The 115343-nt window shown below is 62.3% G+C and carries 101 protein-coding genes and 1 pseudogene (1 of these 102 running past the window's edge); 43 read left to right on the top strand and 59 right to left on the bottom strand.

What is annotated here, in order from left to right; translation table 11 throughout:
• Positions 1 to 216: pseudogene (locus tag BC360_RS26370) on the top strand (TOBE-like domain-containing protein); the annotation flags it as partial.
• Between the two features lie 62 nt (positions 217 to 278).
• Here BC360_RS26370 and BC360_RS26375 read toward each other — a convergent pair.
• The 4 genes from BC360_RS26375 to BC360_RS26390 form a co-directional block, all read right to left on the bottom strand.
• Positions 279 to 1721, bottom strand: coding sequence for an amidohydrolase family protein (locus BC360_RS26375; RefSeq protein WP_065797434.1), 1443 nt, complete (start codon positions 1719 to 1721; stop codon positions 279 to 281).
• Positions 1714 to 2820, bottom strand: a complete 1107-nt coding sequence (locus tag BC360_RS26380) for an amino acid ABC transporter permease (RefSeq protein ID WP_244512925.1) — start codon at positions 2818 to 2820, stop codon at positions 1714 to 1716. Before BC360_RS26380 ends, BC360_RS26375 begins: the two co-directional genes overlap by 8 nt.
• Positions 2821 to 2823: 3 nt before the next feature.
• The gene (locus BC360_RS26385) at positions 2824 to 3972 is read right to left on the bottom strand and encodes an amino acid ABC transporter permease (RefSeq protein ID WP_083222740.1); all 1149 of its coding nucleotides are present in this window, start codon (positions 3970 to 3972) and stop codon (positions 2824 to 2826) included.
• Positions 3973 to 4044: 72 nt separating this feature from the next.
• Positions 4045 to 5073: an amino acid ABC transporter substrate-binding protein gene (locus BC360_RS26390; RefSeq protein WP_065784394.1), complete on the bottom strand. Its 1029-nt coding sequence runs from the start codon at positions 5071 to 5073 to the stop codon at positions 4045 to 4047.
• A gap of 471 nt (positions 5074 to 5544) precedes the next feature.
• Between BC360_RS26390 and BC360_RS26395 the strand changes: the two genes are divergently transcribed.
• Positions 5545 to 7134: an ABC transporter substrate-binding protein gene (locus BC360_RS26395; RefSeq protein WP_065797436.1), complete on the top strand. Its 1590-nt coding sequence runs from the start codon at positions 5545 to 5547 to the stop codon at positions 7132 to 7134.
• A 104-nt stretch (positions 7135 to 7238) separates the two neighbouring features.
• Here the strand turns inward: BC360_RS26395 and BC360_RS26400 are convergent, their stop codons facing one another.
• From BC360_RS26400 to BC360_RS26415, 4 genes are all read right to left on the bottom strand, one after another.
• Positions 7239 to 7913 carry an HAD family hydrolase gene (locus BC360_RS26400; protein WP_065797437.1) on the bottom strand — a complete coding sequence of 225 codons (675 nt, stop codon included), beginning with the start codon at positions 7911 to 7913 and terminating at the stop codon, positions 7239 to 7241.
• 127 nt (positions 7914 to 8040) lie between these two features.
• Complete coding sequence (locus tag BC360_RS26405; protein ID WP_065784391.1) at positions 8041 to 8709, bottom strand: metallophosphoesterase family protein; 669 nt, start codon at positions 8707 to 8709, stop codon at positions 8041 to 8043.
• Positions 8710 to 8905: 196 nt separating this feature from the next.
• Positions 8906 to 9286 (bottom strand): hypothetical protein, encoded by a 381-nt coding sequence (locus tag BC360_RS26410; protein ID WP_065784390.1) that lies wholly within the window; start codon positions 9284 to 9286, stop codon positions 8906 to 8908.
• Between the two features lie 182 nt (positions 9287 to 9468).
• The gene (locus BC360_RS26415; RefSeq protein WP_065797438.1) at positions 9469 to 11199 is read right to left on the bottom strand and encodes a phosphoethanolamine transferase; all 1731 of its coding nucleotides are present in this window, start codon (positions 11197 to 11199) and stop codon (positions 9469 to 9471) included.
• A 277-nt stretch (positions 11200 to 11476) separates the two neighbouring features.
• On the opposite strand from BC360_RS26415, the gene BC360_RS26420 reads away from it, so the two are divergent.
• From BC360_RS26420 to BC360_RS26450, 8 genes are all read left to right on the top strand, one after another.
• Positions 11477 to 12151, top strand: coding sequence for a response regulator transcription factor (locus tag BC360_RS26420; protein ID WP_065797439.1), 675 nt, complete (start codon positions 11477 to 11479; stop codon positions 12149 to 12151).
• Entirely contained in the window at positions 12148 to 13518 is a 1371-nt protein-coding gene (locus BC360_RS26425; protein ID WP_065797440.1) for a sensor histidine kinase, read from the top strand. The genes BC360_RS26420 and BC360_RS26425 overlap by 4 nt, the downstream gene beginning before the upstream one ends.
• A gap of 160 nt (positions 13519 to 13678) precedes the next feature.
• Positions 13679 to 13816 (top strand): hypothetical protein, encoded by a 138-nt coding sequence (locus BC360_RS32250; RefSeq protein ID WP_161491398.1) that lies wholly within the window; start codon positions 13679 to 13681, stop codon positions 13814 to 13816.
• Between the two features lie 31 nt (positions 13817 to 13847).
• Positions 13848 to 14552: a CerR family C-terminal domain-containing protein gene (locus BC360_RS26430; RefSeq protein ID WP_065784386.1), complete on the top strand. Its 705-nt coding sequence runs from the start codon at positions 13848 to 13850 to the stop codon at positions 14550 to 14552.
• The gene (gene hlyD / locus BC360_RS26435) at positions 14549 to 15559 is read left to right on the top strand and encodes a secretion protein HlyD (protein WP_065797441.1); all 1011 of its coding nucleotides are present in this window, start codon (positions 14549 to 14551) and stop codon (positions 15557 to 15559) included. Before BC360_RS26430 ends, hlyD begins: the two co-directional genes overlap by 4 nt.
• Entirely contained in the window at positions 15556 to 17280 is a 1725-nt protein-coding gene (locus BC360_RS26440; protein ID WP_065797442.1) for an ATP-binding cassette domain-containing protein, read from the top strand. Before hlyD ends, BC360_RS26440 begins: the two co-directional genes overlap by 4 nt.
• Entirely contained in the window at positions 17277 to 18425 is a 1149-nt protein-coding gene (locus BC360_RS26445) for an ABC transporter permease (RefSeq protein WP_065797443.1), read from the top strand. Before BC360_RS26440 ends, BC360_RS26445 begins: the two co-directional genes overlap by 4 nt.
• A gap of 1 nt (position 18426) precedes the next feature.
• Positions 18427 to 19539, top strand: coding sequence for an ABC transporter permease (locus tag BC360_RS26450; RefSeq protein WP_065797444.1), 1113 nt, complete (start codon positions 18427 to 18429; stop codon positions 19537 to 19539).
• 3 nt (positions 19540 to 19542) lie between these two features.
• On the opposite strand, the gene BC360_RS26455 is transcribed toward BC360_RS26450, so the two are convergent.
• Together BC360_RS26455 and BC360_RS26460 are read right to left on the bottom strand one after the other, a co-directional pair.
• Positions 19543 to 20145: an alpha/beta hydrolase gene (locus BC360_RS26455; protein WP_065784381.1), complete on the bottom strand. Its 603-nt coding sequence runs from the start codon at positions 20143 to 20145 to the stop codon at positions 19543 to 19545.
• A 66-nt stretch (positions 20146 to 20211) separates the two neighbouring features.
• Complete coding sequence (locus BC360_RS26460; protein WP_065797445.1) at positions 20212 to 21144, bottom strand: VOC family protein; 933 nt, start codon at positions 21142 to 21144, stop codon at positions 20212 to 20214.
• Between the two features lie 247 nt (positions 21145 to 21391).
• Here BC360_RS26460 and BC360_RS26465 point away from each other — a divergent pair, with 247 nt between their 5' ends.
• Entirely contained in the window at positions 21392 to 23218 is a 1827-nt protein-coding gene (locus tag BC360_RS26465; RefSeq protein ID WP_065797571.1) for a sensor histidine kinase, read from the top strand.
• Positions 23215 to 24582: a sigma-54-dependent transcriptional regulator gene (locus tag BC360_RS26470; protein WP_065797446.1), complete on the top strand. Its 1368-nt coding sequence runs from the start codon at positions 23215 to 23217 to the stop codon at positions 24580 to 24582. The genes BC360_RS26465 and BC360_RS26470 overlap by 4 nt, the downstream gene beginning before the upstream one ends.
• 264 nt (positions 24583 to 24846) lie before the next feature.
• Here BC360_RS26470 and BC360_RS26475 read toward each other — a convergent pair whose 3' ends face one another.
• Genes BC360_RS26475 through BC360_RS26490 form a run of 4 tightly spaced genes read right to left on the bottom strand, consistent with a single transcriptional unit; the run spans position 24847 to position 30149 of the window.
• Positions 24847 to 26448 (bottom strand): ABC transporter ATP-binding protein, encoded by a 1602-nt coding sequence (locus BC360_RS26475; RefSeq protein ID WP_065797447.1) that lies wholly within the window; start codon positions 26446 to 26448, stop codon positions 24847 to 24849.
• A 1-nt stretch (position 26449) separates the two neighbouring features.
• On the bottom strand, positions 26450 to 27580 hold the full coding sequence (locus tag BC360_RS26480) for an ABC transporter permease (protein WP_065797448.1): 1131 nt from the start codon (positions 27578 to 27580) through the stop codon (positions 26450 to 26452).
• Positions 27573 to 28496, bottom strand: a complete 924-nt coding sequence (gene oppB, locus BC360_RS26485; protein ID WP_065784375.1) for an oligopeptide ABC transporter permease OppB — start codon at positions 28494 to 28496, stop codon at positions 27573 to 27575. Before oppB ends, BC360_RS26480 begins: the two co-directional genes overlap by 8 nt.
• 54 nt (positions 28497 to 28550) lie before the next feature.
• On the bottom strand, positions 28551 to 30149 hold the full coding sequence (locus tag BC360_RS26490; protein ID WP_065784374.1) for a peptide ABC transporter substrate-binding protein: 1599 nt from the start codon (positions 30147 to 30149) through the stop codon (positions 28551 to 28553).
• A gap of 751 nt (positions 30150 to 30900) precedes the next feature.
• Here BC360_RS26490 and fba point away from each other — a divergent pair.
• Positions 30901 to 31944 (top strand): class II fructose-bisphosphate aldolase, encoded by a 1044-nt coding sequence (gene fba, locus BC360_RS26495; RefSeq protein ID WP_065797449.1) that lies wholly within the window; start codon positions 30901 to 30903, stop codon positions 31942 to 31944.
• 21 nt (positions 31945 to 31965) lie between these two features.
• On the opposite strand, the gene BC360_RS26500 is transcribed toward fba, so the two are convergent.
• Entirely contained in the window at positions 31966 to 32778 is an 813-nt protein-coding gene (locus tag BC360_RS26500) for a MerR family transcriptional regulator (protein WP_065797450.1), read from the bottom strand.
• A 229-nt stretch (positions 32779 to 33007) separates the two neighbouring features.
• Between BC360_RS26500 and BC360_RS26505 the strand changes: the two genes are divergently transcribed.
• Together BC360_RS26505 and BC360_RS26510 are read left to right on the top strand one after the other, a co-directional pair.
• Positions 33008 to 34276 carry a 4-aminobutyrate--2-oxoglutarate transaminase gene (locus BC360_RS26505; protein ID WP_065797451.1) on the top strand — a complete coding sequence of 423 codons (1269 nt, stop codon included), beginning with the start codon at positions 33008 to 33010 and terminating at the stop codon, positions 34274 to 34276.
• 137 nt (positions 34277 to 34413) lie between these two features.
• Entirely contained in the window at positions 34414 to 35889 is a 1476-nt protein-coding gene (locus BC360_RS26510; protein ID WP_065797452.1) for an NAD-dependent succinate-semialdehyde dehydrogenase, read from the top strand.
• A 23-nt stretch (positions 35890 to 35912) separates the two neighbouring features.
• Here the strand turns inward: BC360_RS26510 and fabI are convergent, their stop codons facing one another.
• The 4 genes from fabI to BC360_RS26530 are packed head-to-tail and all read right to left on the bottom strand — an operon-like array spanning position 35913 to position 41094.
• Complete coding sequence (gene fabI / locus BC360_RS26515) at positions 35913 to 36698, bottom strand: enoyl-ACP reductase FabI (RefSeq protein WP_065797453.1); 786 nt, start codon at positions 36696 to 36698, stop codon at positions 35913 to 35915.
• Positions 36699 to 36715: 17 nt separating this feature from the next.
• On the bottom strand, positions 36716 to 37900 hold the full coding sequence (locus BC360_RS26520; RefSeq protein ID WP_065797454.1) for an acetate/propionate family kinase: 1185 nt from the start codon (positions 37898 to 37900) through the stop codon (positions 36716 to 36718).
• Positions 37901 to 37902: 2 nt separating this feature from the next.
• On the bottom strand, positions 37903 to 38859 hold the full coding sequence (locus BC360_RS26525) for a phosphate acetyltransferase (RefSeq protein ID WP_065797455.1): 957 nt from the start codon (positions 38857 to 38859) through the stop codon (positions 37903 to 37905).
• Between the two features lie 18 nt (positions 38860 to 38877).
• Positions 38878 to 41094, bottom strand: coding sequence for a DUF3141 domain-containing protein (locus tag BC360_RS26530; RefSeq protein WP_065797456.1), 2217 nt, complete (start codon positions 41092 to 41094; stop codon positions 38878 to 38880).
• A gap of 375 nt (positions 41095 to 41469) precedes the next feature.
• On the opposite strand from BC360_RS26530, the gene htpG reads away from it, so the two are divergent.
• Entirely contained in the window at positions 41470 to 43359 is a 1890-nt protein-coding gene (gene htpG, locus BC360_RS26535; protein WP_065797457.1) for a molecular chaperone HtpG, read from the top strand.
• 57 nt (positions 43360 to 43416) lie between these two features.
• On the opposite strand, the gene BC360_RS26540 is transcribed toward htpG, so the two are convergent.
• Positions 43417 to 44610: a CaiB/BaiF CoA transferase family protein gene (locus BC360_RS26540; RefSeq protein ID WP_065797458.1), complete on the bottom strand. Its 1194-nt coding sequence runs from the start codon at positions 44608 to 44610 to the stop codon at positions 43417 to 43419.
• Positions 44611 to 44620: 10 nt separating this feature from the next.
• The gene (locus tag BC360_RS26545; protein WP_065797459.1) at positions 44621 to 45808 is read right to left on the bottom strand and encodes an acyl-CoA dehydrogenase; all 1188 of its coding nucleotides are present in this window, start codon (positions 45806 to 45808) and stop codon (positions 44621 to 44623) included.
• Between the two features lie 195 nt (positions 45809 to 46003).
• On the opposite strand from BC360_RS26545, the gene BC360_RS26550 reads away from it, so the two are divergent.
• The 13 genes from BC360_RS26550 to hutU all read left to right on the top strand — a co-directional run bounded on the left by BC360_RS26550 (position 46004) and on the right by hutU (position 60793).
• Positions 46004 to 46960, top strand: coding sequence for a LysR family transcriptional regulator (locus BC360_RS26550; protein WP_065797460.1), 957 nt, complete (start codon positions 46004 to 46006; stop codon positions 46958 to 46960).
• 80 nt (positions 46961 to 47040) lie between these two features.
• Positions 47041 to 48168 carry an NAD(P)/FAD-dependent oxidoreductase gene (locus tag BC360_RS26555; RefSeq protein ID WP_065797461.1) on the top strand — a complete coding sequence of 376 codons (1128 nt, stop codon included), beginning with the start codon at positions 47041 to 47043 and terminating at the stop codon, positions 48166 to 48168.
• Between the two features lie 168 nt (positions 48169 to 48336).
• Positions 48337 to 49179, top strand: coding sequence for a phosphonate ABC transporter ATP-binding protein (gene phnC, locus BC360_RS26560; RefSeq protein ID WP_065797462.1), 843 nt, complete (start codon positions 48337 to 48339; stop codon positions 49177 to 49179).
• Between the two features lie 86 nt (positions 49180 to 49265).
• Positions 49266 to 50171 carry a phosphonate ABC transporter substrate-binding protein gene (phnD, locus tag BC360_RS26565; RefSeq protein WP_065784360.1) on the top strand — a complete coding sequence of 302 codons (906 nt, stop codon included), beginning with the start codon at positions 49266 to 49268 and terminating at the stop codon, positions 50169 to 50171.
• 107 nt (positions 50172 to 50278) lie between these two features.
• Positions 50279 to 51241: a phosphonate ABC transporter, permease protein PhnE gene (gene phnE, locus BC360_RS26570; RefSeq protein ID WP_065784359.1), complete on the top strand. Its 963-nt coding sequence runs from the start codon at positions 50279 to 50281 to the stop codon at positions 51239 to 51241.
• A 9-nt stretch (positions 51242 to 51250) separates the two neighbouring features.
• Positions 51251 to 52768 (top strand): phosphonate ABC transporter, permease protein PhnE, encoded by a 1518-nt coding sequence (gene phnE, locus BC360_RS26575; RefSeq protein ID WP_065797572.1) that lies wholly within the window; start codon positions 51251 to 51253, stop codon positions 52766 to 52768.
• A gap of 127 nt (positions 52769 to 52895) precedes the next feature.
• A complete protein-coding gene (locus BC360_RS26580) occupies positions 52896 to 53603 on the top strand; it encodes a DUF1045 domain-containing protein (protein WP_065797463.1) in 708 nt (235 codons plus the stop codon).
• A 1-nt stretch (position 53604) separates the two neighbouring features.
• Positions 53605 to 54744, top strand: a complete 1140-nt coding sequence (locus tag BC360_RS26585) for an alpha-D-ribose 1-methylphosphonate 5-triphosphate diphosphatase (RefSeq protein WP_065784357.1) — start codon at positions 53605 to 53607, stop codon at positions 54742 to 54744.
• On the top strand, positions 54741 to 55328 hold the full coding sequence (gene phnN / locus BC360_RS26590; RefSeq protein WP_065784356.1) for a phosphonate metabolism protein/1,5-bisphosphokinase (PRPP-forming) PhnN: 588 nt from the start codon (positions 54741 to 54743) through the stop codon (positions 55326 to 55328). Before BC360_RS26585 ends, phnN begins: the two co-directional genes overlap by 4 nt.
• Positions 55329 to 55520: 192 nt before the next feature.
• Positions 55521 to 56765, top strand: coding sequence for an imidazolonepropionase (gene hutI / locus BC360_RS26595; protein WP_065797464.1), 1245 nt, complete (start codon positions 55521 to 55523; stop codon positions 56763 to 56765).
• Positions 56762 to 58297: a histidine ammonia-lyase gene (gene hutH, locus BC360_RS26600; RefSeq protein WP_065797465.1), complete on the top strand. Its 1536-nt coding sequence runs from the start codon at positions 56762 to 56764 to the stop codon at positions 58295 to 58297. The genes hutI and hutH overlap by 4 nt, the downstream gene beginning before the upstream one ends.
• A 1-nt stretch (position 58298) precedes the next feature.
• Entirely contained in the window at positions 58299 to 59117 is an 819-nt protein-coding gene (gene hutG, locus BC360_RS26605; RefSeq protein WP_065784353.1) for an N-formylglutamate deformylase, read from the top strand.
• A gap of 2 nt (positions 59118 to 59119) precedes the next feature.
• Positions 59120 to 60793: a urocanate hydratase gene (hutU, locus tag BC360_RS26610; RefSeq protein WP_065797573.1), complete on the top strand. Its 1674-nt coding sequence runs from the start codon at positions 59120 to 59122 to the stop codon at positions 60791 to 60793.
• Positions 60794 to 60836: 43 nt separating this feature from the next.
• Here hutU and BC360_RS26615 read toward each other — a convergent pair whose 3' ends face one another.
• From BC360_RS26615 to BC360_RS26640, 6 genes are all read right to left on the bottom strand, one after another.
• On the bottom strand, positions 60837 to 62051 hold the full coding sequence (locus BC360_RS26615; RefSeq protein WP_065797466.1) for an MFS transporter: 1215 nt from the start codon (positions 62049 to 62051) through the stop codon (positions 60837 to 60839).
• Between the two features lie 85 nt (positions 62052 to 62136).
• On the bottom strand, positions 62137 to 63579 hold the full coding sequence (locus tag BC360_RS26620) for a M81 family metallopeptidase (RefSeq protein ID WP_065797467.1): 1443 nt from the start codon (positions 63577 to 63579) through the stop codon (positions 62137 to 62139).
• A gap of 11 nt (positions 63580 to 63590) precedes the next feature.
• Positions 63591 to 65510, bottom strand: coding sequence for a beta-N-acetylhexosaminidase (locus BC360_RS26625; protein WP_065797468.1), 1920 nt, complete (start codon positions 65508 to 65510; stop codon positions 63591 to 63593).
• 25 nt (positions 65511 to 65535) lie between these two features.
• Positions 65536 to 66312 (bottom strand): SDR family oxidoreductase, encoded by a 777-nt coding sequence (locus BC360_RS26630; protein ID WP_065797469.1) that lies wholly within the window; start codon positions 66310 to 66312, stop codon positions 65536 to 65538.
• A gap of 21 nt (positions 66313 to 66333) precedes the next feature.
• Positions 66334 to 67197 carry a MurR/RpiR family transcriptional regulator gene (locus BC360_RS26635; RefSeq protein WP_065797470.1) on the bottom strand — a complete coding sequence of 288 codons (864 nt, stop codon included), beginning with the start codon at positions 67195 to 67197 and terminating at the stop codon, positions 66334 to 66336.
• Positions 67198 to 67222: 25 nt separating this feature from the next.
• A complete protein-coding gene (locus BC360_RS26640) occupies positions 67223 to 67612 on the bottom strand; it encodes a RidA family protein (RefSeq protein ID WP_065784348.1) in 390 nt (129 codons plus the stop codon).
• Between the two features lie 113 nt (positions 67613 to 67725).
• Here BC360_RS26640 and BC360_RS26645 point away from each other — a divergent pair, with 113 nt between their 5' ends.
• Together BC360_RS26645 and BC360_RS26650 are read left to right on the top strand one after the other, a co-directional pair.
• Positions 67726 to 68217, top strand: coding sequence for a hypothetical protein (locus BC360_RS26645; protein WP_065797471.1), 492 nt, complete (start codon positions 67726 to 67728; stop codon positions 68215 to 68217).
• Between the two features lie 29 nt (positions 68218 to 68246).
• Positions 68247 to 69722 carry a M81 family metallopeptidase gene (locus BC360_RS26650; protein ID WP_065797472.1) on the top strand — a complete coding sequence of 492 codons (1476 nt, stop codon included), beginning with the start codon at positions 68247 to 68249 and terminating at the stop codon, positions 69720 to 69722.
• A 137-nt stretch (positions 69723 to 69859) separates the two neighbouring features.
• Here BC360_RS26650 and BC360_RS26655 read toward each other — a convergent pair whose 3' ends face one another.
• The 9 genes from BC360_RS26655 to BC360_RS26695 form a co-directional block, all read right to left on the bottom strand.
• Positions 69860 to 70993: an ABC transporter ATP-binding protein gene (locus BC360_RS26655; protein ID WP_065784345.1), complete on the bottom strand. Its 1134-nt coding sequence runs from the start codon at positions 70991 to 70993 to the stop codon at positions 69860 to 69862.
• Positions 70994 to 71081: 88 nt separating this feature from the next.
• Positions 71082 to 72311, bottom strand: a complete 1230-nt coding sequence (locus tag BC360_RS26660; protein ID WP_065784344.1) for an ABC transporter substrate-binding protein — start codon at positions 72309 to 72311, stop codon at positions 71082 to 71084.
• Positions 72312 to 72346: 35 nt separating this feature from the next.
• Complete coding sequence (locus BC360_RS26665) at positions 72347 to 73204, bottom strand: carbohydrate ABC transporter permease (RefSeq protein ID WP_065784343.1); 858 nt, start codon at positions 73202 to 73204, stop codon at positions 72347 to 72349.
• Positions 73201 to 74085 carry a carbohydrate ABC transporter permease gene (locus tag BC360_RS26670; protein WP_065784342.1) on the bottom strand — a complete coding sequence of 295 codons (885 nt, stop codon included), beginning with the start codon at positions 74083 to 74085 and terminating at the stop codon, positions 73201 to 73203. Before BC360_RS26670 ends, BC360_RS26665 begins: the two co-directional genes overlap by 4 nt.
• 13 nt (positions 74086 to 74098) lie before the next feature.
• The gene (locus BC360_RS26675) at positions 74099 to 75256 is read right to left on the bottom strand and encodes a Gfo/Idh/MocA family protein (protein ID WP_065797473.1); all 1158 of its coding nucleotides are present in this window, start codon (positions 75254 to 75256) and stop codon (positions 74099 to 74101) included.
• 358 nt (positions 75257 to 75614) lie between these two features.
• Positions 75615 to 76352, bottom strand: coding sequence for an ABC transporter permease (locus BC360_RS26680; RefSeq protein WP_065797474.1), 738 nt, complete (start codon positions 76350 to 76352; stop codon positions 75615 to 75617).
• Positions 76352 to 77290 carry an ABC transporter ATP-binding protein gene (locus BC360_RS26685; RefSeq protein ID WP_065797475.1) on the bottom strand — a complete coding sequence of 313 codons (939 nt, stop codon included), beginning with the start codon at positions 77288 to 77290 and terminating at the stop codon, positions 76352 to 76354. The genes BC360_RS26680 and BC360_RS26685 overlap by 1 nt, the downstream gene beginning before the upstream one ends.
• Positions 77287 to 78453 (bottom strand): ABC transporter permease, encoded by a 1167-nt coding sequence (locus BC360_RS26690; RefSeq protein ID WP_065797476.1) that lies wholly within the window; start codon positions 78451 to 78453, stop codon positions 77287 to 77289. The genes BC360_RS26685 and BC360_RS26690 overlap by 4 nt, the downstream gene beginning before the upstream one ends.
• Positions 78454 to 78568: 115 nt before the next feature.
• The gene (locus BC360_RS26695; protein WP_065797477.1) at positions 78569 to 79480 is read right to left on the bottom strand and encodes an ABC transporter substrate-binding protein; all 912 of its coding nucleotides are present in this window, start codon (positions 79478 to 79480) and stop codon (positions 78569 to 78571) included.
• A gap of 335 nt (positions 79481 to 79815) precedes the next feature.
• On the opposite strand from BC360_RS26695, the gene BC360_RS26700 reads away from it, so the two are divergent.
• A complete protein-coding gene (locus tag BC360_RS26700; protein ID WP_065784336.1) occupies positions 79816 to 80283 on the top strand; it encodes a DUF4126 domain-containing protein in 468 nt (155 codons plus the stop codon).
• Positions 80280 to 81656 carry an FAD-containing oxidoreductase gene (locus BC360_RS26705; protein ID WP_065797478.1) on the top strand — a complete coding sequence of 459 codons (1377 nt, stop codon included), beginning with the start codon at positions 80280 to 80282 and terminating at the stop codon, positions 81654 to 81656. Before BC360_RS26700 ends, BC360_RS26705 begins: the two co-directional genes overlap by 4 nt.
• A gap of 30 nt (positions 81657 to 81686) precedes the next feature.
• Here the strand turns inward: BC360_RS26705 and BC360_RS26710 are convergent, their stop codons facing one another.
• The 8 genes from BC360_RS26710 to BC360_RS26745 form a co-directional block, all read right to left on the bottom strand.
• Positions 81687 to 82838 carry a M20 aminoacylase family protein gene (locus BC360_RS26710; protein WP_065784334.1) on the bottom strand — a complete coding sequence of 384 codons (1152 nt, stop codon included), beginning with the start codon at positions 82836 to 82838 and terminating at the stop codon, positions 81687 to 81689.
• Between the two features lie 10 nt (positions 82839 to 82848).
• A complete protein-coding gene (locus BC360_RS26715) occupies positions 82849 to 83613 on the bottom strand; it encodes an ABC transporter ATP-binding protein (protein WP_065797479.1) in 765 nt (254 codons plus the stop codon).
• A gap of 37 nt (positions 83614 to 83650) precedes the next feature.
• A complete protein-coding gene (locus BC360_RS26720) occupies positions 83651 to 84352 on the bottom strand; it encodes an ABC transporter permease (protein ID WP_065797480.1) in 702 nt (233 codons plus the stop codon).
• The gene (locus BC360_RS26725; protein WP_065784332.1) at positions 84352 to 85065 is read right to left on the bottom strand and encodes an ABC transporter permease; all 714 of its coding nucleotides are present in this window, start codon (positions 85063 to 85065) and stop codon (positions 84352 to 84354) included. Before BC360_RS26725 ends, BC360_RS26720 begins: the two co-directional genes overlap by 1 nt.
• 125 nt (positions 85066 to 85190) lie before the next feature.
• Positions 85191 to 85991 (bottom strand): transporter substrate-binding domain-containing protein, encoded by an 801-nt coding sequence (locus tag BC360_RS26730; protein ID WP_065784331.1) that lies wholly within the window; start codon positions 85989 to 85991, stop codon positions 85191 to 85193.
• Between the two features lie 29 nt (positions 85992 to 86020).
• Positions 86021 to 86824 (bottom strand): dimethylarginine dimethylaminohydrolase family protein, encoded by an 804-nt coding sequence (locus BC360_RS32890; RefSeq protein ID WP_065784330.1) that lies wholly within the window; start codon positions 86822 to 86824, stop codon positions 86021 to 86023.
• A 31-nt stretch (positions 86825 to 86855) separates the two neighbouring features.
• The gene (ctlX, locus tag BC360_RS26740; protein WP_065784329.1) at positions 86856 to 87827 is read right to left on the bottom strand and encodes a citrulline utilization hydrolase CtlX; all 972 of its coding nucleotides are present in this window, start codon (positions 87825 to 87827) and stop codon (positions 86856 to 86858) included.
• A gap of 1 nt (position 87828) precedes the next feature.
• Positions 87829 to 88875 carry an ornithine cyclodeaminase gene (locus BC360_RS26745; RefSeq protein WP_065784328.1) on the bottom strand — a complete coding sequence of 349 codons (1047 nt, stop codon included), beginning with the start codon at positions 88873 to 88875 and terminating at the stop codon, positions 87829 to 87831.
• Positions 88876 to 88999: 124 nt separating this feature from the next.
• Between BC360_RS26745 and BC360_RS26750 the strand changes: the two genes are divergently transcribed.
• Both BC360_RS26750 and BC360_RS26755 read left to right on the top strand, forming a co-directional pair.
• Positions 89000 to 89425 carry an Lrp/AsnC family transcriptional regulator gene (locus BC360_RS26750; protein WP_025428636.1) on the top strand — a complete coding sequence of 142 codons (426 nt, stop codon included), beginning with the start codon at positions 89000 to 89002 and terminating at the stop codon, positions 89423 to 89425.
• 39 nt (positions 89426 to 89464) lie between these two features.
• Positions 89465 to 89986, top strand: coding sequence for a hypothetical protein (locus BC360_RS26755; protein WP_065797574.1), 522 nt, complete (start codon positions 89465 to 89467; stop codon positions 89984 to 89986).
• A gap of 44 nt (positions 89987 to 90030) precedes the next feature.
• Here BC360_RS26755 and BC360_RS26760 read toward each other — a convergent pair whose 3' ends face one another.
• The 3 genes from BC360_RS26760 to BC360_RS26770 all read right to left on the bottom strand — a co-directional run bounded on the left by BC360_RS26760 (position 90031) and on the right by BC360_RS26770 (position 92892).
• A complete protein-coding gene (locus BC360_RS26760; protein ID WP_065797481.1) occupies positions 90031 to 90459 on the bottom strand; it encodes an OsmC family protein in 429 nt (142 codons plus the stop codon).
• Between the two features lie 146 nt (positions 90460 to 90605).
• The gene (locus BC360_RS26765) at positions 90606 to 92195 is read right to left on the bottom strand and encodes an ABC transporter substrate-binding protein (protein ID WP_065784416.1); all 1590 of its coding nucleotides are present in this window, start codon (positions 92193 to 92195) and stop codon (positions 90606 to 90608) included.
• A 10-nt stretch (positions 92196 to 92205) separates the two neighbouring features.
• Entirely contained in the window at positions 92206 to 92892 is a 687-nt protein-coding gene (locus tag BC360_RS26770; RefSeq protein WP_065797482.1) for a helix-turn-helix domain-containing protein, read from the bottom strand.
• A gap of 120 nt (positions 92893 to 93012) precedes the next feature.
• Here BC360_RS26770 and BC360_RS26775 point away from each other — a divergent pair, with 120 nt between their 5' ends.
• Genes BC360_RS26775 through BC360_RS26795 form a run of 5 tightly spaced genes read left to right on the top strand, consistent with a single transcriptional unit; the run spans position 93013 to position 97105 of the window.
• Positions 93013 to 94089: an ABC transporter permease gene (locus BC360_RS26775; protein ID WP_065797483.1), complete on the top strand. Its 1077-nt coding sequence runs from the start codon at positions 93013 to 93015 to the stop codon at positions 94087 to 94089.
• Between the two features lie 12 nt (positions 94090 to 94101).
• Complete coding sequence (locus tag BC360_RS26780; protein WP_053249024.1) at positions 94102 to 95007, top strand: ABC transporter permease; 906 nt, start codon at positions 94102 to 94104, stop codon at positions 95005 to 95007.
• Positions 95007 to 95840: an ABC transporter ATP-binding protein gene (locus BC360_RS26785; RefSeq protein WP_065784324.1), complete on the top strand. Its 834-nt coding sequence runs from the start codon at positions 95007 to 95009 to the stop codon at positions 95838 to 95840. The genes BC360_RS26780 and BC360_RS26785 overlap by 1 nt, the downstream gene beginning before the upstream one ends.
• Positions 95837 to 96577, top strand: a complete 741-nt coding sequence (locus BC360_RS26790) for an ABC transporter ATP-binding protein (RefSeq protein ID WP_065784323.1) — start codon at positions 95837 to 95839, stop codon at positions 96575 to 96577. The genes BC360_RS26785 and BC360_RS26790 overlap by 4 nt, the downstream gene beginning before the upstream one ends.
• 21 nt (positions 96578 to 96598) lie before the next feature.
• Positions 96599 to 97105: a GAF domain-containing protein gene (locus BC360_RS26795; protein ID WP_065784322.1), complete on the top strand. Its 507-nt coding sequence runs from the start codon at positions 96599 to 96601 to the stop codon at positions 97103 to 97105.
• Positions 97106 to 97343: 238 nt separating this feature from the next.
• On the opposite strand, the gene rbsK is transcribed toward BC360_RS26795, so the two are convergent.
• From rbsK to BC360_RS26850, 11 genes are all read right to left on the bottom strand, one after another.
• Positions 97344 to 98276 carry a ribokinase gene (gene rbsK, locus BC360_RS26800; protein WP_065797484.1) on the bottom strand — a complete coding sequence of 311 codons (933 nt, stop codon included), beginning with the start codon at positions 98274 to 98276 and terminating at the stop codon, positions 97344 to 97346.
• Positions 98277 to 98399: 123 nt separating this feature from the next.
• Positions 98400 to 98855 carry an RbsD/FucU family protein gene (locus BC360_RS26805; RefSeq protein WP_065797485.1) on the bottom strand — a complete coding sequence of 152 codons (456 nt, stop codon included), beginning with the start codon at positions 98853 to 98855 and terminating at the stop codon, positions 98400 to 98402.
• Positions 98856 to 99004: 149 nt separating this feature from the next.
• Entirely contained in the window at positions 99005 to 101389 is a 2385-nt protein-coding gene (locus BC360_RS26810; protein ID WP_065797486.1) for an aldehyde dehydrogenase family protein, read from the bottom strand.
• 5 nt (positions 101390 to 101394) lie between these two features.
• Positions 101395 to 102408 carry a deoxyribose-phosphate aldolase gene (gene deoC, locus BC360_RS26815; RefSeq protein ID WP_065784318.1) on the bottom strand — a complete coding sequence of 338 codons (1014 nt, stop codon included), beginning with the start codon at positions 102406 to 102408 and terminating at the stop codon, positions 101395 to 101397.
• A gap of 178 nt (positions 102409 to 102586) precedes the next feature.
• On the bottom strand, positions 102587 to 103318 hold the full coding sequence (locus BC360_RS26820) for a DeoR family transcriptional regulator (RefSeq protein WP_065797487.1): 732 nt from the start codon (positions 103316 to 103318) through the stop codon (positions 102587 to 102589).
• Positions 103319 to 103486: 168 nt separating this feature from the next.
• A complete protein-coding gene (locus BC360_RS26825; protein ID WP_065797488.1) occupies positions 103487 to 105289 on the bottom strand; it encodes an aminopeptidase P family protein in 1803 nt (600 codons plus the stop codon).
• 28 nt (positions 105290 to 105317) lie between these two features.
• The gene (locus BC360_RS26830; RefSeq protein WP_065797489.1) at positions 105318 to 106331 is read right to left on the bottom strand and encodes an ABC transporter ATP-binding protein; all 1014 of its coding nucleotides are present in this window, start codon (positions 106329 to 106331) and stop codon (positions 105318 to 105320) included.
• Positions 106328 to 107341: an ABC transporter ATP-binding protein gene (locus BC360_RS26835; RefSeq protein WP_065784314.1), complete on the bottom strand. Its 1014-nt coding sequence runs from the start codon at positions 107339 to 107341 to the stop codon at positions 106328 to 106330. The genes BC360_RS26830 and BC360_RS26835 overlap by 4 nt, the downstream gene beginning before the upstream one ends.
• A 1-nt stretch (position 107342) precedes the next feature.
• Complete coding sequence (locus tag BC360_RS26840; protein WP_083222743.1) at positions 107343 to 108212, bottom strand: ABC transporter permease; 870 nt, start codon at positions 108210 to 108212, stop codon at positions 107343 to 107345.
• A complete protein-coding gene (locus BC360_RS26845; protein WP_065784313.1) occupies positions 108209 to 109150 on the bottom strand; it encodes an ABC transporter permease in 942 nt (313 codons plus the stop codon). Before BC360_RS26845 ends, BC360_RS26840 begins: the two co-directional genes overlap by 4 nt.
• 65 nt (positions 109151 to 109215) lie before the next feature.
• Positions 109216 to 110793, bottom strand: a complete 1578-nt coding sequence (locus BC360_RS26850; RefSeq protein ID WP_065797490.1) for an ABC transporter substrate-binding protein — start codon at positions 110791 to 110793, stop codon at positions 109216 to 109218.
• Positions 110794 to 111027: 234 nt separating this feature from the next.
• On the opposite strand from BC360_RS26850, the gene BC360_RS26855 reads away from it, so the two are divergent.
• Positions 111028 to 111648, top strand: a complete 621-nt coding sequence (locus BC360_RS26855; protein WP_083222744.1) for a helix-turn-helix domain-containing protein — start codon at positions 111028 to 111030, stop codon at positions 111646 to 111648.
• A gap of 113 nt (positions 111649 to 111761) precedes the next feature.
• On the opposite strand, the gene BC360_RS26860 is transcribed toward BC360_RS26855, so the two are convergent.
• Positions 111762 to 112793, bottom strand: coding sequence for a trans-3-hydroxy-L-proline dehydratase (locus BC360_RS26860; RefSeq protein ID WP_065797491.1), 1032 nt, complete (start codon positions 112791 to 112793; stop codon positions 111762 to 111764).
• A 278-nt stretch (positions 112794 to 113071) separates the two neighbouring features.
• On the opposite strand from BC360_RS26860, the gene BC360_RS26865 reads away from it, so the two are divergent.
• A complete protein-coding gene (locus BC360_RS26865) occupies positions 113072 to 113737 on the top strand; it encodes a GntR family transcriptional regulator (protein ID WP_065784310.1) in 666 nt (221 codons plus the stop codon).
• 156 nt (positions 113738 to 113893) lie between these two features.
• Positions 113894 to 115343, top strand: the 5' portion of a protein-coding gene (locus tag BC360_RS26870) for an alpha-2-macroglobulin family protein (protein WP_065797577.1). The gene runs 4001 nt beyond the window's last position; 1450 of the gene's 5451 nt are visible here — the first part of the coding sequence; its start codon is at positions 113894 to 113896; its stop codon lies off the right edge, out of view.

Genomic DNA, 115343 nt, shown 5'->3' on the forward strand with positions numbered 1-115343 from the left:
CGCGTCGCCGGCACCCGCCATCTCGAACTCGACCTCGGCCGCACCCACCCGCATGCCGAAATCGAGCTGCCGCCCGAACGCACCACAACCCAGGACCGCGCCAGGGTCGCCTTCCGGCCAACGAAGTGGAAACTGTTCAGGGACGGGCAGCCTCTCGTGAAGCCGAAACAGGACGATGCCGCGGCGGTGGAACCACGGTTGGTTGCCCAGGCCTGAGCGAGAGAAAGCGCCGGCATTGCCGACGCTTTCCGAATCGACATCGGCCGGCTGTTAGATTCTTATGAGCGGATCGGCAGCGACAAAGGTGCCAGATCGCGCATCGGCCGTTTCTTCGGATCGTTTTCGGGGGCCTTGCGGCAGGCGTAATCCTGAGCTTCCTGCAGCAGCGCCACGGCGCCGTCATAGTCGATCAAGGTCGGACGCCCATGGCGCACGACGCATTGTCCGTCGACATAAACCTCTTCAATTGCGCGCTCCGCCGCGCAATGCAGCAGATTGCGCAAGGGGTCGTAGACCGGCTGCATGGCGTGATGCTTCAGGTCGATGACGAGAAAGTCCGCTTTCGCACCGACGGCAATCCGGCCGATATCGTCACGGCCAAGCGCGCGGGCGCCGGCAAGCGTTGCCGCTTCGAGGATGTCCGAGGTCGTGACGTCGAACACGGATTTACCGGAAAGCCGGGCGCAGATCATCGCCTGGCGCATTTCTTCCAGCATGTTGAAGGGATAGCTGTCGGTCCCGAGCGCGACATTGACGCCGGCGCGGCGATAGCGCCCGAGCGATTCCAGCGCCATGCCGCTGCGCGAGAAGGTGACGGGGCAATGGGCAACGGTCGTGCGCCGCGCCGCCAGCAGGTCGAGATCGATGTTCGTGCGCTGGCGCGTCCAGGAATGGCTGTCGACGAAGATGCAATGGCCGAGGATCAGGTTGTCGCCGAGGACGCCGAGGCTTTCGAGATACTGCACCGCGGTCAGGCCGGTCCGGCGCAGGAGTTCCTCGTGTTCGGCCATCGTCTGGGCCGAGTGGATGGTGATCGGCATGCCGCGCTTGCGCGCCTCGGCTGCAGCATCCTGCAGCAATTCAGCCGAGCAGGTCTCGATCTGCGATGGCGCCACCACGCCGCCAAGGCGACCGGAGGGATGGGCCGCAGCGACGTCGACCACATCGAGCGCCCTGGCAAAAGCCTCGCGGCCGCGCGCCTTGTCCCAGATAAAATCCAGGCGATGGCTGTCTTCGACATGCCATTGCGCCTCGCGGAAGCCGGGAGCGACAAAGGCGCGGGCGCCACTTCGCGCCAGGGTTGGCAGCCAGCTTTCATGCGGTCCGGCGATGTCCAGCAGGGTAGTCACCCCGCTACGCATCAAATCGCCCAGCATCACGGTCAGCGATGCCTCGATGGCGCCGTCGTCGATCTCCAGTAGGTTGGAATATTCATAAAGAGCGTTGCCCCAAAGCGCTGCGGTACCCGCGTCTTCGAAGATTCCCTTGGAGATCGGCTCCTCGCCGGAGTGGCAATGCACATTGACGAAACCCGGCATCACCATCCGGTCAGCGCCGGAGGTTTCGCGGGCAAAGGCACCATCATAACGTCCGCCGACATGGACGAAACCTGCATCGTCATAGGCGACATCGGCGTCGTTGAGGTAGACATGGCTTTTCGTTTCGGTGTCGAAGCCGATGACGGTATGCGCCTTGCGGATAACGTGAATGTTCTCAGTCATGCGTAGTCCTGAAATATTGCTCGAGGAAACGGCTGTAAGCGCCCATAATAGCACTGAAAAAGAAGTAGATGACGGCAGCAAACACATAGCCTTCAAGCACGGCGATGCCCTGCCATTGCGGATCGCGCATGGCGGTCCGCACGGTATCGAGAAAATCGAGCAGGCCGACGATCGTCACCAGCGTCGTATCCTGGAAGAAGCCGATGAACAGGCCGACGAGCGGAGGAATGACCTTCTTCAAAGCCTGTGGCAGCACGATCTTTCGCATGATCTGCCAATAATGCAGCCCGAGCGAATGGCCCGCTTCGATCTGTCCCTTGGGAACCGCTTGCAACCCGCCGCGGACGATCTCGGCGATATAGGCGGCGGCAAAGAGAATGATCGCCACCTGGGCGCGCAGCAGTTTGTCGATGGTGATGCCATCGGGCATGAACAGCGGCAGCATGACGGTCGCCATGAACAGGATGCTGATCAGCGGCACGCCGCGGACGATTTCGATGAAGCCGACGCCAAGAACGCGGATCGCCGGTAGGCTCGAAGCCCGCGCAAGCGCAAGTGCAATCCCGAGCGGCAAGGCGCAGGCGAGCCCGACGAAGGAGAGCATGAACGATAGTGGCAAGCCACCCCATTGCGTGGTCGGCACGACGGTCAGACCGAACAGGCCGCCGGCCATCAGCGTGTAGAGCGTCGGCAGGATCACAACGATCCAAGTGACGGCAAGCGCCCTGCCCCAGCTGCGCGGAACCATCGATACGCCGCAAGCGCCAAGGAACAGAAGCATCGCCGTCAGCGGTCGCCACTGCTCGTCAAAGTGATAAAAGCCGAAGAAGATATAGCGCAGCTTGGCCGACAGGAACGGCCAGCAGGCCCCGCTTGATGCCTTGCAATCCGCCGGTGCCCCGGAGAAGATCGCGTCGACGAACAGCCAGCCGATCGCGAGCTTGGCAAGCCCGAAGATCATGCCGAGGCACAGAATGGTGATCACGGCGTTGCCCGGCGTTCCGAAATAGGCGGAAAGCCAGGTGCGGTTGCGCGTCGGCGGGCGAGCCGCGGGCGCCATCAGGCTCGGGTCGGCAACGAAACCTTCGAACTGGGCCATGGCTCAGCGCTCCCTCAGCGCAACGCGCGCGTTGTACCAGTTCATCACCAGCGAGATCAGGATGGACAGTCCGAGATAGACGGCCATGAAGATGGCAATCGCTTCGATCGCCTGGCCGGTCTGGTTCATGATCGTATTGGAGACCATCACGAGATCGGGATAGCCGATGGCAATGGCCAAAGAGCTGTTCTTGAAAACCGTCAGATAGGTGTTGGTCAGCGGCGGCACGATGATGCGCAACGCTTGCGGCAGGATAACCAGCTTCAGCGTGCGCGAGCGCGGCAGGCCGAGGGCCGTGGCCGCCTCCCATTGTCCCTTGCTGACGGCTTGAATGCCGGCACGGACGATCTCGGCGACGTTTGCCGAAGCGCTCAGCGTCAGGCCGATCAGCAGTGCCACGAATTCCGGGCGCACGTGGTAGCCGCCGGTCAGGCGGAACCGGCCGAGTTCGGGAATATCAAGGGAGACCGAGATATCGGCGAGCAGCGATGTAGCCGCGAGCGGCACCAGGAAGGCGAGCGTCGCGATGGTGGCGACAGGCGTCTCCTTGCCCGTGGCGATCCGGCGACGAGCCAGGATGCGCTCGATTACGACGGCGGCAGCGATGCCGACGATGAGGGCGACGAGCAGCGCTTCGAAACCGCTTGCCCACCGCATGGCCGGCATGACCAGGCCGCTATTGGACAGGAACACGCCCGGAAGCATCTCGATCGCCTGCCGCACCGGCGGAAACACCGAGATGATCAGCGAATACCAGAGCAAGAGGTATAGGAGCAGCGGAACGTTGCGCAGCGCTTCGATATAGGCAAGCATCAGACGCGACAGAACCGGATTGTGCGACAGTCGGCCGATACCGACGAGTACGCCGAGGATCGTACCGAAAAGAACGGCGAGCGCCGAAACCTTCACGGTATTGGCGATGCCGACAAGGATGGCGCGGCCGAACGTGTCGGTCGGCTCGTAGGCAATCGCAGTCTCGGTGATGACGAACCCCGCCTGGCGCGCCAGGAAGCCGAAGCCGGTGGCAATATCCTGCTTGGCAAGGTTGGCGCTCGCCGTGCTGAACATCGCCCAGGCGACGAAGACAACGGCGCCGATCGCGATTGTTTGGTAGAGGAACGCGCGGATGCGCGTGTCATAGAACAGGGACATGGCGACACGTCTGCCGGGCAAGGGGAACATCAAAGACGGAAAGGCCCGCGCCAGGGCGCGGGCCGACGACTATCAACGGAACGGCGGTGCGTAGAGCAGGCCGCCCTCGCTCCAGCGGGTGTTCGGCCCACGGGTCAGACCGAGCGCCGTCTTGGTGCCGAGGTTGCGCTCGAACACTTCGCCGTAATTGCCGACGCCCTTGACGATGTTGTAGCCCCACTTGTTGTCGAGGTTGAGCATCTTGCCGAGCTCTTCGCTGACGCCGAGCATGCGCTGGATTTCCGGGTCCTCGCTCTTGGCCATTTCGTCGACATTGGCCTGGGTGATGCCGCGCTCTTCAGCCGCCATCAGCATCCAGACGGACCAGGAAACGATATCGCGCCAGTTGGAATCGTTCTGCCGGACCGACGGAGCGAGCGGCTCCTTGGAAATGGTCTCGGGAAGAACGACGTAGTCGTCCGGATTGTTGGCAACCGCACGGATCGACGCCAGGTCAGACCGGTCGGACGAGATGGCTTCGCAGCGGCCCGAGAAGAAGGCGTTGCGGTTCTCATCCGGGTTTTCAAAGACGACCAGTTCGAACTTGCCGCCGATCGAGCGGAAGAAGTCACTGAGGTTCTGGGCCGTCGTGGTGCCGGGCAGCGTGCAGATCGCGGCGTCCGTCAGTTCCTTGGCGCTGTTGACGCCGAGCGACTTCGGTACCATCAGCCCTTGGCCGTCGTAGAACACCGTCGGGCCGAAATCGAGACCGAGCGAGACTTCGCGCGAGAAGGTGTGGGTGGTCTGGCGCGACAGCATGTCGATTTCGCCGGACTGCAGAGCCTGGAACCGGGTATTGATGTTGGTCAGAACGAAATCGACCTTCTCCGGATCGCCGAAAACCGCCGAAGCGACAGCACGGCAGACATCGACGTCGAAGCCCTGCATATGACCCTTGGTGTCTGCGGTGGCAAAGCCGGGCGTGCTCATCGAGACGCCGCAGATCAGCTTGCCGCGCGCCTTGACCGTTTCGAGCGTGGTGGCCGCGCTTGCAGTCGATGCCATGAGGCCGACGGCAATGCCGGCTGCCGTGGCGCAAAGTTTCAGAATTCTTTTCTTCATTTTCCCCTCCCTAATGACGACGACAATCTCAACCCAGCACGGGTCACGCGATCCTCTTCGCATGCCTCCTCCCGCATGGGCCGGCGCCGGGGCTGTACCACCAGCGCCATTAATTGCATACGACAGTCGGATACCAATGACAACATTATTGTATACAATATTGTCGCGCATATTGAATGGCGCCATCGAGGCTATGGGACATGTTTTGCCGATCCTTTCGGCTTGCCCGGGGGCGGCAACCTTGCCTGAGAGAACAAGTTGCGCCAGCAAAAGCTCCGAGCCGTAATGACGCAGTCGGTGGTGCTCGTCGGCCTGATCACCAACGGATGAAGGCAGGGCCGAGAACGACTTCTTCTTCGCCATCTGCGGCATGAACTGTCGTCGCGTGAGAATCTTGCCGGTTTCATCTCCCACACTATCCTGCAACGTTACCGGTATGCCGGGCGCGTCTTGCGAGGGAGGGAGTAAGCGATGCCAACAGAACTGGAATTCATGAGCCGACAGGTTGCAGCGGGCCGCCTGTCACGACGGGAGTTTATGGGCCGGGCAGCGGCGCTCGGCGTAACAATCGCGTCGGCGCAGACATTGCTTGGAAGTGCCGCGCGTGCCGCGGGACCGGTCAAGGGCGGGACGCTTCGGGCCGGGCTAGTCGGCGGCGAATCGACCAACAGCCTGGACCCGGCAACATGGGCAAGCCAAGTGCCCTATACGCTCGGGCGCTGCTGGGGCGAGCAGCTTCTCGAAGTCGCTCCGACCGGCGAGATCGAGTATCGCCTGGCCGAATCCTACGAAGCATCCAGTGACGCAAAAACCTGGAGCTTCAAGATCCGCAAGGACGTCACCTTCCACAACGGCAAGCCGTTGACGCCGGCGGACGTGGTGGCAACACTCGAACGCCACGGCGATGCAGACTCCAAATCGGCGGCCCTGCCCTTCGTGCAGGAGTTCGAGACGATCAAGGCCGATGGCGACAATGTCGTCATCACCTTGCGGCAGCCGAATGCGGACATGCCCTATGTCGTCAGCGACTATCATCTGATGATCCAGCCAAACGGCGGCAAGGACGATCCGAGCGCCGGCATCGGCACTGGCCCGTATAAGGTGGTGGTGAACGAGGCGGGCGTAAAACACGTGGCTGAGCGCCACGAAGGCTATTGGGGCTCGGCCGAACGCGGACACGCCGACCAGGTCGAAATCGTCGTCATCAACGATTCGACCGCGCGAACCGCCGCATTGCAAAGCGGCCAGATGCACATGATCAACCGCATCGAGCCGAAGCTCGTCGAACTGATCAAGCGCCTGCCCGGCGTCGTGATCCGAAATGTACCGGGCAAGGGCCACTATGTGTTCATCGCCCATTGCAACACCGCGCCCTTCGACAATAACGACCTGCGGCTTGCGCTGAAATATGCCGTCGACCGCGAGGAGATGGTGGCAAAGGTCCTCGGCGGATATGGCACCGTCGGCAACGACACGCCGATGATCAAGGGCTATCCGCTTTTCGACAACGACATCGAACAGCGGGTCTTCGACCCTGATAAGGCGAAATTCCATTACAAGAAATCCGGCCACGACGGCGCCGTTCTGCTGCGCACGTCGGACGTCGCCTTCCCCGGCGCCGTCGATGCCGCCCAGCTTTTCCAGATGAGTGCTGCCAAATGCGGCATCACCATCGACCTGAAGCGCGAGCCGGGCGACGGCTACTGGTCGGACGTCTGGAACAAGCAGCCTTTCAGTATGTCCTATTGGACCGGCCGGCCGACGCAGGATCAGGTCTACTCGATCGCCTATTTGTCGAAGGCCGAATGGAACGACACGCGTTTCCAGCGCGAAGACTTCGACAAATTGATCTTCGCTGCCCGCGGCGAACTGGACGAGGCCAAACGCAAGGCGATCTATCGCCAAGCGGCAATGATGTTGCGCGACGACGGCGGCGTCATCGTGCCGATGTTCAACAACTATATCGACGCCACCAACGACAAGGTCGGCGGCTGGGTCGATGATCCGAACGGCGAACTGATGGGCGGCCACGCCTTGACGAAATGCTGGGTCACGGCCTGAGCCGAGAGACGGAAAAGCCGGAGGCCTTGATCGGGCGCTCCGGCTTTCATCAGCTTCTCGACGCAGCGCCCCCCGATGCGGCCCGCGTCGATCAATAATAGCGTTCAGCGACGGCGGCGCAGCGACAGCATGCCGTCGTCGGCAACGCCCGCCTCGATGTCGCTGTAGCGGGCGAGCGTCATGTGCGGCGTGTCGGCGGCTGCGGCATGTGCGCCTGTGATCACGATGATTTCGGCGCCGGCGGCCTTACCCGCCAGAATTCCGGCGGGAGCATCTTCGAAGACGATGCAGTCTTCCGGGCGCACGCCCAGTTTCTCGGCGGCCAGCAGATAGCCTTCTGGATGGGGTTTTCCCACCGACACATCTTCGCCGGTGATCATCAGGTTCGGGATGGGGATGCCCGCGGCCGCGAGGCGGCGAACGGCAAGGTCGAGCGGCGCCGATGTGACGATCGCCCACTTTTCCGGTGGCAGCGAGTTGAGGAAGGCGATAGCGCCCTCGATCTCGATGATGCCTTCGACGTCGGCGATTTCAGCGAGCGCAAGCTCGTGCGCTTCATGCTCCGGATCGACACCCGGCAATTCGAGCGTGCGGATCGTATCGACGGCGCGAACGCCGTGTACCGTCTTCATCATTTCCACGGGATCGAGGCCATTGCGGACAGCCCAGGCGCCCCATACACGTTCGACGACGGCCATGGAGTTGAGCAGCGTTCCGTCCATATCGAACAGAAGAGCGGCGAAGTTCTTGGCAAAAAGAGAAGAAGGCGCGGTATCCAACGGTAATCCCCTGAAGCTGCGATGATGGGCGAAAAAGCCCGCCCGACAGTTCCGGCACACCTACAGGCTGGGGCGCGGGGGCACAATGCAATTCGGCATGCCTGCGATCATCTTCGGCAACGGTCAGTTACGAATGGTCAGCGCCAGGCCCGGTGCTTAGAAAGCCGATCGGACCACCCGGGACGTCATCGTCAAAGATCGCGCAGGAAAGACTGCCGCCGAACACCGCGGCTGAATCGACATTTGTGCGGTTGCCCACAGTGCGCGGGTTGGATCGACTCGGTGTGTGGCCATGGCAAAGATGCTTGCCCCAATAATCGCCCGAATAATCGTCAGGCCGTCTGATCCAGAGGAAGATCTCGTCGCCCTGTCGCTCCAGCGGCATGGCTTCATCGACGCCCGCGTGGACGAAGATGCGAAACCGCTCGACGATAATGGAGGGAAGCTGCAGCAACCACTTCAGATGCGTCCCCGGAATGACATTGTCGTAGGATGCCAATGTTTCGATGCCGCCGTTGACGAGCCACCAGTCGACATCGCTCTCGCCGCTCCGGGCGCCGAGCAGCATTTCCTCATGGTTGCCTTTCAGCGTCAGCCAGGACCAGCCTTCCTTCTGGGGGCCGGCCATGATCAGTTCCACCACGCCACGGCTGTCGGGGCCGCGGTCGATCATATCGCCGAGAAAAATCACCCTGCCTTCAGGCGCATAGGCTTCGATCTGCCGTAGAAGCGCCTGAAGTTCGGCCAGGCAGCCGTGGATATCGCCGACGGCAAAGGTCAGGTGCAGCGCGCTCATGCGCCAGTCCTCCGGAACTCGACGAAAGGGTTGTCGCCGTAACGTATGTTCGACGCTTGGATACGAGCGCCGATAGACTGCACGGATGGCGGAAACACGGCAAGGCCGGCAATGATCAAGCCCGCACAATAGGTAACGCGCCGATCAGGGACCGCGCGTCGCGTTCGGTTCGAACTGGATCGCGAAACCGCAGCGACTAACGGCGTGAATTGCCCTTGGCGATCGCCGAACTGGCGATGGAAACCGGGTCACTTGCCGGAAAGGTATCTTCGAGACCTTCGTCGAGCTGTTCTTCCATTGTTTTCCGATCATGCGCGGTCCGCGCATTGGGCAGTGGCTGCATCGCCGCTGAGCTCGGACGTGGGCGATCGGACGCATCCAACAACCTTTCATCGGCGCCAAGTGCCGCCGACAGAATGTCCTTTGCCCTGGCCACGGCATTCAACCGGTTAAGCGATGCATCCGCGTCCTGCGGACATGTGACCGTGACGACTTCGCCCTCGGCACCAACGAACTCGACCGTGAAGCCGGCCTTGCCGCCGCGTTCAGCGGAAACCTGAATTCCGACGATCTGCATCAATCTCTCCCTCTGCGAAAGGATAGATCGCGGGCACCGATTGGTGCCGGCGTCTCTACCAATACTCGTTGGCGTCCGCTTTTGCGGGCGTAAACGAGTAGACATGCAAAGAAGTCTGTAGACCGATGCTTTGTTCCGAAAGCCGATCAGATTTGTACTGGATCCGACAGTCGAAGCACCCGTTAGAGTGCCTTGGCGCCCGGCATGGCCGTCGCCGGGACGACCGCTGCCGGCAAGTCCTTTGCCGTATCGGCGGCCTGAAATGCCGACACGCTTGGTTTGCCTAGCGGGCCCTGCCGGGTGCAGTTCGCAAATGCGTCAAGGTCGCGGTTGTAGACCTTCGTCTCGACATCCATCATGCCAAGCACAGTGTGGAACAGGTTGTCGTGCGATTTCGGCTGGTCCGTCTCTTTGGCGAGGCAGCTCGCGTCGATGCCCATTGCCGTCTGATAGGGCTTCGAAAACCAGGAGACGAAAGGAACCTGCGTCTGCTCGCGCGGCGCTATCGCATAGGGCGCGCCGTGCAGATAGATGCCGTTCTCGCCGAGAGATTCGCCATGATCGGACATGTAGATCATCGCGCCCGAGATGTCATTTTGATGCTTCTCCAGAAGGCGGGCAACGCTCGCCAGCACATAATCGGTGTAGAGGATGGTGTTGTCGTAGGCGTTGGTGATTTCCTCGACCGAGCATTTCATCAGCTCAGGCGTGCGGCAATCCGGCTTGAACTTCCGGAATTTCTCGGGATAGCGCAGATAGTAGGACGGACCGTGGCTGCCGAGCTGGTGCAGGACGATGACGCTGTTCGATTTGGTCGCCGACAGCTTCTTGTCCAGTTCGCCCAGGAAAATCTCGTCAAGGCACTCGCCATTGTTGCACAAGGGGCTGTTCTTCTGGTTCGTCATGCTGGCAAAGCTGATGAGATCGGCGATGCCCTTGCTGCCGGTGTTGTTGTCCCACCACGACACGGAAACGCCGGCGCGGGTCAGAACGTTCACGAGGTTTTCGGTCGAACGTGCCTTCCAGTCGGTATACTCGTTGCGCGGATAGACAGAGAACATGCAGGGAAGCGAGATTGCCGTCGCCGTGCCGCAGCTTGTCGTGTCGGTGTAGTTGATCACCCCGAGCGATTTGAGTTCCGGATTGGTTTCTCTGTCATAACCGTTGAGCGAGAAATTCATCGCCCTGGCGGTTTCGCCAGCAACCACCACGACGACGACCGGCTTGCCTGCCGCGGCAACACGCGCGCCTTGCCGGGCGTCGGTGCCCAGTGGCTGCACGACAATATTGCGCTCCTTGTAGATCGAAGATGCATATCGAACGGCGGCGGAGACCGGCCCGGTCGGATTGAACCGCTTCATCAGATCCTTGTGCTCGCGGATGACATAGGCAACGCTGGCAAAATCCGAATAGATCAATCCGCCGCTGATGAGCAGGCACGGTATGATGATGGCAAGATTGATAGCCGCCTTGGGCAGCAAGCGCCGATGGCGGACCTTGACCCAGACCACAAACACTGAAGGGATGACTGCGTAAAGCAGCAAGTGCAGCATCAAGCTGCCGGTCAGAAGATGGCTCGCCTCCGCCTGAGTGGTGACCGCTGCATTGCCGATCATGTCCTTGTCGATGATCACGCCGAAGTAATCAACGAAATAAGCAGCGGCCCCTGAAACGACGATGAGGAAGATCAGTACCGGTTTGATGACGTACTTGGCCGATGCAAGCGTCAAAACCGCAAAGGTGGTGAGCGCCAGTGCGGCGCCGAAAGACAGAAGCGACAACCGCGAATTATCGAAGTAGCTGGCGGCGTGCGACCAGAAGGAATTGTTGGTGACAACGAGCAAATAGATACTGACGATTGCACTGAGGGCAACGCTGCCGAGCTCTGGCCGGCGAATTCTTCTGACGATCAAAACAGTCTTCTCCTGCTGCAACTGCCTGACCGTCTTCGCTTTGCGGCCAGCATGTCGCGGGCATTCAGTTGAGGCGGAGGCCGCGTCATGCGGGGTCGCCGGTTCGATTGCAGCCTCCCCCTGCCTCGTCGAGATACGCCCGGTAAGCTGTCGAAACCCCGTCAAGATTGCTCATTGCCTCCCCGGCACCCGCTTTGGTTGGCCTGCGCAAGGGAGTTGGCAGCCTCTGAGAAAGCCCATATGGTCGAACCAAGAATGGTCATGCCGAGACGACTCGATGCGCCTGCTCCTGGTTGAAGACAGTCCGCGACTGGTAGAACTGGTCGGAGAAACCATGCGCGACGCGGGCTGGCGGCTCGATGCGGTGTCGAGCGTTTCGGACGCCGAGGCAGCCATCGCGGCTCAGGAACACGATCTGATTCTGCTCGATCTCGGCCTGCCCGATGGCGATGGCCTGGAGCTCTTGCGCCGCGTTCGCCAGGAATATCCGAGCTTGCCCGTCTTGATCATCACAGCGCGCGGATCGGTCGATGAGCGCATCGCTGGACTGGATGCCGGCGCCGACGACTATCTCGTCAAGCCCTTTCACCACCGGGAGCTCTTGTCGCGTTGCCGCGCGATGTTGCGGCGAAATCCGCAAGCGGTGCAGCCGGTACTCGAGGCTGGGGCTCTGCGCTACGATCCTGCAACCGCAGACCTGACATGTGACGGCATTGTCGTGCCACTGCCCCCCCGCGAACGCTCGCTGATCGAAATCCTGATGCGGGAAGTCGGCCGCGTCGTTCCCAAGCGCAAGCTCGAAACCGCGCTTTCGGAGTATGGCCAGGAGATCAGCCCCAATGCGCTGGAGCTTGCCGTGTCCAGGGTCCGCAAACGGCTGCAGGCCCACGAGACCGGCATACAGATCGAGACCGTCCGAGGGATCGGCTATCTGCTCAGGCGAGCCTCATGAAAAAGCCGAACCCATCGCTGATCAGCATCGTCGCCCGTCGCATCGTGGCGTTCTCGCTGCTCGCCATGGCAATCCAGATCGGCGTCGTCTTTGCAGACTATTGGTTCGACGATGACAAGCTGACCGTTCTGATGCTGCAGCAGGAAACGGAAATACTGGCGACGGCGATCCGCATCCGTGATGGCGTCATCAGTTACGAGTTTAGTCGCGAACTGAGCGAACGGTATCTGGCCCCTCACGATCGCGATGGATCGATTTTTCTCCGCGTGCGAACGGAACCGGGAACTCTGCTCTATTCAAACTGCACCACGGAATGCGCCGAGCATTTTCTTCCGCTCGACCTCGACGCGCCCAATTTCTGGAAACGGCTTATTTCGCCCGGCAAACCCTTCAGTGTTGCCGGCGGCCAATCGTTCGAACGCGACGGCGCGACGGTTCTGATCGAACTGGCGATCCTCAAGGATCCAAACGGCTTCATGTACAGCGCACTGCTGCACGAGATGTTCGATTCGATGATCGTGCCGATGACGTTGATGTTCTGCCTCGTCATCGGCGCGACGATCTGGTCGATCCGCAGTGCCCTAAAACCGGTTGCCATGGCGGCTGCGGCAGCGGACCGATTGGATCCCCGCGACAGCGGTGCTCGCCTGCCGCTCACCCGCATGCCCGAGGAGATCGCCCGCCTCGTCAGTGCCGTCAACCGCATGCTGGCGCGTGTCGCCGACCTGATCCAATCCCAGAAACTGTTCTCCTCTTCCATTGCGCACGAGATCCGGACCCCGGTTTCGATCGCAAAGATGGAACTCAGCCACATCGACGACCCCCGTGCCCGCAATGCCGAGCGCGACCTCGATGCCCTCACGCATATTCTCGAACAATTGACCTCGCTTGCCCGGGCCGACGCCGTCGATCCTTCGGCCTATCAGCAGGCCAGCCTCTCGCAGATCGGCGCGAGCCTTGCAGAGGCGATCGCGCCCTTTGTCTTCGATCACGACAAATCGCTGGAATTCGTCGACGAGGGAACGCCTGCGGTAACCGTTATCCCGGCGCTCGTCGAGAACATGCTGCGCAACCTGATCGAGAACGCGGTAAAGCATAATCCCCCAGGCACCCGCATCGTGCTGACCTGCGGCCCCGGTGCGATCGTCAGCGTCGAGGATGACGGCAAGGGGCTCGTCGATCTGCCGGAGCATCACGAAGATCTCGGTTACATCAAGCGATCGGGCCAGCTCGGCCTCGGCTTGAAAATCGTTCAGCGCATCAGCGAACTGCATGAGGCCCCGATCACAATGGAGACCGCGCCCGATCGGGGCACGAAGATAACCATCGACTTCTCTAGCGCACGATCAGACGGCGTGCAGACGTGACGACCGATATGGAGGAGACCAACGCCAGCAATGCTTCCGATGCGGGCGCCGTGCGTATATTTTAATCCGTCGCGTTTCTTTGGATGCAGACGTCCTGCCCAATTCAGAGGCATGTGCTATTGGCCTGGGCAATCAGTGGTTCCACCGCCCGCGAGTTTCCATGCCGAGGGCCAGTGCCTACCTCAAGCGTTTCATCCCATCGCTCGCTCCCGTCAGCCATATGGAGCGGCTGCGCGCGTCGCTTGGCGCCCTTATCGGCATTCTTCTGACCGGCTTCGTCGGATATTCATTCGATTGACTTACTTGTCCGGGCAGCGTAATATGCGCACATGAAAAAGAACGAAACCTCCCAGTCCGCACGCAAACCCGATCGCGGCGATGCCACGAGGGAGAAGTTGCTTTCAGCGTCCATCGACATCTTCGGACGTTACGGCTTCGACGGCGCAAGCACGCGCAAGCTGGCTGATGCGGCCGGCGTCAACCTGCAGGCGATCCCTTACTATTTCGGCGGCAAGGAAGGTCTCTACATCGCCGCCGCCGAACATCTGGCCGCGATCATCGGCGGACATGTCGCCGATCTGCGAACGGTCATCCTTGAGCGCCTGGCACGACTTGATGCGGAAGGTGCCGCGATGAGTCCGAAGGAGGCACGCGCCCTGCTGACGCAGATGGTCCAGCGCATGGTCGGGCTCTTCGTCAGCCGGCAGTCCGAGAGTTGGGCCCGTTTCATCATCCGCGAACAGATGGAGCCGACGGAAGCCTTCGCACGCGTCTACGAGAACATCATGGGGCCGATGATCTCAATGGCCGGCCGGCTGGTCGGCACGATCCTTGGCGAGGACCCGGCGTCGCAGCAAGTGCGGCTCAGGACGCTGTCCTTCGTCGGCAGCATCCTCGTCTTCCGCATGGCGCATGCCGCACTGCTGCGACAGATGCAATGGGATGCCGTCGGCCCGGCCGAACTCGAGACGCTGCAGCGGCACGCCGCCAACCTCGTCGAAGTGCTCGGCGAAAATGCGGAGCGCCAGCCATGAACAGAAAGACACTCATGCCCGTCGTCCTGGTCGCGGGAGCGGTGGCCGCAGGCTGGTGGTTGGAGCTTCCCTCGCGGCTCGGCTGGACCGAGCGGCGGCCGGCCTCGGTGCTTTACGGCAACGTCGATATCAGGCAGGTCTCTCTCGGCTTCCGCGTCAGTGGGCGCATAGACAAACTGGCAGTCGACGAGGGCGACCCGGTCAAGCCCGGTGATATCCTCGGCACGCTGGATGCCACGCCTTTTCAGCAGGCGGTCGACGCGGCGGAGGCGGACCTTGGCGCATTGCGTGCCAATCTCGAAAAGCTGAAAGCCGGCGCGCGCAAGACCGAGATCGCTCAGGCGCGCGCCGTCCACGAGGAGCGGCTCGCTGAACTCCAGAATGCCAATCTGGCCTATCAGCGCGCCCGGCAATTGCGACCGAATGATACGATCTCGCAGGCGAACCTCGATGAAGCGAGCGCCGCGCGGGCCGCGGCTGCCGCACGCACCACCTCCGCTCGCGAAGCGCTCGCACTCCTCGAGGAGGGAAGCCGGGTTGAAGACATCGCCGCTGCAGTTGCTCAGGTTCGGGCTGCCGAAGCCAGGCTGGCGAGCGCACACACGTCGCTTTCCGATACGCGGTTGCTGGCACCGAGCGACGGCATCGTGCTTTCGCGCGTCCGCGAACCCGGCGCCATGATCGCGCCATCGGATACGGCCTACGTGATTTCGCTGAGCGAGCCCGTCTGGGTCCGTGCCTACGTCGCCGAACCCGACCTCGGGCGGGTACATCCCGGCATGAAAGTCGAGATCATCTCGGACACGGCTCCGGATCGGCCGTATGAGGCAACGGTAGGCTTCATTTCTCCCGTTGCCGAATTCACCCCGAAGTCAGTCGAAACACCGGAACTGCGCACTGATCTCGTCTACCGCCTGCGTATCGTCGTGACGAAGCCGGGCGCGGATCTGCGCCAGGGCATGCCCGTCACCGTGCATCTGCCAGAGGCTGAAAGAGGCGCATCATGACCGACGAGCCCTTCGTGCGGATCTCCGGCGTCGTCAAGCGTTTTGGCGACGGAGCACCCGCGCTCGATCATATCGACGGGGAAATTCTTGGGGGCCGCATCACCGGCCTTGTCGGCCCCGACGGCGCGGGAAAGACCACCCTGATCCGCTTGATGACCGGTCTGATGCTGCCTGACGAGGGAAATGTGGACGTACTGGGATTCGACACCGCGCAAGATCCCGCCAGCATTCAGGCGTCTATCGGCTACATGCCGCAGCGCTTCGGCCTCTATGAAGACCTGAGCGTACAGGAAAACCTCGATCTTTATGCGGACCTGCGCGGCCTTCCTCTCGCCGAGCGCACGGCGACGTACGATGAACTGCTCGAATTCACCGACCTCAAGCGCTTCACATCCCGGCTGGCGGGCAAACTTTCGGGTGGCATGAAGCAGAAGCTCGGGCTTGCCTGCGCATTGCTGCGCAAGCCGCGGCTGCTGTTGCTCGATGAGCCGGGCGTCGGCGTCGATCCGATCTCCCGTCGCGACCTCTGGAAGATGGTCGAAAACCTGACCGCCTCCGGTATCGGCGTCGTCTGGTCGACAGCCTATCTCGACGAGGCGGAAGCCTGCGATGGCGTGTTGCTGCTGAATGAAGGAAGGTTGCTTTTTTCCGGCGTCCCTTCCGAGTTGACGGGACGCATCGCTGGTCGCGTCTTCAAGATCTCCGGTACAACGGGACGGCGACGCGATGCGCTTGCGCGTTATCTTGACGAAGACGGCGTCGTCGATGGCGTCATCCAGGGTGAGGCCATTCGCCTGGTCATGGCATCAGGGGCAACACCACCGTCGGCGAATGCCGGGCTCGCGCCGCAGGCGACCGTGACGCCACCACGTTTCGAAGATGCGTTCATCGACATGCTGGGCGGCGGCCCCGGCGGGCATTCGAAACTGGCCGAGGCGCAGAAGCCGTTTGCGAACGAGAGCGGCAAGCCGGTGATCGAGGCTCATGGGCTGACAAAGCGCTTTGGTGATTTCACCGCTGCCGACGATATCACCTTCGACATTCCGCGCGGCCAGATCTTCGGACTTCTAGGTCCCAACGGCGCCGGAAAATCGACGACGTTCAAGATGCTCTGCGGATTGCTGAAGCCGAGCGCCGGCGAAGGTCGGGTCGCCGGATTCGACCTGCGCCGGGATGCGGCCGAAGCCCGCAACCGCCTCGGCTACATGGCGCAAAAATTTTCGCTCTACGGCGATCTCAGCGTCGCGCAAAACCTGAATTTCTTTGCCGGCGTCTATGGTTTGTCCGGCGAACGCAAGAAGGAGCGGACACGGTTGATGGTCGAGATTTTCGGCTTCGGCCGCCTGCTCGACATGTCCGCCAAGGACCTGCCGCTCGGCCTCAAGCAGCGCCTCGCCCTTGCCTGCGCCGTTCTGCACGAACCGGAAGCCCTGTTTCTCGACGAGCCGACTTCGGGCGTCGACCCGATCACCCGACGCGAGTTCTGGACCCATATCAATGGCCTCGTCGAAAAGGGCGTGACCGTGCTGGTCACCACCCATTTCATGGACGAGGCCGAATACTGCGATCGGATCTCGCTCATCTATCGCGGGCGCTCGATCGCGCTCGGTGCTCCCGACGAATTGAAGAAACAGGTGGCCGACGCGGCCTGCCCCGACCCGACGATGGAAGACGCCTTCATCGCCCTGGTGCAGGGGTCTGAGGAAAGGCAGGCGGCATGATTACGCCCGCACCGATCGAAACGCAGACGACCGGGCGCGGACGCCGCTTTGTCGCGCTGGTGCGCAAGGAAAGCTACCAGATCGTCCGCGACCCGAGCAGCATCCTCATCGCCTTCGTCCTGCCGCTGATCCTTTTGTTCCTGTTCGGCTATGGCGTGTCACTCGATACCACGCAAACGCGCATCGGCCTCGTGGTGGAACAGGAAACGCCCCTGACGCGCGATCTCGCCGCCGGCTTTCAGGCATCACGCTACTTCTCCATCAGCCTTGGCCGCGACCGCCGCGATTTCGAAGACGATCTCGTGCTTGGGCGTATTCGCGGCCTCGTCATCATCCCTGCCCGCTTTGAGGCAGATCATGCGGCGGGCCAACACCCCACATTGCAGGTCCTCGTCGACGGCTCGGACCCGAACACCGCCAACTTCGTCCAGAATTACGCACAGGCGACAGTCGCCACCTGGGAGCGCCAACGGCTCGAAGACGACGCAGGTCGTCCGCCGGCGATTTCTGCCGAGCAGCGGTTCTGGTTCAATCCGGAGCTGACGAGCCGGAATTTCCTCGTCCCCGGTTCCATCGCCATCGTCATGACGCTGGTCGGCACGCTCTTGACCTCGCTGGTCGTCGCGCGCGAGTGGGAGCGCGGCACGATGGAAGCGATGATGGCAACGCCGGTATCGGCGGCGGAACTGCTGGCCGGCAAGCTCCTACCCTATTTTCTACTCGGTCTGACCTCGATGACGCTCTGCGTGCTCCTCGCCGTTTTTCTCTTCGGCGTGCCGTTCCGGGGCTCGGTTGCCGCACTCTATGCGCTTTCGGCGACGTTCCTGATGCCGGCGCTCGGTCAGGGGCTGTTGATTTCCGCGGCGACCAAGAACCAGTTCCTGGCCTCACAACTTGCGCTGATCTCGGCCTTCCTGCCAGCGTTCCTGCTGTCCGGCTTCCTGTTCGAGATCAACTCCATGCCCTCAGTCATCCAGTGGATCACCTTCATCGTGCCGGCGCGCTATCTCATTCCGAGCCTGCAGACGGTGTTCCTGGCCGGCGACATCTGGCCGATGTTCCTGCAGGCGATCGCCGTCATGCTGCTGATCGGCTGCGTCTTTTTCGCGCTCGCAGCCCGAAGCACCCGCAAGAGGATCGGCTGACATGTGGTGGATCCGGCTCAAAGCATTGATCGTCAAGGAACTACTGGCGGTGCTGCGCGACCCCAAGGGCCGCGCAATCCTGATCGGGCCTCCGATCCTGCAGCTTCTTGTCTTTTCCTATGCGGCGACGCTCGAGGTGACGAATGTCGACATCATGGTTCTCAATCGCGACAGCGGCCACTGGGGCCACGAACTCGTCGAGCGGATCGATGGTTCTCCGACGTTTCGAAGCATCGCATTCACCGACGATCAAAACGAGGTGCGCGACGCCATCGACCGGCAACGCGCCATAGCCGCCGTAGAGATTGGCCCGACCTTCTCGCGCGACGTCGAGGCCGGCCGGCCGGCCGAAGTCCAGATCATTCTCGACGGACGTCGGTCGAATGCATCGCAGATCGTTTCCGGCTACCTCGGACGTATCGTCGGCGCCCTCGCCGCCGATACGCCGGCCGGCAAACGCTCAGCGTCCGAGGCAATCGCAGTCGTTCCACGCAACTGGTTCAACCCCAACCTCACCTACCAATGGTTCATGGTGCCCAATCTCGTCGCCAGCATCGCGCTGTTGATTGGGCTCATCGTCACTGCACTGTCGATCGCGCGCGAACGGGAGCTCGGCACCTTCGACCAGTTGATGGTGTCGCCGCTACGCACGCATGAGATCCTGATCGGCAAGCTGATACCGCCGATGATGATCGGGTTGTTCCACATCACGGTCTATATTCTCGCCGCCGTCTTCATTTTCGGCGTGCCGCTGCGTGGTTCACTGTTCCTGCTCTACGGCAGCGCGGTGTTCTATCTTGCCGCCGTCGTTGGGCTTGGTCTGTTCATTTCCGCGCTGTCGATGACGCAGCAGCAGGCAATCCTCGGTGCCTTCCTGTTCATGGTGCCGGCGATGCTGCTCTCGGGCTTCGCCACGCCGATCGAGAACATGCCGACCTGGCTGCAGCCGGTGACGTTGGTCAATCCGCTGCGCTACTTCCTGGTGATCGTGAAGGGGGTCTTCCTGAAGGATATCCCGCTGGCCGAGGTCGTGCACCAGACGATTCCGCTTTGCATCATCGCCCTTGTCACGCTCTCGGCCGCCTCATGGCTGTTCCGCCGCCGACTGGAGTGAGCGTTATCCCTTGATGAAACGCTCTATCGCGGAAATTTCATTCTGGCGGATGTCATGCCCACCGGCATGCCATTCGATATCGGTGACTGTGCCCTGCGCTCTGAAATAGTCCGCCAGGGCCTGTGTCTGAGGCGCTGGGCAAATCGGGTCGCGCTCGCCGGCCGTGATCAGGACATTGCGGCCCGCGAGCGCCGCATTGTCCGTTGGCCGGAACGGGATCAGCGGATGCATCAGGATCGCCTTGTCGAAAAGGCCGTTCTCGATAAGCACGTTGGCAAGAATGTTCGCCCCGTTCGAGTAACCGAGGCCGATGATCTGCGAAGCATCGTGTTCCTTGGCCAGGGTCTGGACGAAACCAGCCATCTTTTTCGTGGCTCGGTCGAGGTCCGCCATGTCGTAGACCCCCTCGCCGGTCCGCTTGAAGAACCGGGCCGCCCCATGCTCCGACACGTCGCCGCGCGGCGATACAATCGTCGCTTCGGGCATCAGTTGCGCGCCGAAGGTGAGGAACTGGTTTTCGTCGCCGCCCGTGCCGTGGAAGACGAAGACGATCGGATTGCCGGGCTGGCCGGCCTTCAGTTTGTGCACATAGCCATGATCGGCCATAGAAATCTCCTTGTTGCTTGCCGGATGTAGCATCGGCGGCAATACTGGCCCCGGCCGCCGTACGCTTCAGGCTTCCAACTTCTGCAGGTGGTTTTCGAGAACCGGGCGCAGGTGCTTGTGCTGCTGCGGCAGCTTCAACGCCTCGCCGAGATGAGCCAGATCCTCATCGCGGTTGAAGCCCGGCTCGTTGGTGGCGATCTCGAACAAGACACCGCCCGGCGTGCGGAAATAGATGGCCCAGAAATAATCACGGTCGATCACCGGCGTGACCTGATAGCCTGTATCCATCAGAGCCTTGCGGACTTCGAGCTGCTTTTCGCGATTGTCGACGGCAAAAGCGATATGATGCACTGAGCCCGCCCCCTGGGCTGCGCGGTTGAGGTTCGGCATGGTCTCAAGGTCGATCAAGCCCGCGCCATTCCCATTGGGCATGATCAGGCGGGTGACGCCGTCCTTGCGATCCAGCTCCTCGTAGCCCATGAACTGCAGCAACTCCGCTGTCGCCCCTTCGTCGCGCAGCCGCATTGCCGCCGAATGGAAGCCGCGGATCGCATGGTCCTGCGAAACGCCGCCTTCCGTCCAGGGCGCCCGCGGATCGTCGCCGACTTCGACAAGTGCAAAGCCGTCGCCGTCCGGGCCAGCGAAGTTCAATCGTTTTTCACCGAAGGTCTGTTCGTCCTTGAGCCCGGTGACGCCGAGGCTCGAAAGCCGCTCGCGCCAGAAGCCGAGCGATCCCTCGGGAACGGAGAAAACCGTCGTGCCGACTTCCCCGGTGCCGGCACGTCCGCGCGGCATCTGCGGGAAGGGAAAATAGGTCATCACCGTGCCGGGAGTGCCGGCTTCGTCGCCATAGTACAGATGATAGACATCAGGGGAATCGAAGTTCACCGTCTTCTTGACGCGGCGCATGCCCAACGTCTTGGTGAAGAACTGATTGTTGGTGAAGGCGTCGTCCGCCATTGACGTCACATGATGCAGGCCCTTGATCTGATTGAGCATTGCCGGGATCCTTTCCGCCCGCCAAGATCGGGCTTTGTCATGACGCATAGATGCGCTCATCCGGGCCGTTGCGAAAGACAGCCGCGACCAAACGCATTGTCAACGAATGATTGACGATCGAATAAAATCGTTGAACGAACAGTGAGCAAAGGCGCCCTGTCTTGTGGGCGGAGCGACCGCTGCTTAAGATCGGTGGGGCCAAATGCTGGCTGTCGGGAACGTGCGGGAGGAGGAGCCCAGACATTCCGTGAAGTACCGCCTGGTCGTTGCTGTCATTCTGTTGCCGCTGGCGGTTGCCGCGCTCACCTGGCAGGGCAATGCCGTGGCCACGCGCAGCTATCTCGATGAGGCATCGGCGCAGGCAAATACGGCACTCAGGCTCGCTGTCGCGGCTCTGGACGGCCACCTCAACCGCTACCAGGCCCTGCCCGCCTTGATCGCCGATCACGACGACATTCAGGAGCTTGCCACCCGCCCGCGTGACCGCCGATTGAGAGAAGCCGTGAACGCTTACCTCAAGGATATCAATGCGCTTCTCAACTCGTCCGATATCTATGTGATCACGCCCGACGGCGACACGATTGCCGCCAGCAACTATGACGGTCCGACGAGCTTCGTCGGGCAGAATTTCAGCTATCGGCCCTACTTCCAGGAGGCCCTGCAGGGGCGGCAGTCGCGGTTCTATGCCCTTGGCACGACGTCGCTGAAACGCGGCTACTATTTCGGCTCGCCAATCCGCGTCGGCGAAGACATCCGCGGCGTCATCGTCTTCAAGGTCGACATCGAGAGCATCGAGGCATCCTGGCAGGGAGGTGAGTACAAGATCTTCGTTTCCGACCCGGAGGGTATCATCTTCATGTCCGGCACGCCGGAATGGCTCTATGCGTCTGTCCTGCCGCTGACGCCGGAGCGGCTTACACGCACGGAGACATCAAGGCGCTACGCCAATGCGACATTGCGAGAGCTGCCTATGACGCCCGGCCGCCTCACCGATCACGACCTGGTCACGGTCGCTACTGGCGATACCAGCCGGGAGTATCTGCTTCTGTCGCATTACATGGCCGATGCCGACTGGACGGTGAACGTTCTGACCGACACGGCATCCGTTCGGACCCAGGCGCTGACCACCGTCATCGCCGCCTTGCTGCTCATATGCCTCACCGGCCTCGCAGCCGCCATTCTCTGGCAGCGCCGCGCCCGGCTTAACGAGCGCATCTCGATGCAAGCGGAAGCCCAGGCCGAACTCGAGCGAAGCGTCGACGAACGCACCGCCGACCTTGCTCGCGTCAACGTGCAGATCGAAGAGGAAGTCGCCGAGCGGCGCCAGACCGAACAACAGCTGCGCCGGACCCAGGCCGACCTCATCCAGGCGGGCAAGCTCGCCGGCCTCGGGCAGATGTCGGCAGCGCTGTCGCACGAGTTCAACCAGCCGCTGGCGGCGGCAAAGACCTATGCCGACAGCGCAGCCCTGCTGATCGAGCGCGGACGCGCCGAAGAAGCGAGCGACAACATCCGGCGCATTTCCGGTCTGGTCGACCGGATGGCGGCGATCAGCCGGCATCTGCGCAATTTTGCGCGCAAGCCAAACGAGAAGCTGGGGCCGGTGCTGATCGAGGATGTCGTACGCGACACGATGGAGATCGTTGCTGTCAGGCTCAAGGCGGCGGCGGCCGAAATCGACATCGATCTCGGTGACGTGCCGCTGGTGGTTCGCGCCGGCTCAGTCCGTCTGCAGCAGGTTTTGGTCAATGTAATCTCCAACGCTGCTGACGCCGTCGAGGGCCTGGACGATCGCCGCATTCGCCTTCGCGCCTGGAGCGAAGGCGACAAGGTCGTGCTTGCGATCAGCGACCGTGGTCCCGGCGTGCCTGCCGCGATCGCCGAACGCATCTTCGACCCGTTCTTTTCAACCAAAGGCGTCGGCAAGGGACTAGGCCTTGGTCTGTCGATTTCCTATAACATCGTCAAGGACTTCGGCGGCAGCCTGATTGCCACGAACCTCGCTGAGGGCGGCGCAGAGTTCCGTATCGAACTTCCCGTCGCCGATGACCTGGGCAAGGAGGCCGCCGAATGATCGAAAGCCGTGTCCTGCTCGTCGATGACGAAGAGGAGTTGCGCCATTCGAGTGCGCAGGCGCTGGAGCTCGCCGGCTTCCGCGTCGATACATTCGCCAGTGCCGAGCACGCCCTGGAGTTCATCGGCTTCAGCTTTCCCGGCGTGGTCATCAGTGACATCCGCATGCCGGGCATCGATGGGATGACCTTCCTGCAGCGTATTCGCGAGATCGACGTCGAGGTGCCGGTCATCCTTGTCACCGGCCACGGCGATGTGCAGCTGGCCGTCCGGGCCATGCGCGAAGGCGCCTATGATTTCGTCGAGAAACCCTTCACCGCGCAGATGCTCGCCGGCACCATACGCCGCGCGCTCGACTGGCGCGCGCTGGTGCTCGAAAACCGTCGCCTGAAGGCGGTTGCCGGCAAGCGCGACGACATCGAACAGCGCTTGCCCGGTCGCAGTCAGGTGATGGTCGATCTTCGCTACCGGGTGCGCGCGATCGGCGCGTCCGACGCCGACACGCTGATCATCGGCGACACCGGCGTTGGCAAGGAGGTCGTGGCTCGCACACTGCACGATCTGAGTGGCCGGGCGAACAATCCCTTCATCGCCATCAACTGCGCCGCCCTGCCCGAAAACCTGATCGAGAGCGAGCTTTTCGGACATGAGCCCGGGGCATTCCCCGGCGCGATCCGCCCACGCTACGGCAAGTTCGAACATGGGCGTGGCGGCACGATCCTGCTCGACGAGATCGGCTCGATGCCGATCGATCTGCAGGCCAAATTTCTGCGCGTGCTGCAGGAACGCGTCATCACACGGCTCGGCTCCAATGAAGTTGTACCGCTGGATGTTCGCTTTATCGCCACCAACAAGGTGGATCTCGAGCAGGAAGTGGCCGCTGGCCGTTTCCGGCCCGATCTTCTCTACCGCCTCAATGTCGCAACGCTGCGCGTGCCGCCGCTTGCGCAACGCCGCGCCGACATTCCACTGCTGTTCCTGCAGCTCGTGCGCGAATCCGCTGCGCGCTACGGCCGCGACGACGTCGAAGTGTCGCAGATCTTGCTGGCGGAGATGGCGGAACGCAACTGGCCGGGCAATGTGCGCGAACTGCGCAACGCTGCGGAAAGGCTGGTGCTCGGGCTCGACGCCTCTTCGAACGATGCGACCTCGGCCGTGCCGAATGGCGGTCGCCTGGCCGACAAGGTCGCAGCCTTTGAGAAAGGGCTGATTGCCAGCGCCATAGCCACCCACGGCGGCGCGCTGAAGCCGGTCTACGAATCCCTCGGCATCTCGCGCAAGACGCTCTATGAGAAGATGCAGAAATTCGGGCTCGACAAGAAGCTCGTTGCCACAGATCTGACAGGCGAAGGCGACGGGCGATAGCACCGTCGAGGAAGCGGCAACGCGAGCCTACTGCATAATTCCTTAAATCGGAATCGATTTAAGGAATTATGCAGTAAGTTTAGGGTGTTACAGCGTCCTTAGCGCGTCATATCTGACGCGCGGCGCTGTAGAGGCGCGTTGTTTCAGGGTCACGCGCGCATGGCGGGCCGAAATGCTAGGCCGGAGACGATCGAGCACCCGGTCCCAAACGAAAACAGGGGCGCGGATGCCGCGCCCCTGCAATGCAATCATGCGGATCATGCCCTACACGTTGAAGGCGGCTCCAATCAACGTCTTGGTGTAAGGTTCCTTCGGGGCCTCGAAGATCCCGTCGGTATGGCCTTCTTCGACGATCTTGCCGTTCTTCATGACGATCACGTAGTCCGACATCGCCTTCACCACCGACAAATCGTGGCTGATGAAGATGTAGGACAGGCCATGCGAGCGCTGCAGATCGCGCAGCAGCTCGATCACCTGGCCTTGCACCGAGCGGTCCAAAGCCGATGTCGGCTCGTCTAGAATGACGACCTTCGGCTTCAGGATCACCGCCCGCGCAATCGCGATGCGCTGCCGCTGGCCACCCGAAAACTCGTGCGGATAACGGTTGCGCGACGCCGGGTCGAGGCCGACTTCCTTCAGGGCTTCGATGGCGCGGCGGTCGCGGTCACCGCGGCTGAGCTCAGGCTCGTGTACCTGGAGACCTTCGGTGATGATTTCGCCGACGGTCCGGCGTGGAGAAAGCGAGCCGTAAGGATCCTGAAACACCAGCTGCAGCGCACGCCGCAACGGACGCATCTGGCCGCGGTCGAAGCCGGAGATGTCGGTGGCCCCGAAGCGGTAGTAACCGCTGCTCGGCAGAAGCCGCAGCAATGCCCGCCCGAGCGTCGATTTTCCGGAGCCGGATTCACCGACCACGCCGATCGTCTGGCCTTCGCGAAGCCGCAGGTTGACCTTGTCGACCGCGCGGAAGACCGCGTTGCCTCGGGTGAAGAAGCCGCCGCCAATCGAGTAATCGACAGAAACGTCCCGGCCTTCAAGGATGATCGGCGCGTTGTCGGCCGGCGGTGCCTTGCGACCGCTCGGTTCCGCCGCCAGCAGCATCTTCGTGTAGTCGGCCTGCGGCCGCTCGAAGATGTCGGCGGTCGTTCCCTGCTCCACCACTTCGCCACGGCGCATCACCGCAACACGTTCGGCAAAATGCTTGACGATGCCGAGGTCGTGCGTGATCAGCACGATCGCCATGCCGAAGCGCTGTTGAAGCGACCTCAGGAGATCCAGGATCTGAGCCTGGATGGTCACGTCGAGCGCCGTCGTCGGCTCATCGGCAATCAAGAGATCCGGTTCGTTGGCAAGCGCCATCGCGATCATCACACGCTGGCGCTGACCGCCCGAAAGCTCGTGCGGATAGCTGTCGATGCGCCGACCCGGGTCCGGGATGCCCACAAGCTCCAGCAGTTCCAGCACGCGCTTGCGCGCCTGTTTGAACGTGCCGCCGCGGTGGTGCACGATCGGTTCGGCGATCTGCCGGCCGATGGTGTAGAGCGGGTCGAGTGAAGTCATCGGCTCCTGGAAGATCATGGTGATCTTGGAACCGCGCACACCGTTGAGCGCCTTGGGCGAAAGCCCCACCAGCTCCTGACCGCGGTAGCGGGCAGAACCGGTAACGGTGCCGTTCTTGGCGAGCAATCCCATGATGCCCATCATGGTCTGGCTCTTGCCCGAACCGGATTCGCCCACGACCGCGAGTGTCTCGCCGGTGCGCACATCGAGATCGATGCCCTTGACCGCCTCGACTGTGCCGTCCGGCGTCGAGAAGTTCACCTTGAGGCCGCGAACGGCCAGAATGGTTTCGTTGGTGTCTGCCATATCAGCGGTCCTTCGGGTCGAGCGCGTCGCGCAGGCCGTCGCCGACGAAGTTCAGCGAGAACAGCGTCAGAACAAAGAAGATGGCCGGGAAGATCAGCAGCCAGGGTGCCGACTGGATGTTGTTGGCGCCTTCCGAGATCAACGCGCCCCAGCTCGTCAGCGGCGCCTGGACGCCGAGGCCGAGGAAGGAGAGGAAGCTCTCGAGCAGGATCACCTTCGGCACGACCACGGTGACGAAAACGATGACCGGACCGATGGTGTTCGGAATGATGTGCCGGCGGATGATCTGCCAGTCCGTCAGACCGAGCGCCTGGGCTGCGCCGACGAATTCCCGTCGTTTCAGCGCCAGCGTCTGACCGCGCACGATACGGGCCATATCCAGCCATTCGACTGCACCGATGACCAGGAAGATCAGGATGAACGAGCGTCCGAAGAAGACCACGAGCACGACGACGAGGAAGACGAAGGGCAGAGAATACATGATCTCCACCAGTCGCATCATGACGTTGTCGACGCGGCCGCCGATGTAACCCGAGGTCGCGCCGTAGACGACGCCGATGCCGAGCGACACCAGACTTGCCAGCAGACCGACGGCAATCGAGATCTGGCCGCCGAGCATGACGCGCACCAGCAGATCACGGCCGTTCGAATCGGTGCCGAACGGGAAATACTCGCGGTTCACCTGGCCGGTCACCTTGAGCGTACGACCTTCGTCCTCGGTCGCGACGACCTGGGTGTCGCGGAACTCGTTGGCGCGATCGAAGTAGCGCGTCGCGCGGGCATCGATCGGCTGCTCCGAGGTGATCGTTGCGGTGAAGGTCTCACCGTCGATGTTGAACTCCTTGAGCGTGACGCGTGCGCGTGTCGCGATCCCTTCCATCACCCCTTGCAGGGTGGACGTATCCGGACGCGGCTCGAGGCTCGGGCCGATCGAAACGTAGGACGGGAACACCTGATCGTAGGTGTGCGGCGAAAACAGCGGACCCAAGAACGAAAATATCGCGATCAAGGCCAGCATGACGCAGCCGGCCATGGCGGCGCGGTTGCGCTTGAAGCGCATGGCCGCCAGCTGGAAGAGGCTGCGCCCCTTGGTTTCCGGCGTTGCCGCCGGCGTCTGGACGATATCAGTCATGGCGAACCCTCGGATCGAGCAGGCCGTAGAGAATGTCGACCAAAAGATTGAAAACGATAACGAAGATGGCGACGAGAATAACAGTGCCCATCACCAGCGTATAGTCGCGGTTGATCGCCCCAAGGACGAAGTAGCGGCCGACGCCCGGGATGGTGAAGATCGTCTCGACGACAGCCGAACCGGTGAGCAATGCCGCCGCGCAAGGCGCGAGGTAGGAGACGACCGGAAGCATCGCACCGCGCATGGCGTGCGTGACCACGACGGTCCTTGCCGGCAAGCCATAGGCCTTGGCGGTTCGGATATGGTCGGTATGCAGCGCCTCGATCATCGAGCCGCGGGTAAGGCGTGCGAAGACCGCGAGCTGCGGTAGTGCGAGCGCGATCATCGGCAGGATCAGAAAGCGCATCGAACCGTCGCCCCAACCGCCGGCGGGCAGCCAGGACAGGATGATGGCGAAGACCAGCGTCAGCACCGGGCCGACGACGAAATTCGGGACGGTGACGCCAAGCGTCGAGACCGACATGATCGTGAAGTCGAGGATGCTGTTTTGCCGGAGTGCGGCGATCGTGCCGGCGATGACGCCGCCGATCACTGCAAACAGCAGCGCGTACAGGCCGAGCTCCATCGAATAGGGCAAGCCCTTGCCGATCAACTGCGCGACGTTGTTGTCCTTGTAGATGTAGCTCGGGCCAAAGTCGCCGGTCACTGCATTGCTGAGATAGTGAACGTATTGGCGCCACAGGGGCTGGTCGAGCTGATACGTCTTCATCAGGTTCGCCATCGTTTGTGGCGGAAGAGGACGCTCGAGGTTGAAGGGGCCGCCAGGGGCAAACCGCATCAGGAAAAAGGAAATGGTGACGACGATAAACAAGGTCGGCACCGCACTCGCCAATCGGCGAAGGATGAAGGAAATCATGGACGTGCTCCGGAGGCGACGCGCGGCCTTTTCACCGCGCGTCGTCCCTGTTCGTTATTCGGCGACGCTCAGGAACCGGCTCAGGTGCTGGTTCGGCGAGTTGTCCTGCCAGCCCTTGACGCGGTCGGAGACCAGCCACAGGTCGGCCTGGGTCAGAAGCGGAGCGATCGGCTGTTCCTTCATCAGCAGGGCTTCGGCTTCATGCAGCAGCTTGGAGCGGGCTGCCGGATCCTGTTCCTCGTAGGACTTCTTCATCAGGCCGTCGAAGTCAGCGTTTTCGAAGTGGCCGTAGTTGAAGGTCTTGTTGGAGCTGAGGCTGAGAGCAAGGAAGTTCTCGGCATCGGCGTAGTCGGCAACCCAGCCGGCGCGCGCAACGTTGAACTTGCCGCCTTCCTGCAGGTAGGCGTAGTGCGAGGACACGTCGAGGTTCACCAGCGACACCTTGGCGCCGAAGGTGTTCTTCCACATGTCGGCAACGGCCGTGGCAACGCGCTCGTGGTTCGGGTTGGTGTTGTAGCGCAGCTCGATTTCGAGCGGCTTGCCACCTTCGCCGTAACCGGCTTCCTTCATCAGGGCCAGCGCCTTGTCTTCGCGATCGAGCTGCGACACGGTGCCGAACTCGGCCTTGGACGGCTCACCGTAGCTCTCGATGCCCGGAGGCACCATCGAGTAGGCCGGCAGCTGCGAACCGGCGTAGATTTCCTTGGCGAGGAAGTCACGGTCGACGGCCATCGACAGGGCCTGGCGAACGCGAACGTCGCTATAGGGCTCCTGGCGGGTATCGAAGGCGTAGTAGTAGGTCGCGAGCGTCGGCGAAACATGGACTTGATCGCCATGGGACTTGCGCAGACGATCGAGCTGATCGGCCGAGAAGTTGTAGGCGAGGTCCATTTCCTTGGCTTCGAAGCGGCGAACCGAGGCGGCCTGGTCGTCGATCGGGTAGAAGATCACCTTGTCGAGCTTGACGTTGGCGGCATCCCAGTAGTTGGCGTTCTTGACGACGGTCAGGCTGTCGTTCGGGACGTGCGCGGCGAGCGTGAACGCGCCGTTCGAAACCATGACGCCCGGCTTGACGAAGTCCGTGCCGTTCTTCTCGACGCTTGCCTTGCTGACCGGAAGCGCGGTCTGGTGTGCCAGCAGTTCCAGGAAGAACGGGGTCGGGCGCTCAAGCGTGATTTCGAGCGTCTTTTCGTCGACGGCCTTCATGCCAAGCTGGTCGGTCGGCACTTCGCCCTTGTTGACCTTTTCGGCGTTCTTAATCGGGAAGAGAATGTTGGCGTAGCCGGCCGCGACCTTCGGGTCTTCGACACGGCGGAACGAGAAGACGAAGTCTTCGGCCGTCACCGGCGAACCGTCGGACCACTTCGCGTCAGCGCGCAGCTTGAAGGTATAGACCGTACCGTCGTCCGAAAGCTCCCACGTTTCGGCAGCCCCCGGGACAATCTTGCCCGAGGCGTCATAGATCGTCAGGCCTTCGTAGAGATCCTTGAGGATGAACTCTTCGATGTTGATCGACGTATGGGCCTGGTCCAGCGTCTGCGGCTCACCGGCGTTGCCACGATGCAGGACAGCTTCGGCAAGAGCCGGGCTTGCTCCGATGAGCAGCGAACCGATCAGCGCGGCGGCGCTAAGGTTGAGTTTCAGTGAGGCCATTTCGTTTCTCTCCTTCCCCTTTTTTGGGTTTGTGATCGCAGGAGAGAAGTGCAAATCTTTCTCAAACGCAAGGCGGATTCTGCAGCGCGCTGCATCTTTATCTATAGACCCGCAATTTTATGAAATCAAAGGTTGTATTTCGTTTGCGATCGTTTTCGTCGTTTTTGCGACGCGGATGTGACAACCGGGCCGCAATCCACGCGTTTCTACTGTAACGTTTTAGGTGCAAGCTCGGCTCTGCCGGCTTGCCGGCAAGAATCGGCCGCCGTGCAAACTTCGTGAATTCAGGGCGCAGTTTACGTAATGTGCGGAAAGAAAAGGAGGCTTTGCCGCAATCTTCTTGCAGAACGTTCACCGCGCGATGACACTGTGTTTCCCTATAGGCCGTTTTGACCCCGGTGCAAGCCGCCATCAGTGCGCGCAAAAGTGGCATTTGACCAACTCGGCCCGCCAATCGGTGACGCACCACTAGAAAGCGAAACGGTTAAATCCACCCTGTTGCATCCAGTCCACAGTAAAATCGATTGAAGCGGGTTCGGCATCCCTCGCACCCGGCCTCCGGCCCGTTGCCAAACCACTTTGATGAACTATTGTGCGCCAGACTTCGGTGGGCGCGACCATTTCGCGCGTTGTCGCGTCGCACAGCAATTCCGGCCATCGACAGGCGTCGATGAAACCATGTGCGGCGTCCTGGCCGGACCATTTTTCGTGGCGCACCAAGCTGTGCCGAAACACTAAAGGGAGATATCGAATGGCATTGATCACATTGCGGCAACTGCTCGACCATGCGGCGGAGAACGACTACGCGCTGCCGGCGTTCAATGTGAACAATCTGGAATATATTCAGGCCGTTATGCGCGCTGCCGATGCCACCGATTCTCCGGTGATCCTTCAAGCAAGCCGCGGCGCCCGTTCCTATGCCGGTGACGCCTTCCTGCGCCACTTGATCCTGGGCGCCGCCGAAGAATACCCGCATATCCCTGTCTGTCTGCACCTTGACCACGGCGACCAGCCGTCGACCTGCATCTCGGCGATTACCAACGGCTTCACCTCCGTCATGATGGACGGTTCGCTGGAGAAAGACGGCAAGACCGTTGCCAGCTATGAATATAATGTCGCGGTAACGGCGGAGGTCGTGAAGATCGCCCATGCGGCCGGTGTTTCGGTCGAAGGCGAACTCGGCTGCCTCGGCAACCTGGAAACCGGCGCCGGCGACAAGGAAGACGGCCACGGCTTCGAAGGCAAGCTGTCGCGCGAGGAGCTGCTGACCGATCCGGAACAGGCTTTCGATTTCGTCACCAGGACCGGTGTCGATGCGCTTGCCGTCGCCATCGGCACCAGCCATGGCGCCTACAAGTTCACCCGCGAGCCGGACGGCGAGATCCTGTCGATCGAAACAATCGCCAAGATCAACAAGCGCCTGCCGAACACCCACCTCGTCATGCATGGGTCGTCCTCCGTTCCGAAGGACCTGCAGGACCTGTTCAACACCTATGGCGGCAAGATGAAGCCGACCTGGGGTGTACCGGTCTCGGAAATCCAGAAGGCGATCCCGCTCGGTGTCCGCAAGGTCAACATCGACACCGACCTGCGCCTGGCCATGACCGGCACGATCCGCAAGAACTTCGCCGAAAACCCGGAGAATTTCGACCCGCGCACCTACCTGAAGCCGGCAACGGCTCTCATGACCGAGGTTTGCAGGGAGCGTTTCGAAGCCTTCCGCACCGCAGGCAAGGCGTCGAAGATCCGCACCCTGCGCCTGCCCGAGATGGCCAAGCGCTACGCCGCCGGCTGATTGGCTTGAAACGCGCCGCCGTCAGAATGTCGGCGGCGTGTTGATCCAGAGAAGAACCGTTTCGCCGTCATGCCGGTTGGTCCAGGCATGGCGGCGTTTGCTTTCGAAGTAGAGCGAATCGCCGGCGCTCAGGTCGTAGAACTGATCGCTGTCGAGAATGAACTCGACGCGTCCTGACAGAACGTAGACGAATTCCTCCCCCTCATGCCGATAGGCACCCTCGCTCGAAGCGCCTGGCTCCAGCACGAAGCGATGGCAATCCATCTGGTTGCGACCATCGGCCAGGAGCTGCACGGTGACGCCGGGTGTCGTCTTCGGCCAGCTCCGCCACTCTCCCGCACGGACGACCGCCCGGGCATCGGCCTCTTCCTCACCGGAAAGGCTCGAAACCGTCGATCCGAAATATTCGGCGATATTGTGCAGGACAGCGACCGAAACCCCCTGCGAGGTTCTTTCGAGCGTCGAGAGGACGGAAGCGGCAATCCCGACTTCGCCTGCGACCTGCTCCAGCGTCCTGCCGACGGCATGCCGCAGACTGCGCAACTTGCGGCCGACCTGATTGTCGATACCGCTCTCGCCGGCGGCAGGCGCGTCGTCATCCCCGGCCCCTTCGGCCTCGAGCGCCTCTCTGATGGCAGCGGGATTGAGACCGCGCTCGACGCGGAACCAGGAGATGCGTTTCAGTCGGGCAAGGTCGACTTCGGTGTATTGCCGGTGACCGGTCGGCGAGCGCTCGGGCACCACCAGCCCTTGGGTCTCCCACAAACGGAGCGTCGAGGCGGATACGCCCGCCAGTCGTGCAGCCTCGGCAACCTTGTAGCGCACGCCGCCCATTTCCTGTTTCCCTGTTTCGACCGCGGGTGCCCGCGCGAATCTGCGCCGCGCTTGCGCGTTGGCGAACTTACCCGCCGGGCATGACCTTTTACAAGAATGCGTCATCAGCGCCGGCGTTCTCTCGATCACCAAATTTGATTTGCATTCCATTTTGAAAGATGTACCACTTCCAAAATAATCTTGCAGAAAAAATGCAAAATATTACCTCCGCCAGAACAGGACACGCGCCATGACTAGCCTCACCGATCGTAAGAACGCCGCCATTTCCCGCGGCGTGGGCATGACCACGCAGATCTACGCCGACCGTGCGGAGAACGCCGAGATCTGGGACAAGGAAGGCAACCGCTACATCGACTTCGCCTCCGGCATCGCCGTCGTTAACACCGGCCACCGCCACCCGAAGGTGATCGCCGCCGTGAAGGCGCAGCTCGATCGCTTCACCCACACCTGCCATCAGGTCGTGCCTTACGAAACCTATGTGCATCTCGCCGAGCGCCTGAATGCGCTTGCGCCCGGTGACTTCGCCAAGAAGACGATCTTCGTGACGACCGGCGCGGAAGCCGTTGAAAATGCGGTGAAGATCGCCCGCGCCGCCACCGGCCGCCAGGCCGTGATCGCGTTTGGCGGCGGCTTCCATGGCCGGACCTTCATGGGCATGGCGCTCACCGGCAAGGTGGTGCCGTACAAGGTCGGATTCGGCGCCATGCCGGGCGACGTCTTCCACGCCCCCTTCCCGATCGAGCTGCACGGCGTCACCGTCGAGCAGTCGCTGGCAGCGCTAAAGAAGCTCTTTGCCGCCGATGTCGATCCGGGCCGCGTGGCCGCGATCATCATCGAGCCGGTGCAGGGCGAAGGCGGTTTCTACCCGGCTCCGCCGACCTTCATGAAGGCATTGCGCGAAATCTGCGACCAGCACGGCATCCTCCTGATTGCCGACGAAGTCCAGACCGGTTTTGCCCGAACCGGCAAGATGTTCGCTATGGACCATCATGAGGTTGCGCCCGATCTGATGACGCTGGCAAAGAGTCTCGCCGGCGGTTTCCCGCTCGCAGCCGTCACCGGCCGCGCCGAGATCATGGACGCGCCGGCGCCGGGCGGCCTCGGCGGCACCTATGGCGGCAACCCGCTCGGAATTGCTGCGGCTCACGCCGTGCTTGACGTCATCGCCGAGGAGAAGCTTTGCGAACGCGCCGAGCAACTCGGCGGTCGCCTGAAACAGCGCCTTGCGGCGATCCGCGAGCAGGCGCCCGAGATCGTCGACATCCGCGGCCCCGGCTTCATGAACGCCGTGGAGTTCAACGATGTAAAGACCAATCTGCCGAGCGCCGATTTCGCCAACAAGGTCCGCCTGATCGCGCTCGACAAGGGCCTGATCCTTCTGACCTGCGGCGTGCATGGCAACGTCATCCGTTTCCTGGCACCGATCACGATCCAGGATAACGTCTTTGCCGAGGCGCTTGATATCCTTGAGGCCTCGATCCTCGAAGCGCGTGGTTGACGCTTCGCCGGGCGACCGCTAACGCGGTTGTCCGGGCCAATGAAACGGTCCCGGGTGTCGGGAGGATCGACACCCGCAAAAACAAGGAAAAAGCGAGCCTGCCGGGATGCGCCAGGCATCGCTGGAGGATGCCCATCATGACCCTGACGCCGGCTTTGACGAAACACCTGCGCGCTGCCGAACTGTTTTCCGCACTGGACGGAATTACCCATTCCGCCGGGAGTTGGACGGGCGCGACCTTCGACGTCGTCAATCCGTCGACGGGAGAGCTTCTGGCGACATTGCCGGATATGGGGATTGAACAGGCGCGTGCCGCGATCGATGCGGCTGCCACCGCGCAAAGCCTTTGGGCGGCAAAGCCTGCAAAGGATCGCAGTGCTGTGCTTCGACGCTGGCACGACCTGATCATCGCTCATGCCGACGATCTTGCCGCCATCCTGACCGCCGAAATGGGCAAGCCGGTCGCAGAATCGAAAGGCGAGGTGCTGCACGCAGCCGCCTATGTCGAATGGTATGCCGAGGAAGCCAAGCGCATCTACGGCGAAACCTTCCCGGCGCCGGCCAATGACCGCCGTATGCTGGTCATCAAGCAGCCCGTCGGCGTCGTCGGGACGATCACACCCTGGAATTTCCCCGCCTCGATGGTGGCACGCAAGATCGCGCCGGCGCTTGCCGCCGGCTGCGCCATTGTCCTGAAGCCTGCCGAGCAGACGCCGCTCGTTGCCGGAGCCTTGTTCGTTCTGGCGGAGAAAGCCGGTTTCCCGGTGGGCGTCGCTAACCTGCTTTACGCTGCGGAAGGTGCCGCGATCGGGCGTGAGCTCTGCAGCAACCCGAAGGTTCGCAAAATCAGCTTTACCGGCTCGACGGAAGTCGGGCGCCTGCTGATGCGCCAGTGTTCCGATCAGATCAAGAAGGTCAGCCTGGAACTCGGCGGCAACGCGCCCTTCATCGTTTTCGACGATGCCGATATCGACGAGGCGGTCGATGGCGCCGTCCAGGCGAAGTTCCGCAATGCCGGCCAGACCTGTGTTTCGGCAAACCGCATCTACGTGCAATCGGCCGTGCATGACGTCTTTGCCGAAAAGTTCGTCAAGCGCGTCGCCGAACTGACGGTCGGCGATGGCTTCACGTCGGGCATCACCGTCGGGCCGATGATCGACAAGCACGCGATCGAGAAGATCGAAGCCCATGTCGCGGATGCCGTGTCCAAGGGCGCCGAGGTGCGCAGCGGCGGTCATCGCATCGGCACCTCCGGAACCTTCTTCGAACCGACGGTGCTGACCGGCATTTCGACCGACATGCGCATAGCCCAGGAAGAGACATTCGGCCCGATCGCCCCGATCATCCGTTTCGAGACCGCCGAGCAGGTGATCGCCGAGGCCAACGACACGATCTATGGTCTCGCTGCCTATTTCTACGCCGAGAACCTCAAGCGCGTCTGGCATGTGGCCGAGGCACTCGAATACGGCATGGTCGGCATCAACACCGGCCGCATGTCCTCCGAAGCCGCGCCCTTTGGCGGCATCAAGCAATCCGGCATCGGCCGGGAAGGATCGCGCCACGGGCTCGAGGACTATCTCGAGATGAAATATCTCTGCATGGGCAACATCTGAGCGACCTGGTCGCCCGTCCGCGATCAGTCGACGATGTGGTAGCCACCGTCGACATAGAGCACTTGCCCCGTTATCAGCCGGGCGGCGTCATGGGCCAGGAAAGCAGTCGCCGCGCCGACATCGTCGATGTCCACGAGCTCGCGGCGCGGCGACTTGATCTTCGTCTTTTCGAGCAACGCATCAAATTCCGGGATACCGGAGGCGGCACGGGTCGCAAGAGCTCCGGGTGAAATGGCGTGGACGCGGATGCCCTTGGGACCAAGCTCCGCCGCCAGGTAGCGGACCGCACTTTCCAGCGCGGCCTTGGCGACCCCCATGATGTTGTAATTCTCCACCACCACCTGCGAGCCGTGATAGGTCATGGTGAAGAGCGTGCCGCCATTCTTCATCAAGGGTTCGGCAAGCTGGGCCATGCGGATGAAGGACCAGCAGGATATGTCCATGGTCTTGAGGAAGCCCTCGCGTGGGACATCGGTTACGCGCCCTCCAAGCGCGTCCTTCGGCGAGAAGGCGATCGAGTGAACGACGAAGTCGAGCTCGCCCCAGGTCTTGCCGATCTCCGCGAAGACCGCCTCCATCTGGCCGGGAACGGCAACGTCGAGCGGCAGGAAGATCGGCGCATCGAGTTCGCGCGCCAGCGGCTCCACATAGGGTCTTGCCTTGTCGTTGAGATAGGTGACGGCGACTTCTGCTCCGAAAGCGCGGAAGGCGCGGGCGCAGCCCCAGGCGATCGAACGGTCGTTGGCGACGCCGACGACGAGGCCCTTGCGGCCTTGGAGAAGCTTGGCCTTTGCGGCGGGAATGGACATGGCTTGCCTCCGTTGCGTCAGGCGGTACGGGTTCTGAGGAGCGCCAGCGTGTGGCGCGCGATCATCAATTCCTCGTCGGTCGGAATGAGATACAGCGCCACGCGGCTCGCCGGCGCGGAGATCAACATGGCGCCGGCATCGTTTGCGGTCGGATCGAGTTCGGCCCCAAGCCAGGCGAGTCCTTCGGCGATGCGGGCGCGGATCGGAGCGGAGTTCTCGCCGACTCCCGCCGTGAAGACGAAAGCATCGATCCCGCCCAGCGCAGCCGCGAGCATTCCCGCATTGAGTCCGCATCGATAGACGAAGTGATCGACGGCAAGCTTGGCATGCGGATCGTCGCTTGCGAGGAGATCGCGCATGTCGTTCGACACGCCGGAGAGCCCCTTCAGCCCAGCCTCATGGTAGAGCAGATCCGAGACGACCTGTGCGCTCATGCCCCTTTGAAGGATCAGATAGAGCACGACACCCGGATCGAGTTGGCCCGGACGCGTGCCCATCGGCAGGCCGTCGAGCGCGGTGAAGCCCATCGTCGACTCGATGCTGTGGCCGTTGCGCAATGCGCACATCGAGGCACCGCTACCGAGATGGGCGACGATGACCCGGCCACGCGCAGCCTCCGGCGCCAACTCGCGCAGCCGCTCCGCGACATATTCGTAGGAGAGACCATGGAAGCCGTAGCGCCGCACGCCCTCGTCATAGAAGCTGCGCGGCATGGCGTAGCAATTCACTTGCTCAGGATGGCCGTGATGGAAGGCAGTGTCGAAGCAGGCGACCTGCGGCACATCCGGGTTGATTGCCATGGCCTGGCGGATTGGGGCCAGGTTGTTGGGCTGGTGCAGCGGCGCGAGATCCTGGTAGCTCGCCAGGCGATCGAGCACGGCAGCATCGATCAGCACGGGCTCGGCAAAATCAGGACCGCCGTGCACGACCCGGTGACCGATCGCGCGCAGTGTGAAGCCTTCAAGCGTCAGCAGCCAATCCCGCGCCACCGCGATGGCCGCCGGAAGGTCGCGTACGACGTCTGCATCATAGCTGCGGTCGACCAGCACTGCACCGTCAGCGCCTTTCGCCTGCAGCCGAGGGCGCGTGCCGATGCCGCCGATCTGCCCGCGCACGCGGCGCTCGAGGCCGGTGTCGGTGGTTGCGAACACTTGGAACTTCAGGCTCGACGAGCCGGCGTTGACGACAAGGAGGGCATCCATGGCTATATCGCCTTGACTTGCGTCGCGCGCCGCCTCGCTGCGTAGAGCGCCGCCACGGCGCACGAAGCAAGACGCGTGCGCACCGAATCCGCCCGCGACGTCAGCACGATCGGCACCCGCGCGCCAAGAACGATGCCCGCAGCGTCGGCGCGGGAAAGGAAAGTCAGGTTCTTGGCCAGCATGTTTCCGGCCTCGAGATCCGGCACCACCAGGATCTGGGCTTGGCCGGCAACCGGCGAGGTGATGCCCTTGATGCGAGCGGCCTCCGGATCGATCGCGTTGTCGAAGGCGAGTGGACCGTCGAGAAGGCCACCGGTGATCTGGCTGCGTTCGGCCATCTTGCACAGTGCGGCTGCTTCGATCGTCGAAGGAATCTTCGTCGTCACGGTCTCCACCGCCGAAAGAATGGCAACACGCGGCTCGCCGAGACCGATCGTGACCCAGAGGTCGATCGCATTCTGCACGATGTCGCGCTTGGCTTCGAGGTCGGGGAAGATGTTGATGGCGGCGTCGGTGATGAACAGCGTCTCGGGGTGACCCGGCACATCCATGATGAAGACGTGGCTGATCCGCCGATCGGTCCTGAGCCCGGTGGCGGAGGCGGCCACCTCTCGCATCAGTTCGTCCGTATGCAGGCTCCCTTTCATCAGCAATTCGCCTTTGCCTTCGCGGATCATCGCGACCGCCTTGGCCGCCGCCGCATGGCTGTGCGGCACGTCGATGATCTCACGCCCCCCAAGATCGAGCCGGTGTTCGGCGGCGACATTGCGGATTTTGGATTCCGGACCGACAAGCACCGGCGCGATCAGCCCCATCTCCGCCGCCTCCAGCGCACCACGGAGCGAAGTCTCGTCGCAGGGATGCGTCACGATGGTGACTGCGGGTGCCTCCTCTTGAGCGGCGGCTATCAGGCGGTTGTATTTGGACGGCTCAGTCGTCAGTGCGGTCACCTCGGACACGTCGAACTCCTTCCTCGGTCAGGATGCGCTGCGGTTGGGGGTGGTCTTGCGGACGGCGATCGGGACCGTCGGCTCGCTATCAAGCCCGAAAAGCGTCGCCATGCGTTGCAGCCTTTCGGCTGCAGGGCCCGTCAGCGGGCCGGACGCATCGAGCACCTCTCGAAGGGCCGTGAAGGCGCCACGACGATCCTCGATCGCTTCCGGCAGCAGCTTCGGGAGCGCGGCAAGGGTCGTCTCCTCGTCGATCAGCAGCATGAAATACTGCTCGCGCATCAACGTCTTGAACTCGGCGAGGCTCAGTTGTCTGGCCCCGGGGTGGGCGCGCCGCAGCCGGCGAACGGCTTCAAAACCACGCTCGTCAACCCCGCCGCGCGCCATGCCGACGAAAAGCAATGCCCTGGCGAGGCCTTCGCAAGTGCCACCCTCCGTCATCCTGGCCTTGAGTTCGGCGATGCGTGCATCGACGAGAGCCTGGTGTAGCAAACTCTTCTCGGCCTTGCGCGGCGGCCGGGTCGATTTCGCATCGATACCGAGCGCGGCCTGCAGTGTGGGAGCGCCGTAGATCGCCTGGAACGTCTGCTCCGAGAGGGATTCGGCCATCCGTCGCCAGGCCTCCAGCCCGTCGACGATTTGGCGCGACAGGTTCTCCTGCAGAGCGGTGAATGGGTTGTCCGGGGACGCCGGCTCGCGGCTATCGCGCACCTGCTCGGCCAGCGCCGATGTCCAGGCCATGAACGGATTGTCTGGACCGAACAACGCATACTGCAAGCGCAGCGGGTGCATGTTCCGCATCGCCTCAGCGACTGGCGGCGTCACCACCGTTTTGATCGCCGGCTGCAGGTAGGTGCGGTAGAGCGCCAGATTGATCTCCGAGAGCTTGGCCGCAGCGGCAAAGCGACGTTCGTCGTCGATATCGTTGCCGCCAAGGGTGCGGATGTCGTCGAGCGTTCGCGCCTCGCAGCGCATGACCCATTCGCCGGCGACCAGTTCCCTGCCCTCGGCAGCCTCGCTCGCCGGCGTCAGCACTGCCTCGTAGAGACCCGGCGGCAGCACATCGATCAGCTCGATGTTGGAGGCAAATTCGTCGTGTTCCTTCCGGGCGACGCCCGCGGAAACGAAGATGCCGAGATGCCCGATCGTCTCGTGCACGGTGTAGACGATGGTCTGGCCATAGGCGCGGATCTCGTCGACGCTGTCGTAAAGGTCCAGAATCCAGTCGAGCGCCTGCTGCGGCGGGGTGATGTTGTCGCCCTTCGAGCAGAACACGACAATCGGCGAGCTGATGTTGCGAAGATCGATCGCTGTTCCGTCGGAGGTCCGGATTTCCCCCGCAGCTAGTCTGTTGCCGACGAAGAGTTCATCGACGATGAACTGCATCTCCTCGGCGTTGAGCGTGACGTGTCCGCCCCACCAGCGCTCGAAGCCCAGGTAGCGCCCCGCCTCCGTGTCGATCTTCGAATAGAGATTATATTGTTTGGTCCAGAGCGTGTTGGCGGGGTTCTGGTTCTCGAAATTCTGAACCAGCCAAGCACCGTCGAAGATGCCGGCACCAAGATCGCCGGTCAGTGCGGTCAGCCAACTGCCGCCGAGAAGCCCGCCGGAATAGCGCATAGGGTTCTGGCCCTTGACCCCTGCCCAATAGGAGAGAGGCGCGCCAGCAATGATGATTGGCCCAAAAAGCTCCGGCCTCAGCGACGCGACGATCATTACGGCCCAGCCCGCCTGGCAATTGCCGATCACGCAAGGCTTGCCGTCGGCGGCCGGATGGCGGGCGATGACCGTTTCGAGAAAATCCGCTTCGGCATGGGCGATATCTTCGATGGTCTGGCCGAGAACGGGATCGGGAAGGAAGCCGATGAAATAGCAGGGATGGCCCGCCTTCATCGCCACGCCGATCTCGCTGTCGGCCTTGAAGCCACCGATTCCGGGACCGTGGCCCGCGCGGGGATCGACGACAACAAACGGCCGCTTCGACGGATCGATGACGACGCCATCGGGCGGTACGATCCGCACCAGCGCATAGTTCACAGGCTTGGTGAGCGTGCGCCCGTCGCGGATGAGCTCGGCCCCGAATTCCAAAACGTTCGGAGCGGTTTGCGTCCTGTGCTCCTCGTACTGCGCGCCGCGCTCTCGCATGACATCGAGAAAAAGGATCGAGCGCTGCCAAGCGTCGACCGAGAAGGCGTAGGCATCGGCGAATGTCGGTATTGTCGGGATCGTGGATTGCTTGGGCATGATGTCCACTCCTCGGTGCGAATGAAGGCTGGTCCCGCTCCTGCAAGCAAATAGCACAAGGCAGAAGGCCGGGCGTTGACATGTGTCAAGGAAACAAGCGGCGCAGCCGCGACATGAATTCGGCATTGATGACCCGAGACGTCTGTCGCAGCCCGGACCTCAGGAGCATAGCACTGGAGTGTTACGGCGATTTGTCGTCGAGCGCAGATCGTTCGCCCCGCAACCACGACGTCAAAGGCAACTGCGTCTCGCCAGTCGCCAGCGGCATCTTTGTGCCCAGAGAATTGTACAGAAACGGGCACACCGCAAGTCGACCCTTGAAATTCAAGACGTAGCTTGCCAATTGGGGCGAAAACCATAGGAGTTGCCACCGCGATGAGCGAAGTTGAAATGTCCGTCGAGAAACATGTCTTTGAAGCCGATGTAGCCAGACTGCTCCATCTCATGGTGCACTCGGTCTATTCCGACAAGAACGTCTTCCTCCGCGAACTGATTTCGAACGCCGCAGACGCCTGCGAGAAGCTGCGTTATGAGGCGATCGTCTCGCCCGAGCTGCTGGCAGGCGACACGAGCCCTGGCATCAAGGTGACGCTCGACGAGGAAAACAACCGCCTCGTTGTCGAGGACAATGGCATCGGCATGAGCCGCGACGAGCTCGTCGAGGCGCTCGGCACCATCGCCCGCTCGGGCACGCGCGCCTTCATGGAGCGCATCGAAGCGGCACAGGGCAAGGAGGGCGCGCAGCTCATCGGCCAGTTCGGCGTTGGATTCTATTCCGCCTTCATGGTCGCCGACAATGTCGACGTCGTCTCACGCCGCGCCGGCTCGGACCATGCATGGCTCTGGTCGTCGGACGGAAAGGGCAGCTACACGGTCGCAGCCGCCGATCTTGCAGAGGCGCCGGCGCGCGGCACACGCATCACCCTGCACCTGATGGAAGATGCCAAGACTTATACCTCGCGCTGGACGGTCGAGCGCATCGTCAAGGACCAGTCCGGCCATGTCCCGGTTCCGATCTCGATCGTCGAGAAGCCTGGCGCCGAACCGGTTTCCGTCGGCGATGGCACGGCGCTCTGGACCAAGCAGAAGAGCGAGATTTCCAAGGAAGATTACGCCGACTTCTATCGCGGCGTTTCGGGCCAGTACGACGATCCGGCATTGACGGTGCATTTCCGCGCCGAGGGCCGGCACGAATATACGGCACTTGCCTTCCTGCCCGGCTCCAAGCCGTTCGACCTCTTCGATCAGGACCGAAGGGGCCGGATGAAGCTCTACGTCAAGCGCGTCTTCATCACCGACGAGGCGGAATTGCTGCCGCGTTATCTGCGCTTCGTGCGTGGCCTCGTCGACACGTCGGACCTTCCGCTCAATGTCTCGCGCGAGATGATCCAGGAAAGCCCCTTGCTTTCCAGCATTCGCAAGGGATTGACGAACCGGGTGCTGACGGCGATCGAAAAGCTGGCGGAGAGCGACCGCGAGACCTTCGACAAGGTCTGGGAAAACTTCGGCAGCGTGCTGAAGGAAGGCATTTACGAGGACTTCGAGCGCCGCTCGCAACTGATCGCGCTTTCCCGCTTCCGCACGACCACCTCGGAAGACGGCCACCGCAGCCTTGCCGATTACGTCAAGGACATGAAGGACGGCCAGTCGGCGATCTACTACCTGACCGGCGACAACCTCGCCCAACTCAAGGCATCGCCGCAGCTTGAGGGTTTCCGTGCACGCGGCATCGAGGTGCTGTTGCTGACCGACCCGGTCGACAGCTTCTGGGTGACGTCGGCACCGGACTTCGAAGGCAAGCCGATGAAGTCGATCACCCAGGGTTCAGCCGATCTGGGCAGCGTCGCAAAGCCGGAAGGCAGCGCCGACAGCGCGCCCGAGGCGAGCCAGGCGGTGACCGACTTCGTCGCCTTCGCCAAGGAAACGCTCGGAGAAGCCGTATCTGAGGTTCGCACCTCCGACCGCCTGACGGAAAGCGCCGTCTGCCTGGTGGCGCCGGAGCATGGCCCCGACCGTCAGCTCGAAAAGATGCTGCAGGGCGCCGGCCGCCTCGACGACGCGGCAAAGCCGATCCTCGAGATCAATCCCGGCCACGCGCTGATTGCGGCGATCGCCGCCTGCCCGGCCGATGATAGCACCTTCCGCGCTGACGCCGTTCAGCTTCTGCTCGATCAGGCCCGCGTGCTCGACGGCGACAAGCCGCAGGATCCGCGCGCATTCGCAGAGCGGCTGTCGCGCGTCTTCAACCGGGCGCTCAAGGTTTAACGCGCCGGTTCAAGTGCCTGTAATTGCAGAGATGAAGGGGTGAGAGGGAGAACCCTCTCACCCCTTCGCTTTTTCAGGCACGGCTGCCATGCCGATTTCGGCCAGCACCTCCGCCGTATGCTCGCCGAGGCGCGGAACACCGCGGTCAAGCACAAGAGAGGCATCGGAAAAACGGATCGGCGTACGGACACCCGGCGATGTTCCGCCGGCCGCACCGGAATGCAGTGTGTCGATCTGCATCTGTCGGTGCATGATCTGCGGGTCGGCGAAAACGTCAGCAACCGTGTTGATCGGACCACCCGGAACGCCTGCCTCTTCCAGCAATGTCAAAAGCGTATCCCGTTCGAACCTTGCCGTTTCAGCCGCAAGCGCCGGTGTCAGGCTGTCGCGATTCTGGACGCGGGACGCGTTGGTCAGATAACGCTCGTCCGTCGCCAGATCGCCGCGGCCAAGCAGGTTGCAGAACTTGACGAACTGCCGGTCGTTGCCGACGGCAACGATCAGGTGACCATCGGCCGAGGGGAACACCTGGTAGGGCGCGATGTTCGGATGGGCGTTGCCAAGCCGACGCGGCGCCTTGCCCGAGACGAGAAAATTGAGCGCCTGATTGGCAAGCACGCCGGTCATGCAGTCGAGCAGCGCCATGTCGATCTGCTGGCCTTTTCCGGTTCGCTCGCGCTGCGCCAATGCCGCCTGAACGGCGATGACGCCGTAAAGCCCGGTAAAGATATCGGCGAAGGCGACGCCGATTTTCTGCGGCTCGCGATCCGGCTCGCCGGTGAGATCCATGATCCCGCTCATGCCCTGGACGATGTAGTCGTAGCCGGCGCGATGCGCATAGGGTCCGTCCTGACCGAAGCCCGTCACCGAGCAATAGATCAGGCGCGGATTGACCTTCTTCAGGCTTTCGTAATCGAGGCCATATTTCTCGAGGCCGCCGACCTTGAAATTCTCGAGCAGGACGTCGGATTGGGCCACCAGCCGGCGCACGGCCTCCTGCCCTTCCTCGGTCGTGAAATCGAGCACGACCGAGCGCTTGCCCCGATTGCAGGCGTGGAAATAGGCCGCATCGAGCTTCTCCCCATCCTCGCCGGCGACGAAGGGCGGCCCCCAGGTGCGGGTGTCGTCACCCGCCGGGCTTTCCACCTTGACGACGTCAGCACCGAGATCGGCGAGCGTCTGACCGATCCAGGGACCCGCAAGAATGCGGGCGAGCTCAAGAACACGAATACCCTTCAGTGGCGCTTCCATGATCGGCCGCTCAGAAGAAAGCCTGGAGCCCGGTCTGGGCGCGGCCGAGGATCAGAGCATGAACGTCGTGCGTGCCTTCATAGGTGTTGACCGTCTCGAGGTTCACCATATGGCGCATGACCTGGTATTCCTCGGAAATGCCGTTGCCGCCGTGCATGTCCCGCGCCATGCGGGCGATATCCAGCGCCTTGCCACAATTGTTGCGCTTGACGATCGAGATCATTTCCGGAGCCATGCGGCCTTCATCCATCAGCCGGCCGACGCGCAGCGAGCCCTGAAGTCCGAGGGAAATCTCGGTCTGCATGTCGGCAAGCTTCTTCTGGAAGAGCTGCGTCTGGGCGAGCGGGCGGTTGAACTGCTTGCGATCGAGACCGTATTGACGGGCGGCATGCCAGCAGAACTCGGCCGCACCGAGTGCGCCCCAGGAAATGCCGTAGCGGGCGCGGTTGAGGCAGCCGAACGGGCCCTTCAGCCCCTCGACGTTGGGGAGCAGCGCATCTTCGCCGACCTCGACGTTGTCCATGACGATTTCGCCGGTGATCGAGGCGCGCAGCGACAGCTTGCCGGCAATTTTCGGCGCCGAAAGGCCCTTCATGCCCTTGTCGAGCACGAAGCCGCGAATGGCGTTGCCATGGGCTTCCGACTTTGCCCAGACGACAAAGACATCGGCAAGCGGCGCGTTGGAGATCCACATCTTCGAACCGACGAGGCGGTAGCCGTTTTCCGTCTTGATGGCGCGGGTCTTCATGCCGGCCGGGTCGGAACCGGCGTCTGGCTCGGTCAACCCGAAGCAGCCGATCCATTCGCCGCTGATCAGCTTCGGCAGATACTTCTGCTTCTGCTCTTCCGAGCCGTAGGCGTAGATCGGATAGATAACGAGCGAAGACTGCACACTCATCATCGAGCGGTAACCGCTATCGACGCGCTCGACTTCGCGGGCGACGAGACCATAGGCGACATAGGAGGCGCCGACACCGCCATAGGTCTCCGACACGGTTACGCCAAGCAGACCGAGATCACCCATTTCACGAAAGATTTCGGGATCGGTCGATTCTTCGCGATAGGCAGCAATGATGCGGGGCTGCAGCCGGTCCTGCGCATAGGCCCGCGCCGTGTCGCGGATCATGCGCTCGTCCTCGGTCAACTGATCTTCGAGGAGGAACGCGTCATCCCATTGAAATTGCGTCTTGCCGGCCATGTCTCTCTCCCATCGGATTTTTCCACTTGCGGTTATGGCAAGCGGAACCAAGGCTTTCAAACGAAATTGAGGCACCGCCTCATGCGTCCGCGGAATGGCGCCCTGCAGTCGGGGCGATCTTGACCTTCTTCAGAGAAGGATGATTGTCTGCCTGATTGCCATCCACCCGATAGAGGTCCACCGTAATCCACCCCCATGGCCAATGACCGTCTGGAACGCTTCGCCCACAATCTCGACTGGAACCTGCTGCGCACCTTCGTCGTCGTGGTGGAGGAAGGAAGCATTACCGCGGCGGCCAATCGGCTCCTGCTGCAGCAACCGGCTGTCAGCATGGCGCTCAAGCGGCTCGAACAGACCGTCGGACAGAAGCTCATCGATCGCCGTCCGGGCCGCTTCGACCTGACCGATGCCGGCGCCAGGTTGCACGCGCAGTGCCGCGACATCTTCGCGGCCGTCATCAGGCTTCCCAACGTCCTTGAAACGGCGGGCGAGGAAATCACCGGCCATCTCAATATTCATGTCGTCAGCCATGCCCACAACCCCGCCTGGGACCGGAGGCTCGCGACCTTCTTCAGCAAGCATCCGAAGGTGACGATATCGGTGACCGTGGCCACGACCGTCGATGTGCTGAGCGCTGTCGAACGCAATATCGCAACCATGGGGCTGTGCGACGGCAACATCCCCGCCTGGCTGAACAAGAGCTTCCACGTGCGTGAGCGTTATGCGCTTTACTGCGGCAGCGATCACCCCCTGTTCGGTGCCGAGGGTGTCGATTTCAACGACCTGCGCGGCAATCCTTACATTGCCTTCATCGCCGATGTACTTGGCGGCCAGCACATGAACTCCGTGACGGCAGTGCGCGCCATAGGTTCGTTCGGCCAGCAGGTGCGGGCCGTGTCATGCAATGTCGAGGAGGTGATGCGGCTCATCGCCTCCAATATCGGCATCGGCATGTTGCCGGATCATCTTGCAGCGCCCGCCGTCGCCGAGGGTCGACTTTGGCAGCTCCCGCCCTACCACAACCTGCCGACAACAGATGTCTTTCGCATCTCCAACCCGAACTCGATTCTCAATCCCGCCGAAGCTGCCTTTCTTGCGCATGTGGCCGACACCGCCCCGCTCGACCACTGCCTGGACCATCATCTGAATTGATAGTGACATTTCCCGTTATAAATTTGAACGCGTAGCGGGCGCTGCCTATGGTCCGGCCAAATCAGAAGCGGGGTCGGGACATGCGTGAATTTGATGTGGCAATCATAGGGGGCGGCATTGCCGGCCTTTCGCTTGCCTATTTCCTGGCGCCGCACCGCTCCGTTGTCGTCATCGAACGGGAAGACGGGCTCGGCTATCACAGCACCGGACGCTCCGCCGCGGAATTCGTGCTGCGCTACAACGCCCCTGAAGTGTGCAAGCTCGCGGCGATCTCCAAAACCTTCTTCGATCAGCCTCCGGAAGGGTTTTCCGACGTGCCGCTGCTGAAGCGGCGTGGCGGCGTGATGATCGCCAACGCGGAGAAAGCGGCGCGGCTGGAGGCCGTGTTTGCCGAAGAGAGCATCGCCAATCCCGACCTGCAAAGGTTGACTGTCGATGAAGCGATCGTCCGGGTGCCGATCCTGCGCCGCGACTATGTGGCCGCTGCATTCTACGATCCCAATTTCTGGGACATCGAGGTCGAGAACCTGCTGCAGGGTTACCTGCGCGGGGCACGTCGCAACGGCGCCGAGGTGATCGAGCGCAGTGATGTCATGGCTCCCCACCGCGAGGCAGGCGGCTGGGTGCTTTCGACAAGCGCTGGCGAGATCCGCGCGCAGGTCATCGTCAATGCCGCCGGCGGCTGGGCCGATGCTGTCGCAGCCCTCTTCGGTGTGTCGCCGGTCGGCATTGTGCCGCATCGCCGCACCGCGATCACCGTGGACCTCCCCGCGGAAATCGATGCCCTGACCCTGCCCGAAATCAACGAGATCGACGAAGACTTCTACATGAAGCCCGAAGGGGGGCGCTTGCTCGCCTCCCCCGCCGACGCCACGCCGTGCGAACCGACCGACGTGCAGCCAGAAGAAATCGATGTCGCCTGGGCCGCCCATTATGTCGAGGAGGCGACGACCGTCCCGGTCCGTCGCATCTTCAAAAGCTGGGCGGGCTTGCGCAGCTTCTCTCCCGACAAGCTGCCGGTGATCGGCCACGCGAAGGACCGCCCGGACTTCTTCTGGCTTGCCGGCCAGGGCGGCTACGGCATTCTGACATCGCCGGCCTTGGGCGCGCTTGCCGCCAATCTGCTGATTGGCGCACCGGCGCCCGAAAGCTTCGCCGCAAACGGCCTTGACCCCAAAGCGTTCAACCCCGAGCGCTTCCTGAGGTAGCGGCGACGCACCCTCGTCCCGCTGTGATTGTCACATTCCGTTAAGGATGTCGACGAGGCTGTGAACTGTAACAGAAACGACAAGAAACTGACATTTCGCTTTCATGAAGCGCCGATATGGCAGGTGTCATACCGATGACCGGTCTCCCCGAAAGAGGACCTGCTAGAAATGTTTCAGTTGAAGAACGTAACCCGCCAGTTCGGCAAGAAGACAGCCGTGAGCTCGGTTACCTTCGACATCCCCCAGGGCCAGATGGTCGGCGTGATCGGCCGATCCGGCGCTGGCAAGTCGACGCTCCTGCGCATGATCAACCGCCTTGTCGACCTGTCGTCCGGCTCGATCGAATTCGCCGGCACTGAAGTTTCGTCGCTGCGGGGTGCAGCCCTGCGCCACTGGCAGCGCGACTGCGCGATGATCTTCCAGCAATTCAATCTGGTGCCGCGCCTCGACGTCCTGACCAATGTGCTGCTTGGTCGTCTCAACCACCGTTCGACGGTTCTCAGCGTCCTCAACATGTTTACCCGCGAGGAGCGCATCATGGCGATCGGCGCGCTGGAGCGCCTCGGCATCGAGCAGACGGCGCTGCAGGCGGCCGGCACGCTTTCCGGCGGCCAACAGCAGCGCGTGGCCATCGCCCGTGCGCTGATGCAGCAGCCCAAGGTTCTGCTCGCTGACGAGCCGATCGCCTCGCTCGACCCGCTCAACGCCAAGATCGTCATGGATGCGCTGCGCGACATCAACGAACGTGACGGCATCACCGTGATCACCAACCTCCACACGCTCGATACCGCGCGCAACTATTGCGAACGCATCATCGGCATGGCGCATGGCCGCGTCGTCTTCGACGGCCAGCCAAAGGATCTGACGGCGGCTGCCGTCGCCGAGATCTACGGCGCCGACACGGGTATCGAGGAATCGATGACCTCGACAAGCATCAACATTCCCGCGGCTATCCCGCAGGAACAAACGGCATCTGCCGGCCTCCAGCCGCTGGCACTGGCCGGCATCTGACGCCCGCCAGGATCGAAGGCCCACGTCAAGGGCACCTCTTTGAAACCGAATACCATCCGGCACGACCGGAAAAACGGGAGAACCTTATGCTGAAGAAAGCTCTTCTGGGCGCCGTCGCCCTGCTCGCCCTCGTCGGCCACGCCCAGGCCGAAGACCTCAAGGAATTCCGCGTCGGCATCATCGGCGGCGAAAACGAAGCCGACCGCCTGCGCAACTTCCAGTGCATCGTCGACAAGCTGCCGGCCGCAATCGGCGTCGAAAAGGTCTCGCTGTTCCCGGCCGCCGACTATGACGGCGTCATCCAGGGCCTGCTCGGCGGTACGCTCGACTATGCCGAGCTCGGCGCTTCGGGCTTTGCCAAGATCTACCTCGCCAAGGCCGACGCGGTCGAGCCGATCCTGACGACCGTCCAGACCGACGGCTCGACCGGCTACCATTCGATCATGGTTGCCCGCAAGGATTCCGGCATCACCAAGCTCGAAGACCTGAAGGGCAAGAAGCTTGGTTTCGCCGATCCGGACTCGACCTCGGGCTACCTCATCCCGCTCGTCACCCTGCCGGAAACGATCGGCGCGCCGGTCAAGGAATTCTTCGGTGAAACCGGCTTCGGCGGCGGTCACGAAAATCTCGTTCTCGAAGTCGTCAAGGGCACGTTCGATGCCGGCACGACCTTCGGTTCGGGCGTCGGCGAGTTCAAGGACGGCTACACCTCGGGCAACCTGAAGAAGATGGTCGACAAGGGCATCCTCGACATGAACGACCTCGTCGAGCTCTGGAAGTCGCCGCTGATCCCGAACGGCCCGATCGTCGTCCGCTCGACGATGAACGACGACATGAAGGCAAAGTTCAAGCAGTTCATGCTTGACCTGCCGAAGACCGATGCAGCGTGCTTCTCCGCCATCCAGGGCGGCGACTTCACCGGCTTCACCGAAGTCAACGCCGACTTCTACAAGCCGATCATCGACGCCCGCAAGGCAACGATCGGCGGCTGATTTTCCGGATCATTCAAGGACGCTGGCCGCCAAAGCGGCCAGCGTTCGCCTTTTTGCTAGGGCGCCTGCGGCGCCTGTCGACAGAGGCCGGCATTGCCGGAACATTCATGGCAACTTCCATGCTCCCGAGGCATCTGAGTGAAAACGGCGCGCTGGTCGAGCGTCACTGGCAGGAGCTGAACTCCCGCCGCCGCCTTTACTCCTGGCTCGGTTTCGCCGTGCTGGTGCTCGCCCTTTCCGGCTCGCTCTGGTTTGCCAACGATTCCAACGCCGGCAAATTCTTCGACCGCCTGCCGCACTTCTTCGATTTCGTCGCCGATCTCGCGCCGCGTGACGGTCTGGAAATCTTCCGCGCCATGTTCGACCTGCCCTCGCCCTATGACGACGGCAGCTTCAAGTACAATTATCCCGACGGCCGGCTCTACCTGACCGAGAGCTTCTACATCCCCGAATATGTGCACAAGATGCTGGAGACCGTGAACATCGCGATCTTCTCCACCGTCATCGGCACGTTCCTCGGCTTCATCTTCTGTTTCCTCGCCGCCCGCAACCTGATGCCCAATCCGTGGGTGCGTGGTTTCGTGCGCCGGCTGATGGAAATCCTGCGCGCCTTTCCAGAAGTGGTCATCGCCGGCTTCTTCCTCGCGATCCTCTCGCTCGGGCCGATACCGGCGATCGCCGCCGTTTCGATCCACACAGTCGGCGCACTCGGCAAGCTGTTCTTCGAGGTGGTCGAGAACGCCGACATGAAGCCGGACGAGGGCTTGCGCGCCGCCGGCGGCAACTGGATCGAGCGCGTCTGGTTCGGCATGGTGCCGCAGGTGCTGCCCAATTTCGCCAGCTATTTCCTGCTGCGCCTGGAGATCAACGTCCGCGCCTCGACCATCATCGGTGCGGTTGGCGGCGGCGGCATCGGCGAGCTGCTGCGGCTGTCGATCGGCCAGGGCCACCAGGCAAAGACGCTGGCGATCGTCATCCTGATGTTTGCAACGATCTTCGCCGTCGACCAGTTTTCCGCATGGCTGCGCCGTCGCCTCGTCGGCGACCAGGCCTTCCAGCTTGCCCAGTAGGTGCGCATCATGACCTCCACGACCAGACTTAGCGCTCTCGAAATGGATGCGATCGCTTCGCGCCACCCGCATCTGCTGCAGGGTTCCTCGAACAAGCGCCTGCGCACGATCCTCATCAGTGTCGGCCTCGTCGCCTACCTCGTCTTCAGCTGGTGGTTCTTTTCGATCGGGCACGTTCTGGGCAATGCCAATTGGGGTATTGCCGGAACCTATCTCGCCGATTGGGTCTCTTACGAGGTTCGCCCCGAGATCAAGATCGCCCGCGATAAAACGATGACGCTCGATTACCAGCGCAACTCGCCGCTCGGGCACAATCCCAATCCGGCATGGGTGGAACTCGACAAGGAAACCGTGACACGGAAGGTCGAGTTGCCGGCTGCTACCGGGCAAACCGCAAAACCGAAGACGTCGTCGTCCTTCAGCTTCATGGCGCCGGGTGCAGTGCTCGGCACAGCCAGTGCGGCAACCGACCAGAACCGCGTCGAGACGCGGACCGAGGAAATCATCACCAGGGCCGTCATCACCTATGACAGGCTGACGAAGATTGAAATTGCCGATGGCCTCGTCAAGGCGACCCATCGCGGCGAGACGCTGACCATGGCCGTCGATGGTCAGGACACGATAACGCCTCAGGGTGCGCTCCCCGCATGGGCCACGCAGAAACGCCCCGGCGAGAAGATCACGCTCGCCTTCGGGGCGACCGGTTGGGCCGACGTCGAAGGTGACGATGTCTCGATCCGCAATCGCTTCTTCGGCTGGGCCAATTTCCTCTTCGACACCAACTCGCCCTTCTTCGGCAAGAGCTATGGCGACGTGCTTTCGCTGATCACGAGCGGCGAGCGCATCGACCCTGCGCGCTCGAACCTGTCGCTCGCCTGGAACAACATCCTCTACAACGCCGAATGGCAGCATCTGGACGTGTGGACCAAGCTGATGCAGACCGTGGTGATGGCCTTCGTCGGCACGCTTTTCGCTTCGCTGGTGGCGTTCCCGCTCTGCTTCCTGGCGGCGCGCAACATCACCCCGAATTTCCTGACCAACCAGATCGTCAAGCGCTTTTTCGATTTCCTGCGTTCGGTGGACATGTTCATCTGGGCACTGTTCTTCACGCGCGCCTTTGGTCCGGGACCGCTTGCCGGCATGTCGGCGATCTTCTTCACCGACACCGGGACCTTGGGCAAGCTCTACTCGGAGGCGCTGGAGAACATCGACGACAAGCAGCGCGAAGGCGTAAAATCCGTCGGCGCCACGCCGCTTGCCGTCCAGCGGTTCGGCGTCCTGCCGCAGGTGCTGCCGGTCTTCGCCAGCCAGGCGCTCTATTTCTGGGAATCCAACACGCGTTCGGCAACGATCATCGGTGCCGTCGGCGCCGGCGGCATCGGCCTGAAGCTCTGGGAAGCGATGCGCACCAACTCCGATTGGGAAAATGTCGCCTATATGGTGCTTCTGATCTTGCTGGTCGTGTTCATTTTCGACAGCATCTCGAACGCCTGCCGCTCACGGATGATGGGGCAGAAAGCGCATTGACGAGAATGAGCATTTTGCGCCGTAGCCATCATGATGTTGTCATGGAAATCGGCTAGCTGCGCATCGCATCCCGCGAACAATCGACCCGCCGTTCCGGCGGGCCGGTCGATACAAGAAAGTGAAGACCGTGCGTTATGCAATCTACTTCGCGCCGCCGGCGGACGACCGGCTGTCGCAAACGGCAGCCCGTTGGCTCGGCCGTGACGCCTTTACCGGCGAGACCAACGAACTTCCGGCGCTCGCCGGCCTTGATGCCGACACGCGACAGGCTTTGACCGCCGATCCTCGGCGCTACGGCTTTCACGGCACCCTCAAGGCGCCCTTCGCTCTTGCCCAAGACCGCAACGAAGCCGAGCTGATCGCAGCCTTCGAAGCGTTTGCCGCTGATCTCGAGCCTTTCGAGATACCGGAACTCACGCTGCATCAGCTTGGCCCGTTCTTCGCCCTGGTCTCTGCGACCCATTGCGAGGCGTTGCATGATTTCGCGGCGCAGTCCGTGCAATACTTTGAGCCGTTTCGGGCGCCGCTGTCGGACGCAGACATGGCGCGACGCAACCCGGACAAACTGCCGGATCGGCAGAGGGAATACTTGAAGACATGGGGCTATCCCTATGTTTTCGAAGAGTTCCAGTTCCATCTGACGCTGACAGGGCCGGTTCCGGGAGAGGCAGAAAAAAAAATGCGGACCGTGCTTGAGAGCACCTTTGCCGATCATATCGGCAAGCCGCTTGACGTTACGTCCGTTGCGCTCTTCGTCGAGCCGCACCGTGGCGCACCGTTTCTGGTCCATTCCCTGCTGCCACTGGGCGGCGCGACACAACGAAAGATCGCATGAGATGAGCAAAGAACAAGTCCTGACCAACGCCCGCATCGTTCTAGAGGACAGTATCCTCGACGGCTCGGTGCTGATCCGCGACGGCAAGATCGCCGATATCTCGAAGGGCAACACCAACACCGGCGAAGACTTCGAAGGCGACTATCTGCTGCCTGGTCTGATCGAGCTGCACACCGACCACCTCGAGGCGCATTACTCGCCACGGCCCGGCGTTCGCTGGCTGAAGATCGCGGCAATCCAGGCGCACGACGCCCAGGTGGTCACGTCGGGCATCACCACGGTCTTCGATTGTCTGCGCCTTGGTTCGGACGAAGACGGCGGTTTCCAGAAGGGTGAGATGCGCAGCATGGCAGACGCCTTGGCCCAGGCCAAGCAGGAAGGCCGCCTGCGCGCCGACCATCTGATCCATCTGCGCTGCGAGGTTTCGACCTCTGATGTGCTCGACCACTACGAGGACTTCCAGGACGACCCGCAGGTGAAGCTCGTTTCGTTGATGGACCACGCGCCGGGGCAGCGGCAGTTCCAGACGATGGACCAGTACACGCTCTACTACAAATCCAAGCGCGGCCTGTCGGATGCCGAGTTCGCCAAATTCGTCGAACGCCAGCAGGCGCTTTCGGCGAAATATGCCGGCCCGCACCGCGATGCACTTGCCAAGGCCTGCGCCGAGCGCGGCATCACCATCGCCAGCCATGATGACGCCACGATCGACCATGTCGACGAATCGATCAGCTACGGTATCAAGCTCGCCGAGTTCCCGACCAGCTTCGAGGCGGCCGAGGCCTCCCATCGCGCCGGCCTCAGCGTGCTCATGGGCGCGCCGAACATCGTTCGCGGCAAGTCGCATTCGGGCAACATCGCAGCACGCGACCTTGCCGACCGCGGCGTGCTCGACGTGCTTTCGTCGGATTATGTGCCCTTCAGCCTGATCCACGCGCCGTTCGTGCTGGCCGACGAGCTTGAAGCCATTGACCTGCCGAAGGCGATCGCCATGGTCAGCGCCACCCCTGCCCGCACCGTGGGCCTCGACGATCGTGGCCGCATCGCCGTCGGCCTGCGCGCCGACATCGCCCGCGTTCACCGTCAGGAAGGCATTCCGGTGGTGCGCTCGGTCTGGCGCGAAGGGCGGCGTGTCGCATGAGCCAGATCGAACTCAGGCGCGGCGCGCTCGTCGTCGTGGTCGGCCCGAGCGGGGCCGGCAAGGACAGCGTCATGGGCTTTGCCGCCCGGCACTTTTCCGATTGCGCCGATATCCACTTCGTTCGCCGCGTGATCACGCGGCCGTCGGACGCCGGCGGCGAGGTGCATGAAAGCGTTTCGGTCGCGGAGTTCGTCGACATGGAGCAGGCAGGTGCCTTCGCCGTGTCCTGGGATGCGCACGGCCTGAAATACGGCATTCCCGAAGACGTTCGCCGCAATGTCGAAAACGGCACGACGGCCATCGTCAACGGCAGCCGCAGCGCCCTGCCGGCATTCCGCGCCGCCTTCGGCAATATCGCCATCACGGTCATCACGGCCGAACCCGCCGTGCTTGCCAAGCGTCTTGCCGAGCGCGGACGCGAAAGCGAAGAGGATGTGCTGCGCCGGCTCTCCCGACAGGTGCCTGATGTGACATCGGGGCCGGACGTCACGCTCATCGACAACAGCGGTCGCCTGGAGATTGCCGGACGTCGCTTCGTCGACCTGGTCGAGCGATTGCGCATGAATGCCGCCCATCCGGCCTGAACGGCCAGTTTTCATCGACGCCATTTTGCAAGACCCCGGAGCTGCAATTCCGGGGTCTTTTGCGTTTGAATCCCGTCGTTCGGCATCAATCCCTTGCACATCCCCTTTCCTTTTCCAACGGCAAGTCAATTTTCCTCTTGTCGAGGCGATTATTATGTATATACATTATATCCAGCAAAAGGGGATCGGCTGATGAGTCAATTTTCGACCACCGCAAACGCGTCCGGCATCTGGCGCAATCTCCGCCTTGCGACCCTGCGTCCCAATCAAGACGGCCTCGGCATGGTCGAAAAAGGCGCGGTGGCTGTCGTCGACGGACGCATCGCCTTTGCCGGTGCCGAGAGCGGCCTTCCCACCGACCTTTCCCGCACGCTTGAAGCCACGGATTGCGAAGGCCGGGTGATGACGCCCGCCTTCATCGACTGCCACACGCACCTCGTCCACGGCGGCAACCGCGCTCGCGAGTTCCAGATGCGGCTTGAAGGTGCGTCCTATGAGGAAATCGCCCGGGCCGGGGGCGGTATCGTCTCCTCGGTCAAGGCAACCAATGCGCTCTCCGTCGACGCGCTCGTCGAAAGCGCCCTGCCGCGGCTCGACACCCTGCTTGCCGAAGGCGTTTCGACGGTCGAGATCAAGTCCGGCTATGGCCTCAATATTGATGCCGAGCTCAACATGCTGCGCGCCGCGCGCAAGCTTGGCGACAAACGTCAGGTTCGGGTCGTTACAAGCTATCTGGCAGCGCACGCGACACCCTCCGAATACAAGGGGCGCAACGACGACTACATTGCCGAAGTGGTGCTACCAGGCCTTGATGCCGCCCACGCCGAGGGGCTGGTCGATGCCGTCGACGGCTTTTGCGAAGGCATCGCCTTTTCCACCGCCGAGATCGCCCGCGTCTTCGATCGGGCCAAGGCCCTCGGCCTGCCGGTCAAGCTGCATGCCGAACAGCTTTCGAACCTCGGCGGCGCCAAGCTTGCCGCCTCCTACGGCGCATTGTCTGCGGACCATCTCGAATATCTCGACGCTGACGGCGCACAGGCGATAGCCAGATCGGGCACCGTCGCCGTGCTGCTGCCTGGCGCGTTTTACGCGCTGCGCGAGAAGCAGCTACCGCCGGTCGACGTGCTGCGCGCCGCCGGTGCGCATATCGCCATCGCGACGGATTGCAATCCCGGCACCTCGCCGCTGACCTCGCTGCTGCTCACCATGAACATGTCGGCGACTTTCTTCCGGCTGACGGTTGCCGAATGCCTCGCCGGCGTCACCCGCGAGGCGGCGCGTGCGCTCGGGCTTCTCGGCGAAACCGGCACCCTCGAAGCCGGCAAGTCCGCCGATCTCGCACTCTGGAACATCGAGGATCCGGCCGAGCTCGTCTACCGCATCGGCTTCAATCCACTTCATCTGCGCATCTTTAAGGGCGAAAGGACCGGTCTATGACCATCATTCTGCATCCGGGCTCGGTTCCGCTGAGGGATCTCGAGACCATCTATTGGACCGGCGAGCCTGCCCGTCTGCATCCGTCCTTCGACACCGGCATTGAAAAGGCAGCCAGGCGCATCGCCGAGATCGTTGCCGGCAATGCGCCGGTTTATGGTATAAACACCGGCTTCGGCAAACTGGCATCGATCAAGATCGACAGCGCCGACGTCGCCACCTTGCAGCGCAACCTGATCCTGTCGCATTGCTGCGGCGTCGGCCAGCCGCTCGCAGAAAACATCGTCCGCCTGATCCTGTCGCTGAAGCTCGTTTCTCTCGGCCGCGGCGCATCCGGTGTGCGCCTTGAACTGGTTCGGCTGATCGAAGCCATGCTCGACAAGGGCGTGATCCCGGTCATACCTGAAAAGGGCTCGGTCGGCGCATCCGGCGATCTGGCGCCGCTCGCCCATATGGCGGCGGTCATGATGGGACACGGCGAGGCGTTCTTTGCAGGCAGCCGCATGTCCGGCGGAGAGGCCCTTGCCAAGGCCGGACTGACGCCGGTCGTGCTTGCCGCGAAGGAAGGACTGGCGCTGATCAACGGCACGCAGACCTCCACCGCGCTGGCGCTCGCCGGCCTCTTCCGCGCCCACCGCGCCGCCCAGGCGGCCCTTATCACCGGCGCAATGTCGACCGATGCGGCAATGGGCTCGTCTGCGCCCTTCCATCCTGACATTCACACGCTTCGCGGCCATCAGGGCCAGATCGACACTGCCGCCGCACTTCGTGCACTTCTCTCAGGCTCCGCCATTCGCGAAAGCCATATCGAAGGCGACGAGCGAGTGCAGGATCCCTATTGCATTCGCTGCCAGCCGCAGGTGGACGGCGCCTGCCTCGACCTGCTGCGTTCGGTTGCGCGCGTGCTCGAAATCGAAGCCAATGCCGTCACCGACAACCCGCTCGTGCTTTCCGACAATTCCGTGGTCTCCGGCGGCAATTTCCATGCCGAGCCCGTGGCGTTTGCCGCCGACCAGATCGCGCTTGCGGTCTGCGAGATCGGCGCGATTTCGCAGCGGCGCATTGCGCTTCTGGTCGACCCGGCCCTGTCCTACGGGCTGCCGGCCTTTCTCGCCAAGAAGCCCGGGCTCAATTCCGGCCTGATGATCGCCGAAGTAACGTCGGCGGCGTTGATGTCAGAAAACAAGCAGCTTTCGCATCCGGCCTCGGTCGATTCCACCCCGACGTCGGCCAATCAGGAAGACCATGTGTCTATGGCCTGCCATGGCGCACGCCGCCTGCTGCAGATGACCGACAACCTGTTCTCGATCATCGGCATTGAGGCGCTGACAGCCGTCCAGGGCGTCGAATTCCGCGCGCCATTGGCCACAAGCCCCGAGCTGCAAAAGGCCGCCGCAGCTCTGCGTGCCGTTTCGCCGACGATCGAGGAAGACCGCTACCTCGCCGACGATCTGCAGGCCGCCGGCGAGCTGATCGCTGCTGGCACGCTGAACACGGCTGTTTCTGCCGGCATTCTGCCAAAACTGGAGGCCTGAGATGAGCGTATTCGAAGTCCGCCAGGGCACCTCACCCGTCATCCTCGGTTTTCCGCACACCGGTACGGATGTGCCGACGGAGATCTGGGAGCGTCTCAACGACACCGGGCGTCTGCTTGCCGACACCGACTGGCACATTCACAAGCTCTATGAAGGCCTTCTGCCGGATGTCACCGTCGTGCGCGCCACCTTCCACCGCTACGTGATCGATGCCAATCGCGATCCGGAAAATGTGAGCCTCTATCCCGGGCAGAATACGACCGGGCTCATTCCGGAGACCGATTTCGATGGGTTGCCGATCTGGAAAGATGGTGAGGCGCCGACGGAGACCGACACGGCAGAGCGCCTGCGCCGATTCCATGCGCCCTATCACGCCGCGTTTCTGGCGGAGATCGAGCGGGTCAAGGCGATCCACGGTATCGCCATCGTCTATGACTGCCATTCTATCCGCTCGCATATCCCGTTCCTGTTCGACGGCAAGTTGCCGGACCTGAACATCGGCACGGACATGGGCCGGACCTGCGCGCCGGCCATCGAGAAGGCGGCCGTCGACATCGCCGCTTCGGCCGATGGCTACACCAGCATTCTCAACGGCCGCTTCAAGGGCGGCTGGACGACCCGCCATTACGGGCGCCCGGAGACCGGCGTGCACGCCATCCAGATGGAACTGGCGCAGTCGACGCATCTTGCCGCCGAAGAGCCGCCATTCGCGCTCGACGCAGGCAAGGCGGAGCGCCTGCGCGTGCCGCTTCGGGCCATTCTTCAACGCATCGAGAACACCGCATTCGACCTTAAAACGCTGACAGGGAGCGAGGCATGACCATGAACAATCCGCGCCATAATATTCGCGACGTGCGCGCGCCGCAGGGCGCCACGCTCAACGCCAAGAGCTGGATGACCGAAGCGCCGCTGCGCATGCTGATGAACAACCTCGACCCGAACGTCGCGGAAAACCCGCACGAGCTGGTGGTCTATGGCGGCATCGGCCGCGCCGCCCGCACCTGGGCCGACTTCGACAAGATCGTCGACACCCTGAAGGACCTCAACGAGGACGAGACCCTGCTGGTCCAGTCCGGCAAGCCGGTCGGCGTCTTCCGCACCCACAAGGATGCGCCGCGCGTCTTGATCGCCAACTCCAACCTGGTGCCGCATTGGGCGACCTGGGACCACTTCAACGAGCTGGATAAGAAGGGTCTGGCGATGTACGGCCAGATGACTGCCGGCTCGTGGATCTATATCGGCACGCAGGGCATCGTTCAGGGCACCTACGAAACCTTCGTCGAGGCCGGCCGCCAGCATTATGGCGGCAATCTGAAGGGCAAGTGGGTACTGACCGGCGGTCTCGGCGGCATGGGCGGCGCACAGCCGCTGGCAGCCGTCATGGCGGGCGCGTCGTGCCTTGCCGTCGAGTGCAACCCGGACTCGATCGACTTCCGCCTCCGCACCCGCTACGTCGATGAAAAGGCAGAGACGCTCGACGAAGCGATGGAAATGATTGCCCGCTGGACGAAGAACGGCGAAGCGAAGTCCGTCGGCCTGCTCGGCAACACCGCCGAAATCCTGCCGGAAATGGTTCGTCGCGGCATCCGCCCGGACATGGTCACCGACCAGACTTCAGCGCACGATCCGGTCAACGGTTACCTGCCCAAGGGCTGGACCATGGCCGAATGGAAGGCCAAGCGCGAGAGCGATCCGAAGGCTGTCGAAAAGGCCGCACGCGCCTCGATGCGCGAACATGTCGAAGCCATGATCGCCTTTCAGGACATGGGCATCCCGACCTTCGACTACGGCAACAACATCCGCCAGGTCGCCAAGGAAGAGGGTCTCGAAAACGCCTTCGCCTTCCCCGGTTTCGTACCGGCCTATATTCGCCCGCTTTTTTGCCGCGGCATCGGTCCGTTCCGCTGGGCCGCACTCTCCGGCGACCCGGAAGACATCTACAAGACGGATGCCAAGGTCAAGGAACTGACCCCCGGCAACACCCACCTGCACAACTGGCTCGACATGGCGCGCGAGCGCATCTCGTTCCAGGGCCTGCCTGCGCGCATCTGCTGGGTCGGTCTCGGCGACCGTCATCGCCTTGGCCTCGCCTTCAACGAAATGGTCAGAAACGGTGAGCTCAAGGCCCCTGTTGTCATCGGCCGCGACCATCTCGACTCCGGCTCCGTCGCCTCGCCGAATCGCGAAACGGAAGCGATGAAGGATGGCTCGGACGCCGTCTCCGACTGGCCCCTGCTCAACGCCCTGCTCAACACCGCCTCTGGCGCCACCTGGGTGTCGCTGCATCATGGCGGCGGCGTCGGCATGGGCTTCTCGCAGCATTCCGGCGTCGTCATCTGCTGCGACGGCTCGGATGAAGCCGCCCGCCGCGTCGAGCGGGTTCTTTGGAACGACCCGGCAACCGGCGTTATGCGCCACGCCGACGCCGGCTACGACATCGCGCTCGACTGCGCCAAGGACAAGGGCCTGCGCCTGCCGGGCATCCTCGGCAACTGACGAAGACCTTGGGGCGCCGACCTGGCGCCCCTTTTCCCCGCTCTCACTGGGCGGCAGTGGTATTTCGATTGCCACCTTCGAGGAAGAGCAGCAGACCGAGGCCCGCCAATCCGCCGAGGCCTCCGAGAAGTGCGGTTCCGGAATAATCGCTAATGCGTGTGCCGAGCGCAAAAAGTGCCGCACAAAGACCGCCGCTCATGAAGATGTTGACCGAGATCAGCGAGCTTCCGAGCCCCGGACGATCGGCAATCAATTCCTGCAGGTAGGTAATGGGGATCGTGATGAGGGCAGCGGCGCCAAAGGCGCTGATCAGTGTCAGCGCATAGATGTGCCACGGCGCCGACGACAGTCCGAGCAGGACCATGTAGCCGATGTAGATGACGGTGCCGAGCGCCAGTGCCTTGGCTGGCAGCAGGTTCACCTGGATGCGCGCCCAAACGAGGATGAAGACCACCTCGAGGAACGCGACGACGCCGACGACGATGCCGATATCCGTGACGCTGCCGCCGACGGCATCGGTCATGATCAGCGGCAGGACAGCAGCATTGATATGCAATGTCGAGGTGATCATCGCCACCGCAACCACCCGGGCGAAGATGCGCGGTGCGAGGATTTCACCGAAGGACATCCAGTAGGAAAGGCGCCTGCCCAGGTTCGGATCGACACCGCGCTCGTTCGGCAAGGAGAAAAAGACCAGGAGCAGGTTGGTCGCGCATCCGAGACTGGCAAGCAGATAGGCGGGAAGCATGCTCTTGCCACCGGCGAGCGCGAAGCCCACCAGCCCCGGCACCAACACCCAGGCAAGCGATATCGCCGCGCGCGCACCGGTCGTCAAGGCGCCGGCGTCCTGTCCGCTCATGCGTCGGGCGACACTGCGCACGTTCGCAAAGAGCAGCGTGTAGAGTGCACCGTAGATCGGCAGGAGCAGAAGCACGCTGACGACAAAGCTCGATTGATTCGGCAGGAGATAGACGATTCCGTAGCCGACGACGCCAAACAGGATCGCCGTTGACATCAGCACCCGGTAATTGCCGACGCGATCGGCCAGAATGCCGATCGAAACACTGACGATAACATTCACCGTCGAGGCGACAAGGATGAGGAGCGAATAGAGTCCGTCACTCAGGCCGAGTTCGTTGATGCCGACCACGGACTGATAGGGCGACGTCGCTCCCCCGGCGAAACCGAAGAGAAAGATCGCCAGCATGCTGACCCGCATTGCTGGGTTGCGCATGGCGTTCAGGAGGGTGGAAGTCATGATGAAAGGCGTCCGCGAAGCGGGTGGAGTTTAAAAGGAGCAGACCTGCCCGGAAGCCGGGCAGGTGAATGCAGGTAGCGAAGCCTCAGTCGGCGCTCGACCAACGCGCCGAGAGTTTCGCCTCAGGCGCAAAGTCGAATTCCTGATCGAAGGGAAAGACGGGTCGAACACGATGCAGGCTCGCAAGATGGGCAATGTCCTGATTGACGACACCATCAGTCAAGGCCATCAGGTTGGGGTTGGCGATCGGCGCCAGCTCCGGCGAGAGATAGCCTGACTTGACCACCAGCAGCCGGACGCCCCTCGGATCAAGGCCGAGACGGCTGAAATCGGCGATATCGTGGTAGGGCCGGCGTCGGGCCGAAAGCACGACGTCGATCGCACCGACACGCACGACCGCCTGACGCTCCTTTTCCGGACCGGGATCATCAAGCCGCACGACTTCCACCAGCATCTCCGCAACCGGGCTCGCCGGATCGAGGCTGCCGCCGATCTTCAGCATCAGATTTTCGCCCACGCCGGTAGCAAAGCAGGCATCGACTGCCGGACGGTCGGTGATACCGGCGATCAGGGCGCCGCGCCACCCCCGCACAAGCAGGGCCTTCAGGACATCCGCCCTGTCACCGACGCCGCCGCCAGTGGGATTGTCGCCGGAATCGGCGAGGATAATAGGGGTCGTCGTCGTCTTTTCGGCGATATCGAGCATAGCGTCGAGCGGGCCCGTCACCGGGCCGAAGCGGAAGTTGCGACGTTCCGTCCAGTAGGCTGCCGCGATGTCGACGGCCGCCTGCTCTGCAGCAGCCCGGTCGGTCGCCGTGATCACGGCGCAAGCCGTTGCGCGCGGCTCGTCCGCCCAGACATAGCCGACCATCAGGTTGGCATCGAGCACACCCGGCCGGCCGTCGATATCGGGCAGCTGCTGGTAGAGATTTTTGGCCGGCTCATCCTCGGTGGAAGTACATTCCCCGGGCAGCAACACGGGAATCTTTGCCCAGGCCACACCCGGACGGTTGCCGCTGCGCAGCGCTGAAATCAGCATCGTCCAGGCACGGATCATCGTTTCGCGCGTGTCGATGTGCGGCGCCGTGCGATAGCCCGCGAAGATGTCAATCTGGTCGATGATGCGCTGACTGACATTGCCGTGCAGATCATAGCTGGTGGCGATCGGGCAGTCCGGCCCGACGATGGCTCGAGCGGCAGAGATCCAATCCCCCTCCGCATCCTCCATGCCGTCGACTTTGATCGCCCCGTGCATGGCGAGATAGAGCCCGTCGATCGGCAAAGCCTGTTGCAATCGCTCGAGAAACTCAGCCTTGAAGGCGTCATAGGTCGGCCGTGACACCGGCCCGCCGGGCACGGCGCGCGCGTGCAAGAGCGGTAGATGCTCTATGCCGTCAGCGTCGAGAAAATCGAAGTACTCCGCCTGCAGCAGATCAGCACCACGCAACACCCGAAAATCCTCGGTCGTCATCAGCACCGGCGAATAGGTGCTGCACTCCGTATGGATACCGCCGACGGCAATGCGCATGAAAGCTCCTGTCACAGTTTTGGGCTCAAGGGTGCAATCGCGGCAAAGCGATGCCAGTCCTTGGCGGATTTCGGGGTCCATGCGGCTTCGGCGATCGCACAAAGTCGCGGGAAGACAAGATGGTTGAAATAGCCGCGCGACAGGAAATGCTCCGACCAGATGCAGGCCTGTACGCCCTTCATGCGGGCCTTCAGCTCTTCTGGAAACTCGCCTTCGGCCTCGTAGCCATAGGTATGCGCCGGCGTCGCCGTCCCGGCCCAACTCGCGCCTGGCTCCTGCCAGGCGTCGGCCTGCGCCATGTCGAGATAATAGGCCTGGCCGGGCGTCATGACGACGTCATAGCCTTCGCGCGCGAGGTCGATGCCGACCTCCGGCCGCTCCCACGCCATAAGCAGCGTGCCCTCGGTCGCAACGCCGCCGCCATGGGCGACCTCGTTCCACCCGGCAAGCTTGCGGCCGCGGGCCGTCAGCATCTGCTTGACCCTCTTCAGGAAGAAGGATTGCAGTGCGAAGGTGCCGGAAAGGCCCTCCTTCTCCATCAATTTCTTCGCCAGCGGAGAGGCAAGCCAGGAACCGTTGGCAACCTCGTCGCCGCCGATATGGATGTACTGGCTCGGGAACAGCTCGACGATTTCGTCGAACACCTTCTCGAGGAAATCGTAGGTAAAGTCGATCGCCGGGTTGAGTGCATTGTTCGGGTAGCCCTGAACCGAATGATAGCTCTCCGGCGCCTCCTGACCGTCCGTCAGATCAGGCAAGGCAACGAGCGTGGCCGCGCTGTGGCCGGGAATGTCGATCTCCGGCACGATCTCGACGTGAAGCGCCGCGGCCTGGGCGACCAGGGCTTTCACATCGGCATGGCAGTAGAACCCGCCGACCGGCTCTGCGCCATTACCGAGTTGCGGCAACAGAGGTTCATTTGGACCGCGCATGACACCGAGCGTCGTCAACGTCGGAAACGCCTTGATCTCAAGCCGCCAGGCCTCGTCGTCGGTCAGATGCCAATGGAAGATGTTCAGCTTGAACCAGGCAAGAATGTCGATGAGGCGGGAAATGTCCGACGTCGGGTAGAATTGCCGCGACACGTCGAGATGACAACCGCGCCAGCCGTAGCGCGGCGCATCGGAAATCGTGCCCTGCGCCGGAAAGCGGAACAGGTCCGGATGTGTGCGCGCGCCGTTCATGAGCTGCGCCAAGGTCGTCAGCGCGTATTGCCGGCCGGCTGCACCGCCATAGGCAAGGCGGATTTCCTTGGTGGAGAATGCGAGTTCGTAGGCTTCGGGGGCGAGGGCTGCACTCTTCGTGAAAGCAATTGGCCTACCCTGCCCGGAGGCGACAAGGCTAAAGGGCGCGTGACCCGCCGAGAACAGGCGGTGAAAGAGCGCAAGCACGTTGGCGACGGCGGCCACATCGTCAGGCGCCGCATCTGATGCAGGGTAGAGCACGACAGGAAAGCTGTCGCCGGCCCAGGCATCGATCTGCGCCGGCCATGGCTGTATCGAAAAAGGCAGGTCGAGCTTGCCCGGAGGCAGTCGGGGTGGCGGCGGCTCGCTGACGGCATTCTCCAGCAGCAGATCGGAGACGGCGACCGGCACATGTTCGCCGTTGGAAAGCGTGAGGTAGGCCGACTTCGCACCATCAGTGCAGTGCCTTGCCTGCCGATGCAGGCCACTCACCGTGAACGTCCAGCTTTCGCCGGGGCCAAGCGTCAGCCCGGCGGGTGGCGCGAATTCGTGAAAGTTGGCGTTGCGGCGCAGGAACGTGGCGTTATCGCAGGCCTCCGGCATGATGACGCGCGTCAGCGAGGTATAGACCAGCCGAAAGCCCGTGAGCGGCGCTTGCGAAAAATTGAAGAGCGTGAAGGTGAACCGGCCAAATGCACCGCCGTCGGGCTGCCAGGACGCTTCGAGACGATAGGAAACGGGCGCCATGATCTTCCTCCCAGAAGTCTTTCGGTCAGTAGTGGCTTGATTGCGAGAATGTTCGCGCCAGCTCGGCCTGGCCGGCGGTCAGCCCGCAATCGACCGGCAGGCACACGCCAGAGATCGCGGCAGCAAGCGGCCCTGCCAGGAAGTGTACGGCGTTGGCGACATCCTCGGGATTGACGATGCGCTGCAGCGGATACCAGCGACGCGCTTCCTCGAAGACCTGCGGATTGGCGGCGGCACGCGCTTCCCACGCCTGCGTGCGAACCGTCCCTGGTGCAACGGCGTTGGAGCGAATGCCGAACTTGCCGTATTCGACGGCGATCAGGCGCGTCAGGTGCAGGAGGCCGGCCTTGGCGACGCTGTAGGCGGGATGGCCGAAGACATTCATGCCGTTGACGGAGGCGATGTTGATCACCGAGCCGCGGCTTTCCTTCAGCATGTCTTCGACTGCGCGGAAGCACAGGAAGGCCGCTTCGAGGTTCAGCGCATTGTCCATCCGCCAGATATCCGGCGTCGTGTCGTGCAGGCTGACGGCGCGGGCGGCGCCGGCATTGTTGACGAGCGTGCGCACGGTACCCTGCGCGCCCGCCGTCGCGGCCAGTTTGCCGACGCTGACAGCGTCCGTCACATCACACGCAATCGGGACAAAACGCTCGCCGTCCCCGAGATCCTTCGCCGCTTTCTCCGCAGCCCCGCCATCGATGTCGGCAAGCAGGACGACATCATGATCCTCGCCAAGGCGCCTGGCGATTGCGCGACCGATGTCGCCGGCTGCACCGGTGACGATGGCGACAGACTGCGTCATGCGGGAACCTTTCGCGGCACGTCAGTCTCCCAGCAGCTGGCGGTCGTCACCGTCGCGGTGGGTGACCAGCTGTTGCTTGATGCGCCGAAGTGTGACGGTCGCCTGCGGCTGGACCCGGTAGGCAACGAGACTTGAGAGGATATCGAGCAGCGCCAGATAGGCGATGCGGGTGGAAGTGGGGCGATAGATGTTGTTGCCCTCGGGAAGATCGACAGGAACCGTGATCGTCGCGGCAGCCGCAACCGGGCTGTTGCTCTGGGTCAGCGCAATCGTCGGCACCTTGAGTTCGCGGGCCAGGGTGAAAGCGCGCACCAACTCGGCGTTGCGGCCGGAGAAGGATGAGCCGATCAGTACATCCGTCGGGCGGGCGGCGGCGGCCATCATCAGCTGCATGCTGTGGTCGGAACTGGCGGTAACGCGCAGGCCGTAACGAAAGAGCCGGTTCTGCAGCTCGCTGGCAATCATCGAAGAATTGCCGCCCGAGCCGAAGGCATAGATCATTTCTGCGGCCGCGATGCGCTCCACCGCCTGTTCGATCGCAGCCAGGTCAAGCGAACGGTGCAGGAGGAACAGCGCGTTCTGCGCCTTGGTGATGATGTCCTGGGCGACATCGCCGGTTTCCCGGCTCTTCGGCTCCGGCTTCAGGTAGCGCATACCGATATAGGCGGTGCGCGCCAACTGCACCTTGAAGTCGGAGAAGCTGTCGCAGCCGAGCCGGCGACAGAAGCGTGTGACCGTGGGAGGAGAGACATCGGCCTTGCCGGCCAGCTCGATGATCGATGCATTCACCGCGAACTCGAAGTCGTTCAGAAGAATATCGGCTATGCGGTTCTCGGATTGCGAGAGCCGGCCTTTTTCTTCCTGAAGTGTCGCGAAAATATCCATCGGCTGCTGATGTCCTTAGGGTCTATCAGCCTTCCTTCGGCTTGTAGGCGACACAGTCGATCTCGACCTTGCAATCTACCATCATCGCCGACTGGACGCAGGCCCGGGCCGGTGGATGCGCACCGAAATACTCCTGATAGACCTTGTTGAAAGTCCAGAAATCACGCGGATCGTCGAGCCAAACCCCACAACGCACCACGTGCTCGGTACCGTATCCGGCCTCTTCCAGAATGGCCAGAAGATTGGCGATCGCCTTGTGCGTCTGAGGGATGATGCCGCCCTCGATGATTTCGCCCTTTTCCATGGCAACCTGGCCGGAAACATGCAGCCAACCGTCCGCCTCCACCGCGCGTGCAAAGGGCAATGGCTTACCGCCCGCACCGACTTGCTCGGTGCCATACCGTTTGATGGTCATGTGTACCTTCGTGCAAATTATTTTCTTTGATCGTTGACAAGTGACCATAGAAAGCTGAATTTGACCAGAGAAAAACACCATTCATGAAAAGAATTTCAATCTAGGGCGAAAACATGCGGGATCCCTTCCTCAATCCGTTCCCCTCTTCCGACACCGCGCGCCATGCCATCTGGGAGATGCTGGTTCCGCGCGATATCGACGCTTTTCTTTCTGCGGACTGGTCGATGGTCGCCGGTGATTTTGTCGAAGACGGCTTCATCGGCATCGACGGACGCCGCGAGACCAATCCCGACAATTGGCGCCTTACTTTCCCGTCGCTTTCGGCCTATCGCGACGAGTGGTTGCGCCAATCGAAAGACTTCGCCGGCCTTTCCTTCGCCGAGGACACCCGCGCGGCGATCTTCAAGACGACGACGCTTGAGGACATCGAGGTCAACGGCGACTTCGCACTTGCTCGCAAAAAGTTCGATGGCGGCTTGAAGAAGGCGGACGGCAGCTTCGACGTGATGAAATGGCAGACCGTCTATTACTGCCGTCTGCACGAGGAGCGCTGGAAGATTTCCGGCTTCACCGGCTACCTGCCGAACCCGATGGGACCGGCTTAAGAAGCGACGCACGAGAAAAGGCGACGGCATTGCGGATCTTCACAGCAGCGCTCGCGACGGAAACCAATACCTTCTCCCCCATCTGCATAGATCGCCGCGCCTTCGAGGCCTCGCTCTATGCGCCGCCGGGCGAGCATCCGGAGACGCCGACGCTCTGTACAGCGCCGATCACGGTCGGCCGCCGCGTTGCCGCGGAGAAAGGCTGGACGCTGATCGAAGGCACCTCCACCTGGGCGGATCCGGCCGGCCTCGTCAGCCGCCAGACCTATGAGAGCCTGCGCGACGAAATCCTCGGTCAACTTCGCGCCGCTTTGCCGGTCGATGCCGTGGTCATGGGTCTGCACGGCGCCATGGTTGCTGCGGGTTACGAGGATACCGAAGGCGACCTTCTGACCCGCATTCGCGAGATCGTCGGCCCCGACGTGCTCGTCTGCGCCGAGCTGGATCCGCACAGCCACCTGACGCAAAAACGCGTTTCGGCGGCGAACTTCTTCGTCTTCTTCAAGGAGTTTCCGCACACCGACTTCGTCGATCGGGCCGAGGATCTCTGGCGCATCGCCGTCGATACGCTGGAGGGCCGCGTGACGCCGGTGATGTCCGTGTTCGACTGCCGCATGATCGACGTCTACCCGACGTCGCGCGAACCGATGCGTTCCTTCGTCGACAAGCTGATGCGCATCGAGGCGGAGGACCCCGACGTCCTGTCGCTGTCGGTAGTACATGGTTTCATGGCCGGCGACGTCCCCGAGATGGGAACGAAGGTGCTTGCCGTGACGAACGGCAAACCGGAGAAAGGCGAGGCCCTGGCACGGGACCTCGGGCTGGAGCTCTTTTCGAAACGCGGAACCTTCATCATGCCGCAGATCGACGAGAAACAGGCTGTCGCCGAAGCGCTAGCCGCGACCGAGGGCCCGATCGTCATCGCCGATGTCTGGGATAATCCGGGCGGTGGAACCGCGGGCGACGCGACAGTGCTGCTCGAAGAATTGCTGGCACAAGGCGCTAGCAATGCCGCCGTCGGAACGATCTGGGATCCGATGGCCGTGCAGATCTGCATGGCCGCCGGCGAAGGGGCAGAAATTCCATTGCGGTTTGGCGCCAAGTCGGCACCGGGGACTGGCAACCCGGTCGACGGCATCGTCAAGGTGATCAAGCTGGTGCGCGATGCGGAGATGCAGTTCGGCGAGAGCTTCGCACCTTTTGGCGACTCCGCCCTCATTTCCTATCGCGGCGTCGACATCATCCTGAATTCGACACGGGCGCAAAGCTTCGATCCCAGCCTCTTCTCGGTGATGGGCGTCGATCCGCAGGCAAAGAGCATCCTGGTCATCAAGTCGACCAATCACTTCTACGCATCCTTCTCGAAGATCGCCGCGCAGATCCTCTATTGCTCGGCCGGAACGCCCTATCCGAACAATCCCGCCAAGACCGCCTATCTCCGCGCATCCGGGAATATCTGGCCGAAGGTTGCCGACCCGCATGGCCTTGAAAAGGGGGCGGCGTGAGCCGAGGCAGGCTGACGCTGCCGGCCCCACTCGCCGGCAGATAAGACCTTCCGATCCGGTCCTGTTCTATTGCCAATGACAAAAACGGCCGCCGCCCTGATCATGGACGGCGGCCGATTGTATTGGTGAGGCTATGCTCAGGCCGCAGCCGGATTGAGCAAGCCCATGTCGATATCGGTGAGTTCGACACACCGCTCAAGCGCCTTGCCTGCCTCATCGAACAGGTGGCAATCGGCGGCACGAATGCCCGTCAGCACCTGTTCTTCCGGGCGGATTGCCACCGTGCCCGGCAGCATCGCGCAGTAGTTTTCCCCTTCGCCATTGATGGCGGCATAGGCGACCGTATGGGCGCCGAGGCGTTCGATCACCGTTGGCGTGACCTTCAGCGACAGGTCGCCGGCTCCGAGCAGAATGTGCTCAGGCCGGACGCCCAGCGTCAATGTCCGCCCGACCAGGCCACCATGCGGCCTGACCGGGACGACAGCGGTCTGGCCCTTGTAGTCGACCTCCATGCCGGCATCGCTGACACCTTTGCAGGTGACCGGCAGGAAGTTCATCTTCGGATTACCGATGAAGCCGGCGACGAAGATGTTGGCAGGCTTGTGGTAGAGTTCGAGCGGCGCGCCTGTCTGGGCGATTTCACCGGCATTGAGGACGACGATCCGGTCCGCCATCGTCATCGCTTCGACCTGGTCGTGCGTGACGTAGATCATCGTGGCCCGCAATTGCCGGTGAAGTTTCGCCAGCTCAATGCGCATGTCGGCGCGCAGCGCCGCGTCGAGGTTCGACAGTGGCTCGTCGAAGAGAAAGATCTTCGGCTCGCGCACGATCGCCCGGCCGATCGCCACCCGTTGGCGCTGGCCGCCGGACAGCATTCCCGGCTTTTGCTGCAGCCGCTGGTCGAGATGGAGAATGCGGGCTGCGTGCTCCACCTTGGCCTTCAGTTTCTCTTCCGCCATCTTTTCCACGCGAAGTGGAAAGGCAATGTTCTCGAAGACGGTCATGTGCGGGTAGAGCGCGTAGGACTGGAAGACCATGGCGATCCCGCGCTTGACCGGCGGCAGGTCGTTGACGCGCTTGTCATCGATCAGGATGTCCCCCGAGCTGGTCTCATCGAGACCGGCTATCATCCTGAGCAATGTCGACTTGCCGCAACCGGAGGGTCCGACGAAAACGACGAACTCACCGTTTTTGACTTCGAGCTCGATGCCTTTCAGCACCTCGAACGTCCCGTAGAATTTCTGAACCCTGTTGAGATTGAGCTGTCCCAAGAAACTGTCTCCGGCCACCGGCGAGAAGCGGCCCGTTCGTAGCGGATTGGTTTGGGCCGCGAACCCAAGGATCCGCGGCCCGATGATCTTACTTGTACTCTTCGAGGTCGGAAGCCGCCTTCTTCAGGGCGTCGGCCGGTTCGGCCTTGCCGGTCACCACGGCCTGAACCATCTCGATAATGACGTTCTGGAAGCCCTTGTAATCATTGAAGAGCGGCTCCGGACCACCGAAGGAGATGCCGTCGATGAACGGCTTCCAATAGGGATCCTTCTTGACGAATTCGTCGACCATCGGCGACGGACGCAGCGGCGTCAGGCCGGCGCCGCCCTGCAGCTCATATTCGCCCTGCGGACCCGGCGAGGTGATGAACTTGGCGAATTCTGTCGCCTTCTCCTCGACGCCCGAGCCCTTGAAGATCGCCAGGCTGTCGGTAATGAGCAGCGTTCCCTCGCCCTTGGCCGAGGGGCCGAGCGGCAGTGGCGCAACGCCCCAGTTGACCTTGGTTTCCTTCAGGCGCACGGCGGCGCCCGACCCTCCTTGAATCATGCCGACCTTGCCGTCGAGGAAGATGGCGCGGACCTCGTTCTGTTCGTAGGCGGTCGCGCCTTCGACGGAATAGGGAGTGATGTCCTTGTAGGCCTGGAGCGCAGCAAGAACTTCCGGGCTGTCGATGACGATCTTGTCGCCGTCGATCACCTTGCCGTTGTTGGTGTACACCCAGTGCATGAACTGGTGCATCGTGTTGTCGAAGGTCTTGGCCGGAAGGCCGTAACCGGCGATACCGGTCTTTTCCTTGATCGCCTTGGCAAACTCGATCTCTTCGGCCCAGGTCTTCGGCGGTGTCTCGGGATCAAGACCAGCCTGCTTGAACAGGTCCTTGTTCCAATAGAGCGCCTTGGTCGAGAAGGCCACCGGAACGCCCCACTGGTTGTCGTCGAAGGTCACCGTGTCGACGATGTTGGGGTAGTACGTCTTCTTTTCCTCGTCCGTCATTGGCACGGGAACGATGAGATCGTTCTGCGCGAACTCCTTCAGCGTGCGCGAACCGACATAGGCCATGGCAACCGGTGTGCCGGCGGCGGCAAGCGTGGTGGCCTTGTCCTGGCACTGGGCCCAGCCGACCACTTCCGGCGCGACGTCCCAGCCGGGATTCTTTTCCTCCCACTGCTTGATATACTTCTCGTGAACCGGGTCCATCACGTCGCCGCAGTAGATCCAGCTGATCTCCTGGTCGGCCGCTTGGGCGGTGACGGCGCCAAGCGCGGTCGAACCGAGCAGGGCCAGGGCGAGTACCCCTGTCTTGAGTTGAATTGACACGTTGGAAGCTCCCGTTCTCTGGTGGTTGATTGGTTTTATTGTTTCACCGCGCCTGCGGTCAGCCCGCTGACGAGATACCGTTGTAGGAGGAAGATCACGACGACTGCCGGCGCGATGCCGACGAAGCTCGCCGCCATGAGCTCGTTCCAGATCACCTCCTGGCGACCGAAATAGGCGAAGAGCCCAACCGGTAGCGGCATGTATTCGGTCTTGGAATTGAAAGTCAGAGCGTAGATGAATTGCTGGGCATAGGCGCCGATGAAGGTGGTGATCGCCACCACGGTGATACCCGGCATGGCAATCGGCAGGATCACCCGGCGCAACGTATAGAAATGGCTCGCGCCGTCGACAAAAGCGGCCTCGTCCAGCTCGCGCGGGATGCGCATCATATAGGTGCGCAACAGCCAGATCGCCGATGGAATAAGGAAGGCGACGCCGGGCATAATCATGGCGAGATAGGTGTTGAGCACGCCGAAGCTGCGCATCAGCCGGAACAACGGTATGAGCAGCACGGCGCCGGAGAACATGTTGACCGCGAGAAACGCACCGAGCAGCGCGCCGCTGCCGCGGAAGTTGAACCGGGCAAAGGCATAGGCGGCCGGAATGACCAGTATCAGCACGATGGCCGTCACGATGGTGGAGATGAAGAAGGAGTTGAAGATGTATCGGGCAAAACCGGGCACGCTCTCCCACATGGTGTAGTAAGCGGCGAAGGAGCCGTTTTCGGGCCAGAAGCGGTAAGGCGAGGAAAACAGAAGCCCGAGCGGCTTCAACGATACCAGGAACCCCTCGACGAATGGCGCCAGGATGAAGCCAAGGAAGACAAGGATGCCGGCATAGATGGCGACGAGCTCATACCAGCGATAGCGGTTGATCATGGCAGGCTGGCTCATTTCTGTTCCCCCGCAGCGAGGCGACTGGTGACCCGGAAATAGGCAAAGCAGAAGATCGACAAGAAGATGCAGATCAGCACGGCGCGCGCAGCACCCTCCCCGTATTTCTTCGACCCGATGGCGGTCCGGTAGGTATCGATGATCATCGTGGTGGTCTCGCCATTCGGCCCGCCCTGGGTGAGGATCCAGATGATATCGAAGGAATTGAAGGTGGCGATCAGCGACAGCATCGACATGGTGATCAGCGAAGGCACCAGTAGCGGCAGCGTGATGCGGCGGAAGCGATAGAAGCGCCCTGCCCCGTCCGTCCAGGCCGCCTCATAGAGGTCCTGCGGGATCGCCTGCATCGCAGCCAGCATATAGAGCGTGACCAGCGGCACGCCGATCCAGACGTCGGTGATGATCGTCGCCCAAAAGGCCGTCTCGCCGCGTGCAAGGAAAGCGATCGGTCCGTCGATGAGCCCCCAGTTCTGCAGCACGCCGGAAATCATGCCGAACTGGCCGTTGTACATCCAGCCCCACATGAAGATGCCGATGGCCATCGGCACGATCCACGGCGGCATGGTGAGCAGGCGGAAGAGCGCACGGCCGGGCACGGCCGCATTCAGCATCGTCGCGCCGAAGACACCGATGATCATTTTGATCGAGACCGAGAAGAAGGTCCAGATGAAGGTGCGGAAGATGACTTCGGCAAAGGTCTCGTTGAAGATCTTGTCGTAGTTGGCCCAGCCGACCCAATTCGTCGTCTTCTTCAGCGACGCGTCGGTGAACGACAGGATGAAGGTGTCGACAAGGGGATAGGCGACGATGACCGTGACATAGAGCACGGCGGGCAAGAGCAGGATCCAGGCGAAGATGACCGTGCTGCGTTGAACACTCATCCCGCTACTCCCCTCAAGCCGCGCGCGAATGCAAGGCTTCGTCGAAACGATCCCAGATCGGCCGCAGATCGATCACGCTTCGCTTGCGCCGTGCCTCGTCCATCGACAATGCGAGGATGCCCGCTTCGAGCGCATCGATGGTCGAGACCGGCAGCGGTCTTCCGTCGCGCACATGGCCGATGATATCGGTCGCCATCTGCTCATCGGCGCCGTAGTGCTGCGACAGTTCGGTGGCCGCGTATTTGTTCTCGATCACCTTCTTGCCGGTCAGCATCTCGTGCACGTCGAAATAGCCGCGGATGAAGTCGCCCTCGGCCATGCCGCGCGATCCCATGATGCAGAAGCGGCGGAATTGGTCCGGCACATTGAGATTGGTATGGAAGTTCATGCCGACGCCGTTGGCGTATTCGACGATGGCGACCTGATAGTCGATGATGTCGCCGTCGCTGTCGAACACCTTGTCGGATCCCATCCAGCCGCTCGGCTTGCGATGGAAGAGTTCGAGGTCGTTGATGCCCTCGCGTGCGGGGTCGTTGGCGGGAATAAAGCTCTTGCGCCCGCCGAAGCTGGCAACGCGTTCCGGCCTCGCACCGATAACGCCGTTGTAGAGATCAAGGTCGTGGCAGCATTTCTCCAGCATGAAACTGCCGGAATAGCGCTCGTAGCGGCGCCAGTCACGCATGAAGAAGGCGCCGTGGTAGGGTTCGATATGTTCGGATGCCTCGATCGAGACGACCTGGCCGAGCTTTCCTTCGGCAAGGGCGGCGCGCAGGTCGCGGTACATCGGCGCATAGCGCAGCACGAGGCCGACCATCAGGCGCTCATGGCCGAACTTCGCCATCAGTTGCGCAAGCTCCAGGCTTTCCTGGACCGTCGTCACGATCGGCTTTTCGCTGAACACCTTGAGACCGGCTTCAAGCCCGGTCCGGATATGATCGAGGTGCATATGGTTCGGCGAACCGATCATCAAGAGGTCGAGCTTCTCGTTGGCGATCAGTTCTTCAGGCGTCGCATAGGCCGTGCCGGCGGAGATGCCTTTTTCCGTCAGGCTCGGCAGTCCAGCCGGATTCGGATCGACGTATCCGGCGATCTCGAAGTTCTCATCCATGGCTTTGAAAACGTAGCCCAGATATCCCAGGCGGAATCCGAGTCCGATTATCCCGACTTTCATGCTCGCACTGTTCCCTTGCCTTATGGCGTAATTTATTTTCGCAGACTGGTGCAGTTTTTTCAGGTCGTCAACCCAAATCCGCGTATTTTGTAAAATTGTGAAATTCATTTTCATAAACCCCGGAAATGCTGAGAATCACGCCACAACCCAAAAGGGAGGTAACCCATTCACGCTACAACAGGGGGAAAGCGGTCCAGACCAATGCGGCCTCGGCACGCAACGCGCGCCGATGGCGGCAGAATGGATGGGCGGCGAAACTGGAGCGTTTCCGTCTTGAACCGAGTCGTAGAAGCGCTCTATTTCTTTGTTTTTCGTAATTTCTGGCGGAAGGCCGTTTCGCACCTTTCCTGGAAAGGCCCTATCGCCCCATCCGGGAACCGAGGCTTCGTTCAGCCGCCTGCAGGGCATCGTGGATCAGCACTGCGAGCACCGCAACGATGAGGCCGCCCTGGACAACGAAGGCAAGGTTGTTCGACTGGAGGCCGGCGATGATCACTTCACCGAGCGTTCTTGCCGCCACCGTCGAGCCGATCGTCGCGGTTGCCAGGCTGATGACGACGGAGAGCCGGATGCCGGCGAGGATCACCGGCATCGCCAGAGGCAGTTCGATTTTCAGGAGCCGCTGGCGACCGGTCATGCCGGTGCCCCGCGCCGCCTCCATTGTCGATTGCGGCAAGGTCGTCAGCCCGGTCAGGGCGTTCTCGAAGATCGGCAGCAGACCGTAGAGGAAGAGCGCGATGAGCGTCGGCTTTTCGCCGAAACCGAAGATCGGCACCGCGAGCGCCAGCACGGCGACCGGCGGAAATGTCTGGCCGATGTTCACAAGGCTGCGCGAGAGCGGCAGGAATTCGGCGCCCGATGTTCGCGTCACCAGGATCGCCAGTGCCAGTGCGACCACGGTAGCGCCAGCCGTCGCAATCGCGACTGTGCGCAGATGAAGCAGCGTCAGTTGCAGCAGGCTGCCCTGATTATAGATTGCCGGCGCGTTCTCCTGCACCAGCGGCCGCAGCAGCGGCTCGAACCATTGCGGCTGAACGAGAAAGGCGACCAGGGCTGCAAGAGCGAGCAGCCGAAACAGGTTGGGAAGACGCAGCATTACGATCGTCCCGCGGCACGCTGCGCCAGACCATCAAGGCTGACCTTGCCAATGAGAACACCATCGGGGCCAACGACGGGAAGAGCCTTGCGGCCGGACCAGAGCAGCGTCGACAGGGCCTCGCGCTGGCTGACGGCGCTCGAAATCGCCTTTCCCTCCGCCGTACCGGGTTCGACGGCAGTTGCGACGGTTTCGATCGCCAGCAGCCGAAACGGTCGTTCACCGGCTCCGATCAGGCTCTCGACGAAACCGGTCGCCGGTTTTACGAGCATCTCGGCCGGCGTTGTGTATTGCACCACTTCGCCCTTGTCCATGACGGCGATGCGGTCGGCCAGATGGAAGGCCTCCTCCATGTCGTGCGTGACAAGGACGATGGTCGTCTCGAAATGCTTCTGGATTGCCAGCAGATCGTCCTGAGCCTTGGCGCGAATGATCGGATCGAGTGCACCGAAGGGTTCATCCATCAACAGCACCTTGGGCTCTGCCGCAAGCGCACGGGCAACGCCGACGCGCTGCTGCTGGCCGCCGGAAAGTTCGTGCGGATAGCGCGGGCCGAACGCCGCCGGATCGAGCTGAAACAGCGTCAGCAGCTCGGCGACCTTCGCGTCGATGCGGGCGCGGTCCCAGCCGAGCAGCGTCGGCACGGTGGCAATGTTCTGCGCGACGGTTCGATGCGGAAACAGGCCGTGACCCTGGATCGCATAGCCGATCCGCCGGCGCAGCTCGTAGCCCGGCAGCGACCGGTTGTCCTCGCCGTCGAGCCTGATCGTGCCCGATGTCGGTTCGACCAGGCGATTGATCATCCTGAGCAGTGTCGTCTTGCCGGAGCCGGACGTGCCGACGATGACAGTGACCGTGCGTGGTGCGATCGTCAGGCTCACATCCCTGACGACAGTCGTTTCGCCATAGCGCTTCGTGATGCCTTCAATCTCGATCATGCGCTTTGCACCTGGTTGCGGTTTGGTGTGGCCATCTCGATCAAGGCATCGAGGACGATTGCGGCCGTGAACGCCAGGACGACGGTCGGAACCGCCCCGAGCAGCACCAGATCCATCGCCGTCTGCCCGACCCCCTGGAAAACGAAGACGCCGAAACCGCCGCCACCGATCAGCGCCGCGATCGTCGCAAGTCCGATGTTCTGAACGAGGACGATGCGAATGCCGGTGAGAATGACCGGGAAGGCCAGCGGAAATTCGATGCCGGCGAGGCGCTGGAAATCCGTCATGCCGATGCCGCGTGCCGCATCGTTGGCCTCTCTTGGCACACCGGCAAGCCCAACCACCGTATTGGCGACGACAGGCAGAAGCGAATAGAGGAAGAGGGCGACGAAGGCCGGAGCCGCGCCGATCCCGCGGATACCGATGGCGGCGGCCCCTGGCACGTGGATCGCGAGCCAGCCAAGCGGCGCGATCAAAATGCCGAAAAGCGCGATCGACGGGATCGTCTGGATCGCATTCAAGACGCCGAGTAGGCCGTCGCGCAGGCGCGGGACGCGATGGCAGAGAACGCCGACCGGAATGCCAATGATGGTTGCGGCAGCAAGCGAGCCCAAGGCGAGCATCACATGCTTGCCGGCCTCGGCCCAGAAGGTCTCGGCCCGGCTGGCGTATTCCTTGAGGAGCGACAGACCGTCCCAGGTGCCGGACATCAGGAGCGCGGCGACAAAACCGAGCACGCCGCAAAGGAACAGAACCCGCACCAACGGCGACGGCCGCAACCGGGTCAAGGCGTCGGCGGCCAGCAGACCGAGCGCGAAAAGCAGGACCCAGAACCCGGAAGCCGGTGAAACGCGAGCATAGCTGTTTTCGGGTGGTGTCAGGTGGCCGGCGGCAGCACCAATGCCCAGCGCCAGCGCAGCGATTGTCGAAAAAGCGATGGCAAGGCGCAGCGGGCTTGGCGTTTTCAGAGCGGCGACAATTGCTGCAGCAATGACGAAGAGAAGAATAACAGTGGCCCACACCGGCGGCAGGGCTTCGCTGATCGACCTCGCCTCGCCAGCGACGATGCGATTGGCGCGAAAGGTCGCGAAAGGCGCCAGGAATGCACCGTATGCGGCAAGTGCGGCAATGATCACGCCAAGCTTGTCCACGCGGAGCTGCATCAGATCCCTTTTTCTCGCCCGGCTTCCGCTCGACGGACCCTGGTTGTTCTACGCTCAGAAAAGAAAACGCTGGCCGGATGTGCGCATCCGACCAGCGTCGAACCTTTGCGTCAACCTATTTCAGGAAGCCGTTCTTCTTCAGGAAGTCTTCGGCAACCGTCTTGGCCGGCTCGCCGCCGACCTGGACGCGGCCATTCAGTTCCTGAAGCGTCACCAGGTCGAGTTTCTCGAAAACCGGCTTCAGCAGGGTCTCGATCTGAGGGTTCTCCTTCAGCACCGCCTCGCGAATGATCGGGGCCGGCTGGTAGACCGGCTGCACTGCCTTGTCGTCCTCGAGGACCACGAGGCCGGAGGGCGCGATACCACCATCGGTTCCGTAGACCATCGCGGCATTGGCGCCATTCGTCTGGTTGGCCGCCGCAGCGATCGTCGCCGCGGTGTCGCCACCGGAAAGGGTGATGAGTTGTTCCGGCTTCAGCGTGAAGGCGTAGGTCGTCTGGAATGCGGGAAGCGCTGCGGCCGAGTTGACGAACTCGGACGATGCCGCGAGCACGACATTTCCGCCGCCAGCGACATATTTGCCGAAATCAGACAGCGTCTTCAACTTGTTGGCTTCGGCCACATCCTTGCGCAACCCGATAGCCCAGGTATTGTTGGCAGGCGACGGCGTCAGCCAGACGATCTTGTTGGCATCATAGTCGAGCTTCTTGGCGGCCTCGTAGGCCTTCGCCGCGTCCTTCCAGATCGGGTCATCCGCCTTTTCGAAGAAGAAGGCAGCATTGCCGGTGTATTCCGGATAGATGTCGATCTCGCCGGCGGCAATCGCCTTGCGCATCACCGGCGTTGCACCGAGCTGCACCCGGTCCACCGTCTTGATATCATTGGCATTCAATACGGCCAGGATGATGTTGCCGAGCACACCGCCCTCCGTATCGATCTTCGAGGACACCACAACGTCGGCGTTGGCGGCCGCTGCGGTGAGCGTGAAGGCAAAGGCTGTCCCGATAAGCAGTTTGGTCAGGCGCATGGAGTTCTCCCTCGAAATTCAGTCCCGCAGTTTGACCACGGAATATTCGCGTCGTCCGGGCAAGCCATTCCATATATGTCAGTCTTCGACGAAAAATAGAGCTGCACGCAGAGAGTGCCGCGCGCGAAAAATTTCAATATCGAGTGAAGCCATCGAAAGCATCGACTACTGCATGAAACGACAGGCGATTGGGCGTTGCAATCGGCAGCGTTGTCAGTCACTCTGATTGAGGCCCGCCAGAAACATCCGCTGTCACTCTTGGTTGCGATGCCGCTCGATCCGAACCGCTTGGGGGCTGGCGGCGCGGGTTCGCCCGGCGAACGTTCGGGGAATTGATGTCGATCTATCTTCTCGCGCTTCTTATCGGCGTGGTCGCCGGCCTTCGCGCCATGACAGCACCTGCCGCCGTCAGTATTGCCGCTGCCGCCGGCTGGCTGCCGCTTTCGGGCACCTGGGCAACCTTCATGGGCCTCCGCTTCACACCCTATATCTTCGGGCTCCTGGCCCTGGTCGAGTTCGTCACCGACCAGTTGCCGAGCACGCCGAGCCGCAAGGTGCCGCAGCAGTTCGGCACACGCATCGTCAGCGGCGGTTTTTGCGGTGCCGTCCTTGGCACTGCCGGCGGCTCGCTGATCGGCGGTTTGATTGCCGGCATCATCGGCGCAGTGATCGGTACGCTTGGCGGCTATGAGGCGCGCAAGCGGCTGGTCGCAGCCATTGGCGGCAGGGATCTGCCTATCGCCCTGATCGAGGACGTCGTTGCGGTGCTGCTCGCACTCTGGGTGGTGTCCTCGGTGCTATGAAGAAACATTTCGACGCCATCATCATTGGCGCCGGCCAGGCCGGACCGTCACTGGCCGGTCGCCTGGCCGCAGCCGGCAAGGCGGTCGCGCTTATCGAGCGCAAACTCTTCGGCGGCACCTGCGTCAACACCGGCTGCATGCCGACCAAGGCGATGGTCGCCAGCGCCTATGCCGTGCACATGGCACGCCGCGGCGCCGACTTCGGCGTGACGACCGGCCCGGTTTCTGTCGATTTCAAGCGCGTCATGGCACGAAAGGACAAGGTGCGTACCGACGCCCGTTCGGGCGTCGAAAACTGGCTCAAGGGAATGGAAAACTGCACCGTCTTTGAAGGCCATGCCCGATTTGAGGACCCGCACACGATCCAGGTCGGCGAGGAAAGCCTCAGCGCCGACCAGATCTTTCTGAACACCGGCGGGCGGGCGGCAACGCTGGACTTTCCCGGGGCCGGCGACGTGCCGTTCCTCACCAATGTGTCGATGTTGGACCTCGACGTTCTTCCCAGGCATCTCGTCATCGTCGGCGGCAGCTACATTGGCCTTGAATTTGCACAGATGTTCCGCCGCTTCGGCTCCGAGGTGACGGTGATCGAGAAAGGCCCGAGGCTTATTGCGCGCGAAGACCCTGACGTCTGCGATGCCGTTCTTGCGATCCTCGATAAGGAGGGCATCCGGTTTCGGCTCAATGCCGAATGCATCCGTTTCACCAGACAAGGCGCGGATGTCGTCGCCGGCGTCGACTGTACCTCCGGCGCGCCCGAGGTCATCGGCTCGCATTTGCTGCTTGCGACCGGTCGCCAGCCGAACACCGACGATCTTGGGCTCGACAAGGCCGGCGTGAAGACCGATGCGCGCGGCTATGTCGAGGTTGATGATGCCTTGCGCACAAGCGTGCCGCATATCTTTGCCATGGGCGACTGCAACGGTCGCGGCGCCTTCACGCACACGGCCTATAACGACTTCGAGATCGTGGCCGCCAACCTGCTTGACGGCGAGCCGCGGCGGGTGAGCGACCGCATCTCCACCTACGCGCTCTATATCGATCCGCCGCTCGGGCGTGCCGGCATGAGCGAGACCGACGCGCGCAAGACTGGCCGAAACATCGCCGTCGGTAGGCGGCCGATGACCCGCGTCGGCCGTGCGGTCGAGAAGGGTGAAACCGAAGGGTTCATGAAGGTGGTCGTCGACGCCGACAGCAAGGAAATCCTCGGTGCGTCGATCCTGGGCACCGGCGGCGACGAGGCGGTTCAGAGCATTCTCGACGTCATGTACGCCAAGAAGCCCTACACCACGATCACTCACGCGATGCACATTCACCCGACGGTGTCGGAGCTCATCCCGACGGTCTTCGGGGACCTCACGCCGGCAAGCTGACGGTCGGAAGGCCGACCGTCAGGTCTGCATTCACACCAGCGCAGAGCGTGCGAGATGGTAGAAATACATCGCACCGCGCTCGAGGATGTCGTCGTTGAAGTCGTAGCGCGTGGTGTGAAGCCCGCTCGTATCGCCATTGCCGATCAGCACATAGGCACCCGGGACCTCCTCCAGCAGGAAGGAAAAGTCCTCGCTGCCCATCAGCGGCTGGGCGAGCTCGACAAACGTGTCCTCGCCAAACTTCTCGCTGATCACCGCGCGCGCCTGGTCGACGGCATCCGCATCGTTGATGGTCGCGGGATAGCCGACCTGCCAGCCAAAGGTGACATCGGCATTGAAACTCTGCGCCTGGAAACGGGCGATCTGCTCGACACGCTCCTGCAACTGCTTTCGCACTACCGGGTCGGTGGCCCGCATGCTGATCTCCAGCACTGCCGTGTCGGGGATGATGTTCGATGCCGAGCCCGATTGAAACGAACCGACGGTCACCACCGAGGGCTGGTGCGGCGAGACGTTGCGCGACACGAGCGTCTGCAGCGCCATGACGATGCTTGAGCCCACGACGACAGGATCGACGGTCAGCTCCGGCTGCGCCCCATGGCCGCCCTTGCCCTTGATCGTCAGCGTCAGCACGTCGATCGAGGCTGCCATGGCACCCGCACGCGTCGAGAAAGTGCCGACCGGCAGACCCGGCCAGTTGTGAAGCGCAAAGACGCGTTCGCAGGGAAAGTGCTTGAACAGGCCATCTTCGATCATCAGCTTGCCGCCGCCGAAATTTTCTTCGGCCGGCTGGAAGATCAGGTGCACGGTTCCGTTAAAACTCGCATCCCGCGACAGTGCCCAGGCAGCACCGAGCAGCATGCTCGTGTGACCGTCATGACCACAGGCATGCATCGTGCCGGGATGTTTGCTCTGATAGGAAAGCCCGGTTTCCTCCTGCATCGGCAGCGCGTCCATGTCGGCACGGAAGCCGATCGAGCGGTTGCTGTTGCCACGCTTCAGTGTCGCGACGATGCCGGTCGCCGCCAATCCGCGCGTCACCTCGAAACCCCAGGACTGCAGCAGGCCGGCAACGAAGTCCGAGGTCTTCACTTCGGACAGGCCGATTTCCGGCATCTCGTGCAGCTTGTGGCGGATATTGACGAGTTCGGGCAGGAATTCAGATAGGATCGCGTCGCGCATGGTTCTCTCCTCAAGCCATCTGCAGGAACTGGCGCAGGCGCGCCGATTTCGGGTCACGCATGACCTGCGACGGGGCACCGCGTTCCTCGACCAGCCCCTTGTGAAGGAAGATGACTTCGCTGGAGATGTCGCGTGCCAGCGACATTTCGTGCGTCACCATCACCATGGTGCGCCCCTCCTCCGCCAGTTTCTTGATGACCAGCAGCACCTCGTTGACGAGTTCCGGGTCCAGTGCCGAGGTCGGTTCGTCGAAGAGCATGACGTCGGGCTTCATCGCCAAAGCGCGCGCGATCGCCGCGCGTTGCTGCTGGCCGCCGGAGAGCTGGTTGGGATAATGATCGCGCTTCGGCGTGATCCCGACCTTCTCCATCAGCGCCTCGGCCTCGCCGACGGCGTCCTTGCGCGTCATGCCGAGCACATGCATCGGACCTTCGATGATGTTTTCGAGGATGGTCCTGTGCGACCAGAGATTGAAGCTCTGGAACACCATGCCGAGACGGGTGCGGATATGCTCGAGCTGCCGCTTGTCGGCGGCAACGAGCTTGCCGTCCTTGCCCTTCAACGTCCGGATCACTTCGCCCGACACCGAGATTTCGCCCTCGTCGGGCGTCTCGAGATAGTTGATGCAGCGCAGCAACGTGCTTTTGCCCGAGCCGCTGCTGCCGATCAGCGAAATGACGTCACCGGATTTTGCTTCGAACGAAACGCCCTTGAGCACCTCGACCGAGCCGAAGCTCTTGTGGATGTTCTTCACAGACAGTGCGGTTGCGACCATCGTCGTTCCTCCTGTGGCGCGATTGCGCGCCTTGTCCTTATGCCTTCGCCGTGCGGTAGCGGCTCAGCCGCTTTTCGACGACGTTCATCACCCGCGTCAGGATGAAGACGACGGTGAAATAGATGATGCCGGCCGCGATCAACGGCTCGAAGATCAAAAGCGACTGGCGCTGCAGCATGCGTGCGGTGCCCATGACCTCGAGAATGGTGATTGTCGAGGCAAGCGAGGTCGTCTTCAGCAGGATGATGAGATCGCCCGTCAGAACCGGCAAGCAGGAACGCAACGCCTGCGGCAGCGTGATGCGCCGGAGGATCAGCGACGACCGCATGCCGATCGACTTGGCCGCCTCGATCTGCCCGCGCGGGATCGCCTTGATCGCACCGCGGATCACTTCCGCGTTGTAGGCCGCCTGATTGAGGCTGAGCGCGAAGATCGCATACCACAGGCCGTCACGAAGATACGGCCACAGGAAGCTGTGGCGAACCCAGGTTCCCGGCAGGATCTGCCCGAGGCCATAATAGACGAGATAGATCTGCACGAGCAGCGGCGTGCCGCGAAACGCGAAGGTAAAGACATAGGCCGGCATCGACAGGATGCGGCGGGGCGACAGCCGGGCAAGGGCCACAAGCGTGCCGATGACCAGGCCGAAGACGCCGGCGACGGCCGTCAACAGCAGCGTCAGCGGGGTTGCCTTGATGAGCGCCGGCAGGAAGCCGATAACGTTGGAGATCGTTTCCATCAATGGTGCCCCCGGTTCAGGCGGCGTTCGATCTGAGCGATCACCAAGGCTGAGACGAGCGTGATCAAAAGAAACAGGACGGCCGTCAACCCGTAGAAGAAGATGTATTGCTTGGTGCCTGCGGCAGCGCGGTAGCCGGTATAGAGCAGTTCGCTGAACGAGCCGAGCACGCTGATGATGGCGCTTTCCTTGGTGATGGAAAGCCAGAGATTGCCCATGCCAGGCACGGCGTGGCGCATCATCTGCGGCAGCACGATACGGCTAAGGACCTTGCGCGGCCGCATGCCGATCGAAACCGCTGCCTCGATCTGTCCCGGCGGAACAGCAAGGAAGGCCGAACGCAGCACTTCCGTCATGAAGGCGCCGGAGACGAAGGCGAGCGCGATGATGGCCGCCCAGAACGAGCTGAACTGGAACGTCTCGGCGACGAGACCTAAATGCTTCAGCAGCCGTTCAGCGCCGCTTGCCACCGAGAAATAGAGAAGCAGGATGACCAGCAGTTCGGGAAGCGAACGCACGACGGTGGTGTAGATATCGGCGAGCAGGCGCGGCAAGCGGTGCTTCGACAGCTTTCCGGCGGCACCCAGCAGCCCGAAGACGACTGCGACCGCATAGGCGACCACGGACACCTGCAGCGTCATCACCAGGCCCCAGGCGAAATCGTCGCCCCAGCCCTCGCCGCCCCAGGCAAGCAATTGCCAGTAATAGTCCATCCGTCGTTACCTGTTCCCGATTGGTGTCGTCAGCCAAAGGCTGCGATGATGCCCCGGACGCTGCGGTCCGTTTGGCCATCGAGGGCGAAGGGGCTCGGCCCCGACGCCCTCGAAAAAGTCCGTGACTACTTCTTGCCGAAGATCCACTTGTCGACGAGCGTCTGGATCTGTCCGTCCTTTTCCAAGGCGGCCAGGCCGGCATTGACCTTGTCGAGGGCTGCTGCGTCACCCTTGCGCACCGCATAGGCAACGCCTTCGCCGAGAACGACGTTCTTCGGTACGACGACCTTGACCTCGTAGTCCGCGCCGTCGGGCGACTTCAGGAACGTCTGGATGTAGAGGTCGGGGATCAGAACGTAGTCGACGCGACCGGCGACCAGATCGGCGACGGAATTGTCGGCGGTATCGTAGCTCTTCGCCTCAGCGCCCGGCAGATACTTGGCGACATAGGCCGACTGCACACTCGAGGTCTGGACGCCGATGATCTTGCCCTCGACGCTGGCCGGATCGATGATCTGGCCGGTACCATCAGCCGCATCGATCGTCTTGATCTCGCTGGTGTCGGACTTGAGACCGACGAAGGACGTGCCCTCGGTGTAATAGGGCGTCGAGAAGTCTACGACCTTACGGCGCTCATCGGTGATAGAGAACGCGCCGATGATGAAATCGACCTTGTTTTCCTTCAGCGACGGGATAAGGCCGTCCCACGCCATCTGGTTGATGTCGCACTTCACCGCCATCTTTTCGCAGAGTGCGCGGGACAGGTCGGCCTCGAGGCCCTCCCATTCGCCGCCGGCGTTGACCTGCGTGAAGGGCATGTAGGGCTCGGGCGTCATGCCCAGGCGCATCGTGTCCTCGGCGAAAGCGGCGCTCGCCGCCATGGAAAGGGCGATCCCTGCGAACAGGGCCGACTTGAACGTTCTCATGATATTTCCTCCGCGAATATGTGTCTGAATCAGAGCGTGTTGCTGAACCAGCGCAGCGACATGCAGGACAGGCCTGCATCGATCTTGCCGATTTCGGTGGTCTTCAGCGGTGCGACCTTGTAGCCGAGCTTGTCGAGCATCTCGATCGTGCGCGGGAAGTCGGAGCCAACCATGACGACATCGTTGACGCGCAGCGCGTTGGCCGCCGGCTCTTCGCCTTCCGGAATGATGACCTGCTTGAAGCGGTCGAACACACCCGACTTGGCGAGACGAGCAGTCGAAAGCACCGTTTCCTCGTCGAGAAGCGAGCAATCGGTCTTGAAGTGCAGCACGCCTTCGGGTGTCGCGACGATCTCGCTCTTGCGGCCGAGCTTGTCGAGGCAGGCCTGCAGCGCTTCGGCGCCGACCTTGTCGGTGCGGGCCGAAAGACCAATCATCACGCTTTCACGAGTCGTCAGCACGTCGCCGCCGTCGGCAAGACCAATGCCCGGCAGGTCGAGAACCGTCTCGAACATGTTGCGAAGGGTCGGCTCGATCTCGATGGTTTCCTTGACGCGGGTCGCAGCACCCGGGCGCAGCAGGATCGCGCCTTCGGTGAAGACCAGCGCCGGATCTTCGACGAAGATCGAATCCGGGAAGGCTTCCAGCGCCGGAAGAACGGTGACCTTCACGCCCGCATCCTTCATCGCCTGGATATAGGCGTCGTGCTCGGCCTTCACGCCCTCATAGGTCGGATTGCCACGGTCGTCGGCACGCAGGCCATTGACGACGGTGGTCGACGGCGTGCGGACGATGATGTTGTTGAAAGAGTAGACGGGGCGTGCTTGCGACATTTGTAGGACCTTTGGCTTGGATGAGGTGCTTCTATCGATCGGATGTGGCGGCGTAAAGCTTTTGCGTACCGGCTGGTTCTCTGCGCGACAAATGCACGCCGGCGAGCATGCAGCGCACAGAGCCGCCGGCAAGCTCGATGGTCGGCACGTCGAAGGCGAGCACGCGGGCGGAAGTTTCAAGCGCCTTGATCTGATCCGGGCGGAGCGATGCAAGCGCCCGCGCCGACATCACGACGACACGTCCATCGGCGCCGTCGAGTTCGATGGCGTTGCCGGCAAAGTTCTCGATCTGATCGATCGTGAGATCGATGACCTGCCGGCCGGTTTCTTCCAGCCGCGCGCAAATCTCCTGCCGCCGTGCGGCGTCGGGGATCATGCTGGTGCCGATCAGCGCAAAATCCGTCCCGATGCACATCAGCACATTGGTGTGATAGATCGAGTTGCCATGGCGATCGACCGCGCCAAAAACCATCGGCTCGAAATTGAAGTGGGTGCAGAAGCGCTCCAGCGCCACCTCGTTGGTGCGGTTCGATCGCGCCGCGTAAGCGACGCGACCGATATGGTCGAGCACCATGGCGCCGGTGCCTTCAAGGTAGACGCCGTCCTTTTCCAGGCCGGAATAGTCGATCACGTCCTGGACGCGGTACTCGTTCTTGAGCATCTCGATGACGTCGGAACGGCGCTCGCTCTGACGGCTTTCCGAATACATCGGATAGATCGCCACATGTCCGCCGGAATGGGTGGAGAACCAGTTGTTGGGAAACACCGAATCCGGACGCGTCACCGTCTCGTCCTCGAACAGGTGGACCGCAACACCGGCAGCCGCCAGACCGTCGGCCATGCGCGTCACTTCGTCGAAGGCGGCCGTTGCAATCGCCGAGGGCTGGCGCGCCTCGTCGGTCGACTGAAAGGCATTGTCCTTGGCCGTCATCGGGTTCGGGCCGAAATGGTGCGGACGGATCATCACGACGCCCTTGGGCGCCTGTACGGACAGTCTCTTCATCTCAGGCAACGCTCCGCTCGGCAACGACGACCGGCTGCCTGAACAGACCGTAGAGGTCGCGCGGATGCTCCGGCTGCGTCGTCAGGTCGAGTTCGGTGTAGAACGCCGTGCCCTGGATCCTGTCGCGAAGGAAGCGCAGCGCCGAAAAGTCTTCGGTGGCAAAGCCGACGGAATCGAAGATGGTGATCTGGGAGCTCGAGCGGCGCCCTTCCGCCTCGCCGGCAATCACCCGCCAGAGCTCGATGACCGGAAAGTCCGGCGCCATCTGCTGGATTTCGCCTTCGATCCGGGTCTGCTCCGGATATTCGACAAAAACGTCGGCGCGACGCAGGATGTCGCCCTGCAGTTCGGTCTTGCCGGGGCAATCGCCGCCAACGGCATTAATGTGCACGCCGGCGCCGACCATGTTGTCGGAAAGGATCGTCGCGTTGCGTTTGTCGGCCGTCACCGTCGTGATGATATCGGCTCCGGCGACAGCCTCTTCGGCCGTTTTGGCGACGACGATGTCGAAATCCATATCGGCGAGGTTCTTCTGGAACTTGTCCGCCGCTTCGATGTCGATGTCGAAAACCTGCAGACGCTTGATGCCGAGCAATGCACGGAACGCCAGCGCCTGGAATTCAGATTGCGCTCCAAGACCGATGATCGCCATCGAGCGGGCATCGGGGCGAGCGAGGTATTTTGCCGCCAGCGCCGAGGTCGCGGCGGTGCGCAGACCGGTCATGATCGTCATCTCGGAGACGAGACAGGGATAACCCGTGCTGACATCCGAGAGAACACCGAAGGCGGTCACCGTCTGAAGTCCGACATTCGGGTTCTTCGGGTGGCCGTTGACGTATTTGAAGCCGTAATGCTCGCCGTCAGACGTCGGCATCAGTTCGATGACGCCCGTCTTCGAGTGGCTCGCAAGCCGCGGGGTTTTCTCAAAAGCGTTCCACCTGCGGAAATCGTCTTCGATATATTCCGCAAGACCCAACAGGAACGTTTCAATGCCGATCGATTTGACCAGCTCGATTACGTTGCCGACACCGACATACTGAACCACGATTCCAACTCCATCGGGAAATTCGATGAGGTCAGCCTAGGCATGCAAGAAGCGAGTTGAAATTTTAAACTTGCGTAATATTTGAAGAAAGATTGCGCAATTTGCACAATTGCGCTATACGTTTTTCATGCATATCTTCGATGATCTTGACCATCAGCTTATCTCGCTCCTGCGAGAAGACGGCCGAGCGCCCTACTCCAAGGTCGCCTCGGTTCTCGGCATATCGCGGGCAACGGTGCAGACGCGCATCGACCGCCTGCTCGAGACCGGTGCGGTGCTGGGTTTCACGCTGCGCGTGCGCCAGGATTACGACCAGCGCGCCATCCGTGCGATCATGATGATCGAGGTCAGCGGGCGCACAACCACCAAGGTCATCAAGTTCCTTCGCGGCCTGCCCGAACTCTATGCTCTCCACACCACCAACGGCGCCTGGGACATGGTGGCCGAAATCCGCGCCAACAGCCTCAGCGACTTCGACCGCATCCTGCGCGAAGTCCGTGACGTCGAAGGCGTGCTCAACAGCGAGACGAGCATTCTTCTCAGCACCATCTGACAGGGGCGCATCGCCGCGCCCCAAAACACAGGCATGACCGTGAGCCATATTCCCCAGATCGATTACGACACCGCTTCCGACGTTATCCGCGCCGCCCATGACGAGGAGGTCCGCGTCCGTGGCCGCATGACCAATATGAAGCGCACGCTGCTGCATTCGCCGACCGCGCACCGGATTTATGCGGAGTGGTTCACGCTCAGGGAGGAGTTGCGGCCGGCGGTCGACGATCGGGCAATCTGGCTGCTCTCGCATGCGATCTCCGAGGCGATGAAATCGCCGATCGCAATGGGTTTCTTCCGCCGCGCCTTCGCCAATTCCGGCGTGGACTTTCATTCGCTCGTGCCGACCGCTGACGAACAGCGGCTGATCGATTTCGGCCGGGCGATCGTCGCCAATTCCAATGCGGTGCCCGCCGAGATCTGGGCTGGGTTGAAAGCACGCTATGACAATGCGGCGCTCGTCAACCTCGTGGCGTTTGCGGGGATCATGGTTGCAACCGCATTGTTCAACAATGTCGTCGAAGTCGAATTCGACGGGGAATTGGCGCCGTTCATGGACTGAGTGAGCAGTGGCCCGAGACAGCCGGGCCACTGTTGGAAAGAGCATCAATCGGCGTAGCGGGTGGTGAATTCCGGGTTGCCGCGCAGGGTGTTGCTGACGGTGCAGATTTCGTTTTCGGCCGCCTCGGCAATCGCATGCCGGGTCGCTTCGTCAAAATCGCCCTTGATATCGAAGACGATCTCGAATTTCGCGATGCGTGACGGTTCGTCATGCGCCTCCTCACCCGTCACCTTGGCGCTGACTTCGGTCAGCCGGTCCAGGACGCCAAAGCGGCTGGCGGCAATGCGGGCACTCAACACCAGGCAGCTGGCAAGCGAGGCATAGAGCAGGTCGAGCGGTCCGTAGCCCGGCTGCGACGGCCCCGTCACGATATCCAGTTCACCACCGGTTACCGACGTCACATGCGGGAACCCGGTTTTGCCCACGACGGCTGTGGCGCCTGTTTCTCGCGTCCTTACCTTCACGTCTGCCATTTTATTCGCCTTCTCCAAAATTCACGAAATCGGGCTCAACTATTACGCAGAAATCCCAATCCGGTCGTCATGCCGCGGGCCACACGTGGCCCACGGCTCTGATATGTCCGTGCTCAATCGCTGGCGCAAGTGAGCGCGCGCAGGAATCAGTTCTTCTTGACGAGGCGATAGAAGACGAAGTCGGACGTGGCGCCGTTGACGTAGCCTTCGACCCTGTCCTTCATCGCGACCTGGGTCGCGGCCTGGAACATGATCACGATCGGCGACTTTTCCTGCACCTTGCCCTGCAGGTTGACATAGAGCGCCGAACGCTTGGCCGGATCGGCTTCCTTCAACGCGGCCTTCGTTGCTTCATTGAGCTCGGCCGGAACTGCCCAGCCGTTACGCCACGTGGTCGTCGACTGGTACTTGTCGTCCGCATTGTCTTCGTTATAGGCGAAGGCCTTGGCGTTCGAATGCGGGTCCATGAAGTCCGGGCCCCAATAGAGCAGCATGGCTTCATGCGTGCGGGCACGGTACTTGGTGATGACCTGGCTGCCGGTGCCCGGGATGATGTCGAACGTGATGCCGGCTTCGGCGAAGGAAGCCTGCAGCGACTGCGCCATGTCGGTGAACGGCGTCGAGTTGATAACGTCGAGCGTCACCTTGATCGGCGTCTGGATGCCCGCGTCTGCGAGGATCTTCTTCGCCTTTTCGACGTCGTAGGTGTAGGGGGTTTCGTCGAGCGAGCCGGGGAAGCCCTTCGGCCAGAAGGCCTGGTGGACGTCCATCTGCCCCTTGAGGAAACTATCGGTCATGCCCTTGTAATCGACGAGGTACCGGGCAGCTTCCCAGACGGCTTCCGGCTGCAGCGCTGCGGCCTTCTGGTTGAACGACAGGAAGTGGACGGCCGCCTGCGGATAGGATTCGACCTTCATGCCGCCCTTGGAGCCGAGGCCCGCGACCTGGTCCGGCGTCAGGTTCTTCGCCATGTCGACGTCGCCGGTTTCAAGCATCAACTGCTGCGTTGCGGCTTCCGCGACGTGGCGGATGATCACGCCCTTGATCGCCGGAGCGCCACCGAAATAGTTCGGGTTGCTCTGCAGGTTCAAGAGTTCGCCGGCGCGGAAGGCCTTCAGCACGAACGGGCCCGAGCCGGCCGAGTTCGCCTTGAGCCAGGCATTGCCATAGTCGCCATCGGCTTCGTTCGCCTTGACGGCTTCCGCATCGACGACCGAGGCCGGACGTGCGGCCAGAACGTTGAGAACGAAGGCCGACGAGAAGTCGCCTTCATATTTGATCGTGACCTTGTTGCCGTCGGCGGTCACCATCTTGTCGATGTTTTCAGGGGTCCAGCCGAGCTGTGTCAGGATGAAGGCAGGCGCCTTGTTGAGCACGACGACGCGCTTGAAGGAATAGGCCACATCTTCGCCGCGCAGCGGGTTGCCGGAAGAGAAGGTCACACCATCACGCAGGGTGAAGGTGATGGTCTTTGCAGCATCGTCAGCGGTCCATTCGCTGGCAAGTCCCGGTGCAAGCTTCAGAACGTCAGGCGCATCATATTGCACCAGACGATCATAGGTCTGCGTCACATATTCGCCGGACGAAAACTCGTAGGCTTCGGCCGGATCGATGCTGACGATATCGTCGATGTTCTGGGCAACGACCAGCACTTCGGCCGGGGTCTCCGCCAGGGCTGCCGGAGCCACGCTCAGCATAAGGGACGCCGCGAAAACCGCGGCCTTGAACATTCTCATCATCGCTCTCCTATTTTCGATGAGGTTTGGTTTTTGTTGTCGTCGCCGGCTTGGATGCCGCCTGGGGCATGCCGGTCTCGCTGGGCAAGGGTGCGCGGGACCGGAACAACGGCAAGGTGCCGGTCCAGATCAGCCGGACGGGCGCATCCGTCCTGTTCCACCAGTAGTGTGGCTGGATGCCCCGAAAGTGCAGGCCGTCGCCGGGAGTAAGCGTGGTCTCGTCATCATCGAGACCGAAGAGGATTTCGCCCTCCAGCAGATAGACCAGTTCCTCGCCCTCATGGCTGAACACCTCCGAACGGTGTCCGGCGGGGATGGTGATGACGAAGCTGGACAGCTGGTTTCCAGCGAAATCCGCACCGATCCGCTCATAGGACACGGGCGACCCGCCGACGGAAAAGACCATACGCTCGCCGGCCCGCGACAGACCGGTGTCGATCGCCGGCGCCAGGATGAAGTGGTTGAGTTCGGCGTTCAGCCCCTGGGCGATCTGCGCGAGCGTGCCGAGCGAGGGCATGGCGAGGTCACGTTCGATCTGGCTGAGATAGCCGACCGAGACGCCGGCGGCATCGCTCAGCGCCTGCAGCGTCATATGCATCTGCCGTCGCCGTGCGCGCACCAGCGCGCCGATCCGCGGCTGCCCAGCAGCCGTGGTTTTGCCGGACGCTGCCTCTGCATCCTCAGATGGCACGGTCACGATGGATTCTCCTCACCAGTAAAATTTTTTTGATTTAAGCAAACTTATTTATATACTCCAAGCGAATTCTTGCGCTATCGACAGCCGCGAAGCCAAGCGAACGAGGGATGGAATCGCCACGTGGCAAATAACAACACGACGACAGCGCCCGCGCAGACGCGCCGCGCCGGGGCGCAAAGCCCGGGCAGACGGCGCCTTTTTTCGCTCCTGGGTTTTCTCGTCACGCTTGGCGTGACCTTCATCGGGCTGCTCGCAATCACCTTCTTCATCGGCCGTATCGTGCCGATCGACCCGGTGCTCGCCGTCGTCGGCGACCGCGCCCCCGTTGCCGTCTATGAGCGCGTCCGCGAGGAGATGGGGCTTGATCGGCCGCTGGCGGCGCAGTTCGTCAGCTATGTCGGCGATGTGGTCACCGGCAACTTCGGCACTGCGGTTTCGACAGGAAAACCCGTGATCGAGGATCTCGCCCGAGTCTTTCCAGCCACCCTGGAGATGGCAACGCTCGGCATCATCCTCGGCGTGCTGATCGGCGTGCCGCTCGGTGTTATCGCCGCAAGCCGCCGCGGCTCCTGGCTCGATCAGGGCATCCGCGTCGTCGGTCTGCTCGGCTATTCAGTGCCTGCCTTCTGGCTCGGGCTCGTTGGGCTGGCAGTCTTCTATGCGAAGCTGAAATGGGTCGGCGGCCCCGGCCGCGTCGACATCTTCTATGACGGCGTCGTCACCCCGATCACCGGCCTTATCCTCGTCGACAGCATCATTGCCGGCGACTGGGAGATCTTCCGCAACGCGGTCTGGCACCTCATCCTGCCGGCGTCCTGCCTCGGCTTCTTCTCGCTTGCCTATATCGCCCGCATGACGCGATCCTTCATGCTGGACCAGTTGAGCCAGGAATATGTGACCACCGCGCGGGTCAAGGGCGTGCCGGAACGGCTCGTCATCTGGCGCCATGCCTTCCGCCCGATCCGCGTGCCGCTGATCACTGTTATCGGCCTTTCCTATGCCGGCCTGCTCGAAGGCTCCGTGATGATCGAGACGATCTTTTCCTGGCCGGGCATCGGCAACTACCTGACTGTCGCCTTGCTCAACGCCGACATGGCCGCCGTTCTCGGCTCGACCCTGGTGATCGGCGCGGTCTTCATCGGCATCAACAAGATATCGGACGTGCTCTATCGCATGCTCGATCCGCGTGCGCGCTAGGGAGAAGCGGACATGACAACACTTCGCGACTGGCTGATCGACGACAGCCCCGCCTCGCCGATGCAAGCGCGCCTCGGCAGATTCTACCGGATTTTCGGCGCGCTGATGCACAATCCGCTCGCCGTGGTCGGCGCGATCATCATTCTGGTGCTCGTTTTGACCGCGCTGTTCGCGCCCTGGATCGCGACGCACGATCCGCTGCGCCAGGCGCTCGGCGAGCGGCTGCTGCCGCCGAGTGCCGCTCATTGGATGGGAACCGACGAACTCGGTCGGGACATCTGGTCGCGCGTCGTCTACGGCGCACGCATCACGCTTGCGATCGTGACGCTGGTCGCGGTGCTTGCAGCACCTGCCGGCCTGGTGATCGGCGTTGCCGCCGGCTATTTCGGCGGATGGGTCGATCGCATCCTGATGGGCATCACCGACATTTTCCTGTCGCTGCCCAAGCTGATCCTGGCGCTTGCCTTCGTCGCGGCCCTCGGCCCAGGTATTGAAAACGCGATCATCGCCATCGCCATTACCTCCTGGCCTGGCTATGCCCGCGTTGCCCGCGCCGAAACGCTGACCTTCAAGAACTCCGAATTCATCTCGGCCGTGCGTCTGCTCGGGGCATCGAGCCTGCGGGTCAACCTCGGTCACGTTCTGCCGCTCTGCACCTCGTCGATGATCGTGCGCGTCACGCTCGATATGGCAGGCATCATCCTGACCGCAGCCGGCCTTGGTTTCATCGGGCTTGGCGCCCAGCCGCCGCTTCCCGAATGGGGCGCGATGATCTCGCGCGGCCGCTCCTTCATTCTCGACCAATGGTGGGTGGCGACCATGCCCGGCTTTGCGATCATTCTCGTCAGCCTCGGCTTCTGCTTCCTCGGCGACGGCCTGCGCGACGTGCTCGATCCGAAGAGCGGGGAGCAACGCTGATGAACCCGCTTCTCGAAATCGAAAACCTGCGCGTCACCTTCCCGACGCCGCGCGGCGACCTTGAGGTCGTACGGGGCCTCTCCTTCACGCTCGGCCGCGAACGCCTCGGCATCGTCGGCGAAAGCGGTTCGGGAAAATCGATGACCGGCCGCTCGATCCTCAAGCTGGTGCGTGCACCCGGCCGGGTGACGGCAGACAGACTGGCCTTCGACGGCATCGACCTGCTGACGCGCTCCGAACGGCAGATGCGCGCCATCCGCGGCGCACGCATCTCGATGGTGATGCAGGATCCAAAATTCTCGTTGAACCCGGTGATGACGATCGGCGAACAGATCGCCGAAGCACTGCTGACGCATCAGCGTCTGCCGCGCCGCGAGGTGAGCAACCGCGTTCACACCATGCTGGAATCGGTCCGGATCGCCGATCCCGAGCGCGTTGCCAAGCTTTACCCACATGAAGTTTCTGGTGGCATGGGCCAGCGCGTGATGATCGCGATGATGCTGATCCCGGAACCCGATCTGCTGATCGCAGACGAACCGACTTCGGCGCTCGACGTCTCGGTGCAGGCCCAGGTGCTCGACATCATCGATGAGCTGGTCAAGCGCAAGGGCATGGGCCTGATCTTCATCAGCCACGACCTCAACCTTGTTTCGAGCTACTGCGACCGCATCCTGGTAATGAACACCGGCGAGGTGGTGGAAGAGTGCAAGGCGGGCGAGTTGATGAACGCCAAGCATCCCTATACTCGCGGCCTGATCGCCTCGATCCCGCGCCTCGACGAAACCCGGAACGAGCTTCCCGTGCTCGACCGCAGCGCATGGGCAAAGAAATGACGGCGCTTTCTCTGAAGAACCTCGATATCTTCTACGGCGACGCGCACATCACGCACGACGTCAATCTCGAGATTGCCGATGGCGAGAGCTTTGCGCTTGTCGGTGAAAGCGGTTCCGGCAAGTCGACGGTGCTGAAGGCGATCGCCGGCCTGGCTCCCGAGTGGACCGGCGAGATCGACGTCTTCGGCAAGCGGCGTAGCCACGGCATCGACCGGGCCTTCTCCCGTCAATGCCAGATGGTGTTCCAGGACCCCTACGGCTCGCTGCATCCGCGCAAGACGGTCGACGCCACGCTCGGCGAAGCGTTGACCATCCACGGCATCGGCGATCGCAGCGCCCGCATCGAAGAGGTGATGTCCTCCGTCGGCCTCGACCGGAAATTCCGCTTCCGCTTTCCGCACCAGCTCTCCGGCGGCCAGCGTCAGCGTGTCGCCATCGCAAGGGCTCTGATGCTGAAGCCGAAGGTGCTCTTGCTCGACGAGCCCACCTCGGCGCTCGATGTGTCGGTGCAGGCCGAAATCCTCAACCTGCTCAATCGGTTGCGGCAGGAGCAGAATCTTACCTTCCTGATGGTCACCCACAACCTGCCGGTCGTTTCCTTCCTCTGCGACCGGCTGGCCGTCATGCGGCAGGGCCGCATCGTCGAGGTGGCGGATGTCGCCGACCTCAAGCGTGGCGACCTCAAGGACCCCTATTCGCGCGAACTGATGCACATCAGCGCCGCGCACGCGAGCTAAACAACCTCCCAAGGACATATGATGAACAGTGAACAGATCGCTGCCGCGTTGGCTGAATTCGACGCGGCGATTGCCAGGAATATCGACGCGGACGCCGTATGGGGCGCGCTTCAGACGCTTTGCCGCCAGGTGATCGGCGCCAAACTCTTCACGATCATGACCGTCGACATGGTCAACGAAGTTGCCCGTCGCGCCTATACCTCGCACCCCGAGGAATACCCGACCTCCGGCACCAAGCCGATCCGCTACGACAGCTGGTTCGACATCGTGCACAAGGCGCATGAAACCTTCGTCGCCAATACGATTGCCGACATCTCCAAGGTGTTCGGCGACCACGAGACGATCTGGGCGCTCGGCTGCGGATCGGTCATCAACATCCCCGTCGTCGTCGGTGGCGAACTGCTCGGGACTGTGAACTGCCTCGACGTCGAACATCACTACACGCCCGAGCGCGTTGCCTTGTCCAAGCATCTTGAAATGCCGGCCAAGCTGGCCTTCCTTGCCGCCGCACGCTCGGCCAAGAATTGATCCATCAAGGCCGAGGGCTTTGATTGCCCTCGGCCGCTGCCGCGCTGGATGAGCGGACATAGGTGGCGCCGAGCGAGCGCTTCTGAAGCCAGTCGCCCCAGGTCAAACCAATCTTCTACCGTTGAGCCTTCGCCCCTTCGCCAGGCGCAAAAGCCTGCATTTTTTGAACAGCGCTTGCCGGCGCCGACCGTTGCCTACGGCTGGATGATCGAGGAGCCGCAAGCAACGTGGCTCGTGATCAGGGCTCCACTTCCAGTTCAAGCAGCGCTTCGATTTCAGCAAGCGTCGGCATGGCAGGTGCCGTGCCGCGACGGGTAACCGAGATCCCGGCCGTCGCGCAACCGAAACGCGCCGCGTCGACCGGGGCCAATCCTCGCGCCAATGCCGCCGAGAACCCACCGACGAAGGCATCGCCCGCACCGGTCGTGTCGATCACGGGGCCGCTTGCCATCGCCGGGACGAAAACGGATTGGCTCTCGTTGTGAAGGAGAACACCCCGTTCGCCGAGGGTGATCAGCGCCGTTCTGGCGCCCTTCTTCAGGAGCGCGTCACCCGCCCGCCGCGCGTCATCGGCCGTGGCAAGTGCAAATCCGACCAGCGCTGCCGCCTCCGTCTCGTTCGGCACGATGTAATCGCAGAGCGGGTAAATCGTATCCGGGAAGGGTTCCGCCGGCGCCGGATTGAAGACGGTGACCACGCCTGCCGAATGTGCGATTTCCAGCGCTCGCTGGGCGGCGGCCGGCGGCTGCTCGAGTTGCGTGACGAAGATGCGCGATCCTTCGATCGTTTCCCGCGCCGCCTCGACATCGTCGATGCCGATCGAGCCGGCCGCACCGGGATAGACGATGATCGCGTTCTCGCCATTCTGGTCGTTGACATAGATGAAGGCTGCCCCGGTCGGCAGGTCGTCCATCTGGACGATCTTCGGTGTCACGCCGGCCTCGGCATAGGTGCGAAGCGCCATGTCGCCGAAGGTATCGCGTCCGATTTTCGAGATGAAGGTGACCTGACTGCCGGCGCGTGCCGCCGCAACCGCCTGGTTCGACCCCTTGCCGCCCGGCCCGACGGAGAAGCCGCTCCCGGTAATCGTTTCGCCGACAGCCGGCATGCGCCGCGCCAGATAGGCCGTATCGGCCACGAAGATCCCGAGGATCGAAACACCAACCTTCATTCCTGCCTCCCCTGGTCACACCGCTGCGAAGGACGAAGCGAAGATCCCAGATAAATTTCTACGACTTCAAGATGTTATGACGGTCAGCTCAAGCGGCCGATGCGCAGACTGACGTTCGGTCAGCTAGGCCGTTTCGGGCGGAATGACGCCCTTGGTCAAGACGAAGCAGCCATAAAAGCGCGTCTCGCCGGTGGTAATGACGCAATAGGCCTTCTTGGCTTCCTCATAAAAGGCGAAGCGTTCGATGCCGTACATCGGTGCGGGCTTGCCCTCGGCGCGATCGATTTCGGCTTGGACCTCCTGTTGGACATCAGGAATTTCGCTGGGCGCCCCCATGATCTCCATGCGCCCGACTGACGGCTGCAACGGCGTGTCGAGCGGCAGGACAGACAGGACCGCCTTCACGGCACGCGCAGCAGATACATTGTCAATCCGCAAGAGCTTGCCGAGCGTGGTCTGTCTGGCGATCGCATCGGATGGGAAGTTGGTGTCGGAAATGACCAGCGTATCACCGTGCCCCATGGAACGAAGCGCGTGCAAAACATCGGCATTGAGCGCCGGGTCGAGATTTTTCAGCATGGCAATCCTCCTCCAGGCACCGCTCGCATGCTCCCGAGTGGCGCGCAACCGCGTGACGCCAAGTCGGCGTCACGCTCTCCCAAATCTGCTGCTGCAACCGCACAGTCTCATTCTCGGGCCGGCTCACCCCGCCCCGAGATGGGGATCCCTTACTCGCCGTAAGGGATCCAGATGTTTTTGACGTCGGTGGCACGGCGCAGATAGGCTTGCCCCTCTGCCGCCGAGCGATCGAACCAATCGGTCGCCTTACCATAGTCGACGAAGGTCCGCTTCAGGTTGCCAGCCGAGAGCTTTTCGACCACTGTCGAAAGCTCCTGCGTGCCGAAGGCCCAGAGCGCGTCGACGTCGTTGTGGCTTGCCAGCGCTTTTGCCAGTTCCATCGCCGAGCCCGTGACGATGTTGACGACCCCGGCTGGAACGTCCGATGTCTCGAGGATCGAATAGAAGTCCGTCGCCGCCAGCGGGTGCTGTTCGCTTGGAACGGCGACCACACGGTTGCCGGTGGCGATCAATGGCGCCACGAGGCTGATGAAGCCGAGCAGCGGCGCTTCCGTCGGGCAGACGACCCCGACGACACCGATCGCTTCGGGCATGGCGAGAGCCACGCCGCGCAGCGGCGGCTGATGGACCACGCCTTCGTACTTGTCGGCCCAGGCGCCGTAGCTGAAGAGCCGGGCGATCGACGCCTCGACCTCCGCCTTCGCGTTAGCTGCCGATGCGCCGGTCATCGCGACGATACGGTCTGCGAATTCATCGGGCCGGCCGCTCAGGTTTTCGGCGATGTAATAGAGGATCTGCGCCCGATTGTGCGACGTCGCCGACGCCCAACCGGAAGCGGCGTGGGCGGCAACCACGGCGTTGCGGATATCCTTGCGGTTGCCTTCGCCGACCTCGCCGATCACCTTGCCCTTCGGGGAGAGAACGGCACGCGAATAGTTGCCATCCGGACGCGCCTGCTTGCCACCGATGAAAAGCTTGGCCGTGCGGTCGAGCGACGGCAGCGAGAAATCGCCTGACGCCTGCTTCAACGCGGGCTCTGCTGGTGCTGCGCGCAGCTTGCGACCCACCCAGGCCTTGGGCTTCAGATATTCGTAGCAGCCTTCGCGGCCGCCCTCGCGGCCGAAACCGGATTCACGCTTGCCGCCGAAACCAGCCGCAGCATCGAAAAGATTGGTGGCATTGACCCAGACGACGCCGGCCGCAAGCTTGGCTGCCACGTGCAGCGCCAGGCCGATCGTTTCGCTCCACACGCTTGCGGCCAGGCCGTAGCGCGAATGGTTGGCGAGCTGGATTGCCTCTTCCGGCGTGCGGAAGGTCATCGACACGGCAACAGGGCCGAAGATTTCCTCGGTCGCGACGATCGATGTCGGCTGGACGTTGGTGAGCAAGGTCGGCGGGTAGAAGCTGCCGCCCTTCGGCAGCTCGATCTTCGGCTGGTGAAGCTTGGCACCTTCGGCGATGCCCTTGGCGACCAGGCTCTCGATGCGCTGCAGTTGAACTGGGGCGACGATCGCCGCCATGTCGATCGCCTTGTCGAGCGGGTGGCCGACACGCAGGGTTTGCATGCGCCGTGTCAGGCGCTCATAGAAGAGCGGCGCGACACCTTCCTGCACCAGAAGCCGCGAACCGGCGCAGCAGACCTGTCCCTGGTTGAACCAGATCGCGTCCACCACACCCTCGACCGCGCCGTCGATATCGGCATCATCGAAGACGATGAACGGCGACTTGCCGCCGAGCTCGAGCGTCAGCGATTTGCCGGTGCCCGCGGTCTTTTCCCGGATCAGGCGACCGACTTCCGTCGAGCCGGTGAAGGCGATCTTGTCGATATCCGTATGCTCGACGATCAGCGCGCCGGTTTCGCCCTCGCCGGTCACGACGTTCAGCACGCCCGCCGGCAGTCCGGCGGCGGAGGCAAGTTCGGCAAACAGCAACGCCGTCAGCGGCGTGAACTCGGCCGGCTTGAGGATGACCGTGTTGCCCAGCGCCAAGGCCGGCGCCACCTTCCAGGCGAGCATCAGGAACGGAAAATTCCAGGGAATGACCTGGCCGACGACGCCAACCGGGACCTGATCGGCAAACTCGGTTTCCTGCAGCTGCGCCCAGCCGGCATGATGGTAGAAGTGGCGCGCCGCCAGCGGGATGTCGATATCGCGTGTCTCGCGGATCGGCTTGCCATTGTCGATCGCTTCGACGACCGCGATCAGGCGCGCATGGCGCTGGATCATGCGGGCAAGGGCATAGAGGTGGCGGGCACGGGCATGGCCCGGCAGCTTGGCCCAGGACCCTTGCGCCTTTCGTGCGGCGACGACCGCATCATCCACGTCCTTCGCGCCGCCGAGTGCGACCTTCGCCAGAAGCGCACCGGTTGCGGGCTCAAAGGTCTCGAAGGTCTTGCCGGAGGACGACGCAACAAAAGCGCCGTTGATGAAGTGGCCGAACTCGCCCTTGTGGCGCGCCAGCCACTGGCGGGCCTCGGCATCGGCTTCCGGCGCGGGACCATAGGACATTTCGTCAAAATACCTTGCGACTGTCATCGGGATCATCCAATCGGGTGTCGGTTGAGGGCCGAGTAGGCGCCGGTCACGTGATGCTCCAGCTGGCGCTCGATATCGCCGAGCAGGCTCGATGCGCCGATGCGGAAAAGATCCGGCTCCAGCCACTCGCGACCGAGTTCGTCCTTCATCAGGAACTGGTAGTTGAGGATATCCTTGGCGGCGGAAATGCCGCCGGCCGGCTTGTAGCCAACCTTGATGCCCGTGCGCTCCTGATAGGCGCGGATCATGCGCAGCATGACCAGCGTCACCAGCAGGGTGGCGTTGACGCCTTCCTTGCCGGTAGAAGTCTTGATGAAATCGGCGCCCGCCATCATGCAGACGAGCGAGGCGCGGGCAACGTTGCGCAGCGTCTTCAGGTCGCCGGTTGCCAGGATCGCCTTGACATGGGCATCACCGCAGGCGGCGCGGAAATCGCGCATCTCGTCATAGAGCGCCTGCCAATTGCCGGTCAGCACATGTTCACGGGTGATGACGATATCGATTTCCCTGGCGCCGTCGGCAACCGAAGCCTCGATTTCGCGCAGCTTGACGTCGTGCGGAATGAGACCGGCAGGAAAGCCGGTGGATACGGCAGCGACCGGAATGCCCGAGCCTTCAAGCGCTTCGACAGCGGTCGAAACGAAACGGTGATAGACACAGATGGCACCGGTGGTGATACCGCGATTGCCCATGCCAAGCGCATCGAGAATGTCCTGGCGCACCGGCTGGCGCGCCTTGGCGCAAAGCCGCTTGACGCGTTCCGTCGTGTCGTCGCCGTTCAGCGTCGTCAGGTCGATACAGGTCACGGCCTTCAGAAGCCAGGCGGCCTGTGCGTCCTTCTTCACCGTCCGGCGACCAGGCAGCGTCGAGACGCGCCGTTCGGCAGCCGACAGATTGACACGCTGGTCGACGACCCAGCCGAGATCGAGTTCCGTGCCGTCGTTGCGCGGCCAGTTGTGGCCCGAGGCCACCGGTGCCACGGCTTTCGTGGTCACATTCTTCACAGCAAGGTCTTCCAAGCGATTGCTCCTCGAACTCCCTGACATCGCGGCACGATAGCACGGGACAAATCCGTATCGGCGGCGATTCTCATTTTGTTATTTTTCTATCTATTTTTTGTTAGCATTCCACCAAAAGCAGACAGTGTCAAGCGACGCTGACACCTTTCGATAAATCCTGGGATGCTTGGCAGAGGAGTCAGATCGCTGGAACGAGCGTGTCGCCGTCCTCGGTGATCACCGAGCGAAAGACGTTCATCGGCGCAAAGAAGGCCGGTTTCAGCTTGCCGATCTTGCTTAGGTCGACCACGAGGTAGTTTTCGCGTGCAAGCGAGATCACCTTCTGCTTCACCGCCACCTCGTGAAAATGCACGCAGGTTGCACCGCGCCCAGGGTCCACGCCGGCGGCGGAGAGAAAGGCAACATTGATCCCAAGTGAATCGAGCGTTTCAAGCCCCGAATTCCCAGAGAACGACGCCGACGCGGGATGATAGACACCGCCGAGCATGACAATGCGGACGTTTGGTTTTCGCGTCAGCCTGTCAGCGACATTGAGCGAGTAACACACTGCAGTAATTGAATAATTGTCCGGAATGAGATCGACCAGATATTCTAGCGTCGTGCCGCAATCGATAAAGATCGTTTCGTCCGGGCGGATATGCTGCGCTGCATGGACACAGGCCTCGCGCTTGGCCGCCGCATGACTATCGGCCTCACGCGCCAGTTCATAGGGCATGTCGCCGTCGATTTCGCCTGATGGCACGATGTGGCCACCGAGGAAGGTGAATTGCCCCGGATTATCGGCGACGTCCCGCCGGATGGTCATCTCGGAAACCCCGAGCAAGGCTGCTGCATCGCGCAGATGAAGAACGCGACGGCCGGAGAGCGCGTCGGCGAGCTGAATGATGCGGGCTGTTTTGCGGCTGGCCATGATCGTTCCGTCTGCATGGTCGTTCGAGCCAACGCATCACAGCGGAGATGGCTGAACATTGTTTGTGACAAATATCACAAAAAGGCGATGAACAGCAAGCAGCTTCACAAGCTCGGCAAGACGGGAGACGGCGGCTGCAACGAATGCCTCCGCCGTCCATTGCTTTCGCTAGCCACCGATCGGCGCAGTGCGCGCCGCCGACCACGCCGCCGTCTCCGGATCGAGCAAGCCTTCCATCGTCTTGGCAACCCGCCGGTGATAGGCGTCGATCCACTGCTTCTCGGTTTCGCTCAGCAGCTCGATATCCACGAGCCTGAGATCGATCGGCACCAATGTCAGGCTGCGGAAGCTCATGAAGCCGTCGCCGTCGTCGATCACTTCCACCTGGTTCTCGATACGGATGCCATATTCCCCAGCCTTGTAATAACCGGGCTCGATGGTTGTCACCATGCCCGGGCGCAGCTCGATCTCGTTGACGCGGCGGTCGAAGCGTTGCGGCTGCTCGTGCACCGACAGGAAATGGCCGACGCCGTGGCCGGTACCGTGATCGTAGTCTAGTCCCAAGTCCCAGAGCGGCCGCCGCGCGAAGGCGTCGAGATGGTGGCCGTAGGTCCCCTTCGGGAACTTGAGCGTCACCATGGAGATCAACCCCTTGAGGACTGCCGTGTAGGCGCGGCGGACCTCATCGTTGACCGGCCCGATTGCCGTCGTGCGCGTCGCATCCGTCGTGCCGGTGAAGTATTGCCCACCGGAATCGAGCAGATAGACGCCACGCGAGGTGATCGGCGCATTGCTCTTGGTGCTCGCCGCGTAATGGCACATGGCGGCGTGACCGGCGGCGGCCGAGATCGATCGGAAGCTCGGCTCGACGAAGGTCTCCTCCATCTGCCGGAGGGCGAGGATACGCTCCTCCGCCTCCAATTCGGTGATGGGGCGTCCCTCCTCTTCCCGCTTGACCGCGTTGGCTTCCAGCCAGGCGAAAAACTTGATCCACGCGGCGCCGTCACGGCTGTGGCAATCGCGAAAGCCCTGGAGTTCGACCGGGTTCTTCAGCATCTTGGCAAGCGTGATCGGGCTGCGCAAAAGGCGGACGTTGCCGCCGGCCTCACGCGTCGCATGGGCGACTGCCGACGGGGCGAAGCCGGGATCGACGAGTGCTACCCGCCCGGCGGCGACCGTCCGGACGCGGTCGAGAAGCACATCCGGCGCGGCCATCGTCACGCCGTCGAGCTCGAAGTCCTGTAGATCGTTGGGCAGCTTGCGATGGTCGACGAGCCACTCGACCCGACCGTCCCTGTCGGCGATCATGAAGGATTGCGGCATCGGGTTGAAGGCCACGTCACGGCCGCGGACGTTCAGGAACCAGGCGATGTTGTCGGGCTGCGCCTCGATCAGAACGTCGGCTCCGTGCTCCGCCAGCATCTGACCGATGCGGCGCTTCTTGTCGGCGACGCTTTCGCCGGCATAGTCGCGCGATAGGGCAATGACATTGCCAAGCGGGCGTTCCGGCTGGTCCGACCAGATCGCATCGACGAGATCATCCGTCACGGCAACCCACTCGGCGCCGGCGGCGACAACGGATTGGCCGCAATCGACATCCCAGGTCGACGGCAGCAGCATCGAATTGAAGCCGACGCGTTCGCCCTTGCGCAGGTTCTTCCTCAGCCAGTCCTTCAAGGGTGCGTCGTAGAAATGCTCGATGGCAAAGCTGTCAACGTCGATCTCTTGGCGAACCTGCACCTGATAGCGGCCGTCAACAAAGATTGCCGCGCGGTCGCGCATGACGATCGCTACACCGGCAGATCCGGTGAAGCCGGTCACGAAGGCGAGCCTGTTGTCATGGGGTGCACAATATTCGCCCTGGTGTTCGTCGAACCGCGGGATGACGTAGCCGTCAAGCCCCCGCTCGTCGAGTTTGCGGCGCAGGGCCTCGATCCGGCTGGAGGCGTCCAGCCTGTCTTTCGATGTCATGTCGTCTTTCCCTATTGGATAATGGTCTTCACGCACCACCGATCGCTTCGGCGAAGTGACAGGCGGTCATGCCGTTGCCGACTGGCCGGAGCGCCGGCTTTTCCCGACTGCAAAGCTCGGTGGCGTGCGGGCAGCGGACGTGGAACGGGCAGCCCGGCGGAATGTCGAGCGGGCTCGGCAATTCGCCGGATAGCGCCGGCGCCCGGCGCCGCTCAGACGGATCGAGCGAAGGGGCCGCCGCCAGCAGGGCTTGCGAATACGGGTGCATCGGCTTGGAAAAGAGCGCCTCGGACGGGCCGATCTCGACGATGGCGCCAAGATAGATCACTGCCACGCGATGGGAGACATGGCGAACCAGCCTCAGGTCATGGGCGACAAACAGCACCGTCAGCCCAAGATTGTCCTGCAGCTCTAGCAGCAGATTGACGACCTGCGCCTGAACGGAAACGTCGAGCGCGGAAACCAGCTCATCGGCGACAAGGCAGGTCGGCTCCAGTGAAAGTGCCCGCGCGATGCCGATGCGCTGACGCTGTCCCCCGGAAAATTCGTGCGGATACTTGTCTGCGGCACCATCAGGCAGCCGCACCAGTTCAAGCAACTCGTCGATGCGGCGGTCGATGCCGGCGCCATCGCGCAGGCGATGGACCGTGATCGCCTCCCGCAGGGTGTCGCGCACGGTCATGCGCGGATTGAGCGACGTGTAGGGATCCTGGAACATCATCTGGACGCGCTTGTTGTAGCCGCGTCGCCTGGCGCCCTTGAGACCGATGACGCTTTCACCTTCGAAGCGGATATCCCCTGATGTCGGCCGATGCAGGCCGGCGATACAACGCGCGAGCGTCGACTTGCCGCAACCGGATTCGCCGACGATGCCGAGCGTTTCCGCCGGCATCACGTCGAGATCGACGCCGTTCAACGCCGAGACGACCTGCCGCGGCCGGCCGGTAAGGGTGTCCGACAGAGAGCGACGCTTTTCAAACCGCATGAAAAGATCGCGAATGGAAAGCAGCGGCGTGGCCGCCTGATGCGTTGACTCAATCATTGCGCCGCCTCCCGCGCGCTGAAATGGGCGAGTGCTTCCTCGCGGTGATGGCAGGCGACCTGGCGCTGTCGTCCGGCAGCTTCCAGGCTCGGGCGAACATCGAGGCATTCCGGGCCGGCCACGGGACAGCGGGCCGTAAACGCACAGCCAGCCGGCAAGGCGTTCAATGCCGGCGGTGCACCGGGAATGGAATAAAGCGGCGTGCGCGGTGCGACGTCACGCGGAATGGAGCGCAAAAGCCCGAGCGAATAGGGATGCCGGGCGTCGCGGATGACGTCAGCCGTTGGTCCCGTTTCACACAGTCGCCCACCATACATCACCGCCACCCGATCGCAGGTCTCCGCCACGACGCCCATGTCATGGGTGACGAGGATCACGGCCATGCCGAGATCGCGGCTGAGCGCCTGAATGAGGCGCAGGATCTGGTCCTGAATGGTCACGTCGAGCGCCGTCGTCGGCTCGTCTGCCAAGAGCAGCTTCGGGTTGGAGGCAAGGGCGATGGCGATCATCACCCGTTGCCGCATGCCGCCGGAAAATTCGTGCGGATAGTCGCCGAGCCTATCGCGCGCCGCGGGAATGCCGACCATGTCGAGAAGCTCGATCGCGCGGGCTTTGCGCGCCTTCGCATCAAGTTCGGTATGGGCCGCAAGGTTCTCCGAGATCTGCAAGCCGACGGTCAGAAGCGGGTTGAGCGACGACATCGGCTCCTGAAAGATCATCGCGATCTCGCGCCCGCGCACCCGTCGCAAGGAGGCTTCATCAAGCGGCACCAGATCCCTGCCCTTCCAGAGAATTTCGCCGCTGACGCGGCCGCGCGGCCGCACGATGCCGAGGATCGAACGCAGGGTGATGCTCTTGCCCGAGCCGGATTCGCCGACAAGCCCCAGGATCTCGCCGGCCCTCACCTGAAACGAAACATCGTCGACGGCGACAAGGGGGCGCTCCGGTAGTCCGAACTCCGTGCGCAGGTGCCAGACTTCCAGAACCGTTTCTTTCTCAAGTTGGCTCATGTCAGCGCCCTTTCGGTCGAAGCAGATCGGCAAGAGCATCGCCGACAAGGCTGAAGCCGAGGCCGGTAAAGACGATGGCAATGCCCGGCATCAGGCTCATCCACCAGGCCGTCAGCAGGAAATTGCGGCCCTCGGCGATCAGCACGCCCCATTCGGCCGCTGGCGGCTGGGCGCCCAGGCCGAGATAGCCGAGCGATGAGCCGAGAAGAATGGCGAGCGCCATATCGGTCATCCAGTAGACGATAATCGGCGAGATCGCGTTCGGGAGCAGATGCCGGAAGATGATGCGCCGGTCGGAATAGCCGAGCACACGGCCGGCCGCGGCATAGTCGTTGGCCTTTTGCGCCATGATCTCGGCCTGGGTCAGACGGGCATAGTAGACCCAGTTCACGGCCGTGATCGCCACATACATGTTGACGAGGCCAGGCCCGAGCACCGCGACGATTGCGATGACCAGCACGAGGAAGGGAAAGGTGATGATCGCATCGACGCAGCGGCCGAAGATCGTGTCGGCGATGCCGCCGTAATAGCCGACGAAGGCCCCGACCGTCATCCCGATCAGAAGCGCGAAGATCGTGGCGAAGAAGGCCATCTGCATGTCGACGCGATAGGCCCAGATGACGCGCGAGAGCACGTCGCGCCCGAAATTATCGGTGCCGAAGGGATGGGCAAGGCTCGGCCCCTGCTGGATCGCGCTCAGGTCGAAGGCGAGCGGATCGTAGGGCGCGAGCAGCCCAGGGAATAGCGCCAGCGCGATCGACAGCGCGAGGATCGCAAAGCCGAGGACGAAGGACGGTCGCGAGAAAGCACGGCCAAGGAAGGCGCGCAAGCGGCCCGCCTTCCGGATAGGAGATTGCACGACGATGCTCATGACTGGCGAAGCCTCGGATCGAGCCAGGATTGCACGATGTCCGTCAGCAGGAAGACGACGGAAACCAAAACGGCGAAAGTGAGCGTGAGTCCCTGGATCAGCGGATAGTCACGGGCGAAGATCGCCTCCAGCATCAGCCGACCGACGCCCGGAACGGCAAAGACGGTCTCGGTGACCAGCGTTCCGCTCATCAGGTTGCCGATGGAAAGGCCGAGCAGCGTCACGGTCGAGACCAGCGCGTTGCGCAGCACATGCCGCGTCATGACGATGCGCCGTGACAGCCCCTTGGCGCGGGCGAACTGCACGTAGTCGGCATCGAGCACCTCGATCAGCGACGCTCTCAGATTGCGCAGGATGATGGCCGAGGTGTAGAGCGCGACGCTGAGCGCCGGCAGAATCAGGTGATGAAGGTTGTCGAGAAAGCCCGTTCCGTAGCCTCCGACGGGAAACCAGCGCAGCTGGGCCGCAAGGACCGTCAACAGCACCAGACCGATGTAGAAGACCGGCATGGACAGCCCGACCTGGAAGACGCTGCGAATTGCCACATCAACGGGACCGTTGACCCGCGACGCAGCAAGAAACGCCAGCGGACCCGCGAGACAGATTGCCAGCAGCACCGAATAGAGCGCCAGGAAGATCGTGGTCGGCAGGCGATCGAGAATGATCTCGGTTACCGGGGCTTTCAGCATGATCGAACGCCCGAGATCGCCAGTCAGCGTGTTCTTGACGAACACGAGAAACTGGATCGGCAGCGGCTGATCGAGACCAAGATTGTGGCGGATCTGCTCGAGTTGCGCATCCGTTGCCTTGGCTTCAGCCATGGCGATGGCAGGGTCCCCGGGCAGCAGCCGGACAAGCAGGAAGATGAAGATCATGACCAGAAGAAAGGTCGGGATGATCTGCAGCAGCCGCGCCAGAAGATAGGATAACGAGGGCATGGGTTGAACCTTGTGAGCGTTGCCGGGCAGCTCTCGCCGCCCGACACCCGGAAATCAGGCTGTTGTCACTTGGCCCGCCAGGCCTCGGAGAAATCGTTCGCACCGAGCGGCGTCTGCACGTACCCCTCGATCGACTTCGATACGGCGACAGCAAAGGGGGTTTCGAAGAGGAAGAGCAGCGGCGCGCCCTCGGCATAGATTTCCTGCATCTGCTTGTACTCTTCCTTGCGCCTGGCCGGATCGACCTCGACGTTGGATGCTTCGAACAGCGTGTTGAACTCCTGATTGTTCCAGCCGGTACCCACGGCCTGCCGCTGCTTGTAGTAGCCGAGCCAGCCGGTGATCTGCGCCGGGTCGTTGACGTCGTTTGCCCAGCCATAGGTGTGGATGTCGAAGTCTCCGGAGCGGTTCTTCTCGCCGCGCGTCGGATTGTCGACCTGTTCGACCTTGAGGTTGACACCGAGCGGCGACCACATCTGCTGCAGGGCGGTGAACAAGGTCGCGTCGTCGGCGCTGCCGGCAAGCGTGGTGAACTTCACCTCGAAGCCCCCGCCGAGGCCGGCTTCGTCCAGCAGATGCTTGGCTTTTTCGGGATTGTAAGGATAGAGCGGCTCGGGGCCGTAATGGAGCTGAGTGGCTGCCGACATCAACGACGTCATCGGCTTGCCGGTATCGAAGGTGACGAGCTTGATCAGCACGTTCTTGTCGGTGGCGTAGTTCAGCGCCTGCCTTACCTTTACATCGGCGAGCGGGTTCTTGGAGCCGTCCTTGCGGGTCTCGCGCGTATTGATCGGCGCATAGACGATGCGGGTTGAGGGGAAGAGCTCCATCTTTAGCGCCGGATCGGCGCCAAGTTCCCCAACCCGAGCGAAGGGAATGAACTCCGCGGCATCGACTTCACCCGCCTGAAGCTTGAGGATGCGGGTAGCATCGTCGGGGATGATGACGAAATCGACCTGGTCGAGATAGGGCAGCGACTGCCCATCCGTGCCGGACCGCCAGTAGTTCGGATTGCGTGCGAAGGTCATGCTCGAGCCCTGCACGCGGCTTTTCATGGTGAATGGGCCGGAGGTTACCGGACCGGCTTCGAAGAAGGCACGCGCCTTTTCCTGGTCGGTGGCGCCGGCCGCCTTCTCGAAGGCCGCTTGCGGCATGATGCCGGTGTTGAAGGTCGCGAGGATCGAGACGATGGTCAGGTCCGGGTTCTTGAGCGACAGCGTCACCTGGTTGCCGTCGGCGGAAACCTTGTCGACGGCACCAAGCAGGCCCGCCCAGGGACCAAGCTCGGGATTGCGGGCCCGGTCGAGCGAGAACACCACGTCGGCACCCGTCAGGGCCGACCCGTCGGAGAATTTCAGGCCGTCACGCAATTTGAGCTTGATCGAAAGCCCGTCGGCAGCGACGTCGTAGCCCTCGGCCAGCCCCGGCACGATCGACCCGTCCGGGCCGTTGCGCAGCAATGTTTCGTATAGGCCGGTGACCATCCAGAGATCCGGATTGCGATCGGCATAGACCGGGTCGATGACCGTGGAATCGTCGTAACGCGCAAACGTCATCGCGCCGCCACGCTCGATGGCGAGCGCAGACGTGGCCGCAGCCAGCCCGAGTGCCGCGCCCAGTAAGATCGGCAACAAACGTTTCATCTCTCACTCCTCCTGTTTGATCGACCGGCAAGTGCCGGCGCGACACCTCGGCGCATTAATTGGATATTGGATCCAATTTCTCCGAACGTTTTTCTTTGCGTCCGGATTGCAGCGAAGGCATTCTTGTTGTTCCCCTTTTTAAAGCGGTGGTGCAGCGGAGCTGATCAGCTTGCATAACCGACTTTAGCTGGACTAAAGTACAACAACAGACGCGAGTCAAGCGGAAAGAAAACCATGCCTCTCGATACGGATGAGGCGCCTGCGGCAGACGCCGGCGCCCCCCTTCCCGACATGCCTGCGGCCGCAACGATCGGCCAGATGCTGCGGGCACGCCGCAAGGAAATCGGCAAGACGATGAAGCAGGTCGCGCACGAAGCGGGCCTGACCGAGGGCTTTATCAGCCAGATCGAAAGAGGCATTTCGACCCCTTCGCTGATCTCGCTCTACAATGTTGCAAATGCACTCGGCACCAGTGTCGACACCTTCCTGTCGCAGCCGCCGCAGCATGCCCATTCCATGGTGTCCCACGCCGGCGAGCGCCGCGGCTACAATGTCGAGACCAAGGAGCGCGTGTATGAGCTGCTCGAGCGCGGCTTTCCCGGCGCCCAGCTCAATGGCTGCATCACCCACATGCCGGCCGGTTACGCCTCCGAGCTGACGAGCCATGAGGGCGAGGACTTTCTCTATCTGATCGAAGGCGAGATGCTCTACGAGATCGACGGCAAGGAATATGTCCTGAAGGCCGGCGACACCCTGCACTTCCCCTCGTCGCTTCCGCACCGTGCGCGCAACATCGGCGCGGGGCCGGCCCGCGAACTCTGGGTCGGCACCACGCGCATCATTGCCGAGAAATAGGCTTCGGCGCAGTAGAGCGTTTCCGGATTAATCGAAGCCGTAGAAACGCTCTATCTCCCTGCTTTTACGCATTTTCAAGCGGAGAACCGCTTCGCGCCTTTCCTGTAAATGCTCTATTGCTTGCGCGGCCAGGTATCGGCAAGCCGGTAGCCGGCCGGCCACGGATCTGCCGGATCGAGCATCACCTGATGCGTGCCGGTGACCCAGGCGCGACCGGAGATTTCCGGAACGATGGCCGGATGTCCACCAACGGTCGTTTCGCCGACGATGCGGCAATCGAACGTCGAATCGATGATGGAGTGACCGACAAAACGTTGCCCAACCTTCATCTGTCCGCGGGCGTGCAGCACCGCCATGCGCGCCGAGCAGCCGGTGCCGGTCGGCGATCTGTCGAGCTTGGCCGGCTGAATCACCACTGTGTTGCGACCATGCAGGACGCCGTCGCGCTCTTCCACCGGCAGCGTCAGCTGGCAAAACGAAATATGGGCCCATTCCGGGTTTTCGGGATGTGAAAAGCCGAGCTGCTCGTTGGCTGCGCGGGTGATCCTGATGCCGGTCTCGGCAAGCTCGCGTGCCTCATCGGGAGTGACCGAAAAGCCGAGCGTGCGAGCATCGGTGATGACGAAGCTGTCACCGCCATAGGCGGTGTCGACGGTGAGCGTGCCGAGCCCTTCGACCTCAAGCTTGGCATCGAGCTTGCCGGCAAAGGACGGCACGTTGGTCACCGTGATGCGCTCGGCCTTGCCGTTGCGGCAGGCGGCGACGACATCGACCAGTCCGCCCGGTGCCTCCAGCACCATTCTGGTTTCCGGCTCCTGCATCGGGACGATGCCGCTGTCGAGCAGCACGGTCGAAACGCAGATCGAGTTGGAGCCGGACATCGGCGGCGTGTCCTCCGGCTCCATGATGATGAAGCCCATGGTCGCGCGCGGATCCTTCGGCGGCACCAGCAGGTTGATGTGGCGGAAGACCCCGCCGCGCGGCTCGTTGAGCACGAAATTGCGTAAGGTTTGATCCTCCGCAATGAAGCGTCGCTGCTCCCAAAGCGTCTTGCCCGGCGGCGGCGCGACGCCGCCGACGATGACATCCCCGACTTCCCCCTCCGCGTGGCAGGAAACAATATGAATGACCTTGCTGCTGCGCATCTCTCGCCTCCATGCGGCGCATGCGGACTGCATCCACATGCCATGCCTTGATATCTGCACGCCGACATTCAGGAGAACGGCTCCCTCGGCCACTAAAGGCCTGCAATAGCCGACGCGCGAATACTCATAGAAAGATTGGATCCAATATACAATCTGAAATATACGAAACTTTGTGCAAAGCCGCGCGCTCTGTTGCCCGGCCAAGGGAATGGACCTATGACCAGAGCCACGGCAGTTTCCGCGCTGCCAGGGACACAAGCCGCCGGGGTTTAGACGCGATGAAACTCGATGCCGTTGATGTCAGGCAAGCCGCTTCCGCAGCCGATATCGTCTACGAGGCATTGCGCAAGGCGATCATCGAAGGCGCGCTTGCCGAGGGGGAAAACCTGCGGCAGGACCAGATCGCCCAGATGTTCAACACCAGCCGCATCCCCGTGCGCGAAGCGCTCTCGCGCCTTGAGCAGCATGGGTTGATAACGACGCAACGCTACAAGGGCGCCGTCGTTGCCGGCCTCTCCATCGAGGAAATCGAAGAGATCTTCGAATTTCGCGCGCTGCTGGAGGCGGAGGTCATCCGGCTTGCCGTGCCCAACATGGATAGAAGGACGCTCGAGCTTGCCCGCAGGCACTGTGACGAGTTTGGCAAAGAATCCGATTCGGCCAAGTGGGGCGAAACCAACCGGAATTTCCACTACAGCCTCTATGAGGCTGCACGCCGGCCTTACTACCTGCAGATCGTGCGCGCCTCGCTCGACCGTATCGATCGTTATCTGCGCGCCCAACTGACCCTGACGGACGGCATGAAGCGCGCAGCGCGCGAGCATGAGGCGATCCTCGATGCCTGCACCAAGGGCGACGCCGAACTGGCCTCGTCGCTCACCCGGGACCATATCCTCGACGCCGGCCGCTCGCTCGTCGTTTTCCTGAAAGAACAGAGAGGCTAAGCGCGCTGTCGCAGTGCCGCCGTCATAGCAGGACGCATCGTTCGTTCTCGCGTAAATTGTCGGCCAACTCTTGGACGCCTCCGGTTGACAAGCCGTCTGGAACCTTGAGAAAGTGAACCCCTATCGAGACCGGCTGCGTTGGGAGGACTTATGTCTGTGCGCGCGTTTTTCGGCCTTTCCACTCTCCTTGTATCTGTTTTGGCCGCCGGATACCCCGCTTTTTCGGCCGAGACCGGCCGTCAGGTCGAGATCACCCAGGACGCTGATTATTTCGGGTTCGATCTTCGAACCGAGCAGAACGTCTCGCTGGATCAATGCGAGACCGCCTGTGTTGCGGACCAATCCTGCCGTGCATTCACCTACAATCCCAAGGTGAAATGGTGCTTCCTGAAGTCCGACTTCAACCAATTGAACGATTTTCCCGGCGCCATCGCCGGCAAGATCGTCCAGGCGCAGGCCGTGCAGCCGGACCTCGGCGCCCCACCGCGGCTTTCCTTCCTCTCCGACCAGATCCTTCAGGACGCACGCGACGCCAAGGCTGACCTTTCGCTTGCCGACGATCAGCAGGGCTTCGGCGTCAACAGCCTGATCGAAACGGCGCGCGCCCAGGCGGCCGGGGGCATCATCGACGGCGCCTTGAAGGCATTCCAGGGGGCGCTTGCGATCACCCCTGACGACAGTGAGCTGTGGCTTGAAACGGCGCGCACGGCAAACCGGGTCACCGGCAACACCGATGTCGCCACGCAAGCCGCCCTTGCCGCGATCAACGGCTACCAGCTGACGCGGACGGCTGAAAGCCGCGCTCATGCGCTGGCCGTTCTCGCCAAGTCGCTCGAAAACGCCGAAAACTTCCGCGGCTCGCTGAATGCCTACAAGGCCAGCCTCGAACTCGTGCAATCGAAAACGGTCGAGACCGACTACCTTGACCTCAAGGAACGCAAGCGCTTCCGCGTCATCGAAAACACCGTTGACGCCGATAGCGCGTCGCCCCGCGCCTGCGTGCAATTTTCCGAGCAGCTCATGAAGAGTGGCGCCGACTATGCCTCCTTCGTGACACTCGATGGCGCCGCCCCGAAGGCGGTTGAAACCAAGGGCGACCAGATCTGCGTCGAGGGGCTGTCGCACGGTCAGCGCTACAAGCTGACGCTGCGCACCGGACTGCCCTCGTCGGTCGACGAGGTGCTGGAAGCGCCCGTCAGCCTCGAAATCTATGTCAATGACCGCGCGCAGATGGTGCGGTTCACCGGCGACAGCTTCGTGCTGCCGTCGACGGCGCGGCGCGGTATCCCGCTTGTCTCCGTCAACACCGACAGCGCCAAGCTCAAGCTCTACCGCATTGGTGACCGCAGTCTGGCGCAGGTCCTGCAAAACTCGCAGTTCCTGACGCAGATCGACGGCTACAGCGCCCAGCGCATCGAGGATGAAAGCGGCGAGCTCGTCTGGCAGGGCACAATCGGCATCGACAGCGTGATCAACAAAGAGGTGGTCACCAGCTTCCCGGTCGATGAAGCGTTGCCGCAGCGCAAGCCCGGCGTCTACGTTCTGACCGCGGCGTCGGAAACCGGCGTCAGCCAGGACTGGGATGCCCGCGCGACGCAATGGTTCG

It is taken from the genome of Ensifer sp. LC163, from assembly GCF_001695855.1.
Taxonomy (GTDB): Bacteria; Pseudomonadota; Alphaproteobacteria; order Rhizobiales; family Rhizobiaceae; genus Ensifer.

Coding starts and splice junctions, on each gene's coding strand:
- BC360_RS26450 (WP_065797444.1), top strand. CDS start 18,427: ATGTGGTGGATCCGGCTCAAAGCATTGATCGTCAAGGAACTACTGGCG.
- BC360_RS26440 (WP_065797442.1), top strand. CDS start 15,556: ATGACCGACGAGCCCTTCGTGCGGATCTCCGGCGTCGTCAAGCGTTTT.
- BC360_RS26530 (WP_065797456.1), bottom strand. CDS start 41,094: ATGCCCAAGCAATCCACGATCCCGACAATACCGACATTCGCCGATGCC.
- hutU (WP_065797573.1), top strand. CDS start 59,120: ATGAACAATCCGCGCCATAATATTCGCGACGTGCGCGCGCCGCAGGGC.
- BC360_RS26585 (WP_065784357.1), top strand. CDS start 53,605: ATGAGCAAAGAACAAGTCCTGACCAACGCCCGCATCGTTCTAGAGGAC.
- BC360_RS26545 (WP_065797459.1), bottom strand. CDS start 45,808: ATGGCCGGCAAGACGCAATTTCAATGGGATGACGCGTTCCTCCTCGAA.
- BC360_RS26625 (WP_065797468.1), bottom strand. CDS start 65,510: ATGGCGCCCGTTTCCTATCGTCTCGAAGCGTCCTGGCAGCCCGACGGC.
- BC360_RS26855 (WP_083222744.1), top strand. CDS start 111,028: ATGCCTCTCGATACGGATGAGGCGCCTGCGGCAGACGCCGGCGCCCCC.
- htpG (WP_065797457.1), top strand. CDS start 41,470: ATGAGCGAAGTTGAAATGTCCGTCGAGAAACATGTCTTTGAAGCCGAT.
- BC360_RS26695 (WP_065797477.1), bottom strand. CDS start 79,480: ATGCGCCTGACCAAACTGCTTATCGGGACAGCCTTTGCCTTCACGCTC.
- BC360_RS26460 (WP_065797445.1), bottom strand. CDS start 21,144: ATGCTCAATCAGATCAAGGGCCTGCATCATGTGACGTCAATGGCGGAC.
- BC360_RS26520 (WP_065797454.1), bottom strand. CDS start 37,900: ATGGATGCCCTCCTTGTCGTCAACGCCGGCTCGTCGAGCCTGAAGTTC.
- BC360_RS26720 (WP_065797480.1), bottom strand. CDS start 84,352: ATGGAAACGATCTCCAACGTTATCGGCTTCCTGCCGGCGCTCATCAAG.
- BC360_RS26420 (WP_065797439.1), top strand. CDS start 11,477: ATGCGCCTGCTCCTGGTTGAAGACAGTCCGCGACTGGTAGAACTGGTC.
- BC360_RS26380 (WP_244512925.1), bottom strand. CDS start 2,820: ATGGCCCAGTTCGAAGGTTTCGTTGCCGACCCGAGCCTGATGGCGCCC.
- BC360_RS26410 (WP_065784390.1), bottom strand. CDS start 9,286: ATGCAGATCGTCGGAATTCAGGTTTCCGCTGAACGCGGCGGCAAGGCC.
- BC360_RS26750 (WP_025428636.1), top strand. CDS start 89,000: ATGCATATCTTCGATGATCTTGACCATCAGCTTATCTCGCTCCTGCGA.
- phnC (WP_065797462.1), top strand. CDS start 48,337: ATGTTTCAGTTGAAGAACGTAACCCGCCAGTTCGGCAAGAAGACAGCC.
- BC360_RS26685 (WP_065797475.1), bottom strand. CDS start 77,290: ATGATCGAGATTGAAGGCATCACGAAGCGCTATGGCGAAACGACTGTC.
- BC360_RS26375 (WP_065797434.1), bottom strand. CDS start 1,721: ATGACTGAGAACATTCACGTTATCCGCAAGGCGCATACCGTCATCGGC.
- BC360_RS32250 (WP_161491398.1), top strand. CDS start 13,679: ATGCCGAGGGCCAGTGCCTACCTCAAGCGTTTCATCCCATCGCTCGCT.
- BC360_RS26840 (WP_083222743.1), bottom strand. CDS start 108,212: ATGAGCATCGTCGTGCAATCTCCTATCCGGAAGGCGGGCCGCTTGCGC.
- rbsK (WP_065797484.1), bottom strand. CDS start 98,276: ATGAAGGTTGGTGTTTCGATCCTCGGGATCTTCGTGGCCGATACGGCC.
- BC360_RS26810 (WP_065797486.1), bottom strand. CDS start 101,389: ATGACAGTCGCAAGGTATTTTGACGAAATGTCCTATGGTCCCGCGCCG.
- BC360_RS26830 (WP_065797489.1), bottom strand. CDS start 106,331: ATGATTGAGTCAACGCATCAGGCGGCCACGCCGCTGCTTTCCATTCGC.
- BC360_RS26820 (WP_065797487.1), bottom strand. CDS start 103,318: ATGGCCAGCCGCAAAACAGCCCGCATCATTCAGCTCGCCGACGCGCTC.
- BC360_RS26730 (WP_065784331.1), bottom strand. CDS start 85,991: ATGAGAACGTTCAAGTCGGCCCTGTTCGCAGGGATCGCCCTTTCCATG.
- hutH (WP_065797465.1), top strand. CDS start 56,762: ATGACCATCATTCTGCATCCGGGCTCGGTTCCGCTGAGGGATCTCGAG.
- hutG (WP_065784353.1), top strand. CDS start 58,299: ATGAGCGTATTCGAAGTCCGCCAGGGCACCTCACCCGTCATCCTCGGT.
- BC360_RS26555 (WP_065797461.1), top strand. CDS start 47,041: ATGCGTGAATTTGATGTGGCAATCATAGGGGGCGGCATTGCCGGCCTT.
- BC360_RS26760 (WP_065797481.1), bottom strand. CDS start 90,459: ATGGCAGACGTGAAGGTAAGGACGCGAGAAACAGGCGCCACAGCCGTC.
- hlyD (WP_065797441.1), top strand. CDS start 14,549: ATGAACAGAAAGACACTCATGCCCGTCGTCCTGGTCGCGGGAGCGGTG.
- BC360_RS26615 (WP_065797466.1), bottom strand. CDS start 62,051: ATGACTTCCACCCTCCTGAACGCCATGCGCAACCCAGCAATGCGGGTC.
- BC360_RS26455 (WP_065784381.1), bottom strand. CDS start 20,145: ATGGCCGATCATGGCTATGTGCACAAACTGAAGGCCGGCCAGCCCGGC.
- fba (WP_065797449.1), top strand. CDS start 30,901: ATGGCATTGATCACATTGCGGCAACTGCTCGACCATGCGGCGGAGAAC.
- BC360_RS26665 (WP_065784343.1), bottom strand. CDS start 73,204: ATGAGCCAGCCTGCCATGATCAACCGCTATCGCTGGTATGAGCTCGTC.
- BC360_RS26405 (WP_065784391.1), bottom strand. CDS start 8,709: ATGAGCGCGCTGCACCTGACCTTTGCCGTCGGCGATATCCACGGCTGC.
- oppB (WP_065784375.1), bottom strand. CDS start 28,496: ATGATTTCCTTCATCCTTCGCCGATTGGCGAGTGCGGTGCCGACCTTG.
- phnN (WP_065784356.1), top strand. CDS start 54,741: ATGAGCCAGATCGAACTCAGGCGCGGCGCGCTCGTCGTCGTGGTCGGC.
- BC360_RS32890 (WP_065784330.1), bottom strand. CDS start 86,824: ATGTCGCAAGCACGCCCCGTCTACTCTTTCAACAACATCATCGTCCGC.
- BC360_RS26805 (WP_065797485.1), bottom strand. CDS start 98,855: ATGCTGAAAAATCTCGACCCGGCGCTCAATGCCGATGTTTTGCACGCG.
- BC360_RS26635 (WP_065797470.1), bottom strand. CDS start 67,197: ATGGATATTTTCGCGACACTTCAGGAAGAAAAAGGCCGGCTCTCGCAA.
- BC360_RS26445 (WP_065797443.1), top strand. CDS start 17,277: ATGATTACGCCCGCACCGATCGAAACGCAGACGACCGGGCGCGGACGC.
- BC360_RS26395 (WP_065797436.1), top strand. CDS start 5,545: ATGCCAACAGAACTGGAATTCATGAGCCGACAGGTTGCAGCGGGCCGC.
- BC360_RS26540 (WP_065797458.1), bottom strand. CDS start 44,610: ATGGAAGCGCCACTGAAGGGTATTCGTGTTCTTGAGCTCGCCCGCATT.
- BC360_RS26475 (WP_065797447.1), bottom strand. CDS start 26,448: ATGGCAGACACCAACGAAACCATTCTGGCCGTTCGCGGCCTCAAGGTG.
- BC360_RS26510 (WP_065797452.1), top strand. CDS start 34,414: ATGACCCTGACGCCGGCTTTGACGAAACACCTGCGCGCTGCCGAACTG.
- BC360_RS26705 (WP_065797478.1), top strand. CDS start 80,280: ATGAAGAAACATTTCGACGCCATCATCATTGGCGCCGGCCAGGCCGGA.
- BC360_RS26725 (WP_065784332.1), bottom strand. CDS start 85,065: ATGGACTATTACTGGCAATTGCTTGCCTGGGGCGGCGAGGGCTGGGGC.
- BC360_RS26765 (WP_065784416.1), bottom strand. CDS start 92,195: ATGAGAATGTTCAAGGCCGCGGTTTTCGCGGCGTCCCTTATGCTGAGC.
- BC360_RS26670 (WP_065784342.1), bottom strand. CDS start 74,085: ATGAGTGTTCAACGCAGCACGGTCATCTTCGCCTGGATCCTGCTCTTG.
- BC360_RS26795 (WP_065784322.1), top strand. CDS start 96,599: ATGAACAGTGAACAGATCGCTGCCGCGTTGGCTGAATTCGACGCGGCG.
- phnD (WP_065784360.1), top strand. CDS start 49,266: ATGCTGAAGAAAGCTCTTCTGGGCGCCGTCGCCCTGCTCGCCCTCGTC.
- BC360_RS26500 (WP_065797450.1), bottom strand. CDS start 32,778: ATGGGCGGCGTGCGCTACAAGGTTGCCGAGGCTGCACGACTGGCGGGC.
- ctlX (WP_065784329.1), bottom strand. CDS start 87,827: ATGAAGAGACTGTCCGTACAGGCGCCCAAGGGCGTCGTGATGATCCGT.
- BC360_RS26865 (WP_065784310.1), top strand. CDS start 113,072: ATGAAACTCGATGCCGTTGATGTCAGGCAAGCCGCTTCCGCAGCCGAT.
- BC360_RS26850 (WP_065797490.1), bottom strand. CDS start 110,793: ATGAAACGTTTGTTGCCGATCTTACTGGGCGCGGCACTCGGGCTGGCT.
- BC360_RS26645 (WP_065797471.1), top strand. CDS start 67,726: ATGCGGGATCCCTTCCTCAATCCGTTCCCCTCTTCCGACACCGCGCGC.
- BC360_RS26430 (WP_065784386.1), top strand. CDS start 13,848: ATGAAAAAGAACGAAACCTCCCAGTCCGCACGCAAACCCGATCGCGGC.
- BC360_RS26700 (WP_065784336.1), top strand. CDS start 79,816: ATGTCGATCTATCTTCTCGCGCTTCTTATCGGCGTGGTCGCCGGCCTT.
- BC360_RS26860 (WP_065797491.1), bottom strand. CDS start 112,793: ATGCGCAGCAGCAAGGTCATTCATATTGTTTCCTGCCACGCGGAGGGG.
- phnE (WP_065797572.1), top strand. CDS start 51,251: ATGACCTCCACGACCAGACTTAGCGCTCTCGAAATGGATGCGATCGCT.
- BC360_RS26505 (WP_065797451.1), top strand. CDS start 33,008: ATGACTAGCCTCACCGATCGTAAGAACGCCGCCATTTCCCGCGGCGTG.
- BC360_RS26640 (WP_065784348.1), bottom strand. CDS start 67,612: ATGACCATCAAACGGTATGGCACCGAGCAAGTCGGTGCGGGCGGTAAG.
- hutI (WP_065797464.1), top strand. CDS start 55,521: ATGAGTCAATTTTCGACCACCGCAAACGCGTCCGGCATCTGGCGCAAT.
- fabI (WP_065797453.1), bottom strand. CDS start 36,698: ATGTCCATTCCCGCCGCAAAGGCCAAGCTTCTCCAAGGCCGCAAGGGC.
- BC360_RS26785 (WP_065784324.1), top strand. CDS start 95,007: ATGAACCCGCTTCTCGAAATCGAAAACCTGCGCGTCACCTTCCCGACG.
- BC360_RS26710 (WP_065784334.1), bottom strand. CDS start 82,838: ATGCGCGACGCGATCCTATCTGAATTCCTGCCCGAACTCGTCAATATC.
- BC360_RS26490 (WP_065784374.1), bottom strand. CDS start 30,149: ATGGCCTCACTGAAACTCAACCTTAGCGCCGCCGCGCTGATCGGTTCG.
- BC360_RS26845 (WP_065784313.1), bottom strand. CDS start 109,150: ATGCCCTCGTTATCCTATCTTCTGGCGCGGCTGCTGCAGATCATCCCG.
- BC360_RS26790 (WP_065784323.1), top strand. CDS start 95,837: ATGACGGCGCTTTCTCTGAAGAACCTCGATATCTTCTACGGCGACGCG.
- BC360_RS26715 (WP_065797479.1), bottom strand. CDS start 83,613: ATGGTCGCAACCGCACTGTCTGTGAAGAACATCCACAAGAGCTTCGGC.
- phnE (WP_065784359.1), top strand. CDS start 50,279: ATGGCAACTTCCATGCTCCCGAGGCATCTGAGTGAAAACGGCGCGCTG.
- BC360_RS26780 (WP_053249024.1), top strand. CDS start 94,102: ATGACAACACTTCGCGACTGGCTGATCGACGACAGCCCCGCCTCGCCG.
- BC360_RS26385 (WP_083222740.1), bottom strand. CDS start 3,972: ATGTCCCTGTTCTATGACACGCGCATCCGCGCGTTCCTCTACCAAACA.
- BC360_RS26470 (WP_065797446.1), top strand. CDS start 23,215: ATGATCGAAAGCCGTGTCCTGCTCGTCGATGACGAAGAGGAGTTGCGC.
- BC360_RS26825 (WP_065797488.1), bottom strand. CDS start 105,289: ATGACATCGAAAGACAGGCTGGACGCCTCCAGCCGGATCGAGGCCCTG.
- BC360_RS26480 (WP_065797448.1), bottom strand. CDS start 27,580: ATGACTGATATCGTCCAGACGCCGGCGGCAACGCCGGAAACCAAGGGG.
- BC360_RS26690 (WP_065797476.1), bottom strand. CDS start 78,453: ATGCAGCTCCGCGTGGACAAGCTTGGCGTGATCATTGCCGCACTTGCC.
- BC360_RS26620 (WP_065797467.1), bottom strand. CDS start 63,579: ATGCGCATTGCCGTCGGCGGTATCCATACGGAGTGCAGCACCTATTCG.
- BC360_RS26390 (WP_065784394.1), bottom strand. CDS start 5,073: ATGAAGAAAAGAATTCTGAAACTTTGCGCCACGGCAGCCGGCATTGCC.
- BC360_RS26835 (WP_065784314.1), bottom strand. CDS start 107,341: ATGAGCCAACTTGAGAAAGAAACGGTTCTGGAAGTCTGGCACCTGCGC.
- BC360_RS26680 (WP_065797474.1), bottom strand. CDS start 76,352: ATGCTGCGTCTTCCCAACCTGTTTCGGCTGCTCGCTCTTGCAGCCCTG.
- BC360_RS26675 (WP_065797473.1), bottom strand. CDS start 75,256: ATGAAAGTCGGGATAATCGGACTCGGATTCCGCCTGGGATATCTGGGC.
- BC360_RS26550 (WP_065797460.1), top strand. CDS start 46,004: ATGGCCAATGACCGTCTGGAACGCTTCGCCCACAATCTCGACTGGAAC.
- BC360_RS26425 (WP_065797440.1), top strand. CDS start 12,148: ATGAAAAAGCCGAACCCATCGCTGATCAGCATCGTCGCCCGTCGCATC.
- BC360_RS26630 (WP_065797469.1), bottom strand. CDS start 66,312: ATGACGCAGTCTGTCGCCATCGTCACCGGTGCAGCCGGCGACATCGGT.